We start from the raw sequence: 115,343 nt of genomic DNA on the forward strand, positions 1-115,343 counted from the left end.
GCTAAACCGAGAATCTGCCCAGTATACCCTGTATTGAACTGCATCAGATATATCCCTATGCCCAGACCGGCGATCAAGAGAGAGAAACTTTTGATATATACGACATCTACACGATGCATGATGGACCCGACAATGGGGCCAGCAATGAGTGCTGCAACGGGTATAGATAAGGTGAAAAGTCCAGCGTGAAGCGGTGACATGCCTTCCACAAGTTGAAGGCGTTGAGTGACCATATATTGCACACCCATTTGCGCAAACAAACCGACCAGAGCGGTAATAAAGCCGGTGCTGAATCTTGGGATTTTGAATAAGGACAGATCCAAAAGCGGGTTGGAGCTGTTATTTTGACGGCGAATAAAGATGATAAGGGACAGCACACCTATTACTGCAGCGATACTGGCTAATGTCAGAGATCCTTCGCGTCTTGTGAATTCCTTGATGGAATAGATAATTCCCACCATGGCAATCATGATCTGAATGGAACTGGTGAAATCCCACTTTTTCGACGCATCACCTTGATGTTTAGGAATCATTTTTAAGGCGAAAACAAAGGCGAGAATGGCAATGGGAAGGTTAATCAGAAACACAGAACCCCACCAGAAGTGTTGAAGAAGCAGCCCACCTACAATCGGACCCAGTCCCGCACCACCTGATGCAATGGAGCCCCAAATGCCAATTGCGAGTGCAAGTTCTCGTTCATTCGTAAAGGTAACCCTGATGATCGACAATGTCGCTGGCATCATCATGGATGCGCCCACTGCAAGAAGAATTCTACTCATGACCAGTACAGCCGGTACTGGAGAAAAGGCTGCAGAAAGAGAAGCAACAGAAAATACGAGCAATCCCAGGGTGAATATTTTCTTATGACCAAGACGGTCCCCAAGCGTTCCCATTGCAGGCAGAAGCCCCGCCATGACGAGGGAGTAACCGTTCAGAATCCATAATTTTTCTGAGGCTGACGCACCTAAATCATGGGTTAAGCTGGGTAAAGCGGTGTAAAGGATCGTCATGTCCATCACTATTAGTAATAGTGCACTTGATACAATAACAAGAATCATCCAACGTTTTAACTTTGACATGTTTCCCTCCAACAATATAATTAGATAACTTGCATTTTTAAACCATAAACTATAGGGTAACCCTATAGTCAAATTTAATTTTGAACCATAGATTCTAGCGGAGGCATGTACAATGTCGGGAAACCATACACAACAATTTACTACCAGTGAATTTGCAAAAATCTGCGGAGTCACTAAGCATACTCTATTTCATTATGATGAGATTGGGCTGTTAAAGCCGGAGTTCACGAATTCCAAGGGTTACCGTTATTACGGTATTCAGCAAACCTATGTATTTGATGTAATCCATGTGCTGAAGAAGGCGGGAAGCTCCCTAGAGGAAATTAAGTCTTTTATTCAAAATCTAAATACACCATTATTGATCGAGGTGTTTGAACAGAAAGTGAAGGAACTGGAGCTAGAACAACTCCGAATCCAACGTATGCAAAAGCTCTTGAATGGTGCCATTGTCATGACACGGCAAGCTATGAGTGCTTCATATGAAGGTCTGGCTTTTGAAGAATGCGAGAAAGAATATTTTATTGCCGTTCAACTGGAACGGGGGGATGGAGATAAGGAGTTTTCCCGCAAGTTTGTCGAATTTCGAAACTATTGCGAAGAGCGAATGATCGAATATGAGTTTCCGGTATGGACTGTAGTCTGTCAGGAGAGCTTTGAGACAGGACAATTCTATCCGGACTACTTTTGCAAACAAATAAAAGCACCGATTCCTGGCGAATCGATGCTAGTCAAGCCCAAAGGATTGTATGCTGTCATGAATCATCGAGGATCATATGAAAGCATGCCCAAAACGTATTTAATCATCAAAGAGTATATAGAACGAGAGGGATTTGAGATCTGTGGAAATGTGTATGCCATGGATCTGCTCAGTTATTTTGCGGAAAATAATCCGGATGAGTATATCATTAAGATATACGTAGAAGTGTGTAAGGTTACAGAGACGGATAAAGAATAGAAATCGATTTAATCCAGGGGGATATTATTGAAATTAATTAAAGCTTATGATATGGATATGAACGAAGAATGGTCAACGCTTCTTCAGGAATTGCTTGTTGCCAGTTTTCCAGAGGTGTATCCGAAAGACCGATTGTTTTTCAAGCAAATTCCACATTGCAGAATATTAGCATTCGACCCAGATAATCAACTGATTGGACATGTAGGACTAGATTACAGAATGATGAATTTAAATGGAAAAGCAATAAGAGTGTTGGGGATCATTGATCTGTGCGTTTACATTACACATCGCTCTCAAGGAATAGGTTCCTTGTTGCTAGCGGAAGTGGACAAGCTGTCCAGAGGGCATATTGATTTTGTACTTTTATTTGCTGATCATGAGGGCTTGTATAGTAAAAATGGATACAAAACGGTTAACAACACATGCAAGTGGTTGAAAATTGAGCATGAAACCTTAACTACAATTGGAGTTGGAATTCAGAAGGTCGAGGGGTTAATGGTTAGAGAAGTAGGAACCATGCCATGGAATGAAGGAGAACTCGATTTTTTAGGTTATCTGTACTGAGTACAAAGAGCGCTCACACCAAAAGCAGGAGTAATTGAGGCTATAGAGAAAAGTAGATAGAGCCACGAAATTTCGTGGCTTTTTTGTATTTTACGAGAATCTGTTTATAAAATGAATTTTTTGAAAAATAACAAAGTGATAAATTTTATTTATCGAAATGAAATTGAATTTCATTCATGAAAGTTTCATGAGTTCGTTTACATGCCATAGAAAATATTTTATAATTGTCATCGGAAGATCTTTAACTAACTAAAAGTTACTAAGTATAAAAAGGTTAATTAAAAAGACGTTAAAACGTCAAGAGACATCATGAAAGAAGGCAATCAGTAATGAACTCATTTTTTGTAGATTCCAATGGAAACTTAAAAACCTCTTTGAAAGGCAAGGATGTTCTGTCCAATCCCATGTTGAACAAGGGCACTGCCTTTAACGAAGAAGAGAGAAAAGAGCTTAACCTGAATGGTATCTTGCCACCAATGGTTTTAAATATTGAAGAACAAGTGAGTCGAGTATATCAGCAATTGCAAAATGAATCGGATAATTTGCGGAAAAGCATCATGCTTAGTGATTTGTTCAACCGAAATATTGTACTATTTTACCGTCTAATGAAGGATCATCTTAGTGAAATGCTGCCGATTGTGTACACACCTACGGTCGGGCAAGCTATCCAGGAATATAGCCATCAATACCACAGACCGGGTGGTCTATATTTATCCATTAATGATATGGATGGGCTTGAGGAAGCCTTCCGCAACAGTGGTTTACATGCTGGAGATGTGGATTTGATTGTTGTGACCGACTCGGAAAGTATTCTGGGCATCGGAGACTGGGGCGTTGGAGGCATTAATATTGCCATTGGTAAACTCGCGGTATACACAGCAGCCATAGGCGTTGATCCAAGCCGCGTATTGCCTGTTGTGCTGGACGTCGGAACCAATAATCCCAAATTGCTGAATGATCCATTGTATGTGGGCAACCGTCATGAACGTATTCGCGGGGAAAAATATGATCAATTTATCGAAGCCTTTGTGAAAGAAACAACAAAGTGGTTCCCGGATATCCTGCTTCACTGGGAAGACCTGGGCAGCGTGAATGCCAGAAATATTATTCAGAAATATGGAGAAGAACTCCTTACATTTAATGATGATATACAGGGAACGGGTGCGGTAACGCTTGCGGCGATCATGTCCGGAGTTCAAGTGACGGGTGTGCCTCTTCGTGAGCATCGTGTCCTTGTATTTGGACCAGGGGCCGCTGGTATTGGTAACGCGGATCAGATTCGTGACGCCATGATGGAAGAAGGACTTGAGCAGAAGGATGCGGAGAGCCGGTTCTGGGCGTTCGATTACCGCGGACTCCTTACCGATGAGACGGAAGGTCTATTTGAATTCCAGAAACCATATGTACGCAAAGCTGCGGAAGTGAAAGATTGGGCATTGAATGAGCAAGGGCAGGTCAGTTTGCTGGAAGCAGTGAAACAGATTAAACCAACGATTCTGATCGGGACGTCCGGTGTGACAGGTGCCTTTAATGAACAAGTTATCAAAGAAATGGCGAAGCATGTGGAACGGCCAATCATTATGCCGATGTCCAACCCGACCTCGCTTGCCGAGGCGGCACCAAGAAGCTTGATTGAATGGACAGAAGGCAAAGCACTGATTGCAACAGGCAGTCCATTTGAATCTGTCATGTTTAATGACACTTTATTTGAAATTGGTCAATCCAATAATGCTTTTGTTTTCCCAGGTTTGGGTCTGGGAGCTATTGTTGCAAAAGCATCAAAATTCACCAAAAACATGTTCACCGCGGCTGCAGTGGCCGTAGCTAATTCGGTAGATTCCTCTGCACCAGGTGCACCACTTCTGCCAAGAGTGAAAGAGCTGCAAGCTGTTTCGTACAAAGTTGCAGTGGCGGTCGCCAAGGCTGCGTTGGAAGATGGCGTGGCGCGTGTGGAGCTCAAAGACGTTGAAGAGGCTGTAAAAGCTGCCATGTGGCATCCAGTGTACAAACCGCTGTATGCGGCCGTTTAATAATTGAATTAAATTGAATACAGCGCATGGTGACTATAAACCTATGAGGGTCTGGTAAGGCGGATTTTAAGAAAGGGCTCGGCTTGATCTCTTGCCTTGACCCAGGGCTGTATTCCATGTTAAGTTTCTGGTATTAAATTGTTGAGCTTTTAAAGGGGGATAGAGCGATGACTGAATTAGAGGTTGTAGATGTTTATGTGAACCTGTCAACGAACATGAACACTGACATGGTTCACAACATAACTAATCAGAATCCGGCACTTTATCCTCCTATGCATAGATCATCTTGGCGTTAAATTTTTGGACGCCAGGTCTCTTCATCGTATAGTCTGGTTTATGTAACGCAAAAAGCACCGGTGAATGGGGGCTTTTTTGCGTTTTTTCATTTGAGGATATTCTAATCAATCTGACACATGGGAATTGTGTCATTCATTCAAGAGCGGATTAAAATTCTGATTATGTTCAAATATAAAGTGAGGGACCATGTCGTGGTAAATACCCCGTCGGTTAACTTTTATATTTCACATAAAAAGGATGATCCTTATGTCTTTAATTAACGTTAGCAACCTAACATTTGCCTATGATGGCAGTTACGATAATATATTTGAAAATGTGAGTTTTCAGCTGGACTCCGATTGGAAATTGGGTTTTACTGGAAGGAACGGCAGAGGCAAAACGACATTCCTTAATCTGCTGCTTGGTAAATATGAATACAGCGGAACTATTTCTGCGAATGTCAGCTTTGAGTACTTTCCTTTTCAGGTTAAGAATAAAGGAGCTATGACCCTCGATGTCATTGAAGAGGTCTATCCTGAATATTTACACTGGCAGCTTGTGCGAGAGCTTAACCTGTTACAAGTTTCGGAAGATATCCTGTATCGGCCTTTCGATTCCTTGTCAAACGGAGAACAAACGAAGGTAATGCTGGCTGCCTTGTTCCTGAAGGATAATCGGTTTTTGCTCATTGATGAACCTACCAATCATCTCGACATTCATGCGAGAAAACTCGTCAGTAATTATCTTCGCAGCAAACGTGGATTTATTTTGGTATCCCACGATCGATCCTTTTTGGATAACAGCGTAGATCATATCCTGTCCATCAATAAAAATAACATCGAGATTCAGAAAGGGAACTTCTCCGCTTGGTGGGAAAATAAACAAAGGCAAGATCAATTTGAACTTGCAAGTAATGAGAAATTAATAAAGGACATCAAGCGTTTATCCGACTCTGCCAAACGGACGGGCGGATGGTCGCATGAAGTGGAAAGAACCAAAAATGGTACAAGAAATTCCGGTTCAAAGGTGGATAAAGGTTATATTGGACACAAGGCCGCCAAAATGATGAAACGTTCCAAAAATATCGAGCAGAGGCAGCAATCCGCCATCCAAGAAAAGTCCAAACTGCTCAAAAATATTGAAAATGCAGAACGCCTCCAAATTCATCAACTGGATTTTCACAAGAAGGAACTCGTCGAATTGGAACATGTATCGATTGCTTATGATTCCAAACCAGTTTGTAAGGATGTGAGTTTCACAGTTGAAAAAGGGGAGCGTATTGCGCTGTATGGTAAAAACGGATCGGGAAAATCAAGCATCCTTAAACTGATTTGTGGTGAGAATATCCCTTATACAGGTCATTTTCGAAAGGATCACCAGCTTAAAATCTCGTATGTGTCACAGGACACGTCGGATCTCGGAGGCCATTTATCTGACTATGCGGCCGCCCAGAGTATTGATGAAAGCCTGTTTAAATCCATATTAAGAAAGCTGGATTTTTCCAGATTACAGTTGGAGAAGGATATCTCGACGTTTAGCGCAGGCCAAAAAAAGAAAGTGCTGATTGCCAAAAGTCTGAGTGAGAAAGCTCATTTGCACGTTTGGGATGAACCCCTCAATTTTGTGGATGTCATCTCTCGCATGCAAATCGAAGAGTTGCTGCTGGAGTACTCTCCGACCCTTCTTTTTGTAGAGCATGACAGTGAATTTTGTACAAATATTGCAACGAGAATTATCGAGCTATAAGAAACTGGGAATGATATAAGTGCTAAAAGCCGCCAAAAGGCGGCTTTTAAGCTTTACACTATTTTTACACTACATAACGAATAGTAAACGAATGCTTATTGCGTGTGCAGACATCGAAATTGTGAGGAACTATGCTATAATTTTAAAGTCACATTCCAATCAAATGATGGATCATTAAATCAATTTATAGAATAAACTGCCCAAGAGGTGTAAACCCGTTGAAAAAAGAAATGACATCGATGAAGCAAACGAGACTTCACTCCATTCTGGACGAAGCAACCAAACTGCTGATTGAAAAGCCTAATGCATCCATGAATGATATCGCAGAATCTGCAAAAATCGGCATTGCGACCCTGCATCGTTACGTGGAAAGCCGCGAACAATTAATGGTTTATCTGGGCTTGCGTGCGATTGAGGTGGTAAGTGAGGCCATGCAAAAGATTCATCTGGATGAGGAAAACTGTGAAACGTATATTCCCGAACTGATTGAAGTGCTTATTCCATTAGGAGATAAAATATTTTTCCTTACGCATGATGCAGCTATACACTATAATCCTGAGATTGAGGGAGCGGATTTAAAGCTGAGAGAGCCTATATTGCATGCGGTCAGCTTGTTGCAGCAAAAGAATTATTTTCGTCAGGATGTCAATAAAAACTGGATTGTAGATGTGCTGTATTCTATCCTGTTTCTGACGTGGCAGCAGGTAGTAAGTGGTGATATTGCTCGTAAATCGGCAGCTTCTCTGGTTGTGGATACGTTCTATCATGGCTTCAGAGCCAGATCGTAGTCGCTACCTTGTAGCAACTTGCAACTTACAATAAAGCAATAAAAACACCCCAATGTGGAGTCAGTCGTGTCAGTTGATACGAGACTCACTTTGGAGGTGTTTTTTTTGCGTGGAGAGCGATCTGCGATACTTGAAGGGCACATGTTTTCTTTTGAGTACATATTCAAATTTTAACAGAGTTCAGAATTTAAGATTTAAAACTTACAAAAAATGATATAAATTTCTAGTAGATTCAAATCATTACCAAATTAAGACAGTGAATTTGCGACAAGGAGGTCGATAATCTGCGCTGAACTGATTACCGTTTTAACTCGCTTTTGCACTCATTTCATCATATCCAACAGGAGGGATTCCATGCTTTACACCATTATTGTGCCAGTCAACCAGGACTATAACATTCTGAACCTGTTCACCGATTCACTGCTTCGGACCGTAAGCCCGTCAAGTCAAATCATTTTTATCAACGATGGTTCCGGTTCTGCGGTCTTACAGCATCTGGAGAAACTGAAGCAAGAGGTAAGAGAAGGTGTAACCATAGAGATTCTCCAGCATGATTTTCCACTCGGTTGTGCCGTATCGATCAATAGCGCACTACGGCGGGCAGAGGGGGAGTATATTTTCTTCCTGGATTCCGACACGATTCTTCAACCGAACTGGCAACCGATGATGAAAGAGACACTGGATACTGACATTACAATCGGCATGATTGGCGGGGTTCTGCTCTATCCGCAAACGGGAGGCGTGCAGCATTGTGGGATTGCATTTGCCGACACCATCGGCCGGCACTTATTCCTGAACGCATCGCCTGAAGACATTCCTAAGGAAACATTTTCAGTTCAGCTTGTCGTATTCGCCATGTTCGGCATGAAGAGGGAAGTATATGAAACGGTAGGTGAGCTGGATGAGAAGTTCTTTAACGGATATGAGGATTTTGATTATCAGATGCGAGCACGAGCAGCCGGATATGATACGGTCATTAATCCAAATATTCTCGCCTATCACTGGGAACGAAGCAGTGGCATTCATCGCAACTTCAACCGGAAAAACAATCTGGCACGTTTCTGGAAAAAGTGGGGCGGGGAAATTGAGGCCGATGTGTGGCCATTCGTATTCAGTCATCTGAAAGAACAGCTGGATAGCCAGAGTGAATATCAGCATCTGCCGATCGTTGGTATTGATCTTGCAGAAGTACGCAGTGACGCGGATACATTCTGGACCAAGCTGGAGGAAGCTGACATTGCACCTGTTGCTGAGGTACGTGACTATTCCAACCGTTTTAACTCGAATGGAGCTATCTGGCTGCCGCAGGTACTGGGCAAGGAGCTGATTCACAGCGAGAACCGATTGTTGTTTCTGGTGGATAATTTCGCGCGTTTGCTGGAAAACCGTTACTGGATCGAGATGAGACATGCTCATCGGGCTAAAGATTTGATTATTGATCTGTATGGCAATGTCATTACCATGGATCGCATATATGATGGCTGCTGGCCTGGCTCCAAAGTTCGCTAACTCACAAACCAAGTAAACAGGGAGGAACCAAAGGTGAAATCAAAAGAGAGCACGCTGGATCGTGCCGTAAGGTTTACACGGAATCTGGAGTGGTTGGAACATGTCGAGAAGGTCATTCCGAGCGGATGCAGTACGTTAGCCAAAGCACCAGAACGATTATTTCCGGGGTATACGCCCGTATGCTGCGCAGAAGCACGCAATTCCCGTTTTATAGATATCGATGGAAATGAATGGCTGGATTGTGAGATGGCCATGGGTACGGCACCATGGGGACATGCAAGGCACGAAGTTCAACTGACCGTCATCCATCAGCTGAAAAAAGGGACAAGTTATTCTATTCCTGCTGACATTGAACTTGAATGCGCTGAACTGATTTTGGAGCGGTTTGAAGGCCGCTACCCCTCATTACGTTTCACCAAAAGCGGCGCCGATGCAGTCAGTGGAGCCGTACGTCTGGCTCGTGCGGGAAGTGGCAAAAGCAGGGTCATCGCGACGGCCTATCATGGGTGGCATGACTGGTCTGCCTATGGGTACTATGGCCGCGAAACGAAAGAGCGAGGCATCCCCGTGGATATCGAGCGCACAACAATCTGGATAGACAAGCCCTCGCCAGAGCGTATCGAAGCACAAATCCAATCCTCTCCCGAGGATATCGCCTGCATTGTCCTATGTCCGAATGAATGGAAACGTGAGTCGTTGGAGCAAGTGGTATCCCTATGTCGGTCATTGGATATCATTGTCATATTTGATGAAGTCACCTCCGGCATTCGAATGGGCAAGCAAGCTACAGCTGGGGAGTATGACATCTGGCCGGATCTGCTTTGTATTTCCAAAGGCATGGCAAATGGACTGCCACTCGCAGCCGTAATGGGACCGGAACATCTGATGTCATTATCAGGACAGGTCAGATTCAGCAACGCGCATTCCAGTGAGACCACTGCGCTCGCGGCAGCGATTGCATGTGAGCGATTGATGAAAAGCGCTAAAGTATGGCCTAGCTGGCGCGAGGCCACCATTCGGATTATGGACCTGATTGAAGCTGAACTCGTACTTCTTGGATTAACCGATCAATTGGTGTTGAAGGGTACCTATGCGAGTTTCTCCATTAGCTCTATTTCGGAAGAAAACTTTCATACCGATCCTTTCCGTGAGTTTATGGTCAAAAGAATGGCCCACTTCGGAATTTTTACCAAAGGGTACTTTATTTTCTCAGATGCTCATACCTGGGAAGAATTGTTGTGGGTGGAGGAAGCGCTCTTGCAGACACTATCCGACTGGAAAGAAGTTCTGAAACAGGAACACTTTTCGAATTGAAATTTACGAAAACGTTTAAAATTTTATCCAAATAAGAACATCGACTAGGAGGAATATTCAATGAAAGCACTCGTATATCAGGATCTTAAACAGGTGACTTACCAGGATATTGAGGAGCCAACCATACAAAAGCCAAACCAGGTAAAAATTAAAATCTATGGTTCAGGCATCTGCGGTACAGACCTGAATATTGTCAAAGGCAAAGTGCCAGCGAATAAAGGAACAATTATTGGTCATGAAGGTGTAGGTACAGTGATTGAGGTGGGCGACGAAGTTCGTGGTTTCAAGATAGGTGATCGGGTATTGGTTGATCCCACGCAATCTTGCGGTACCTGCTCCTATTGCCGTGAAGGTCTTTTCATCTATTGCGAGAATTTTGATGACTATCAAGTAGGCATGACCACTCACGGAACCTTTGCCGAATACTTTGTTGGGGACGAGAAGTATATCTATGCCATCCCGGACTCCATGAGCTGGGAAACGGCCATGATGATCGAACCACTGGGATGTGTTCTGCAGACATTCATGAAAGCAGGAGTCAAGCCGAGTGACTCGGTACTCGTCCTTGGTTCCGGTGCAATCGGTTCCCTGTGTCAACTTGTGAGCAAACGATTGGCAAGACTTACAGTAGGTACGGAAGTCGATCCATTCCGCAAAGAGTTCGCTTCAGAGATTGCGAATCATGTGTTCTTTCCTCAGGAACTGACGCTCGATAAAGTATACGAGATTAATAATAAGAAGAAGTTCGATATTGTGGTGGACGCGGTTGGTAACCAGCTTCATGTGGGATTTGAGATGATTGCCAAAGGCGGCAAGATCATTCCTATGGGTTATGACGACAGCTACGAGGTGACGTTCAAATCAACTGCCGTGATTAATGATGGCATTAGTATCATTGGTGCGGTAGCTAATCACTCGATGATCAGTACAGCATTGAAATTTGCACAGAGTATTCCGGAACTGGAGCAGATGGTGACAGCCAAGGAACTGCTGAGTGATTATGAACAGGCCTTCAATGGAACGATTGGTTATGACCTGCGCACTGGAGAGGCCCTACCCATGAATTCGGTCAAAACAGCTCTTATCCTATAAGCATGTAGTCATTAGCGGGTTCGCCGCTGCGAAAAGCAGGAATTCGCAGCGGTGAAAACCACCGCAGAAAAAGGGGGAGATATCGATTGAAGCTGCTACAGGATTTGCCGAGAAATCCGCGGTATTCCATCTTACTTGAACCGGTATGGGCCATTCCGGGCACGATTGTTCTTTTTTATGCTCCCTTATATATGAAGGAAGCCGGACTTTCGGATATTGAAATCGGTTTGATCAATTCGGTGAATCTTTATTTTGCCTTTATATTTCAGTTGTTTGCAGGTTCAATCACGAATAAGCTCGGTCGCAAGCGAACAACGCTGATTTTTGATCTGATTGCCTGGAGTGTTCCCATGTTCATCTGGGCTTTCTCCCAAAATTTTTGGTTGTTTCTGATCGCTTACCTGCTGAATGCAACCTCCAAATTTGTGACGGTTTCCTTCAACTGTCTAATTATCGAAGATGTTGAGGAACACAAGCGATCCAAGGTATTCGCCATTCTCAACATGATCATTACAGGTGCTGGAGTACTGACACCAATCGCCGGAGTAGTGATTGCTGATTTTGGCATTGTGCCAACACTAGCCAGTATTTATTTTGTCGGTGGCATCCTCATGACCGTAATGTTTTTCATTCGCAACCGATATACGGATGAGACCGCTGTAGGGAAGGAGCTTATGGGAATGCACAGCCAGACCCGGGTGATCCAGAGTTTGGCTTCCAGTATGCGACTATTCGGCAAATCGTTCTACAAACGGAGGCTTTTACCGATTATTCTGATTACGGTGCTTTCCAATCTGATCCTGCAGTTGAACTTCTTTCAGGTGATTTTTTTCAAGGAACAGTTAAAATTCAATGATCAGATTATTTCATTTATCCCGGTCGTCACCGCCATAACCGTCATGCTCTTGTATTTGGTCATCATCCCGCGTCTGAAACGGCGTTCGGAAGAGAAGTATGTCGGTTTCTCCATCATTCTGAGTACAGGGGGTGCAATACTTTTTCTGTTGATACCTGTAGGGAATATCGCCATGTTATTTCTGACTCTGATCGTACTGGCGGCAGGCAATTTCATCTTGCAAACGTACCGTGACTCACTGCTCATGAACCGATTAGGTACACATGAAAAAGCGGATATGTTTTCGGCAGTGCAGACAGTCATGACGTTAATAGCGATTCCATCAGGTTACCTGACAGGTCTGTTGTATCACTATAATCCCGTGTTGTTGTTTAGTGTCATTCTTGCACTTTATATCGTACTCATGGTCATTATGTTATTCCTTCCTGATCCCCAGAAACACTCCCAAGTGATCAGCACTTACGAAAATATGTAGGAGAAGGGGTTTTCTGTATATGAAACGAATATATAATACAGAAAATGAATCTGGGAGGCAAAGAGATGACAAACGTATTTGCAACAGAAACAAGAAACCAAATGAACTGGATCAATGAGCCGGAGAGCTGGTCTTATACCGATCAAGGAGTTCTTATTGTAGAAGCCCAGGCCGATACGGACTTTTTCCAGGACCCCGCGGGTAAACACATCCGTGCAACTGCACCATTTCTGTCGATGCCCGTACCTAACGATTTTGAAATGACGACCCAGCTAACTGTGGACATGAAAAAACAGTATGATTCCGGATGTTTGATGGTTATGGCGGATGAACGAAACTGGTGCAAGCTTTGTTTTGAGTATGATGGAAAAGCAGCTACCATTGTGTCAGTGGTGACGAAGGAAGGTTCATCCGACGATTGCAATTCGGTTGAAGTTCCCGTAACGAATCCCTATCTGCGCATACGCAAAGTGGAGGACTGCTTTTCATTTTTCTATTCACCCGATGGGGTGGAGTGGAAGTTAATCCGATATTTCGGCATGCCGATGGAGGGGGAGATCCGGGCAGGTGTTGTTGGACAGTCACCAGCCGGAGCGGGATGCACCTGTCACTTTTTATCCATGAATGTTACCCATCCGGACGTGACTGCACGCTTCTAAGCCCATCTCCCAGCCAGTCGGCTGATCATTGGAGGGAGAAAAGCGGAATGGTAAAAGCTTTTATTTTGGATTTTGATGGACTGATTGTGGACACGGAGACTCCTTGGTTCTATGCTTTTCGCGATATTTATAAAGAGCATGGACTTGAACTGGGCCTGGAGCTTTGGTCAAAAAATGTAGGGACATCGTTTGAAGAATTTCATCCTTTTCTATACCTGGAGCAAGCGCTGCAAAAACCGATCGATCACGATCATATCAAGCTGCTCTCTGAACAGAAATACGAAGCATACCTGGGACAAGCAGCCATTCTTCCAGGCGTGCATGAGCTGCTGCAGTCAGCCCGTAAAAAAGGGATTGGGCTTGCCGTTGCTTCCAGCTCTACCCGGGATTGGGTTCATGGTTATTTGCGTACACTCGGCATTTTCGAACTATTCGATGTCATTCATACGGCCGAGGACGTCAAGCGGGTTAAACCGGACCCGGAATTGTACCTGCTTGCCCTGGAGAGTCTCGGGATCGGGGCATCCGAAGCGGTTGTGTTTGAAGACTCGCCGAATGGACTGAAGGCAGCCAAAGCCGCAGGGATTCGCTGTGTCATTGTGCCTAACGAGGTAACGCGTAATTTGGAATTTTCGAAGTATGATCTGCGGTTAACCTCGCTGGCAGAGATCACGATGGAGATTCTTTAACCCTTGTATTGCTTGCGTAACTCAATAGGGGAGATTCCTTCATATTTTTTGAATACGGATCCAAAATAACTGGCGCTGTTGAAACCGACAGCCCGGGCAATCTCGTGGGCCGTTATTCCAGCGTCGTGGACGAGCATTTCCTTGGCTTTCAACAACCGATATCGTGTCAGATAATCAAGCGGAGTCATTTGGAATTCCTTTTTGAATATCCGATTTAAATGTTGTTCGGTGACGTCCATTTGCTGAGCCAGCATGGAGAGCGAGATATCCTGATGATAATTTTGCTTGATAAAAGTAACAAGTCCGGCCAGCTTTAATCGTGCATCCGAGCGTTCATAAGCACCATAACGATCTCCATCAATCGTTAATCTGACCAGAAGCATGTATAGCAATGCCGATACGTGCCAGATCTGATCCTTGTGCCGGGACTGCAGCGCCAACGTTATTTCATGCAACAGGATATGAAGCATTCCATCCGGCTTGAAGGCGCGCAGCTCCCCGATCTGCAAGGTATGCAGAAACCGGGGCAATAAATAGCCATTAAAGGACAGACAATCGAACAACAATGAATCACTCAGATTGTCGTAACGGTATGTCACCTCCGGGAACATAATAAGAGTGGTTCCTTCCCGGATCGAAAACTCATGATTTTGGGCTGCGATTTTCCCTGTTCCTCCGATACACTGCACAATACTGTAATCCCGTGAATGGCCGTTCCAATTCATTAATTCATCTACGGTCAGCTGGTTTTGACCTGTAATCATAAGCGGCATATCGGTATCCAGCGAATTCCCCATACTAGGTTTCGGCATCGTTGTGTTATTCCTCATTTCGTGAAAGATCGTGGCGTAAATGGCGTGTATACAGCGTTAAAAGAAAATTGATTTGAATTATATTACATAAATAACATTAATTTATACGGTCTATTTAATTCGACAACCCTCTTATCGAAAACCTTTTAGGAATATGTTTTGCGATGTCGATGCCTTGCCATTATCAGACCAAACAGTATACGCTATAATGGATACAGTGATTTAGGAAAGGGATGCAGTCATGAAGAAAGTCATCGTCGTAGGATCAGGAATTCTTGGGGCTTCCACAGCGTATCAATTGGCAAAGCGGTGTGCGGAAGTTCTTATTATAGACCGGAAAGATTGGGGACAGGCTACGGATGCTGCTGCCGGGATCATCTGTCCCTGGTTATCTCAGCGCCGCAACCAGGATTGGTATCAGCTTGCCAAGGCAGGTGCACGTTTTTATCCCGGATTAATTGAAGAACTCAAAAGTGAAGGGGAAACGGAAACAGGATATGCTCAAGTGGGTGCGCTTAGTATTCATACGGATGTGGAGAAAATCAACAAGATGCAGGAGCGGGCACACCTTCGTAAAGAAGATGCACCGGAGATTGCGGATATTACCCGTCTGGATGCAAAAGAAACCCATGAGCGTTTTCCTCTTCTGGAGGAAAACGTTCAGTCAGTCTACATCAGCGGTGCTGCGCGTATCGATGGACGTGCACTGCGTGATGCCTTAATCCGATCGGCACAGCGAAATGGAGCGGTCCTGATGAATGGGGACGCGGCACTTCAATTTGAATCGGACCGGGTGACCGGAGTCGTTGTTGACGGTAAAATCATATCGGCTGACGAGGTTATTGTGTGTGCCGGCGCTTGGGCGAGTGAACTGTTCAAGCCTTTGGGCATTGATTTCAAGGTTCATTATCAGAAGGCGCAAATTATGCATTTGCAGGTTCACAATCGAGAAGACACTGGAAACTGGCCTGTAGTCATGCCTCCTTCGGATCAATATCTGTTAGCCTTTGATCAACAGAAGATTGTGATCGGGGCGACTCACGAAAATGATATTGAAGGCTATGATACAAGAGTAACCGCAGGAGGAATGCAGGAAATTTTGAATAAAGGGTTGGAACTGGCTCCCGGTTTAGCTGATAGCACGTTTGAGGAAGTAAGAGTAGGATTCCGTCCGTTTACACCGGGTTTTCTTCCGGTAATGGGTGCTGTTCCTGGTTGGGATGGTTTGATCACAGCTAACGGGCTTGGAGCGTCCGGATTAACGATGGGGCCTTTTATTGGAAGTCAACTGGCCAAGCTGGCTTTGGGTATGGATTTGGATATCGATATTCAGCCATATGACCTTGGAAAAGCAATGGATGATCAGAAATGAGGTGAACTATGACATATTCACAGCGCTTAACTCACGGCAACTCCTCAGACATCATCTATCTGGAGCACCAGATTGGCATCGCCGAGGAGGAATTGGCAAAAGCCGAGGAAGAGCGGAGGGTATATGAATCGGACTTAAATCAGTTAAGGATGTCTCCAGCGTATCATTCAACTTCAGCGACAAACGTCTCTAATGAGCAACAATTGGTGGATGAGTTAAACAAATTGCAAAGTATGATTAAGGATATCCGCATTCGACTTAAGAACTTGCAAGAAGATTTAGGGGAACTTGAAGATTAATAGGAATGGTTTGACATTTGGAAAAACACATGTTGTAATAAGCCTGAGCTATTTGCAGGGGGACTGTTCGCAGTTGAGAAGGTTAAAACCTGACCCTTTGAACCTGTTAGTTAATACTGACGTAGGGAGCAAATGACATGTACTCATGTTATTTTGCCCTTGCCGAAAATAGGACAAGGGCTTTTTGGTTTGCATTTTGGATGAGAGAACGCGATAGCTGGATTGAAGATGGGACATTATCATTTTAATAAAAGGAGACATGATCATGTCATTTTCAAGAACGTTAAAAGATAAGTCCAGAACCGTATGAGAAGATGGATACAACCATCCTTTTTTGCACGAAATGGGGAAAGGTACACTGGATCAGGAAGCGTTTAAGTTTTATCTTCTTCAGGACTATACATATCTGATTGAATATGCGAAGATTTTTGCCATGGGTGCGGTGAAGGCGATAGATGAAAAACTGATGACAAACTTTACGGTGATTCAACACGCTATTCTGTACGAAGAAATGGATTTGCATCGAAATTACATGAATGGATTTGGGATTACGCTGGATGAAAATTATGCAAGTGATGAATTCCGCGACTCATTCGAATGGTTCTATGATACACTGGATGCATTATGTGAACATAAAACCGAGCAGGAACTGGAAGCCGTTGAAGACATATTCAGAAGAAGTGTTGAATTTGAATATCTGTTCTGGGATATGGCTTATAAACGGCAACTCTCGTACTTCTGATGAATGCAATCTACTACAACCAGAGATAAGGATGAACATACAGATGGACAATCGTGGAGAACGTATCTATTTACGATTTTTGAACGTGGAGGACGCGCCGTCACTGCTGGATTTGCAGTTCCGTAACCGGGCTGTTTTCGAAGAAATATCGGCAAGTGAACGATCGGATACATTCTATACACTGGAGGGCCAGATCTCTCTTCTTGAAGGTTGGAACAAGGCCAGGGAAGAAGGGAAACGTTACTCTTTCGGGATCTTCATGAACAATACACATGAGCTCATTGGAGAGATTTCTCTATTTGAACTTGAACTGGATTCCACCACCAAATGGATTGTTGGTTATGTGCTCGATCAGGTGCAGAATGGCAAGGGATACATGAGCGAAGCCCTTCGGCTAGCACTGGATTTTGCCATGAATGAAGCGGGAATAAAACGAGTGGAGGCAGGTGCGCTGCCCGACAATGCCGGATCGATTCAAGTGCTTCGCAAGGCGGGTTTCCAGGAGACGGACCGCCAGAATATTAAAATCAAGGGAATTTGGAAGGAACATGTGATGTTTGCAGTCGATTTGCAGTAGATTATTAGATGTCTTGACGTGAACCACCCAAATCATCCAGGGGGAGCTTATGAATAAACGGAAACAAATGTTATTGGACTCAGCGCTTGTACTCTTTGAAAAATATGGGGTGACCAACACCTCCATTCAAATGATTCTAGACGAGTCAGGTGTGTCCAAAGGGACATTTTATAAATTCTTTGGTTCAAAGGATGATTGTATTCTAGCCATTCTGGAGCAGCGTGTACAGGAGGACATGAAGATTCGCAAAGATTTGGAGAGCCAAAGCTACGCTTCCGATTTTGACTTGCTGGTGGATCAGATTATGGTGCCGATGATTTTGCCGGAAAAAAAGCTGGTTGTGGAGTTATTCTGGACAGGCTTCTACTCTGGAGAATGCGATCTGAAAAATTTGACCCGCATGCAATTAAATTGGTTATCTGAACGGCTGGTCCAGGTATTTGGTGAAGAATTGAAACCCTTTTCTTATGAAGGTGCTATTTTTGGCTTTGGCATGATCCATCAAATCTCGAACATGTGGAGAAACTTCCATCTTGACCAACCGGATTGGAACCATCTTGTGCCCAAAATCCTGAACTACATTGAAATTTTGCTTCGTTCCATGCTGGAAAGACAAGAACATATTATTGATTTTCCAAGTCTTTCGATAATCGCTCCTGATTCCAAAGAAATTGTTCTGGATAAAAACAACCTGATTGTGGGTCTTCAGAAATTCAGTCATTCCATTCTCCACTCAGAAGTGTCTATTAAAGCGAAAGAACTGACCAAAGGGCTGCTTGCTTTAGTTGAGCAGAAAGAAATCAATATTTCCATGTTGGAAGTAACGCTGCAGGCGTATCAAACGGAATTTGAATTGTCTTCTCTGCATTCTGAGGCTAGCAGGATTGTCAAAGTTTGCAGGTCGTATCTCGAACAAATCAGACAGCTCCCGATGGAGAGCACCAAATAAAATGTTAGCGCAGAAGTTCTCACTAAAGTGGAGAAGCTATTGCTTATTTTTTATTATGTAATACAAAAAAAGCGGCAGATTGGACGTGAAGCTTAAGGTCCTGATCTGCCGCTTTTTGTATTACATGCAATAGACGTCTCTACATGATGTAATTCATGTAAATGTTATGCTTAATTTGTATTCATCGAGACTTTTTGTCTGACAGGTTGCTTAGCGTCTTCCTCCGTTGCTTGTTTGGTACGTTTAATGAAGAAGGAGAGTAGTAATCCGAGAACGGCAATGCCGATAATGACAACATAAGCATCATTAATTCCCTGGATCATGGATTCCATTCCCAACTGCTGCTGGGTTAAGCCTTTGGCTGCACCCGTTGCAACCATATCCTGTACATGTGCTGTTGTGCGACTGGTCATTACACTTACGAGCAATGAAGTACCCACAGCGCCAGCTACTTGTCTGACGGTGTTGGATATCGCTGTACCGTGTGGTCCTAGTCTTGGTGGCAGTTGATTCAAACCTGCCGTTTGGATTGGCATCATGAGCAAGGCCATACCAATTCGGCGACCTGTTGACATTAATACCAAGTAGGTATAGCTGGTAGAATCCGTTAGATCGATGAAACCAATGGTGGTTACGATCGTGATAACCATCCCGATAATCGCCAGCCATTTTGCGCCAAACCGGTCAAACAATCTACCCGTTATTGGCATCAGGAAACCCATGACAAGCGCTCCAGGAAGCAATAATAATCCGGACTCCAATGCAGTGTAACCCCGTGCATTTTGAAGGTATAAAGGCAGCAACATCATATCAGCATACATGATCATCGTGATCGCGATATTAATGATCGTGGTCAGTGAGAACATATTATACTTGAAAGCACGCAGATCGAGCAGTGGATTAGCAGATGCGAGCTGTCTCCATGTGAACAGTCCAAGAGAAACAACTCCTGCTGCAAGGCATATGATTACTTCTGCGCTTGACCATCCTAGACTTCCCGCCCGGCTGAAGCCATACAGCAATGCGCCGAATCCAATCGTGGATAGCAACACGCTGAGCGTGTCGAACTTGAGATTGACTCGTTCCGATACATTTTTGAGATATACAAACGCAAAACCAATAACAATAACGGTTAGTGGGATCATCCCGTAAAACATCGTTTGCCATGTGTAGTTCTCAAGAATATATCCAGCAAGCGTTGGCCCAATCGCTGGAGCGAAAATGATGGCAAAACCGACCATACCCATCGCGGCTCCCCTTTTCTCAGGAGAGAACAGGGTTAGAATGACATGCATCAACAATGGCATGATAATACCAGCACCAGCTGCTTGAACCATACGTCCTGTCAACAATGTACCGAAATTACTCGCAAGGGCAGATATAATTGTACCGATGAGGAAAATAAACATCGAAGCTTGAAATAATTGCCGTGTCGAAAAGCGTTGCATGAAATAGGCCGTGATAGGAATGAGTACACCATTCACCAGCATGTAGCCTGTCGTAAACCATTGGGCTGTTGCTGCTGAGATATTAAAATCACCCATCAGCTCCGGAGTTGCCACGCTCATAACGGTTTGGTTCAATGTGGCAAGAAATGCACCCAAAATCATAACAAACAGTATGGGCCCCTTTTTTACGTCATCTCTTTCTTTTAATCTAGCCTGACTCAATCCATTCCATCCTTTCAATCCACACGTGACTAAATTTACAACGTGTTGTATAGTTTACATTGTATTTATTGAATTATATACATATTCCCGCAGATTACAATTTACGATTTTGGGTATTTTCGTTGCTTATTTTACGAAAAGATAAAATATGTCGTCTAATTCGGAAATAAACGACTGATCATTTAAAATTGTAATTTTTAAAATTTGAGGAGTGATTTTGCATGAAGAACGAAAAGAAGTCTGCTACAGATCCTCGTATACTTCGTACAAGACAGTTGATTCGTGATGCTTTTGTAGATCTTTTGCAGGAAATGGACATCGAGAAATTATCCGTCAATCGGATTGCAGAACGCGCGACGATCAACCGGGTGACCTTCTATCTGCATTATCGGGATATCACAGACATGATGGAGAAAATGGCGGATGAGATGATTGAGCACATTGAACGGATTGTGGACGAACATGCTCCTCAATTTGAAGATGCTGCTATAGACGATGGTTGGCCAGTACTAGTGAAATTGCTTGAACACTTTGCTGAGCATTCCAAATTCTATCGCGTCGTTCTCGCTTCAAGACGAACCCCCATTTTTACGGAAAGGCTCTTGAAATTGCTAACGAAACTCGTTTCAGCCAAGATTGAAAGTTTGGAGCTGGGAAGCACGCTTGAACAAGCGGGTATTCATAAGGAGATCGCCATCTGGTACAGTTCCTCAGCCTTGATTGGTACCATTGTATCCTGGCTTCGTAATGACATGCCTTATGCACCGCATTTTCTAGCCAAACAGTTCTCTTTAATTCGTGCTTATTCTTACAATGAATTAATATAACCAAAAAACATCTATCTATAGTCAGGCTCAACTATACACAGATGTCTTTTCAACAGATTATAAATGGGCTACTCTCCTGTCGGAGTTCGTAATATCATATACAGCCCGATGAGTGCTGCCAGAGCACCAAAAATGATGCCTGACAGTCCATTGTAAAAGGTAGGATCTCCTTTGTATGAAAATGACATGATCGCAGTTTGTGTTAATGAAAGTGAGATCAATGATGAAGAGAAGTTCGTCAGTTTGATGGCTTCAATGACCGGTTCATTATTCCGTCTCGCCATAATGGCGCCCCCTAGAGAAACCGCGATTTCGGTAAAAGTAACGGCAGCTATGATGAAGGCGACATAATGAGGATAATGTGTTCTGCTGCCTGTAACAAATAATAGCTTACTGCAATAAATGATGTACACCACACTTGAAGCGAGTACAATATTGCCTATAAATCGGTATGCAGCGTATTGTTTTTTTAGGATTTCCTCCGGGCTGGAATCATCAAGATTCGAGTCCTCATGTGCTTTTGCAGCGTAATACTTGGCTACAGCGATACCGATATTATAAAAGGCGTTAATACATAAAAAGAAGGAGAGCGAGAAGATCCCCAAAAGTATTTTTCCAACTGCGATAAGGGCATTTAGTGGAATAGATAATTTTGCAAAGTAGATAATGCGATTATTTTTAACTTTAAAGACAGATTCTCCTCTATTCACTGGACGTATCCAATTCACTGTATCCCTCCCGAACGAAACCCCGATGTGCAAAGAATGAGTCTAGTGTTCAAGCATACCATAGTAAACCATATGGTCCACGTATTAGGTTTAGACATGATCATGCCTGCCTATTTGTAATCCTGTATTATAACCCTTAAGAACTTAATTTTCGCCATAAATGTACTAATAGTATAAAAATAAACCTTAAAATATCCATATTATGAATATAGTTCAAAAGTTTTATATCAAATAATATACGATTAGTATAAAATTGGTTGTGCGCTGAACTGTCAATTCATGTGCCAACCAAAGGAGGAATGAAAGGGAACCGAAGAACTGGAGTGACGCCGGGGCATGATTATCAGAGGCACGGAAGAAATCCCTCTTTGCATTGGATAAAAATAGTTCGAGAGGCGGTGTTTGGATGTACAAAGAAGTGATTCGAGTTCACGATATAACCAATTTTCAGTCCAGATCGGAAGAGTTTTTTCCACTTCACTGGTTTCGGGAAATGTTGTCGGAAAAACCTGTTTACTATCATGAGGATACGGATACCTGGAATGTGTTCAGATATGACGATGTCAAGCAAGTACTAAGCAATCATGAATATTTTTCATCCGAAGGCTCTAGAACAACCATTTCTGTTGGGGCTAAAAACAAGGAAGGCACACCGCCGGACAAAATGAATATTTCGAGCATAGATCCTCCGCTTCATCAAAAAAGCCGTTCGTTGCTCTCTGCTGCTTTTACACCCCGCAGTCTAAAAAACTGGGAGCCACGGATTCGGAACATTGCGAAGCAACTGGTGGAGGATATCGAACTCAATACAACGATCGACATCGTGCAAGCTCTGGCAGCACCATTACCTTCCATGGTTATGGCTGATTTGCTGGGCATACCGCTGACGGACAGCCACCGCTTCAAAAGCTGGGTAGATATTCTGTTTCAACCCGCCAATAGAGAAAATGCAGAGGAAATGGAACTGAAAAAGCAGGTCGCAGCACAAGAGTATTATCAGTTCCTTTATCCCATTGTCGTTCAGAAACGGACTCAGCCTGGCGACGATATCATTACAGACCTGTTGAAAGTGGAAGTGGACGGCGATAAGTTTTCCGATGATGAGGTTGTTCGAACCACAATGCTCTTGCTGGGGGCTGGTATCGAAACAACCAGTCACATGGTTTCCAGTACATTTTATTCTTTTCTCTATGATGACCCCAATTTGTATGTTCAATTACGAGAGAACCCTGAGCTGGTCCCACTTGCGGTGGAAGAGATGCTTCGTTATCGCTTCCATAATGCCAAGCGGCACCGGACTGTTAAGAAGGATAATGATCTCTTGGGGGTAGAATTGAAAAAAGGGGATGTCGTCATTTCCTGGATGAGTGCGGCAAATATGGATGAAACAATGTTTGAAAATCCGTTCGATTTGAACATTCACCGTCCCAATAACAAAAAACACCTTACTTTTGGGAATGGTCCACATTTCTGTCTGGGTGCTCCACTGGCGAGAATGGAATTGAGTGTTGCTTTGACTGCATTTGTAGAAAGAGTGCCTTTCATCGAATCGGTTGAATCATTTGATTTGGAAAACAACCTTACCGTCTCGGCTCCAGGCCAGTCTCTGACGTACTTGCCTGTGAAGATTGTGCACTAGGAGAAAGATTAATATCATACAGTCAAAATAACAAAAGCCGTAGATTCGATGCTTACAGCATCCGAACTACGGCTTTTATAACGTTCAAGTTATTTTCTGAAATGTCTGACCAGTTATTTTCATTTTGAATAAGCGGAGCTCTCATTCATTCGTCTTGATTATCTTTCCCGATGAGTATTTAGTTGTTTTTTGTGCTAGGATGGTTCGTAGAATTAAACCATTTGACAGAGGGGAAGGTTCATGGCTAAACAGGATCGCATGAAAAGACTGGCAAGTGAATTCAATGATTGTCAACAAGCACTGGTTGCTATTGGAGATCAGACACGTCAGTCCATTATTATGGCATTAATTCAGAGTGAAATAGACAGTGATCGGGGAATCCGTGTGGGGGATCTGGCCAAACAGACCAATTTATCTCGTCCAGCGGTCTCCCATCACCTGAAGATATTAAAGGATGCAAATCTTATTGAAGTAAGTCGGGAAGGCACCATGAATTTTTATTTTCTGGATATTACGAAAAGTGATTTTTCGAAGCTTAGGAAACTTTTTGGCAATATCGAAAGCTTTCTTAATGAATTTCAGGACAAATCGATCAAAGGGGAGTGAGTAAGTGAATATCATTATTTTTGGAGCTACCGGAAGAACAGGAAATGAGCTGATGTTACGTGCGCTGGAAGCAGGCCATACGGTTACTGCATATGTCAGAAATCCATCCAAGATTAGTGTGTCGCATCGTAATCTGAACGTAGAAAAGGGAGAGGCGACACGTTATTCGGATATAAACGATGTGCTGAGCAAGGAGAAATATGACGCCGTTTTTTCAGTGTTGGGTGCCAAAGGAATGTTCAGGAGGGACTTGCCATTGATCGATGCCATGAAGAACATCGTTCAGGCGGCGGAGAATAACGATACCGGGAAACTCATTCACGTATCTTTTATCGGTGTTCATCCAGACGCAGGTAAACTGGGCTTGTTATACAAGTACATCATCCCAAAATTCATGACGAACTTGCTTCGTGATCACAGGGAAAAGGATGCAATCATTACCAGTAGCAAGCTTAATTGGGTTTTGATTCAACCTCCGGTTCTTACGTCAGATGCATATAATGGAAACTATGTTCATGAGGCAGAGATTCATAGGGATAACTCGCGTAAGCTGAAGCTGTCCCGTAGCAATTTGGCTGAATTTATGCTAAAGCTGGCAAATGAACATACGTATGACAAAACAGCTGTTTACGTAACAGAGTAGAGAAGGACTTACAAGAGTAACCATACAATATTATATGAGAAGATCACATTAGAGGAGGTTGCGATGAAGACTCGAAGTGGTCTTCTTTCTGCGTGATGCCTCTGTTTCCGTAAGGAACGGAAAACTGCTGAGCGAGAAGCTGTTGTTCCTTGATGAGCAGATCGATTTTATGGTGCAGATGATCCAATTGTTTGTTGTATTTCACTTATCACATATAACCTTCCTCTCACAAGAAATGCATATTACTTCTATGAAAGCAGGATGAAGCATGGCGACGTTGTGTTTATCCCTGTTATTCAGTAGAATTATTTTTAATTAATATTTTCCAAAGGAGAGCAAAATACGTGCTGGAACTCAGCTTTAACGACCCGGAAAAACTGGTAACTGTAACCCACGCCCTGTCGACTCGTTCCCGGATTGACATTCTCCAGCTTCTAAATGCCAATAAATTAAACATTATCGAAATTGCCGAAGCACTTAACCTGCCGGTGTCAACGGTAGCCAACCATATTAAAGTGCTGGAGGCAGCCAATTTAATACATACGGAAATGCTCCCAGCCTCTCGTGGGGCCATGAAGGTTTGCAGCCGCAATTATGATGATATTCATATTGCCCTGGATCGAGTGAGTTCCTTTCCCACACGGAATACGAATATCTATGAAGTACAGATGCCGATCGGGCATTACAGCGACTGTGAAGTTGCGCCAACATGCGGCATGGCAAGTACGGAGGATATGATTCTGAAGGAAGACGACCCGGCAAGCTTCTATCACCCCAAGCATATTGATGCTCAGATCATCTGGCTGGCAAAAGGTTATTTGGAATATTTACTTCCGATGGATATTCCGCAAGGCGCAACGATTGAAGCTTTGGAATTGTCCATGGAAATCTGTTCTGAAGTAGCCACCTATAACAATGATTGGCCCTCGGATATTTCCGTTTGGGTGAATGGCACTGAGATCGGGATGTGGACTAGTCCCGGAGATTTGGGCGACCGTCGTGGTAAACTGAATCCGGCATGGTGGTCTGATGGTTCCACTCAATACGGTATTCTCAAAAAATGGCGTGTGGACAGCAACCAGACCATGCTGGACCAGGAGAAAATTTCGGATGTGTCCTTGTCAGATCTTCATCTCGAGGATAAACCCAAGTTAAGATTACGCATTGGAATTCATCCGGATGCCAGGCATAAGGGAGGCATGAACCTATTTGGCAATGAGTTTGGGGATCATGAACAGCACATTATTATGCAGGTAAGGTATACAATGAATGCGGGTGATAAGGATGCGATATATGCCAAATAATGGTACCTCATTTATCGTGAGTATCGAGCGGTTTAAACCAAACTTGTTTCATCTGGAGCAGGGTGAAGGTTTATTCAAGTCCCATTCACATGCTTATGATGAATTGACACTTATACTGGATGGAGAAGGGTATTACAGTTCACCAGAGCAGAATGTCAAAGTGGTTGCAGGTGACCTCATTATGATCCCGCCAGGGCTGTATCACGGTTATGTGTGTACCGAGCCATGGCAGGGCATTTCTGTACATTATTACCATGACTACCTGCCCGTGCATTGTCGATATCTCTTCCATGGGCAGGACCATCTGAGGAATCGCATTCAGCTTGCCCATCTCAATAAAGACAGTCTTCGCTGGGCAGATATCAGTTTGTCCGAATTGGAGAAGGAGTGGCGATCCGAGGAAAAGCCGAGCATTGACTCCAGCCATTTAATACGTCTAGCGCTAGAGACTACACTGCTACTGTTCCAGCGAAATTGCTCACTCGAAGCTGCTCATGCTGTGAACGATCCAACGGGTCAAGGCATCATTCAGGAAGTACTGAAAGAGATTCATTCGGCTTACTATACGCCGATTACGGTTAGTGAGTTGGCGTCTCGACATTTTCTGTCGGAAAGCAATCTGCGAAAGAAATTTACGGAAACAGTTGGGGTTTCTCCGAAGCAATACATTATCAATCTTCGTCTAATGGAAGCCAAACGGCTGTTACAACAAACCAATAAGGCTGTTGAAATGATATCGTCGGAAGTAGGGTTTACCTCTTCCAGCAGATTTTATGATTATTTTGTCAGATCTGTCGGGGTTACCCCACTGGAATGGCGGATGCAAAACATTCAGTAAGGCTCCAACAGGAGAACCGTCTGAGGGCGTTTTTTTCGACCGACGAAATCGCTTGAAGGTAGTCTTTTTTTACAACTGAATTAAAGCGTTTTCACAATTGTCTGCAAACCAATCCTGCCAGATAATAGAAAATAGCACGACATGAAGGGAGAGAAAAGAGATGACGAACAGGACAACTTTTTGTAACCCGGTGGCACTGCAATCCGCAGACCCTTGGGTCTATAGGCACTCCGATGGCAATTATTATTTTATGCGCACACGCTCTAATTACCTGGAGCTTATTCAGTCCCCCCGATTATCGCAAATTAATGAAGGGACTCGGAAAATCATTTGGTCACCGGAGCCTGGCGGGCGTTACAGCCATCATTTGTGGGCACCGGAAATCCATTTTTTGAATGGAAAATGGTACATATACTATACGGCCAATGATGGGGGAGGGGACGATTCACGGCGGATTTGCGTGCTGGAGAATGAAAGCTCGAATCCCATGGATGGCGATTGGGTGTGGAAGGGGGCCCTGGACACTCCTGTGCCTGGTTTGGATGGTACCGTGCTGAAACTGGATGGTCAGCTCTATTTTCTGTACGCAGGCTACGGTCATTTTCCGGACTATGGGTCAGCGATCTATATTATGCGGATGTCTAATCCTTACTCTCTGACAGGTGACCATGTGCTATTAACAGCGCCTACCCTTTCTTGGGAAAAGCAAGGCGGAATGGCCATTAATGAAGGCCCGGTTACGCTGCATCGAAATGGACGAGTTTTTCTGATTTTCTCGGCAAGCACAACCTGGTCGGAAGATTATGCACTTGGCATGCTGACCATGAATGAAGAGGATGATCCGATGCTGACCTCATCTTGGACCAAGTCCCCACAGCCTGTTTTTCGGAAGAGTACGGAGAATGGTGTATATGCCACGGGGCACAACAGCTTTACTACATCACCAGATGGCCTGGAGGACTGGATCGTATTTCATGCCCTTCCTGCACCAGGTGCAGATACCGGTTTACGGGCAACGCGCATTCAAAAATTTGAATGGAACAAGGATGGAACACCAGATTTCGGTGTGCCTTTCAGTGATGATCATGCGCTCCAAATTCCATCGGGAGAGTAAGACATAAGACTCGAGAAAAGTGGATAGGTATGCCTATAGTTACAATTATTTTGTAATTAAATCGAAGTAAATAAATGCTTTGATGAAAACGCATGCTGTCATGAGGGAAAGAAATCAATATTTATGTTGGCTTTGAACAGGCGAATTTCCGCATTAAAACAGCGTTTTGATGTATTTTTCAGTGGTTGATTCAATTTTTTTCATGCTGATTGATGGAAAAGTAAGCAAAAATACCTGATGTAATTTGTTACAATAAAATAATTTGTAAGCGTTGACATCTAATTATTGTGTAATTATACTGTGATTCAAATACAGAAAATTACAAATCAGTTCAACATCGTTCTGGGGAGAATTTCTAATTCGTAGCGGGGGGGATGGATATGGCGAAATACACAAAGCGGCTATTCAGTCTGTTAATGGTGTCGGTGCTTATGGTTTCGACTGCAGCATGCAGCAGCGGAAATGATGCGGGAGAAGCGGTATCGCAGGAGAAGGAGGTTGCCAAAGAGAGGAACAACGTCACATTCAAGGATATAAGCCAGGATATCCGGGGTAATAAAGCACCTACACAAGCGCAGAGTGACGAAGTAAATCACACGTTAAATGACACCTATTTGGGAGATCTTTACGATGAAACCATCCCGAACGATTACTCGGCGTATCCCTATAAGAAAGATGTCACGCTGGATGTTTGGATGCCAGCGAATCCCAACATCCCGGATATGAACAAACAGGTGGTTCAAAAGCAGGTCGAGCAACTAACCGGAATCAAGGTCAACTTCATCACACCACCCGTGGGACAAGAGGCAGATGCCTTTACCTTGATGATTTCGTCCGGGGAGCTGCCCGATATCATTATCAATCCTGAACGTTATCCGGGAGGTCTTGAAGCCGGTTTGAATGACGGAGCTTATCAGGATCTCACCGACTTGATGGAAACCAATGCTCCCAACTATTCAGCATGGCGGAACTCGGATGAGACGAGAAGAAAAACGACCGTTACCGATAGCGGTAAGCTCCTCGGTTTTTACGGAATCGCACCGTATTCCGAATGGACTTGGTTCGGTACGTTAATCAAGAAGGAAGCACTGGAAAAGACGGGATTGGAAGTACCGACCACAATCGAGGAATGGCACACTTTTTTGAAAAAAAGCAAAGAAGTTGGATTTGCTGAACCGCTGAATTATGGATCTTCTTATGGCCAGGTCTTTACAGGCATTATTAACGGCGCATACGGCGTATGGGACTGGACCTTCCTGGATGGGAATGGAAAAGTCGCCTGGGGTCCTGCACAACCCAAAGCCAAGGAATACCTGGCAACGATGCAGCAGTGGAACAAGGAAGGACTGCTTAATCGGGATTGGGCAACCGCAGACTTTAACCAAAGGATGGCAAGCGCGATCTCGGATAAGACCGCAGTCATGATGGATTCACCGGATACGATGTGGAGTTACTGGAAGCAGCAGAACAATATCGATTTTGTTGGCGCACTTAATCCTGTTCTGAACAAAGGCGATAAATCAGCAACAACCTACAAGAACTTCAAACGAACAGGGACCACAGCAGCAATCACCACGCAATGCGAAGATGTGGAAGCGGCAATGGCCTGGCTTGATTTTAACTACAGCAAAAAAGGCTGGGAAATTCTCAATTATGGAGAATACGGAACGGTACACTTAATCGATGAAAACGGCAAACCGTACTTTCATGAAGATAGCTATATTTACAAAGATCCGGAAGGCCAACCTGTTGCGACGACGTTGTTGAAGTACCGTATGCATTCCTGGCCAGCCATTCGTGACGAGCATAATTCCAATCCACTGATTGTTGCCAAAGGAAGTTATTCCGGAGATATTCGGAAAGAGTGGACGGAGAACATGGATACGAGCATGGCGATGCCTCCAATCACGTTTACTCAGGAAGAAGCATCACGGGAGGCTGAATTGGGCAACCAGTTGTCCACGCTGCGGGGCGAGTATTTTGCCAAGATCATCATGGGCGAACTTCAGGTTGATGCATATGACAAGTTTCTAACCGATGCCAAGAAGATGGGGCTGGATGAATTCCTGAGTATCCATCAGGCGGCGCTGGATCGGTATAACCAAAGGTAGCATGGATTTCTGAACTGTGAGGAGTTAGAAACGAGGTGCCTATGAGATGCTGACTGTACGAAAAAACAGGGAGCTGCGCAGCGGGATGATCGCCCCCAAACGCAAAAATACGGGTCAAATCATTAAAAAGGATTTTAAAAAGAACTGGTTTGCCTACATGCTGGCGATCCCTGTGATCGCTTGGTTTCTCGTCTTTTGTTACGGACCGATGTGGGGTGTACTGATTGCCTTTAAAGATTTCAAGCCCCTTCTTGGCTTCGCAGACAGCCAGTGGGTTGGGTTCAAGCACTTTATTGAATTTTTTGAGGGTCCCTATTTCTGGAGAGTAGTGAAGAACACGCTGCTGTTAAATGTGTGGGGAATTGTATTTGGTTTCACGGCCCCGATCCTATTGGCATTAATGCTGAATGAAGCTCGGAACAGCAGATTCAAAAAAGTCGTGCAGACCATTACCTACATGCCTCACTTCATTTCTCTCGTCGTCGTCTGCGGCATGATTCATATCTTTACTGCAGATGAAGGCATCATTACCCAGGTATTGCAGTTCATCACAGGCAAGGAATACAGTTCGCTGCTTGGGTACTCATCCATGTTCAGGCCGATTTATATCTTTTCGGGTATTTGGCAGAGTATTGGTTGGGAGAGCATCATTTATCTGGCTGCGATGAGCACGATCGATCCTACTCTATATGAAGCAGCGGATATGGACGGCGTAGGTAGAATCAAAAAGATGTGGCATATTACGTTGCCCCAGATCAGCCCGGTTATCGTAATTCTGTTTATATTTGCAATTGGCGGCCTGATGGCATCCGGTTACGAGAAAATTATCCTTCTCTATAATCCTCTAACCTATGATACCGCCGATGTCATTGCATCCTACGTATATCGGAGAGGGTTAAGGGAAGCAAGTCTGAGCTATTCCACGGCTGTTGGACTGTTGAGCGCAATCATCAATTTCGCTTTGCTGTGGGCGACGAACCGAATTGCAAAACGCCACTCTGAGGTCAGCCTGTGGTAGGAAGGAGATGAACCGAAATGAAATATCGCAAAACGATGGGCAACCGAATGTTCGACCTCTTCAATTATTCGCTGCTGACCCTGTTGACGCTGGCCTGTCTCTATCCTATTTTGCATATTGTGTTTGCTTCCTTCAGCGATCCGGCTCGATTAGTGGCGCATAAGGGACTTCTACTTAAACCATTGGGCTTCACTTTGGATGGATATAAGTTGATTTTTAAGGACAACAGTCTCCTGGTGGGTTATAAAAACACGTTAATTTACGTGGGACTGGGTACTTTCGTCAATATGGTCATGACTATTATGGGGGCTTTTGTCCTGTCCAGACGCGATTTGTACTTTAAAAATGCAATCATGATTGTCATCACAATTACGATGTTCTTCGGAGGAGGACTGATTCCCTGGTTCCTTTTAATGAAGGATATCGGCTTGTTCAACAATTTGTGGGCGATGATTCTGCCTACGGCGCTGAGTACCTGGAACATCATCATTCTGAGGACCGGCTTTCAGGCGATTCCGCTGGAACTGGAAGAGGCAGCAACCATTGATGGGGCGAGTCAGGCGCGAATACTAATGTACGTGATTTTGCCGCTATCCAAAGCCACGCTGGCTGTTATTTTCCTCTATTATCTGGTCGGCAACTGGAATTCCTGGTTTAATGCCATGGTTCTATTGCAGGACCGGGACAAATTTCCGTTGCAGCTTTTAATGAAAGAAATTCTGGTAGCAAACGACTCCACCGCAACAAGCATGGGCAGTGCAGGCGGGGTCGTGATTGATAGTGCGGGCAGTTCGACCGCTTATCGGGAACTGGTCAAATATTGCACCATTGTTGTGTCCACCATTCCAATACTGATGGTATACCCTTTCCTGCAAAAGTACTTTGTAAAAGGAGTATACATCGGTTCAATCAAAGGCTAATAGGAGTGATTTACGTATGAATAAAGAGAAGATGACACTGACACCACGCCCGGAATACCCTCGCCCTCAGTGGGTGCGTAACCATTGGATCAATCTGAACGGAACTTGGCAGTTCGAAATGGATCATGGCAAAAGTGGGAAAGAACGCGGTTATGAGCAGTCCGAACATCCCCTCTCAGGAACAATCACTGTTCCGTTCTGTCCAGAGAGTAAGCTGTCCGCGGTGGCCTATACCGATTTTATGGCAGCAGTATGGTACAAACGGGAATTCTCTATCCCGGATACCTGGGTGAATGGACGCATTTTGCTTCATTTTGGGGCTGTTGATTACGAAGCCGAGATCTGGGTCAACGGAAAAGCCGTTGGCAAGCATCGGGGAGGCTATTCGCCATTCCATTTGGACATCACATCCCATGTTTCATCGGGAACGAATATAGTCACGGTCTATGCGGAAGACGATGTGCGTTCTGGACTTCAGCCGCGAGGCAAACAGAGCGAACGATTCCACTCGCATGGCTGCGATTACACGCGAACTACCGGCATCTGGCAAACGGTGTGGCTGGAGCAGGTGCCAGAGGTGTATCTCTCCGACATGAAAGTCGCGGCTGATCCGGATAATGCATGTGTGCACCTGGAAGTGAAAATATGCGGTAACGCTGCTGGAGGGGAGTTGGCTGCAACTGCCTGCTTTGACGGCAAGGATGTTGGATCGGCGACAGCGGTTGTTCATGGACCTGCTGTGAAGCTTACCGTTCCATTATCCGAAATCCACTTATGGGAGCCAGGGAACGCCAAACTGTATGACTTGGAACTGAAGCTGCATGGGCAGAATCAGACCAGCGATACGGTTGCCTCGTATTTCGGACTGCGGACAGTGAGGCTGGACGGCATGGCATTCCGCATCAATGAGAAATCTGTTTTTCAACGGCTCGTGCTGGATCAGGGCTTCTACCCGGATGGCATCTACACGGCACCCAGCGACGAGGATTTGCGCAAGGACATCGAGATCTCTATGGAGCTTGGCTTTAATGGAGCGAGATTGCACGAAAAGATGTTTGAGCCACGTTTCCTGTATTGGGCTGACCAGCTTGGTTACCTGGTATGGGGAGAACATGCCAACTGGGGACAGGATATTACAACGACCGAAAGTCTCGCCCGGTTCCTGCCGGAATGGATGGAAGGCATGGAACGTGACTTCAATCATCCATCGCTTATCGGCTGGTGTCCGTTCAACGAAACGTGGGATCGTAATGGAACCCGGCAGGATAACGATGTGCTACGCATTGTCTATGAGATGACCAAACGTATGGACCCGACACGGCCTGTCATTGATACCAGCGGTAACTTTCATGTGGTGACGGATATCTTCGATTTGCATGACTATGATCAGAACCCGGAAACGTTCCGTGCCAGATATGAACCGATGAAAAGCGGTGGGGAAGTATTCAATACCTTTCCAGAGCGGCAGACGTATGAAGGGCAGCCTTATTTTATTAGCGAGTATGGCGGTATCTGGTGGAATCCGGATCAGCAAGATGAGAACGCTTGGGGGTACGGGGACAGACCACAATCCGAAGAAGCTTTCATTGCACGTTATGAGGGATTAACCAATGTCCTACTGGACCATCCGAAAATGTTCGGATTTTGTTATACCCAGCTATATGATGTGGAACAGGAAGTGAATGGACTGTACACCTATGATCGCCGTCCCAAATTCGACCCGGAAACGATTCGTCGCATTAATTCCCGCAAGGCTGCCATCGAAGATTGAACGTTGCAGGTCAGGTACAGGGATGATTCATAGTCCTATAGGGAGCGTGGCTGTAGATGAAAATAATGAATTACAGGAACAAATTGTTGCTGGCCTTATGTGCATTTCTTATTTTCCCAATGGGACAGACGACGCGTGCAGCTACCGTTCAGAATAACTTCTATAATGTAGTGATGCAGGATGGAGCAGATCCATGGGTTTACAAGCACACAGACGGATTCTATTATTTCACCAAAACGACAGGCGGAAACGTTACCATCTGGAAGTCAGCTCAATTAACAACCATTGATGCGGCTCCAACCACAGTGGTGAATACCGGCTGCTGCGGTATCTGGGCCCCTGAGCTTCATTACATCAACGGTGCATGGTACATCTATTATGCCAAGGATGATGGAGACAACGTCAATCACCGCATGTATGTTATGGAAAATACTTCAGCTGATCCCACACAGGGGACTTGGCAATACAAAGGACAGATCACGGACCCCACCAACAAGTGGGCTATCGACGGGACAGTATTACAGGTGAACGGACAGCTGTACTTCATCTGGTCGGGCTGGGAAGGGGATACGAATGTAAGGCAGAATCTGTACATTGCCCATATGAGCAATCCCTGGACTATCGATTCGAATCGTGTGGAGATTGCACGACCAACCTACGCCTGGGAAACCAATCATTCCCCGAATGTAAATGAAGGACCGCAGGTGATCGTTCGAAACGGTGTTATTAGTCTTGTGTATTCGGCAAGTGGCAGCTGGACCAATGACTATTGTCTGGGGCTTATTACCGCCAACGCCTCAAGCAATTTGCTGAATCCGGCATCCTGGAGCAAGCGCAGTCAACCTATCTTCCAATCCGGCAACGGCTTATATGGTCCGGGTCATCATTCCTTTACGAAATCGCCTGACGGGACTGAGGACTGGATCATGTACCACACCGCAAAATTCAATAATTCCGGATGGAATCGCGAAATCCGCTCACAGAAGTTCACTTGGAATGGCGACAATACCCCGAATTTGGGTACACCGGTGAATCCCAACGCACCTATTGCCCTGCCTTCAGGAGAAAAGTCAATCGTTCGATTTGAAGGAGAAGAGGGAACCTTTGGGGGGATCGCTTATGCATCCCAGAGTCCTTCTGGTTCAGGCGGCATGAAAGCTGGGCATATCGATACGGCGGACAGCTATGTAGAATTTAACGTCAATGCAGCAGCTGCAGGCCCATATATTCTCCTGGCGAGGACGGCGAATGGCACGGCAGGTGGAAACTGGTCCAACCTGCTGCTGAGTGTGAATGGAGGCACAGCCACTCCTTTCTACATCACGAACAAGGGATGGGAGAACTGGGGACTGTCTACAGCGAGAGTTCAGTTAAAGGCTGGTGTGAACAAAATTCGTTTCTCCAAAGGTGAAGGATATGGAGAACTGGACTTTTTTGATATCAAACCTGCAAATTAGAGTATTATAAATCCGATCCGAACCCTGCCGGTGTCCATCTGGACCTTGGCGGGGTTTTGTGATTTTGAAATTGAAAACTTTCGTTTTCATTCATATTCAGTTCATAAAAGTACGTTATTCTTCCCCTATAAACGATATGGGAGGAACCACAATTGACAAACACACAGCAAAGAACAACAGGTAATGAACTTGGAGATTGGGCCATTGAAGCAGAGGGGCTTGTAAAAATCTTTGGAGATAAGCGTGCAGTGGATGGTGTAAATCTGAACGTAAAGGCAGGTACGATCTACGGCGTACTGGGCCCGAATGGAGCAGGGAAAACAACAACAATTCGTATGCTGGGCACGCTGCTTCGGCCGGATGGAGGATCAGCCAAAATATTTGGGCATGATGTGGTGAGGGAGTCACATATTGTACGCCAGCTGATTGGACTTACAGGACAATATGCATCTGTTGACGAGTCACTTAGTGCCAATGAAAATTTGATGATATTTTCTCGGCTTCTGGGTCTTGGCCGCGCAGAATCGAAGCGCAAGACCGCAGAGCTGCTCGAGGAGTTCGGCTTGACGGAGGCGGCGAAACGTCCGATTAAAGGGTTCTCGGGAGGCATGCGCCGCCGTCTGGATCTGGCAGCAAGTCTTATTGCTCAGCCGCCGCTAATCTTTCTGGACGAACCGACGACTGGACTTGATCCACGGACACGTGCACAGATGTGGAATACGATTCGCCAGTTGGTCAAGACTGGTTCAACGGTGCTTCTGACAACACAATATCTCGATGAAGCGGATCAACTGGCCGACCGTGTTGCCGTAATCGATCAGGGCCATGTCGTTGCCGAAGGCACGGTGGATGATTTGAAAGCCTCAGTTGGCACTGCATCACTTCAACTGCGTATCCAGGAACCGACACAGATTGAACACGCCCGTCAGATTGTGGAGCAGATCCTTCGGACAGATTCCAGCGTATCGGCGGAAGCAGGGAAGATTACTGCACCGATGGCAAATGCGAATATTGCAGCAGATCTACTGATTGCCTTCCGTTCCGCAGGCATTGATCTGGCAGAGATGAGTGTCCAGAAACCTACACTTGATGAAGTGTTTCTTACCATTACGGGCCAAGATGCGAGTGGCAATGCGTCTCATACGTCTCATACGTCTCAAGAATCAAAAGCAGTGGAGGAGTTGCACGTATGAACAGTACAATAGCGAAACAAAACCCAAGTCGGAAGCTGAGAAAATACACAAGCTTTGGGCAAACCGTCCGGAATTCCTTAACGATGGCTTATCGCGGGATCTTGAAGGTTAGACGAACACCAGAGCAATTATTCGATGTGACGCTACAGCCGATCATTTTCACATTGATGTTTACGTACATTTTTGGTGGTGCAATCTCGGGAAATATTCAAGCTTATTTGTTGGTCATTATTCCGGGTATACTTGTGCAGACGGTAATTACAAGCTCAGTTGTTACTGGTGTGCAATTGCGTGAGGATATGGATAAAGGGGTATTCGACCGATTCAAATCATTACCTATAGCACGTATTGCGCCACTGGCCGGAGCATTACTGGCAGACACGATCCGTTATACCATTGCAACGTTCCTTACCTTTACGATTGGATATTTATTAGGATATAGCCCTGCAGGTGGATTGGCTCATGTCGCCATGGCAGGATTACTGGTTATTGTGTGCGCTTGGGCCATCAGTTGGATTTTTGCTTTTCTCGGTGTGATTGCACGTACAGCGTCCAGTGTACAAGGGATTTCCATGCTCGTATTGTTTCCGCTCACCTTTGCTTCGAACGCTTTCGTTCCGGTAGATACGATGCCGAATTGGCTTCAGTGGGTAGTTAATGTCAATCCGATATCCCATTTGGTCTCGGCTGTACGGGAATTGGCGAATCAAGGGACAATGGGTACAGATCTGGTGACCAGCCTTGCCGGAGCTGCGGTTATTGTAGCCATTTTTGCACCATTGACAGTACGGGCATATATGCGCAGAACGTAATTGGAAATTATAAATTTTGCTAAAAAGTGTACCATGTCAGGAAAGAGACGTTATGCCTCTATGGTATAAGGTCTTCTTCTTGACAGAATGTGGAGTATAAGGCAAGGTTGAAAAAATGGAGGTGGTCACTTTGACAAGCATATTGGTCGTTGATGACGACCCGCATATCCGAGAGCTGGTAGGACATTTTTTACAGCAGGAGGGTTTGCACGTAATCGAGGCTGTTGACGGTTTGGATGCACTGCGATTACTCGCTGACCATAAGGTTGACCTCGTCGTTCTCGATATTATGATGCCAGGCATGGACGGATGGGAACTGTGCCGCCAGTTGCGGCAGCAGACGGATCTTCCGCTGCTGATGTTAACGGCAAAAGGGGAAACCTCGCAGATCATCAAAGGCTTTACACTTGGGACGGATGATTACCTGGTGAAGCCTTTTGATCCGCTGGTGCTGGTTGCGCGAGTGAAGGCATTATTGAAACGATATCGGATTATGACTTCACAAGTGATACTGCTTGGTGAACTGGTGCTGCGTCGTGATACGTTTGAGTGCAAGAAAGGTGATCAGGATATTGTTTTGCCACGCAAGGAATTTGAACTGCTGTTTACTCTTGCAAGTTATCCTGGCAAGACCTTTACCCGTGATCAGTTAATCGAAAAGATCTGGGGTTATGATTACGAAGGGGACGAGAGGACAATTGATGTGCATATCAAGCGGCTTCGTGAACGGTTTCCGGAGGAAGAGCATGCTTTTGTCATTCGTACTATGCGAGGTTTGGGCTATCGCCTGGAGGTAAGGCAATGAAGCAGGAGGCTGGATTTCTTCATATTGCCAGAAACGTCATTCTGGTATCTCTGGCCCTGTTTTCCTGCTGGACAGCAGCTTTCTACATGACCAAAAGTGTGTATGCCTATATTTCGTGGAATCCGCATGACCTGATTAGTTTACTCATCAACGCCATGCTCGGATTTATTTTTTTTGGATTATTCATTGTCATTATCGGTCCGCTGGTCAAAGGTAGGGAATATGACTTCCTTCACGAGATGATTCAGGCGTTAAGAAGTATTTCCCGTGGTGATTTTCGTGTAAATCTGGATTCGGCTTATGTGAAAAGAAACGGAAGGCCAGGACATAATCATCCGTTTGCCGAGCTGGTAGATAGTATTAACGATATGGCAGCGAACCTCAAAGTGATGGAAGATTTACGTCAGGAGTTCATCTCGAACGTATCACATGAGATCGGATCACCACTCACGTCAATCAGCGGATTCGCGAGGGCGTTGAAAAATAAAGATATGGATCAGGAGAAACGGGAAAAGTATCTGACGATCATTGAGACGGAATGTGTCCGTTTGTCCAGACTCAGTGATAATTTGATGAAACTCGCCGTTCTGGATTCAACCGAGCATGCATCTCATAAAACATCTTACCGATTGGATCGGCAGCTGGTGACTCTTGTTCTGGCTTGCGAACCCCAATGGGATGACAAAAAAATTGATATGAACGTAGAGCTGGAAGAAGTTGAAATTTTTGCTGACGAGGACTTGATGATTCAGTTGTGGATCAACCTGATTCATAATGCAATCAAGTTCACACCAGAAGGTGGAAAGATTGATGTTTTCCTTACGCAGAGTGAAGACAAGGTCAGTGTTCGCATTACGGACAGTGGTCCCGGTATCACCAAACAGGATCAGCTTCGCATATTCGAACGGTTCTACAAGGTGGATCAATCCCGTACACGTTCCATGGGAGGCAGTGGGCTAGGTCTGTCCATCGTGCATAAGATTGTGGAGGTGCATGATGGCACCATCTCTGTGTTTAGTGAGCCGGGAGAAGGTGCAACATTCACAGTACAACTGCCGGTCCATTCAGCCTAAAAAGAATGCCATAAAGGGTAATCGATGGACGTTGTCTGTCAATTACCCCTTTTTATTTCAATGAATTCGGCTTTTTTTGTACAAAATAAGAGATACAAGTGATAATTTACAGGGAAGCCAAACACATAAGGCCATAAGGAGTGAGCATTGTGCTGATATCTTCCACTCACCAAAAGCGTCTGACTGACATAATGAATTCATTCCCGATACAGCCAAAGTATACTAAAGCACAACTGCTGATTAATGATCTGAAATTAAGCTCTTCGGGAGAGATTGAGATATTCTATTCTCCACATAATGAATATATCAATCCTTTCGCAAAAGCCATGCTTGTGGGCATCACACCAGGTTGGCAACAGATGGAGATTGCTTATAGAACGGCCATCCAAGCTCTGAAGGAACATCATTCATATGAGCAAGCCTGTAAAGAAGCCAAAATAGCGGCAAGAATGGCCGGCTCCATGCGTACCAACTTGATTCAAATGCTCCAGGAGATAAGCTTGCATGAATATTTAAAAGTGCCCCATGTGCAAAGGCTGTTTGAAGCAGATTGTATATTATTACATACAACTTCTCTGATTCGATATCCAGTCTTGATGAATAAGCAAAATTACAATGGACATCAGCCTTCCATTACTCAAAGTGAATTTTTGTATCAATCTGTACTTGAGTCATTTCTGCCTGAATTGGAACAGTTAAAGCATCCTCTTATTATTCCATTAGGAAAATCGGTGGAGGCTGTACTTCATCAATTGCTTGATGAACATCGGATAGACAATGGAAAAATTTTATGGGGATTCCCTCATCCTTCTGGGGCCAATGGCTCTCGTGTGAAACAGTTTCTTCATACCAAAACGAGCATGCAGAAAATTCTGTCTTGCTTTTTACAAATCCATTAATAGTATAATGGTTACGACTACATGACATGGAAACAGGAAAAGAGGAAACAAATGCCTACAATACTAGTTGCTGACGATGATCCGAACATTCGTGAACTCGTCTGTTTATTTTTGAGAAATGACGGATTTGAAACGGCTGAAGCTGCGGATGGCAAGGAGGCACTGACCGTTTATGGCTCAACACATGTCGATCTTGTTGTGCTTGATATCATGATGCCTATCATGGATGGTTGGACGTTATGCAAGGAGCTGCGAAGAGCCAATCCTGATCTTCCGTTGCTCATGTTGACGGCGAGAGGGGAGACCTGGGAGAAAGTGAAGGGATTCGAACTGGGAACCGATGATTATCTGACGAAACCGTTTGATCCGTTGGAGCTCACGGCTCGTGTTCGAGCATTACTGAAACGATACAAAATCGGCTCCACGCAGACGATCCATTTCGGCAACGTCATCCTGGATCGACAAACCTACAAGGTGACAAGCGGAACAGAGTCGCTTACGTTGCCGCTGAAGGAGTTCGAATTGCTCTATAAACTCGCTGGAACACCCGGACAAGTCTATACACGTGAGCAATTGATCGATCAAATCTGGGGTATTGATTACGCCGGTGATGATCGAACGATAGACGTACATATTAAACGCCTGCGTGAACGGTTCGCAACAACACCCGATTTTCGGATCGAAACGGTGCGAGGTCTGGGGTACCGGCTTGAGGTTTACGAATGATTAGATCGTTATATATCCGTGTGGTCCTGACATTTCTGGTCTCCGTCATCGCCGGCACAGTCATTTCTTTTTTTATGTCCACGATGATTTTCGAAGATCAATTGAATGAAAATGCTCAAATTAACATACGTAACTTCGGCCAAGATGTCGTGCAGATTTACAAGACCCTTCCATTAAGTGAAGCAGAATCGTTCGTGAGTGGAATGAAGCTACTGAATTCATATCATATTCGAATTTACGATGCATCGGGTCAGTTCCAGTCGTATGGAAAGCTTAACGGACATAAATCGGCCACGGTGACGAAAGAGCAACTAAAGAAAGTGTTAGATGGAGGCGTAGTCCAGGACAATCCGAACGGTATTGCAACAGTTCTTTTAGGTTTACCGGTGAAAACGGAAATGGGAGCGAAAGCAATGTTTTTTGAGACGCTCGCTCCACCTTCTTCCTTGTTTGTCGTCCAATGGGCTTCGATCTTTGCAACCTGTTCATTGATTGCAGGAAGTATTATCATTCTGGTTGCTTCCATATTTTTGGTTAGACCGATCAAAAAACTGACAAAAGCAACGAAGCGGATCGCTGCTGGAGATTTCAACGTCAAGCTGAATATCAAGCAAACCGGAGAACTGGGCACATTGGCGCGCAGTTTCGAAGAAATGATGCATGATTTGCAGCAGTTGGAGCAGATGCGCAGGGAATTCGTAACTAATGTGTCACACGAGGTTCAATCTCCGCTGACTTCGATATCTGGTTATGCTCAAGCGCTGAAACAAGTAAATCTCTCAGAGCAAGAACGAAGCCGATATCTTGATATTATCATCGCCGAGGCGAAGCGGATGTCCAAAATGAGTGATAATCTGCTCAAGCTGAGTATGCTTGAATCGCAGTCACAGCAACCACGACTTAGCACACTTAGCCTGGATGAACAGATCAGGCGGGTCATTGTAACTCTCCAGCCACAATGGTCTGCTCGCAACATTCACTTTGAGCTCGATCTCCAAGCAGTTAAAGTCTTGGCTGATCACGACCAGCTGAACCAGGTATGGACGAATATTCTCAGCAACGGTATTAAATTTTCCAAGGATGACGGCGTAATTCACGTCAGCACCAAGCAGGATATCAAGAACGTGACTATTCGAATCTCCGACACAGGTATCGGTATCCCTCTTGAAGACCAGAAGCGCATATTCGAACGATTTTTCAAGTCGGATCGTTCTCACAGTCGCAAGTATGACGGCAGTGGTATGGGACTTGCTATCGTTAAACAGATTGTATCGCTTCATCAAGGGGACATCCGAGTAGAAAGTGAACCTGGTCAGGGAACGACCTTTATTGTCACGTTGCCAATCACTCCACCAACGGAATAGTTAGGCTTACAGGATAAGGTGGATGTGTAGAATATCCATCCGATTGTCTAAACCATATTTTCAGGCCACGTTTCACATGCGAGCTCCCTCGCATGTGAAACGTGGCCTTTTTTTGTTAGTTCATACTCCGTTCATATTGTCGTCATGATGAGGACATCTTGGTTGGTTAGGCTTGCATTAACGGCTTGTTACGGCCATTAAACAGGTGAGGATAGGAGTAGATGTATGTGACACAAGAAAGAGAGAAGAAAAAATGGGATGGAACCAAATGAAAGAAAGTATTTAACATTTTACTTAAAGTATTAACTTTTCCTCCAAATCTTCCTGTTATTTTCTTTATTCTAAAGAATCACCCGGCAACGGACAGATGGATTCCCGAGCACGAGAAGTTAATAAAGGATTCTGTACATGGTGAAGTGGTGCTGTTGGAAGCAAATCATTATTTGTATCGTTCCCATGCCAAAGAAATTGCTGAAAAATTCAGGGGATTTATGAAGGATATCCAATAATGTGTTCACGGAAATTTATCCGCCAATGACGTCGCCGTAATTATTAATTTATTTGCTTGTTCATATTCAGTTCATATTGACGTCACGGGGAGTACATTTTCATGGATTAAGATTTCATTAGCGGCAAAGAAGAAAGTCGAACAAACAGTTCAAGACAGGAGAAGATGAGAGTGACACAACCAGAGGAAAAGAAAGCGAAGAATGGATCGAGGGCCAAGAAAGTACGAAACATTATACTTAAAATACTAGGAGCAATCGTAATCGCCATTATTTTGTTTCTAGGTATTGTTTATATCACAAATGTGATTAGTAGTAATTCAGAGGCGAAAAAGATAGAGCCCTACGGTCAGCATGTATCTGTAGACGGGAAAAATATGAATGTGCTCATTCAAGGTGAAGGCAAGGAAACGATTGTGCTTCTGCCCGGTTATGGAACAGCAACACCAGCGCTTGATTTCAAGTTGCTTATCGATGAATTGTCTCCATTTTACAAAGTTGTTGCAGTTGAGCCATTCGGTTATGGATTAAGTGATGAAACTGAAAAAGAAAGAACCACAGAGAATATCGTAAGTGAAGTTCATGAAGCTCTGCAACAACTTGATATTCATCAGTACATGCTCATGGGTCATTCTATTGCAGGCATTTACGGCATTGATTATGTGAACAAATATCCGGATGAGGTGACTGCTTTTGTTGGTATTGACAGTAGTGTTTCCACCCAACCAAGTATTACAGATGCGAAGTTCCCATTAAAAACGTTTGCGCTTCTCAGAAATACAGGTCTCTTAAGATTAATGATGAAAGTGAGTGCAGACCCCTATGAGGGACTTGCATTTGATGATCAGACGGTTGAGCAGATGAAAATGATCTCGAATAAAAACATGTATAATCCCACGTCATTAAACGAGATGGATCATATTTATTCCAATTTTAAAGGTGCTCAAGGTTTAACCTTCCCTAAAGACCTTCCACTTCTTCTCTTTGTACAAGCAAATAATGAAGGTGTAGAAGGATGGATACCGCTGCATGAAGGGCAGATCAAAGATTCAGTACATGGGAAAGTAATCACTATGGATGGTTCACATTATTTACATCATACTCAATTCAAAAAAATTGCTGAAGACGTAAGAGCATTCATGAATGAAGCGAAGTAAATGTTCGGAATATGAAAAACCGTCCTGAGGGGCGGTTTTTCCATAGTAAATTCAATTCGGATGATGTCCTTGATGAAAGAGAGGAAATACAAGTGAGATTATTTGAAGTACTGATAGTTCTATCTTGTTTCGCTTTACTCATAGACCTACTTTTTATTAAAAGAAGCGCAAAGAAAATAGGATTGGGTGTAGGTATAGGAAGTAGCGTTATACTCGTAGTTCAATTGTTGGTTGAGGGATACCGATGGCAGTTACTTGTGGTATATATCATGACGGCGCTATTCATCTTCATCGTTTTATTCAGGCATTTCGACAAGATGATTAATCTAAAAATAGGGAAGCTGTTGAAGTATAGTTTATCTTCCCTGATCGTCATTCTGCTTGTTGCTTCTACCCTCTTGTCTGTATACTTACCTGTCTTTGATCTGCCAAAGCCGGATGGACCAGAGAAGGTGGGGACTCAGACATTTCATTTTACAGATGAGAACAGAGATGAAGTCTTAACTGAAGATCAAAGTGATAAGAGGGAGTTAATGGTCCAAGTCTGGTACCCTACTGAAAACAGCAATAACAAAAAGCGTGACACGCTGTTTCCAAATAATAAAGAAATGTTCAAAAAATATATTCAGAGCTTCTCTGCTTCTTTAAAACTGCCTGAATTTGTGCTCAATTACTGGAAGTATAGTCAAACCAATTCTTATGAAAATGTAGAAATATTACCTTCTGCAACTCCTTATCCCGTGGTAATGCTATCTCATGGTATGGGAACCAGTAGAGTTCTACAAGCATCACAGGCGGAGAATCTGGCTAGTCATGGGTTTATCGTAGTGACGATCGATCATACGTACAGCACCTTTGCTACCCTTTTTCCTGATGGACGTGTAACGGGATATACAACAAAGATGACAACCATAGATGACCGTAGAGAAATTGGTGATATATGGACAAAAGACGTGGAGTTTGTAATCAATCAAATCGAAAAGCTGAATTCAGGTGCAATTGAAAGTCAATTCAAAGGGAAGATCGATTTAAATAACGTCGGCGCGATGGGGCATTCTTTTGGGGGTGCAACGGCGTTTAATGCAACGTATTTGGATCATAGAATCAAGGCCGGGGTCAATATGGACGGGTCACTAAATGAAGTGGAAAATAGAGATGATATCAACAAGCCGTTTATGTTCATCAGATCGGGAAGTTTTAAAGACTGGTTAGTCAATTTTGAAAATGATAGAAATTCGGATGACGAAGTCAATAAATTTCTTTCAGATGAGCTGCACATTATGAAAAATGTTATCGAACATGGGGGAAATGTGATTTATATAGAAGGAACCCAACACTTCAATTTCACGGATCTTCAATTCTATTCGGAGCTGATTAAGCTGTCAGGGATTACAGGAGACATCAATGGTAAAAGAGGGTCAAATATCGTAAATCAATATGTACTCGATTTCTTTAACAAGCAATTGAAAGGAACGGGTGGAAACCTGATTCAGGGGCCGAACGACAACTATCCAGAGGTGAAATTTATAGATTCGGAAGAACTCTAATCAGCCAAATCATTCAAACTTAGGAGATGATGTGAATGGGACGACACAAGGGGAAACGTACTTCAATTACTGCCTTAACTCTGGTATTAACGATGTTAGCTCCAATGTCAGTCATGGCCGCACCAGCTACGAGTAACAACAGTGATCTGACGTATGAACCAACCAAGAAAATAGTAGCGGAGAAAGCGAAGATCCTTACCGAGACGTATGGTACAACTAGTGTGCAATATGCATTAATGGATGGCGGAGAGATCGTAGTGTCCGGTCAGACAGGCAAGAACGATCTGGAGGATAAAGTACCGCTTACTTCAAATACGATCTATGGTATAGGATCAACTAGCAAAATGGTGCTTACAGCCGCTGTGATGAAGCTGGTTGACGAGGGAAAGGTAGATTTGGATCTGCCTGTAGTGACCTATTTACCTGATTTTAAGATGAAAGATAACCGCTACACACAAATCACACCACGTATGTTGTTGAATCATTCCTCCGGTCTGTTAGGCAGCACCGGAAGCAATGCCACATTATACGGGGATAACGATACGTATTCACATGACACGTTTCTGGAGCAATTGGCGAATCAACACCTGAAGGCTGATCCTGGCGCATACTCGGTGTATAGTAACGACAGTTTTACATTGGCCGAGATTATGGTAGAACGTGTTAGCGGCATGGGCTTTACAGCTTTTGTACACCACTATTTTACGGAACCTCTGGACATGAAACATACTAAAACACCACAGGATGTCGTTGACCCAGCAGCAATGGCGGGGATATATTCTCCATTGGTTAAGGATCAGCTTCCACAAGAGAACTATAATATCATCGCTACTGGAGGCATCTATTCCACCGCTGAGGATCTTGTGAAATTTTCACAAATCTTCACAGGAGAAGTCGATGGCATTCTATCCAGTAAGTCTGTAGAAGCCATGGCGCAAGAAGAATACAAAAGAGGTATGTGGCCGGAGGATAGCGACACATCCATTTCTTACGGGCTAGGGTGGGATAGTGTGAATTTGTACCCATTCAGTGAATACGGCATCAAGGCCGTGACGAAAGGTGGAGATACGATATCGTATCACTCATCTCTAATCGTACTACCGGAATATAATCTGGCTGCAGCCGTTACCTCATCAGGAGGAACGAGTGCGAAAGATCAGTTCATTGCAAGTGAATTATTACTCAGTGCACTTGAGGAGAAGGGCATTATTAAAGAACGGAAACCGGAAAAATCTTTTGGTGTGCCAGTGAAGGCTGATATACCTGAAGAAATATCCACGTATGCGGGTATATACGGTTCTAATAATTCGGTTAAGAAGGTTGAAATTAATGCTGGAAAAATGACTGTATCCGCGCTGACAGCTCCAAATAACCCGGCTCAAGAATACACATATACAGCGGATGGTACGTTTGTTAACGATAAAGGCACAGAAAAGCTGAAATTCGTTGCGGAACAGAATGGAAGGACGTATCTGTGGTCTCGATCTTATATTTCCTTGCCGGGACTTGGACAGTTGGCGTTCTCCGAATATACGGCGGAGAAGCTGGAAGCCAATGAATTATCCCAGGATATTACCGCCTCATGGAAGCAGCGTGAAGGTAAGAGATACTACGTGGTGAATCAGAAGTACACATCAACAGTATATCTGCATTCATCACCAATCCTCTCTTTCCACATGAACAAAGAGACTCCAGGGTATGTGACCAATAGTAAGATTATTGGAGCCAATGAAGCAGTCACGGATCTGCAAATTCCTGGCATGGCAGGACGGGATGCAAAGGAAATTTATTTTGCTGAAAAGAACGGAGCGGAGTACATTACAGCTCTAGGTAGTGTGTACGCCAGTGAGGAAATAGTACAATCACTCTATTCGGGTAAACAATCTGTAACAACGATTCAAGCAGATGGTTATGCCAAATGGTTTTCGGTGCCAGCAACGGTGAATGGAAAAGTCATGACCGTTAAACTGCCTTCAAATGGCGCATTTGCCGTATATGATCAGAATGGTGTATGTATTAATCACACCGTGGTTAGCGGTAAGAATGAGGTTGTTTTACCGGAAAATGGACGCATTGTATTTGCAGGTGAGGTTGGTTCCACATTTGAAATTTCATTGAAATAGGCGAATTCTAGTAAGGTAGCATGCTGAAGGTATATTTTTAATAGTGTATTGAGGTAAATATAGTGATTATTGACTTTGAGAAATCCGAAATGGCTTTGTCAGTATTATTTTATTGCTTCCTGAGGATTGCAAAACCATGGAAATAGGGGAGTTTAAAATAGATGTTGTGCCGTAGTTAGTTTTATGAAAGGAAGGTATAGGGGGAGTATTTATTACGCTTCAAGCAAAGAGGATATCACTAAGGATGCACTTTACACCAATGTTTATCTCAGAGTTGATATGATTGAGCTAACATTATACGTTAATTTAACGAAACTAAGAAGGCAGCCGATCAAAGTAATCGGCTGCTTTTGTTCAATTTAACTATAATTAGTTTGTCACTTCAGTTAGAAAGAAGTACGTGTGTTATAAGGAGTTTATCTTTGAGGTTCATATAGTGATAGAAAAGAGAACGGAAAAGGGGCATGAGGTAGCATGATTTAGAATTCTTCGCTCTTGCTCAACTGAAGAATTATTCTTTTTTAGGAGAGTGGAAACGATGCCTACGATATTAGTTGCTGACGACGATGCGAACATTCGCAAACTCGTCTGTTTATTTTTGCGCAACGACGGATTTACAACCATCAACGCCGTAGACGGAAAGGAAGCCCTGGCTATCTATACCTCCACGCCAGTCGATTTGGTTATTCTTGATATTATGATGCCCGTTATGGACGGTTGGGCATTATGCGAGGAACTTCGAAGAGCCAATCCGGATCTTCCGTTACTAATGTTGACGGCAAGAAACGAGACCTGGGAGAAAGTACAAGCATTTCAGCTCGGGACAGATGACTATATGACGAAGCCATTCGATCCGCTTGAGTTGATGGCTCGCGTCAAGGCACTGTTGAAACGATACCGTATAGGTTTAACGCAGACCATCCAATTAGGAAACGTTATTCTGAACCGGCAGACTTATAAGGTCCTGAGGGGTACAGAGTCGTTCACCTTGCCGCTTAAAGAGTTCGAATTATTGTATAAACTTGCTGGATTACCGGGACAAGTCTATACGCGGGAGCAATTAATCGATCAAGTTTGGGGAATTAATTATACTGGCGATGATCGAACGATAGACGTGCATATTAAACGTCTACGCGAACGTTTTGCCGATATCTCCGATTTTCGTATCGAAACGGTGCGGGGACTTGGCTACCGGCTAGAGGTGCAGGAGTGACCGGCTCCCTCTATACACGTGTAGTCCTGACCTTTCTGGTCTCCGTGATCGGGGGCACAATCCTTTCTTTTCTTGCTACAACCTGGATATTTCAAGATAAATTAAACGAAAACTTACAAGGCTCCTTGCTTGACTTTGGCCAGGATATCGTCCGCATCTACGAGACATTGCCTCTACGCGAAGCAGAAATGTTTATAAGTGAAATGAAACAACTCAACTCTTACCACATTCGAATCTATAAAGCAACGGGTCAGTTTCAATCCTATGGAGAACTTAAAGGACAACATCCTTTCCTAGTGACTACAGAACAAGTGAAGAAAGTGCTGGATGGGGAAAGGGTCCAAGTTAATGGAATCAATACGATCTTCTTGGGATTGCCGATAAAAACTGAAATGGGAAGCATAGCAATGTTTGTAGAGCCCCTCACTTCCTCTTCCACCTCATTTCTTATCAAGTTTGTTGTAACCTTTTTGATTTGTTCCTTGTTAGCAGGAAGCCTATTGATACTAATTGCGGCTATTTTTCTGGTAAGACCGATCAAAAAATTGACAGAAGCGACCCGGCTTATAGCTGGTGGAGATTTCAACGTCAAGCTTAATATTAAACAAAAGGGTGAGATAGGTACTTTGGCTCGCAGCTTCGAAGAAATGATGCACGATCTACAGCAGCTTGAGCAGATGCGCAGGGAATTCGTAGCAAACGTGTCCCATGAAGTTCAGTCTCCACTCACTTCCATTTCCGGTTTTGCTATAGCGCTCAAGCAGGTAGACATCCCGGATGACGAACGAAGCTCTTATCTCGACATTATCATCACTGAGACTGCACGGATGTCCAAAATAAGTGATAGTCTGCTAAAGCTGAGTTTGCTCGAATCTCAGTCATTGCAAATGCGACTTGCCACGCTCAGTCTGGATGAACAGATCAGACGAGTAATCGTCGCTATTCAACCCCAATGGTCGGCCCGTAACATTCAGTTTGATCTTGATTTGCAGCCCACCAAAATCACGGCCGATCATGACCAGTTAAATCAGGTGTGGATCAATATCTTCGGCAATGCCATCAAATTTTCCGAAGATGGTGCCCGAATTAGTATCAGGATCAAACAGAATATCAAGAACGTGACGATCCGCATATCGGATTCGGGTATTGGTATTCTCCCGGAAGACCAAAAGCGTATATTTGACCGCTTCTTTAAAGCAGATCGTTCCCACAGTCAGAAATATGAAGGAAGCGGTATGGGACTAGCTATTGTAAAGCAGATCGTCTCGCTTCATCAAGGGGACATCCGGGTGGAGAGCGAATATGGACGAGGAACGACCTTCATAGTCATCTTGCCAATCACAACACCCACAGAGTGATTGGATTTCATGCCTTCACTAGGCTATGACACCCTGTATAAACCTCCTTGCGTATGATGATTCAAACTTTTTTGGCCTGTTCATCCTCCGTTCATACTCTAGTAATTAGGGGGACATCTTGGTTTGTTATATTGTCTTTAGCGCCCACGTTATGGTGGCTTAACACAATGATGAAGACAGGAGTAGATGCAAGAATGAAACCAAGAGAGGTAACAAAACTGAAGATGAGTGTGAGGAGAGCAGGAAAGAGAAATACTATAGCTGCTGTGACTCTCATGCTGACGATACTTGCCCCAATGTCTGCAATGGCCGCACCGGCTGCCATGAATAACAGCATTAACCTTACGTATGAGACAACAAAGAAAACCGTAATCGAAAAAGCCAAATTACTGACTGAAACGTACGGTACGACGAGTCTGCAATATGCGCTCATTGATGGTGGAGAGATTACGGTGTCCGGTCAAACGGGGAAGAACGATATAAACGACAAGGTACCTCTTACTACGAACACGATCTATGGCATTGGTTCAACCAGTAAAATGATGCTTACAGCCGCTGTAATGAAGCTGGTTGATGAAGGCAAGATCGATTTGGATGTGCCTGTTGTGAACTATATGCCTGATTTTACAATGAAAGATAAACGATACAAACAGATTACACCCCGTATGTTGCTGAATCATTCGGCCGGGCTTCTCGGAACCTCTAGCGGTAGTGCTATACTGTATGGGGACAATGATACCTATGCACATGATACCTTTTTGGATCAATTGGCGACCCAGAATCTGATGGCAGAGCCAGGTGCGTACTCGGTGTACTCTAACGATGGATTTACATTAGCTGAAATTCTGGTTGAGAGAGTCACTGGTATGAGCTTTACGGCATTTATACACAAATATTTTACAGAGCCTCTGAAAATGGATCATACCAAAACACCACAGGATATAGTTAGTACGGAAGAAATGGCGGGAATCTACTCTCCTTTCTATAAGGGGCAGCTTCCACGCGAGAATTATAATATCATTGCTTCAGGAGGCATATATTCCACCGCTAAGGATCTGGTGAAATTGTCGCAAATCTTCACAGGAGAGGTCAAAGGGATTCTTTCGAACAAGTCGGTAGAAGCCATGGAGCAAAAAGAATACAGAAGAGGCATGTGGCCAGAGGATAGTGATTCTTCTATGTCTTACGGATTAGGGTGGGATAGTGTGGAGTTGTTCCCATTCAGTGACTACGGTATCAAGGCTGTTACGAAAGGTGGAGATACGTTATCTTATCATTCTTCACTCGTCGTACTTCCGGAATACAACATGGCTGCAGCCGTGATCTCTTCAGGCGGAGCAAGCATAACCAATCAATTCATTGCGAGTGAGTTATTACTTAGCGCACTTGAAGAAAAGGGCATGATTAAAGAACGGAAACCGGAAAAATCATTTGGTGTACCTGTGAAGGCTGATATGCCTAAAGAAATCTCCAAATTTGCAGGGAGATATGGTGGCAATAATTCAGTTACGAAGATCAAAATAAATAAGGCTGGACAAATGACGGTCTCCTCTCTCACGGCTCCAAGTAATCCGGTTCAAGAATACACCTATACATCAGATGGTACTTTTGTGAGTGATGATGGTACAGAAAAGTTAAAATTCGTTGTGGAGAAAAATGGGAATACCTACCTGTGGTCTCGATCTTATTTCTCCATTCCAGGACTCGGACAGGTGGCTTTCTCAGAATATAATTCGGAGAAGCTCAAAGCCAATACATTACCCAAGGAGATTAACGCTGCATGGGCAAAGCGTGATGGTAAAAAATATTATCTGGTGAATGCGAAATACACATCCATGTTCTATCTTAATGCTACATCGATCCTGCCTATTCATATGAATAAAGAGAATCCAGGGTATATGTCCAATAATAAAATTATTGGAGCCAACGAAGCAGCCAATCAATTGCAGATTCCGGGTACTGCCGGACGAGAACCGATGGACATTCATTTCTCCAAAAAGAACGGAGGAGAGTATCTTACATTTTCAGGTTATGTATTCGCCAGTGAGGAAATGGTGAAACCAATCTATTCGGGTAAACAATCCGCAACAACCATTCAAGCAGATGGACATGCCAAATGGTTTTCGGTACCCGCTACTGCGAAAGGAAAAGTCATGACGGTGAAGCTGCCTGCAAATGGAGCCTTTGCTATTTATGATCAGAACGGAATTTGTATTAATCACAGCGTAGTCAGCGGTAAGAATGTTGTTGTTTTACCAGAGAACGGCCGTATTGTATTTGCAGGTGAGGCTGGTTCCCAATTTCAAATTTCATTAAAAAAGTAAACTAACTCAACAGGAGAGAACCATCATGATGAAAAAAATATTAATTATTTTGCTCAAAATATTTGGTGCGATCGTTATCGCTTTTGCATTATTTATTGCGACTGTCTTTATTGTTAATGTAGTTAGCAACAAATCGGAGGAAGGGAAAATAAAACCTTATGGCCAGTTTGTAGCGGTTGACGGCAAAAACATGAATGTGTTGATTCAAGGAAAAGGCAAAGAAACGGTGGTATTGCTTCCTGGGTATGGAACACCCGCCCCAGCCCTTGATTTCAAACCGCTCATCGATGAGCTATCTCCATTTTACAAAGTCGTTGTCATTGAACCTTTCGGTTATGGATTAAGTGACATTACTGAAAAAGAGCGTACTACGGAAAATATGGTTAGTGAAATTCATGAAGCGTTACAGCAACTTGGTATTCATCGTTACACGCTCATGGCTCACTCCATTTCAGGGATATACGGCCTGGATTATGTGAACAAATATCCAAACGAAGTAACTTCCTTTGTCGGCATTGAGAGCAGTGTCCCAACGCAGGGAGGTAACGATGATCCATTCCCAACCGAAACGTACAAACTGCTCAAAAAATCAGGGTTCTACCGATTGTTAATGAAACTGGCCCCTGATCAACTGATTGCACCCGATGTTGATGATGAAACCAGAGAACAAATTAGAATACTTTCACTTAAAAATACGTTTAATCCGAACAACCTGAATGAAGGCGAAAACTTTGGTCCTAATTTCAAAGCAGCTGAGAATTTGTCTTTCCCCAAAGATCTTCCGTTGATTTTCTTCTTACAAGCGAATGATACCGAAACGGAAGGATGGATACCTTTGCATGAAGAGCAAGTCAAAGATTCAGTGCATGGTAAAGTGATGACATTCGAAGGAGGCCATTATCTACACCATACCCGATCCAAAGAAATAGCCGAAAACTTCAGGAAGTTTATGAACGAAGTAAAATAAGCTTGGTACTTTTCAGAATTGATTTTAGAAAGAACTGAAACGCCCGTTCCCCGGTGTACTACTGGGGAACGGGCGTATTTTCCATACTCATTATTATTTATTTGTTAACGTAATTTCGAACCTTGAACCAGCTTCACCGGCAAATACAATCGAACTATTTACAGGTAATGTAACTTCATTTACACCACTAACCACGGTATGATTCGTACTGATACCCGTCTGGTCATATACAGTGAAAGCACCTTTCAAAGGCATCTTCACTGTCATCACTTTACCTGCGACTGCTGCCGGAACCGAATACCATGTTGCATAACCATTCGTTTGAATCGTGGTCTTCGATTGTTTCCCCGAATAGAGCGGTTTCACCAGTTCTTGACTGACGTAGACCTTTCCTCCTGCTGAAACGTATTCCACGCCGTTTTTCTTGAAGAACTTATATTCCATCGTATCGCGTCCAGCCAAGCCTGGAATTTGCAGTTGGTTCACGGCCAGGTTTGCATCCATAATTTTATTGGTATACACATAACCGGGTACCTCATTAAACATATGAATGGGGATGATCGGCGTTGAACTGTCATATACCGTTGAGGTGTATTTCTCATTCACCAGGTAATAAATGTTGCCTTCGCGCTGCTTCCAAGCGGCGGTTACATCTTCGGGTAATGTATTGGTTTCAAGCTTTTCTGCCTTGTATTCCGAGGAGGCGATCTGTCCAAGCCCTGGCACCGACTGATACGAGCGAGACCACAGGTATGTATTACCGTTATCCTCTTGAACGAATTTCAACTTTTCTGTACCTTGCTCGTTAACAAAAGAACCATCTGCGGTGTACGTGTACTTTTGTTCCGTATTGTTCGGAGAAGAAAGCATGGTCATCGTTAATTGCCCTGCATCATTTAATTCTAACTTCAATAACGAGCTGCCGGCACCACCATAAATGCCTGCATACTGCATTAGTTCCTTCGGCATGATGGCTTTTATAGGCATACCATACGACTTCTCCGGCTTAAGCTCCGTAATGATACCCTTCTCCTGAAGTGCGCTGAGCAACAATTCGCTTGCAATCAATTGGTCGGTTGTGCTTGACCCACCTGAGGAGGTAACGCCTGCAGCCATATTATATTCCGGAAGCACAATCAATGACGAATGATACGCAATCGTATTCCCGCCTTTAGTTACCGCCTGGATACCGTATTCGCTAAATGGGAACAAGTTTACACTATCCCAGCCTAACCCGTATGAAATAGATGAATCGCTGTCCTCTGGCCACACGCCTTTTTTGTATTCTCCTTGCGTCATTGCTTCTGCCGACTCACTGGAAAGAATGCCTTTGACCTCTCCCGTAAAAATTTGCGATAAAGTGACCAGGTCTTCAGCGGTAGAGTAAATACCTCCAGAGCCAATCATGTTTGTATTCTCTAATGGAAGCTTTTCCTTGTGCAACTGAGAATAAGTTAATGCCATTTGGTCAGGGTCAACCAGATCCTGCGGCGTTTTGGTGTGATTCATGCCCAAGGGCTCGGTGAAATACTTATGGATAAAATAGCTAAATCTCATACCGCTGACCTTCTCGACCAGAATTTCGGCTAAGGTAAAGCCATCGTTACTATACACCGAGTAGGCTCCAGGATCTGCCTTCAGATTTTGCTCTGCCAATTGATCCAATAAAGTATCATGTGCATAGGTGTCATTGTCTCCATACAGTATTGCACTACTGCTTGAGGTTCCGAGAATCCCGGATGAATGGTTCAGCAGCATGCGCGGTGTGATTTGGGTGTAACGTTTGTCCTTCATTTTGAACTCCGGGATATAGTGTACAACCGGCAGATCCAAATTAATCTTGCCTTCGTCCACCAGCTTCATGACAGCGGCTGTAAGTACTACTTTACTGGTTGAACCGATACCATACATCGTATTCGAAGAAAGGGGGATACGGTCCTCCGGGTCGTTTTGGCCTGCTTGTCCGGAGATTACAATCTCTCCCTCGTCCATGAGTGCGTACTGTACACTTGTCGTACCGTATGTTTTGGTAAGGAACTTGGCTTTCTCCATCACTGCTTTTTGAGTCATAACATACGTAAGATTACTGCTGGTACTGGTTGCCGGTGTGGCGAGAGCAGACATTGGGGCCAACATCGTTAACACCAGGGTTGCGGCGGCGAAAGAAGTTCGTTTCTTTAGTTTCAATCTCATCTTCTCCTGTCTTATCTGTGAATTGGGAATCTCTGTGCTGGTACAAGTTAGTGTACTCTAGGACGGTGAACTGAATATGAATTGAGCCAGCATAAAATGGAAAAATACGGGTTGACAGAATTATTTATTGTGTATACAATCGTATACATAAATGATTTGTATACAAATGTATACGAAAATGGAGGTGCTTCACAAATGAGAGAAAGACATATAAATGAGAGCGAGAAAACAGAGCGTCATGGAGAACGTTCCAGACGCGGTCGTGGGGAAGATGAGCAACAAGGTGAACGTTCCAGACGTGGGAGAGGGCATGGAGAGCATCACGGAAAACGTGGGAACGGGGCACAGACGTTTCGTCGTGGGAGAATTCTAGTCTTTTTGGAACAAATGCAGAATCGAAGAGCTACGTTGGCCAGACAGCTTGGTCAGGAGGAGTTCCGGAATATTCACCAGATGATTAGTGGTGAGCTAAAAGCCATTGATCAGGTCATTGATGAATACATCCAACTTTTTGAATTACAAAATGAAGAAGAAAGCCCTAATCAGGATCTGGAGAGTGAATAAGAATGGTTCGTCGCTTTTTCTCGTATTATCGTCCTTACAAAAAACTGTTTTTAATTGATTTTGGTTGTGCAGTAATAGCTGGTTTACTAGAGCTGGCATTTCCACTTGCTGTAAGCAAATTCATTAATGAGTTGCTGCCAGGTCAAGATTGGCCACTCATTATCCTCGCCTGTATTGTATTGCTGTCGATCTATGCGCTGAATACCGTCTTGAATTATGTCGTGACCTACTGGGGACATATGCTTGGCATTAACATTGAGACCAACATGCGTTCGAAGATGTTTGCTCATTTGCAAAAGCTATCCTTCCGGTTCTTCGATAATCGTAAAACGGGTCATCTGATCGGTCATCTTACGAATGATCTTAACGATATTGGCGAGGTGGCTCACCATGGACCGGAGGATGTTTTCATCGCAGTGATGACATTAATCGGATCTTTCTGGCTTATGGCGAACATTAATTTAGAGCTTGCACTGATCACCTTTATCATTATTCCTATCATGGCCTGGGTTATTATTGTGTTTGGTGGGCGTATGACGAAGACCTATCGGCGTCTCTTCGGCGATGTGGGGAATTTCAATTCCCGTATTGAAGATAACGTAGGCGGAATTCGTGTCGTTCAATCGTTCGCTAACGAAGAGCATGAGAAAAAACTATTTTCTGTAGACAACGAGAACTTTCGTAAAACAAAGCTGCTTGCCTACAAAACGATGGCGAAGAGTATATCGGTCAGCTACATGATGATGCGTCTCGTTACCGTGTTCGTTATGATCAGCGGTGCCTGGTTCTTTATCGATGGCAGAATTGATATGGGTGATTTCATGGCATTTCTGCTCTTGTCCAATATCTTCTTCCGGCCGATTGAAAAAATTAACGCCGTAATCGAAAGTTATCCAAAGGGGATCGCCGGATTCAAGCGTTACCTGGAAATCATTGATACCGAGCCGGAAATCGCCGATGCGAAAAATGCCGTTGAGCTAAAAAGCGTGCGTGGAGATATTCGCTTCGAAAATGTCTCGTTCGGTTATGAGGAGAATCGTCGTATTCTGAATCATATCAGTCTGTCCATCAACCCAGGGGAAACCGTTGCATTTGTGGGTCCTTCCGGTGCTGGTAAAACGACCATTTGCAGTCTGCTGCCACGATTCTATGAAGTAGAGGAAGGAAGGATCACTGTTGACGGGATGGATATTCGTGAGGTTCAGCTGGAATCGTTGCGCAGACATATCGGTATTGTTCAACAGGATGTATTTCTCTTCTCAGGCACAATTAAGGAAAATATCGCGTATGGCGATTTAACGGCAACAGACGAGCAAATCTGGGATGCAGCCCGTCGTGCGTCTCTGGAAGAATTGATTCTTAGTTTGCCGGAAGGGATCAATACGGTCATCGGCGAACGTGGTGTCAAACTTTCCGGAGGTCAGAAACAGCGTTTGTCCATTGCTCGCATGTTCCTGAAAAATCCACCGATTCTCATTCTGGACGAAGCAACGTCCGCTTTGGATACCGAAACCGAAGCGTTAATCCAGAAGTCCTTGGCGGAACTGTCAGTGGGCAGAACAACCCTTGTTATTGCACACCGACTGACAACCATCAAAAATGCAGATCGCATCCTTGTAGTCAATGCTGATGGTATTGCAGAACAGGGTAACCATGAGGAATTGGTCGCTGCCGGAGGCATATACAGCAGGCTTCACCAGGTGCAATATAGCCATTCTTAATAGCAAAAAAACAAACCGTGCATTTGCGCGGTTTGTTTTTTTGTTTTTCAATAAAGTGGCATTCATTTAGACTATAAGGTTCATCAATATTATAATGTTGACAACGTCCACTAAACTATTTATTATAATGTTGACAATGTCCACTAAAAGGGAGGGTTTGACATCGACTCTCAGCAAATAAATGCAGATATGTTGACTGAAATGCGGCGTTTTAACCGTTTTTATACCAATATACTCGGTGTACTTGACAAGCATATCCTGGGAACAGGATACTCCTTCGCCGAAGCAAGGGTCATTATTGAAATTGGCATTCAAGGGGAGAGCATTGCGAACAATCTGGTGGATACGCTGACGATTGATCGGAGCTACATGAGCCGAATTGTGAGCAAACTGACCAGAGAAGGGCTGCTGATGAAAGTAGATTCGGCCGCTGACAGCCGGGTTAGTTTGATTCGCCTGACTGAGAAAGGTCAGGAGCTATACGGTGAGTTGAATGAACGTTCAGATCAGCAGATTGTGAAGTTAATGCAAGGTTTGGATGAGGAAGAGGTCAGAGAAGTTTACGCTTCAATGATGAATATTCAGGATAAGTTGAACAAAAGAGCAGGAGAGACAAGACGATGATACGATTCGAATGTGATTACAACGAAGGCGCGCATGAGCGCATTTTGCAAAGACTGATTTCAACGAACATGGAACAAACGAGCGGTTACGGTACAGATGCCCATTGTGATCGGGCGAGAAGTCTTATTCGACAAGCTTGTGAAAATGAACAGGCGGATGTGCATTTTTTGGTTGGTGGTACACAGACAAATACTACGGTTATTGCCTCTATTTTACGTCCATACCAAGGAGTAATTGCAGCGACTTCGGGCCACATCGCGGTCCATGAGACGGGAGCGATCGAAGCCACAGGTCACAAAGTGATCACGGTACCAAGCGAAGATGGGAAGATCACGTCAGATCAGGTCAAGGCGGTCTATGATGCCCATTGGAATGATGCATCACCTGAACATTGTGTCCAACCCGGAATGGTATACATATCCCAGCCTACCGAGAATGGAACAATGTACAGCAAGGCAGAACTGCAAGCATTGTTTGACGTAAGCCAACTGTGTGGTCTCCCGTTCTTTATTGATGGGGCGCGTCTTGGGTATGCTCTTGCTTCCCGAAATTGTGATATGACTCTCGCGGATCTCGCCCGCCTATGTGATGTATTCTATATTGGCGGAACCAAGATCGGAGCATTGATGGGTGAAGCGGTAGTCATTCTGAATGACAAGCTCAAGCCAGATTTTCGTTATATGATCAAACAAAAGGGCGGCCTGCTTGCCAAAGGCAGATTGCTGGGTATTCAATTCGAAACGTTATTTGAGGATGGTCTGTATCTTGAAATTTCCCAGCATGCGGTGGACATGGCCATGTTGATTCATGATTCGCTTGCGGAGCAAGGTATTACTTTCCTATATGATTCACCAACCAATCAGCAATTTCCGATTCTGCCAGATGATCTGCTTCAGGATTTACGCAGCCGTTACTCGTTCACATTCTGGGAAAAGGTGTCCGATACACACAGCGTCGTTCGTTTTTGTACCAGTTGGGCAACCCAGCGGGAAAATGTGGATTCACTGATTCGCAATATTTCCCAGGGTCTGAACAAACTTAAAGCTTGTGTGTAATCATTAATATCTAAAGGTTAGTATATATGGCGGAGTAATCCGCCAATGAAAAAGTCGCCATGTTGATGGCGACTTTTTTTTGTTTGCTGCTAAATGTCCCATGAATGTACTTCTAAAATTGAATCACAACCATTTGATGACAGGACCATAGCGGTATTGTGTAGGTAACGAGGCCGTTCATCTGACTGAATGGAAGACTAAGGCGCTGTGGCGCCAGATAGACATCCTGTACTTTTTCAACCGCCGCAATGGTGACCTCTGTATTAATGAGCGGAAGCAAATCTTCGATAACTTCCACACCTAGTCCTCTGCGCACTGGAGAAGCATACAACAGATGATTCACCCAACGTTTCGAGTTCTTCTGCATCTGCAGCGTGGTAACCCCTTGCGCAGGCAGATTGGTCATCAGCGATTTATTATTACTTAGTAAGCGGTCCAGCGCATAACAGATGATTTCCTTGACAGCCAAGCTCCCCTTCGTCGCATAATCTTCAAAAACATTCCACGCGATATATATTCCATCCTGACCTTCAGCCATGCCAGTTCCCGATTCCTGCAGATCAGAAGGCGTATGCTGGTGAGAGCAGAACGTGAACAAGTCACGGTTGAAATATGGATTTTCCTTACTGCCAAGTACGATGCCGTCTGTCGTTGGCACTGTATTCTGTCCTTCGGTGTACATGACGAAAGAGGCTGTACGCAGCGAAGGAAGCTCGAAATTCGGACGGAAATAGGAGGGACAGAATGAGGACACCTCCTGAAATTCTACACCCAAATCGAATTCAAAGCATGATCCATCCGGTGAGAGTCCGGAACGGCCAGTGGCGAGAATTTTGCCGTCCCCGGCAAGAAAGGCTGTCAGTTTGGTTTTAATTGACTCTGTAATGCTAATGGCATCCGGCAAAATAACAACTTTATATTGGGACAGATCAGCCTGCAAATCTACCACATCGAAGAGATAGTGGCCTTCCAGCAAAACTCTTACAGCGCCGGTATCGTGGTGCTTGTGCTGGTTATGAGAATCATCTCCGGCTTCCCATAAAGCTGCTTCCACGGACAGCAACGCGATATCGGCCATAGCGGTAGTATCTCGGCACCATTCCTCCTTCGCTTCTACCTCACGGTAAGCTTCCCCGATCAACGAATACGTGGCAAGGTCCATCTGACCACCCGGATGCAGCTGATCTCCGATGGAGCAGCGAGCTCCGTTCGCAAGGCTCAGTGCAGTTTCATAACGCAGCGCGTTGGGATGCTTGTATCCGCCGAATTCACCCCAGGAGGTATGGAATTTTCCGGTCATGCCGAGAAAATCCATGCCCAGTGTCTGCGCATAACGCGCAGAGAGCGGAAAGTGGTCGTACCCCCAGCCGCCCGTTGGTAGAGATTCCAACTCCAAATGAGTATTCACATGGGCAAGATCCCGCCGCCCCCGGTCGACGTGACTGCTGTTGTGGAACACTGGTAATCCGGGTTTCACTGCATGCACAGTCTCATTCATTCGATTGACATAACGAGCGTAAGTCTGTTCCCACAGTTTTCTCATATCTTGAATGTTTCGTGGATCGGAGCCCTGCGTGCGGATCTCGGCAACGCAATATTGACAATAACATTCCCGAACGCCAACGATATCGAGGAAGATGCCGTCCACATCATAATTCTTTACAACTTCCGCGACCTGTTGGGTGAGAACGTCAAGATAAGGGGAGTTCATACAAAATTGATGATATCCTGGCGTCATGAAGTCAGCTGTCCAACTGATTTGCTCCTGCTGATTACGGATGAGCCATTGTGGATGTTTGCGGGCGAGTCGTTCATCCAGGCCAGCGGAGAGATAGACCGGTGTCTTCACGCCTATCTCATGAGCAGCCTCAATCTGGGCACCAAGAAGATCGAAATTCAGATGTGGATGCATTTGATTGGCGGTTGTCGGGTGATAAGCCCAGCCATGATGGCACTTGGAGAATATGGTGATGGAATCGACATGCCCAGTCTTGAGCATCTCCTGAAATTGCTGCTTCGAGAAATCACGGCCAATGCCTTCAATGGCTTCTGATGTATGAAAATCGAGATGAACTTGACGAAATTTCATGCTTGCATCCCCCTGGTCATTAAATGATAGAATCATATTATATCTACCACTCTAATCGATCATCAGCTTCGATACAGCTGACAATTACGACTATATATAGCACATTCTCTACATTTTGAATAAGGGGGGGGATCTCATGCTTGTACTTGAACTTCAAGTTCCGCCGTTTCCGCTGTTAGCAGCAATTGGACACACCGAATGGCAGCCGGGAGTGCAGCATGCCCAGCGTTGCTTCGATGTGTTCGATCTTATTATTTGCGCCAAAGGGGCGCTATACATGGAGGAAGATGGCATCCGTTACGAGATTGCGGAAGGCATGATGCTGGTTCTTGAACCTGGCAAAGAACACCGTGGTTATAGACCAACGGACGTGCATACGGAGGTATACTGGATTCATTTCCAGCTTCCCACTGTCCAAAAGATGATTTTGAAAGAAAAGACGACGTGGGAGCAGCCCTTGCTTCAGCAAACAGACCAGGATATTGAGGCTCCCCCTGGAGTCATTGAAATTCCCAAATTCGCCGCGGTGGATCTACGTAACCTGGAACCGATAATGAAAGAAATGCTTGAGCTGCACCATGTGCTCACCCGTCAGCGTTCCTTCGAGCTGCATGTTCTGCTAGGCCAATTTCTTCTGCAATTACAGAAGGGAATGAGACAGAACAGCCCGCAGGCTCGTTCTTATTTTCTAAGCGAGAAGGTGGCGGCTTATCTTGGTCAACGCCTGGAGCAGCCGTTTGATTCCGGACAGATGGAGCATGATCTGCTTTATCATTTTGATTACCTGGCCCGCTGCCTGAAGCAGTATACGGGGATGAGCCCGCTGCAATACAGGCATCACCTGCAAATGGAGAAGGCCAAGCGGTTATTGGCACATTCGGAGCTTCCGCTGAAGCGCATTGGCGAGTTGTGTGGACTGCAGGACCATAACTACTTTACACGGTTGTTCAAACGTCAAACTTCCCTCACGCCTGGAGAGTACCGCAAGAAGCATCAGTTGTATTTCATGGAATAGATATGATTAAACAAAAAACCGCCCGAAAGGGCGGTGGATGATGACGTATTCAATATCCCGGGATTTCAAATACTCAAGCTTTAAAGTCCTCGCTTCGTACAGGACTAGCATTCGATAAGGCCTGCCGAAGACTATCCGCTCCATGTTCCTGGTAACTGGGAGTCCCCGGTTGTTGACGCCAGGATTCGTCCAAGCCGCCGGCGTCTATGGCGTCAAAGCCCAATTCCTCGACAAGTTGAAGCACAATTTTCTTTGTATCGGGATCATCACCCGCTACCGGCAGAGCAAGTCGATCGGGTGAACCGGCAGACAGTCCACGTTCAAGCAGATTAACAGCGGAAATACCATTAAAGGCTTTGTTGACAGGACGCTTCAAGTATTGCTCGACCCAGCGGCTTTCAGGTAAGCCACCCTCGATCTCGGCAATGAAGCCGTCACGCTGACGGGGGTAATAATTCCCGGTGTCAATAATGGCAGCACCAGGTGCAATTTGGTCTAAGATACCATCAGGGAGATCCGGAATATTCTTTTGTGGAATCGTTACAATGACCAGCTCGGCTCCATGGGCGACTTCCGTTACTTCAAGCGGTTTTGCACCTGTCTCTTCAGCCAGGCTCGTCAAGGTATGAGGACCACGTGAGTTAGCAATCGAGACATCATGACCTAGTTGGGTGAGTCGACGGGTAAGATTACCACCGATATTTCCGGTTCCAATAATTGCGATTTTCATTTATTCCGACTTCCTTTCCCGATTTAATATGGTATGACATCTTTACTGTAGCAGAGAACAATAGAGCTGTAAACAACTTCTTGACTGAACGTTACAAATTACCTATACTAAGATTTATTATTTCGTTGGGAAGGGAGGGAATGCGGTGACCAGAGGTGGAAGACCACGGGAATTTAAGGATACGGCTGTGATTGACGCAGCAATGGATGCCTTTTGGTTGAACGGTTACGAAGGGTGCTCTACTGAGGATCTATGTAAACAGACCGGTCTCGGGAAGGGCAGTTTATATAATGCGTTTGGCAGCAAACATGATTTATACGAAAAGGTACTCCAGCGTTACCATGAGGAAGGAATACGGGAGCAAAGCGAGATTTTACAGAGCTCCTTACCGTTGAAAGAAAGATTACGCGGCCTGCTGGAGTGGGGGGTACAGGAGGATTTTTCGGAATCAGGGCGAAGAGGCTGTCTCTTAATTAATGCAGCAATGGAACGGGCACGGGTTGATCCTATGGTTGAGCAAGTGGTAACACGACATATCGGATTGTTGGAGGATGCACTTTGTGATCTGATGGAGCAGGGTGTGCAGACAGGAGAGATTACTTCAGGGAGACCAGCCAAAGAACTGGCAAGTCTGTTTCTAAGCAGCTATTACGGACTTCGCGTGCTTAATAGCTCTTCACAGAACCGTGATCTGGCAAAAAGTATTATAGAAGGTACATTGGCAGCTATTTACTAGCCGGGTAATCCGGCCCTTTTTTTGCATTAGTTTTGTACTGATCATTACAATAGTGTGGTTTTATAACTCATATGAAAAGGGGAATTGAAGATGCCATTCGCAATCTATGTGCTTAGCTTGGCTATTTTTTGCATGACTACATCAGAATTTATGGTAGCTGGAATGATGAATACACTTGCGGGGGAATTTGGAGTATCGGTCTCGCAAGTAGGATATTTGATTACCGCCTTTTCAGCGGGGATGGTTGTGGGAGGTCCCTTACTAACCGCTGCTCTGCTGAATACGCCTAGAAAAAAAGCGTTTATTATGCTAACCGGTGTGTTTCTCGCTGGACAGTTGCTCGGTGCGATCGCTGGTAGCTATGAGGTTATGATGGCCTCACGCATCATTGCAGGCGTTGCTTCCTCGGCTGCGTTTGGCGTATCAATCTCGATCTCTGCTTCACTCGTGGAGGAGAACCAGCGGGGACGGGCGGTGTCGATAATCTTCGGTGGTCTTATGATCGCCACGGTTCTGGGTACACCTGCTGCAACGTGGGTGGCCGATGCTTATGGCTGGCGTTTCAGTTTTTGGGCGGTCGCCATTCTTGTTCTAGTGTCAGGAATAACCGCATTGCGGTTGATTCCCGTATTATCCAGACCGGAGCCCACCAGTCTGCGCCATGAAATGAAATCTTTTCGCAATCGCAAGCTTTGGGCAGCTTACCTGACGAGTTTTCTTATTATAGGGGCCACATTTGCAGCATTTAGCTATTTTAGTCCGATTTTTACAGACTTGACGGGCTTTTCACCGTCCTCGGTGCCACTAATGTTTGTCGTTTATGGAGCTGCTACGGTTGTTGGCAACCTGATTACTGGCCGCCTGGCGGACCGATACACCATGCTGATTCTGACGGTAGGGCTTGTTCTCTTGACGACGGGTCTTCTGACATTCGCCATTGGCGTACATACAACTGCCCTGGTTATTCCTGCTGTGATCGTCATCGGTTTGACCGGGGTTCCAATGAACCCGCCTATGGTCGCGCGAGTGATACGGACGGGAGGAAGTGGTCTGATGGTGAACACCGTTCACACCGCGATTGTCACCTTTGGTGTAGTGGTAGGGTCTTCTGTGGGAGGGTTGGCAATTAGTGCCGGTTATGGACTGGTTGCGCCGATCTGGGTCGGGGTTGTGTTGGCTTTGGTGGGTGTACTTTCACTGTTTCCATATATGCGTGGAACATTCAAAGTTAAGGTTGTGGATATGGATATAAAACATTAAAAAAACGTTCGTAAGCCGGTTGGCTTTCAATACATTGTGTTCAACAATATGAATAAAAGCAGCCCAGATACGATAAAAGTACTTGACTGCTTCTATTCTTTGAAATGTGCCCCGTGACATTTCTTCGTATTATTTATTATTCTAATGAATTATTCTTCTGAGATGGCGAGACGACTAAGCGGTTTTGTCCCAAGCTCTGACAGTTCTAAACTTGGAATTATGAAATTTAATGAAGCTAGCCATTCGCCAAATGGCAATATAGGATAGGGCGACTACATTATTCAGGAATCCAAGAGTCTTGGGATCAATATCTGAGATGAACATGAAGTCAAAGAATCGGACCGAGAAGATAACAATAATTAAGACATAAAGAGATACGTTTCTTTTATAATACATCTTGCCATCCGATTTTCGCTCGAATTGCGTTACCAGAATTAATGGGATCGACAGAACTGCACCTATAGCAATCGCACTGATCATTCTGCTAGATGTAAGCACCAACGAAGGGTCGAACAATTCAAACAAAGATGTAGAGATATAAAGGATTGGAATCAATAGTTTCCGACCGGATTCGTGCAATGGCTTCTTGCTGCCCTGGATAACGCCCCTCAAAATAAGTACAACAATTAATAATGAGATTGTTAAAGATAATGGATTCATAGGAAGCACCTCGTCTGTTTTATGTGTAACCTAAGTATTAAGGATATTTAAAATTTATATAAGTGTACAAAGTAATTCGTTTAAGGTGACTTTTGTCATCTTCCGAAAAAAACAGTGTGTACTTAGGATATGGAAATGTTGGAGGTCTTGGTGGATACGGTGGTTTCACATCCATCGGCGCAATCCTTGTTCTGTTCATCTTGTTGGTCATCATCTCTAAAGCTTTCCTGGTTTAATACCTTTACCTTATGAACAACTCTGCTGGCATTACGCTGGCAGGGTCTTTTTGTCATGATCACAATTTGAAAGCGTTTGACATATTGGATTATCAATCTATAATTATGGAGTTATGCATTCAACATAGAATGGATGAAGTTAAGGAGAATAGGTTGGAATGACACTCAAAAAAAGAATATTTTTGCTGTTTTTTCTCAGTGCGTTTATCCCCTTCATTAGTATATTTGCAATTTCCTACTACACCATTGATTCCATTTTTGCGAACAAGATCGATGATGGCATTCGGAGCAATTTACAGCAGGTGACTTCCTCACTGGAGAATTCGATCACCAACCTGAATCATGTTACTCAGCAATTGTCTTACAGTGGTACCTTAGGCAAGAAGTTGGATGAGGTGTTGAAACCATCCTCCAATATATTTGAATTGATAGAAACTCGGGATGAATTAAAGAGCGAATTAAATGTCGTGACGTTTACCAACCCGAATATAGGTTTGACGTTGTATTATTTTCAGGAGGATGGCACGACACAGTTCGGCAACTTTCCCATAAAGGATCGTTTTTCACCCGAATCTTTGCCTGTACTCTCCAAAGCGTATGGGATTACCTATTATGGTCCTCATGTCAGTATGAACCGGTTTGATGATCAGCTCGTTCTATCCGCCATGCGGAAGGTAAAATTGCCCCAGAGGGACGATGTTTATATTTACGTTGAATCCGGTTTTCACCTTGCGCAGGATATATTGGGTTACAATCAGTACAAGGGAGATGTATCCCATCTGATCCTCGATGGAGAGGGAAACATTGTGTATAGTGAGATTCCTGCAGCGATGAAAGTGGGGGAGAATTTTTCCAGCTTATCGAAAGGTGCAGTATCCGACGGAATAGCTCGCGATCATCATTGGTTCAGGCAGGATTCCACTCAGAACTGGAGCGTTGTATCGGTAATCTCGCAGGCCAAGTATCAACAGGAGAAAAACCAGTGGTTGCTTCAAATATTACTGGTCGCTTTATTTTTCCTTGGTTTTACGGTATTTCTGGCTTGGCTGCTGTGGAAGATGGTCTATAAACCCCTCGGTCTGTTCCATTCGGAAATCAACGGAATGTCTCAAAATCCACAAACGGCAGGCAACCAGACCCGCACGCAAATTCCCGAATTTGATTTTCTGTTGGGCGAATTCTCAAATATGCAGCATCAAATCGGTGACCTCTTTAAAGAGGTGCAGCAGAAAGAGAAAATTCGTGCAGATCTTGAAGTGGAAAAGCTGCTGTACCAGATCAATCCTCACTTTTTGATGAATACGCTGGATACGGTACACTGGCTGGCGGTTATGAATGGACAAGGGGAGATTGACAAGCTGGTTCAGTCCCTGAATAAGCTGTTGTACTACAATTTGGGCAAATTAGGGCAGGTTTCCACGATGGAAGAGGAAATTGACGCGCTTAGACAGTACTTGATCCTGCAGCAAATCCGTTATGACTTTGAATTTGATGTGCGTATTTCGGCTGATGAGCAAGTGCTCCAAATACCAGTACCTCGTTTTATTCTACAGCCGTTGGTTGAAAATTCACTTTACCATGGACTGAGTGACGAAGGTTTTATTCAAATTGAAGTGACACGTAAAGAAACGCTGAACATTATGATTCAGGATAATGGAGCAGGTATGACGGAGGAAGCGATTGAAAGGCTTCTGAACAATCGTGTACCTGAACATAAAAAAGTAGGGATGGGCATCGGGCTCAATTATGTTCACCGCATGTTAAAAGCGCAGTACGGGGATCAAGCTCAACTGGTGATTGAGAGTGAGTTGGGAACAGGGACAAGTATATTGCTTATACTTCCTATTAAAGGAGAAGATATCTCGGCATGATTAAGGTATTGATTGTGGATGACGATAAATTGGTACGAAAAGGAATAAGCTCTGCAATGCCATGGAACGAATTCGGTATGGAGGTTGTTGGAGAAGCAAGTAACGGGGCTAAGGCGCTGGATTTTCTGGAATCCAACTCGGTAGATCTGATGCTAACGGATCTTGCGATGCCGGTGATGTCTGGCATTGAACTGATGCGAGCCGCAAGGCAGCTCTACCCCGAACTTCATATTGTCGTGCTTACCCTTCATCAGGATTTCGATTATATCCAGGAGGCGCTTAGGCTGGGAGCTATCGATTATATAGCCAAAGTTCAACTCGAGAAGGAACAGTTCGAACATGTGCTGAATCGAATACATACCCGGATTGGTGAGCTCGCGAATACAAGACGAAAGCTGCCGCAACTTGGTGAAACCAACGCCCATTACCGTAAAGTGTATGCACTTGTTTCACTGGACCGGAAGTCTGGCCAGATCTGGCCCATCGGACTCGAAGCCAATGTAGACGTGGTCCAATTTGAAGTAGAACGGAACAGCTGGATGTGGGCGGCACCCCTAGATGGAGAGGATCAGCTATTCGATAGATTGAAGGGATACTTGGATCAAATTCCCCATGGGGCCCTACTGGTGTTGTCTGATGTGCAAGAACGGACATGGTCGCAAATTCAAAACTGGATTATAAACTTTACAGAAACGTCCTTATTTTATACTTATGAACCCCAAGATCCGGTTATTGCCGTTTCCATGAATGAAGAAGACACTTCTCCAACAGAACCTCAGGATGAGGACATGGATCGGATTAAGCGAAGTTGGTTTCTATCTCCGTGGACGCATAACGATAATTATTACAACCAGCTTATTGAAGAGTTTAATTCCCTGAGGCTTCATAAAGGGCAGCTGATGGGATTATTGTACTCCCTGGTCATGGAGTGGAACCATCTTTTTGCCCAGACTACGCTGGGCAGAATCTCAATGATTCATTCTTTTCAATCCTGGTACGAAGTGGAACAGTGGATCAAGCAGACCTCTGAGAGTATTCGAAAGGCGGATGAACAGAACTCGTATTCTCAGGAGATGATAGATGGTGTGAAAAAAGCCGTGATGATTATGCAGAATGATCTGGATCAGGCTTTTACAGCTTCAGGGCTGTCCCAACAACTCAACATTAGCCGAAGTTATTTCAGCCAATGCTTCAAGGACATCATGGGGAAAACCTTTAACGATTACTCCCGATATATACGAATGGAGAAGTCGAAAGAGTATTTATTGAATACAAACAACACGATTTTCTGGATTGCAGAGCGGGTGGGTTATACGGATGAGAAATATTTCAGCCGAATCTTTCGCGAACTGACGGGAGTGCTGCCTAGTGAATATCGACAGTTAGGCAGAGGGGACAAATAGTGTAAGCTCCGCATAACCGACTGACAATCCGGTGAAAGAAGGGAACGCAATGATCAAGAAGATGGCTGCGTGTGTTGTTGTCGTCAGCTTGATTGCAGGTATAGTATTTTTCAGTATTTCATACTTTTGGGAATCGCCAATTGGACCAGCAGCAACCATACCTGACACAGTCGCCACCGATCCATTTGGAAAATATGAACATTCCGTTTCCATCCGGTTGGGATATGTGGTCGACCCGACAGGTACGGATCTCTCCGAAGGAGAGACATTAGAAAAGAACATGTGGAAAACGGCGATTAAACAAAACCTCAATATTGATGTTGAAGTCATGTGGCAGGTATCCAAGGAGAATTTCGGTCAGAAAATTGATCTGGCTATCGCTAGCAATGATTTGCCAGATGCGATGATCGTTAATCAGGTTCAGTTGAATGAGATGGTCAAAGCAGGAGAAATTGAAGATCTGACTGAGGCATATGCAAGCAGCGCTTCACCCGAGATGAAGAAAATTATCGACAGCACCAACGGATTGGCACGGGAACAAGTGACCTTTGAAGGGAAAATGATGGCTGTTCCGTCTGTGACGGCGGAAGACTTTAGCATGCTCTGGATTAGGCAGGACTGGTTGGATCGTCTTGGATTGAAACCACCAAAAACGGTGGATGAACTGGAACTGATCGCAAAGGCCTTTGTGGAGCAGGACCCGGATGGTAACGGGAAAAGGGATACGATTGGGCTTGCTTCAAGCACGAGTCTGTTTAACGATTTTAATAACAGCGCTTTTGCTTTTGATTTAACACCGATCTTCTCAGCTTATGGGTCTTTCCCCGGATATTGGCTCGAAAAAGGTGGAATACCTGTATACGGTTCGATTCTACCAGAGACGAGGAACGCCTTGGTCAGGCTTCGTGATATGTATGCCAAAGGTCTCCTTGATCCAGATCTGGGCATCCGCAAAGAGCCAGAGGAAACCGTCATTAACGGACAGGCGGGGATGTTCTTCCAAGGTTTCTTTGCGGGCTACTGGCCTCTCCCAAGCGCTTGGCTGAATGATCCCAAGGCGAACTGGCAGGCTTACGCGCTCCCGCTGGATGCAAACGGAGCATACCATGTGAAGGTGGATAATCCCTCAAGTTCTTTCCTGGTGGTAAGAAAAGGGTATGCTCATCCGGAAGCGATCATTAAAATAAACAATCTGTACCTCCGTGATGAATTCAAGTATGGTACCAGCTTTATGCTGAGCCGCAATTTCTTTGCCCCTGCAGATGAAGCACGATTTGAATCCAAAGCCGTGCAGGAGATACTCGCAGGAACCAAATCACCAGCCGATTTCAAGGACAAGTCCGAATATAAGCTGCTGGAAAATACGGTTTTGACGATCAAACAAACCAAGCTAAAGCCTTATGATCAACTGGGCATTGCGTATTGGGATCAGCACAGCGAGAACTTTATGCGTGGTTATTCACTGCTTGTCGGTGGAAGAAACTTTTTTGATCCGAATATTCATAAAGTTCGAAGCATTACCTACAAACGTACGCCAGCAGTGGAGAGGTTGTGGGGCAAACTGTCCAAGCTGGAACATGATACATTTTTGAAAATTATTTTAGGCGCTGCACCGATCGATTCATTCGATCAATTTGTACAGGAGTGGAAGGAACAGGGTGGCGACCAAGTGACTGCTGAAGTGACTGCATCCCAGAAGTAGCGCTGAAGTGCTAACCTATATACGCTGAATTCCACACATTATTGTACTGAATTCGATCATTCATAGCCGGTAGACTCTTGTTTGAGGAGTTTGCTGGTTTTTCTTTGTGCCACACTCGCTGTGCCGCCCTCCCTTATTAACGAGGATAGACAAATGTAAGCCGGTAGGTATGACAAATGTTCTCAACCTCAAAGTTGCTCGTAGATCCAGGTGAAAACTGTATACATTTCTCTATCCAAAGAAGCGTTTAATCCCTATCTCGATTAGGCTTCTCTAAGTTTTATAATGAAAGCGCAAACAACATGATAGAGAAATAATCAGAACGAAGGGGAGTTGAATTTGATGAGAAATAATTGGTCAATAAAAAGCAAACGGTTGACGAAACGACTTGCTGTGCTGTCCATGTCCGCCCTGATGGTTTCCGTCCTTGCAGCCTGTGGGGGAACCTCCAATCCGCCGACCGCTGAGGATGCAGGCCAGTATGAGGTGACACCAGGAGACCCGTTTAGTGCCTATAAAGACGAAGTGACGGTAACGATGGGGCGTGTTACGACGGCGAACCCGAAATTGCCGGCTGGAGATACATATGAGAACAATGCGTATACCCGTCTAGTCAAAGAATCGTTTAACGCACAAATTAAGGACCAATTTGAGGCCAACGGTGAAGATTACAGTCGTCAAGTTTCTCTTGCAATCGCTTCCGGGGAACTACCCGATATGATGCGTGTCGATTCCAAGGATGAACTTAAAGAACTGGTTGATAATGATTTGATTGAAGATATGACGGAAGTGTACAAACAATATGCTACGGATAACATCAAGCAAATTTATGACTCCTATGATGGCCGCGCACTGGACAATGCCACAATCGATGGACGACTGATGGGCCTTCCGGCGACTTCCCTGGATTCCGCACCAACTATGGTCTGGGTTCGTCAGGATTGGCTGGATGTGCTGGGAATCAAACTCGATGCTGACGGAGACGGTGCCATCAAGCTGGAAGATGTAGAGAAAACAGCAGAAGAGTTCCTGAAAAAAGATCCTGGGCAAACCGGGAAACCGGTGGGCATTCCCTTTGTGAACACCTTGAATACGACGGACTATAATGGTTCTGCCTACACTATGCTGGGAGTTGCTTCAACCCAAGGCGCGTATCCTCAATATTGGATGAAGAGTGAGGACGGCAGCATCGTTTATGGTTCGACTACAGAGGAAACCAAACAGATGCTTGGCGTTATGGCCGACTGGTTCAAGAGAGGGATTATTGACCCGCAATTTGGAACCCGTACATTTGACGATATCACTGCACTTTACACCAATGGCCAGAGTGGAATTGCTTTTGGACCGTGGCACATCCCAGACTGGGGACTGAGCAGTGTCAAGCAGATGGATAAACATGCGAAATTCACGGCTTACACGCTGGAAGATGCAGACGGCAAAGTAAACGTGGCACACGCCAATCCATCCGGTCAGTTTATCGTTGTGAGAAAAGGATATGAACACCCGGAACTCGCGATTAAAATTATTAATCTGTTCTACGATAAATTGGCAAATGACAAAGATGTGGCAACTTCCATGCCAGAAGCAGCCAAGTATTTGGAAAGTGGCGTAGACGGTTCCACCAGACCTTTTAATATTGAAGTCAACTCGGCAACATCCCTGCTGGATGATTATTCCGACGTCGTTCGTGGAATTAAAGGCGAGATCGGTTTGGATCAAGTCCGTACAACGGAATCGAAGAACAACATTGGCAGTATCCAAACGTACTTGAAAGACCAGGATACGGATGATCTAACCGCGTGGTCGAAATATCACTCCCGTATGAACGGAGTGGGGCTGATCGATAAGTTGACGCAGGAAGGCAAATTCAACTGGATGACGCCAGCGTTCTCTGGAACTACACCAAGCATGAAACAGACCTGGGCTAACCTGACCAAAATGGAACAGGAATCTTTCATCAAAATCATAACGGGTGCGGAGCCGCTGGATTACTTCGAAACGTTCGTCAGCAATTGGAAGAAACAAGGCGGCGACCAAGTGATTCAGGAGATCGAAGCCGAGAGCACATCCCAAAAATAATTAAGCTAACACTGCTGATAGGCTGCGATAAGCAGCCTTTCTTCAGGAAAGGGGTTCATCCATGAAGCAGGAAAAATATAAAGCAAGAAACCGATTGGGCACGGGTGCCATGTATCATATGATGATGCTGCCTGGCATTTTATTTTTGCTGGTATTCAGCTACATTCCAATGGTTGGTGTCATTACGGCGTTTCAGGATTACGTACCAGCCAAAGGTATGTTTGGCTCCGAATTTGTTGGGCTCAAGCATTTTATTTATATGTTCAAGCTGCCGGACATCGGCCAAGTGATTAGCAATACGTTGGTGATTGCCATCGCCAAGATTCTACTCGGCACACTGATGGCCATCATTTTTTCCATTTTATTAAATGAGATCCGCTTTAAATTCGTTAAAAAATCCGTGCAGACGATTGTATATTTGCCTCACTTTTTGTCTTGGGTTGTTCTGGCCTCCGTGGTGGTTAACATGTTCAGCCTGGATGGAAGTGTAAATCAGATTTTGGCCTTTTTCGGTTTGGAAAATATTAATTTCCTTGGAAGCAACACCTGGTTCCAACCGCTGATTATCGGGACAGACGTATGGAAGGAATTCGGTTATAGCTCTATCGTTTATTTGGCTGCAATTACCTCGATTGATCCCGGTCTGTATGAAGCGGCAGGGATGGATGGAGCGAGCTGGTGGAGAAAAGTATGGCATATTACGTTGCCAGGCATGCTGCCTATTATTCTGCTCATGGGAGTCATGAGTCTGACTAATATTTTGAGTGCAGGCTTCGATCAAATCTACAATCTGTATAACCCGGTTGTCTATGAGTCGGGCGATATTCTGGATACCTATGTATACCGGATTGGTCTCGTTGGCAGACAGTATAGTTTTGGTACGGCCGTTGGGTTGTTCAAGTCAGTAATTGGTATTGTTCTACTATTGTCTGCCAACGAATTGGCCAAAAAATACACCGACAGAAAAATATTCTAAGGAGGCGAAACTTGTGTCTTATTCCGCAAGCCTGAAAGACCGAATGGGCCGGTTTGTCATCTACGCCATCGTTATATTGCTGGCCTTGATCTGCCTCCTTCCATTATGGAATATCGTTGCGATTTCATTCAGCAGCAGCGAGGCCGTCTCGGCCAATGCCGTAGGTCTGTTACCCGTCAATTTTACAACAGCAGCTTATTCGAAAATTATTGATGATGCGCAGTTCTGGCGCTCCTTTGGCATTTCCGTTCTACGTGTGGTGCTATCCCTTGTGCTCAACATGATTCTCATTGTTTTGATGGCGTATCCGCTGTCCAAATCGAAAAGGGAATTTAAGGGCAGAAATATTTATATGAATGTCATGATTTTTGCCATGCTGTTCAGTGGAGGGATGATCCCCAGTTATCTGCTGATCAAAAACCTGGATATGCTCAATACGATTTGGTCGCTTGTACTGCCAGGTGCTGTCCCGATATTCAGTGTTATCCTTGTGATGAACTTCTTCGCCGCAGTACCGAAAGCACTTGAAGAAGCGGCTTTCATCGACGGAGCGAACGCGTTGCAGGTCCTCTTCAAAGTGTATGTGCCCGTGTCTATTCCGGCGCTGGCGACCGTATCCCTATTCAGTATCGTGGGCACGTGGAATGATTTCTTCAGTGGATTGATCTATATGACCAAAGTTAGCAATTATCCGCTGATGACCTATATTCAGTCGCTTAATGTGAATATTGCGGAGCTTCTTCAATCCGGCACCAACTCGGCTCAACTCAGCAATCTGACTGAGATTTCGAACAAAAATCTAAATGCAGCCAAAATCGTAGTTGCTGTCATTCCGCTGCTGCTGATTTATCCGCTGCTGCAAAAATACTTTGTGACCGGAATTGTTGTGGGGTCGGTAAAAGAATAATCGTGAATGGAACGGAATCCGGAAAAGCAGAATGGAGTTCAAGAGAAAGGTGATACCGTATGGGAAATAAAAAATGGTGGAAAGAAATTGTTGTATATCAAATCTATCCGCTCAGTTTTCAGGACAGCAATGGTGACGGAATTGGGGATCTGAAAGGAATACTATCCCGTTTGGACTATTTGCAGGATCTTGGAATTGGAGCAATCTGGCTCTCACCCGTATGCAAGTCCCCACAAGACGACAATGGGTATGACATTTCTGATTATCAGGATATTGACCCGATGTTTGGTTCCCTTGAGGATATGGAATTGCTGATTCAGGAGGCAGGCAAACGGGACATCCGAATCATCATGGATCTGGTGCTTAACCATTCCTCAGACGAACACCCATGGTTCAAGGAAGCACGGAAAAGTAAAGATAATCCATACCACGATTATTATGTGTGGAGAGATGGAGTGGAAGGAACACCACCCAACGATTTAGGTTCAACATTTGGCGGATCAGCCTGGGAATGGGTTCCAGAATTAGGGCAATATTATTTGCATCTATTCTCTGTCAAACAGCCAGACCTTAACTGGGAGAACCCTAAGGTTAGGCAGGAAATTTACGATATGATCCAGTGGTGGATGGATAAAGGCGTAGGCGGTTTCCGGCTTGATGTTATCGATCTGATTGGCAAGCAGCCTGACCTCAAAATTACAGGCAATGGACCAAATTTGCACAAATATATGCATGAACTCAGTAAAGAGACATTCCAAAAGGGTGACCTGTTAACCGTTGGAGAAACATGGGGGGCAACGCCCGAGAGTGCCAAGCTTTATAGCAACCCGGACGGCAGTGAACTATCCATGGTCTTCCAATTTGAACATATTAGCCTGGATGAGCAGAAGGGGAAAGGCAAGTGGGATCTCCAGCCGCTGGATCTGCTTCAATTAAAGAAAGTGTTGTCCAAATGGCAGACCGAGCTGAAGGGCGAAGCCTGGAACAGCTTGTTCTGGAACAACCACGACCTTCCACGCATCGTATCCCGATGGGGGAATGAAGGGGAATATCGTGTGGAGTCTGCCAAAATGCTGGCGACTCTTCTTCATGGCATGCAGGGTACGCCATATGTGTATCAGGGTGAAGAGTTAGGCATGACGAACGTACGTTACCCCATTGAGGAATACCGTGATATTGAGTTGCTGAATCTGTATAAGGAACGGCTTGAGAGGGGTTATACAGAAGAAGAAGTGATGGAATCCATCTATGCGAAAGGCCGTGATAACGCACGTACGCCGATGCAGTGGGATGCTTCCGAAAATGCGGGTTTTACTGAAGGTAAACCATGGATTTTGGTGAATCCCAATTATACTGGGATTAATGCGGAAGAATCTATAAATGATCCGGATTCCATTTACCATTACTATAAAACATTGATTCAGCTACGAAAAGAACATGAAGTGATCATCTATGGGGATTATGAACTGCTGTATCCGGAAGACACCAACCTCTTCGCTTACACACGGACACTTGGTGATACAAAATTGCTAGTACTGTGCAACTTCTATGGCAATACCGTTACGTTCGATATACCTGAGGAGTTTACAGAGGATAAAGCATTATTAATTAGTAACTATTCGGACGTCCTTTCAGAGAATGAACTTCGCCCTTACGAAGCAAGGATGTATCTACAAGTGTAAAAAAACAATAGCAGTATAGGCACAAATGGTATGAGATCAAGCTGAAATGATGCTATCGTGTGAGCGAAGGGTGTAGAAGATAGAGGGTCGAAGGCGTATAGCCTTCAACCCTCTTTTTTGACGAAAAGAAGCTTCTGCAAGAAAACATCAAGCGACATGGAATGTGAATGCTCCTTGTGGCGGATGATAGAGAAGCTGCGTTCCAGATGCAGCTGTCTAATTCGCAATTCTTCGACTTCCCCGGTTGCCAGCTCCTTATGAACAATCCATCTGGATACCATAGCAATTCCGAGTCCAGCAGCAACAGCTTCCTTCACACCCTGACTGCTGGTGAAGACATAGGACCGCTTGGGACGGATTGCAATCTGTTCCATAAAATGATCGCTAAACGCGCGTGTTCCCGAACCCAACTCACGAAGGACCCAGACCTGATCCTGTAGCATATTTTGCTCTACCACGACGGAACCGGAGAGGGGATGACCGGAAGGAGCTACAACGATCATCTCATCCTTCATGTAAGGGATAACGTCAAGGTCTGCCGAGGCTTGCGCTTCACCCTCCACAAATCCGATATCCAGTTGATTCCCCCTAACCGCAGATAGAATCTCCTGGGTATTGCCAATCGTAACCTGGATGTTGACCTGCGGATACTGTGCTGCGAATTCTGCCAGCTTCTTAGGCAAAATATATTCACCTATGGTGAAGCTGGCTCCGATCTGAATGCTTCCGGTCACCTCATCCCGCAGCATCTGAATCTCCTGCCGCGCTTCCTCGTAGCGAGCTTGAATGACTTTGGCATGTTTGTAGAGGATTGCCCCCGCTTCAGTAAGGGACACCTGCTTTGGCGAACGATGCAGCAGCTTGGCTCCCAACTCATTCTCCAGATTTTTGATGTGCAGGCTCACCCCGGGTTGGGACAGGTTCAGCAGTTCTGCGGCCTTGGAGAAATGGCTTTGTTCCACAACGGTAACGAAGACTTTTAATGCATCAGTAATCATTATAATTCCTCATTTGAATAGTGTATTTTCATGGTAACAAGCCTATTGAACCCATTTTAGCATATGATACCTCATCAATCATAAGTTTTTGTAATGATTAGGATCGCAGATTCATATTTCACTTCCTGTCTTTCTGCTTCTATAGTGAGGATATACTTTATCCAACAAGGAAGTGTAGAGCTATGATCTTACAGACACAATTGAGATTCGTTAAAAACATAAAAGTAGTTAGGAACCGGGGATTTCTGCAGGGGATCGGATTGACTTTACTGCTCTCGTTCATTGCCAAGCTGTTGGGTTATCTGCCGCTCTTAAATATCATGGGTCAACTGGTTATTGCAATTCTGCTTGGCATCCTGTACCGGGCCTTGCGTGGCGTTCCGCTGACCGCTCAATCAGGGATATCCTTCTCGGGAAAACGATTGCTGCGCTTCGGCATCATCTTGCTGGGTCTGAAATTAAACCTTCTGGATATTGTCCATGCAGGTTACAAAGTGGTTGCGCTAGCGGCAATCAATGTTATTGTTACGATTTTTGTTGTCTACGGACTGAGCAAGTGGTTAAAGATCGACAAACGCATAGGTTTGCTGACCGCTTGTGGAACAGCCATCTGCGGTGCCGCGGCAGTGGTCGCGATTGCGCCACAGATCAAGGCCAAAGATGAAGAAACAGCAGTAGGTGCGGCCACGGTGGCTATTTTGGGCACAATCTTTACTCTAGCCTATACATTACTGTATCCTGTACTGGGTTTAAGTGCGAATGGATATGGCGTATTTACAGGCGCTACGCTGCATGAAGTTGCCCATGTCATTGCTGGAGCTGCACCTGGAGGGCAAGCGGCAACTGATATGGCAGTCATCGTGAAGCTAACCCGGGTCGCCATGCTGGTGCCGATTGCACTGATCATCGGCTTATGGAGTGGACGACAGGCGCGTGGGGGAAAGCAACAATCAACTAAAGGAATCCGGTGGCGTGAATTGCCAGTACCCTGGTTCATTTTCGGTTTTCTGGCCATGAGTGGATTAAACACGCTGGGCATTATTCCGCAAGAGATGATCTCGGGACTTCTGGTTCTTTCCTATATGCTGCTTGCGATGGCCATGGCTGGATTGGGGTTGGGTGTGGATATTGCAACCTTCCGTCGTCTGGGCAAGAAACCTTTTTTGGCAGGATTGCTGGGCTCTGTCGTTTTGTCCGTGATCGGCTTCGTGCTGGTTTGTGGTTTTGGCCTGAACTAGGGCGTGTATTCACATTTAGGTATTTCACTATATGACGTTAACAAAGGCACGTATAGATCCTTGTGGAGCCATGCGTGCTTTTTGTTGTTCGAGAGATGCTGATCATCAAATCCAGAACGAACACGACAAATGAAATGACGAACATCATGGAATATAATGCCGAATGGTACAGGGTTTGCTGGCGTACAGGTTCGTCATGAACAACGCACCACATTCTTGATTGCTTCATTATGAATGCGCTTTAATATCTCAGGAAAAGTATAATACCTCCACTTGAAAATATAAAATTTTCCTTTTATGTAAATAAGTCCGGAATACACACATGAAAGTCTGGATAACGATGTACTTTCAGATCACAAGTATTCGGGTTGCTTGTAAACATCCAAAAAAGAACATTAAAAGTCCGAATACCGTCTCTAGGGGTCCGATAAGGAGAAGAGGAAGCAGTTTATACTAAATCTATTCCAGAGATTACAAATCCAAGCAGGAAAGCAACTTCAGTATATTTGCTGGAGAGAAGGATATAAGGAACTGGTGGTTCATTCAGAAGTATTTTAATAAGGGGGTGATGATCGGCGCAGCGAAAAAACAAGGAAGATCAACCGTCCATTCATTGAAAAACCATTTTGCTAATAACCTGAGGAGGAATTGAATTTGCGCAACAAGTACATTGTGTGGTCACTCGTATTAACGATGCTGATCTCGAACGTATTCCTGACTGTCGGATTTCCATCACCTGTATCAGCAGCCGAAAGACCGGACCTGGCACAGGGCAAACAGGTTACCGCGAGCGGGTACAACCAAACATACAGCCCGACCAATGTGATTGACAGTAACCAAGCAACCTATTGGGAAAGTACCAATAGCGCGTTCCCCCAATGGATTCAAGTGGATCTTGGCACCAACACCAACATTGACCAAATCGTATTGAAGATTCCGACAGTGTGGGAAAAGAGAACCCAAACGATAACCGTGCAAGGCAGCACGAACGGTTCATCGTTCACAGATATCGTAGGTTCTGCGGATTATGTATTTAATCCATCGGTTGGGGAGAATTCGGTTACCATCGATTTTCCTGCTGTCGAGACAAGGTACGTTCGATTAAGCGTAACGGGCAATTCCGAATGGCCGGCAGCTCAACTGTCTACATTTGAAATTTACGGCCCAGCCAGTGAGGGACCAACGCTACCTGGCCCCGATCCTGTGGATCCCCCAATCCCTACAGAGGGAAGCAACATCGCCATCGGTAAGTCGATTACTGCATCGTCCAGCACTTTATCCTTCGTAGCTGCGAATGCAAACGATAACAATATCAATACCTACTGGGAAGGGGGCAGCAATCCAAGCTCACTGACGCTGGATCTCGGCTCCAATCATAAGATTACATCCATTGTACTTAAACTGAACCCGGATCCGGTCTGGAGCACCCGAACACAGACCATTCAAGTGCTTGGACATAACCAGGATACAACAACCTTCAGTAATCTGGTCTCCGCCCAATCATATATATTCAACCCGGCTTCCGGTAACACGGTGACCATTCCCGTTACAGCAACGGTTAAACGTCTGCAATTGAACATTACCACGAACTCGGGCGCTCCTGCCGGGCAAATTGCTGAATTTCAGGTATTCGGCACACCTGCACCCAATCCTGATCTGACGATTACAGGCATGTCCTGGTCTCCATCTTCACCAGTGGAGAACAATGCCATCACCCTTAATGCCATCGTCAAAAACATTGGTTCTGCCGCTTCTCCAGCTTCTAGCGTCAACTTTTATCTGAACAACGAGCTGGCGGGTTCCTCCCCAGTAGCTGCTTTGCAAGCAGGGGCTTCGACAACGGTCTCGCTTAATGCTGGCAATAAAGCAGCTGCATCATATACGCTCAGTTCCAAGGTAGATGAGAATAACCAGATCATCGAAGAGAATGAAGGAAACAACAGTTACACACACACCTCTTCTTTGGTGGTTGCTCCGATTACAAGTTCTGATCTGGTAGGTACGGTCTCATGGAGTCCTGGAAATCCTACAGCAAACAGTACAGTAACGTTTACGGTTAATCTGAAAAATCAAGGAAACATGGCCTCCGCAGGCGGAGCACACGGAGTTACAGTGGTTCTCAAGAACGCTGCCGGAGCAACGCTTCAGACGTACAGTGGTTCCTATACCGGTACATTGGCGCCGGGAGCTTCGGTCAATGTCAATGTGGGTACATGGACTGCTGCAACCGGTAATTACAATGTGACAACTACCGTTGCAGTGGATAATAATGAAGCTCCGGTAAAACAAACGAATAATGTTGTTACAACAGGTTTGAACGTATATTCTGCCCGTGGTGCAAGCATGCCTTATACCCGGTATGATACAGATGATGCTACCCGTGGTGGCAGTGCCACTCTGAAATCCGCACCGACCTTTGATCAGGCTCTGACAGCTTCAGAAGCCTCTGGTCAGCGTTATATCGCTCTTCCTTCCAACGGTTCCTATGCACAATGGACTGTTCGACAAGGGGAGGGAGGCGCAGGTGTAACCATGCGATTCACGATGCCGGATTCCGCAGATGGCATGGGTCTTAATGGTGCACTTGACGTCTATGTTAACGGGTCCAAGGCCAAAACGGTTCCTCTGACCTCCTACTATAACTGGCAGTACTTCTCCAGCGATCATCCGGGAGATACACCAAGCGCGGGACGTCCGTTGTTCCGTTTTGATGAAGTGCATTGGAAAATGGATACGCCTCTAAAAGCGGGAGACACCATTCGTATTCAGAAGAGCAATGGGGATAACCTGGAATACGGTGTGGATTTTCTTGAAATCGAACCCGTTCAGGCTGTAATCCCACGCCCGGCTAACTCCGTCTCTGTAACCGATTTCGGTGCGATTGCAAATGATGGCAAAGACGATCTTGCCGCATTCGATGCGGCAGTCCAATCCGCGGTTTCCACAGGCAAAACTCTATATATTCCGGAGGGCACGTTCCATCTAGGTAATATGTGGAAAATTGGTACACCGACGAATATGATTAACAACCTTACTATTGTAGGTGCAGGCATCTGGCATACGAACATTCAGTTTACCAACCCTAATGCAGCCTCAGGCGGGATTTCTTTCCGTGTGCAGGGCAAGCTGGATTTCAGCAATATTTATATGAATTCCATGCTGCGTTCACGCTATAACGAGAATGCAGTTTACAAAGGCTTTATGGACAATTTCGGTAAAAATTCAAAGGTCAGCAACGTATGGGTCGAGCACTTTGAATGTGGTTTCTGGGTAGGGGATTACGCCCACACACCTGCAATCATTGCCGATGGCCTAGTGATCGAGAACAGTCGTATTCGGAATAACCTTGCCGATGGCGTCAACTTTGCCCAAGGCACGAGCAATTCGACTGTGCGCAACAGCAGCGTCCGCAACAATGGTGATGATGGTCTGGCTGTATGGACCAGCAACGTGAATGGTGCTCCTGCCGGTGTGAACAACACATTCTCGTTCAACACGATTGAGAATAACTGGCGCGCAGCAGGCATTGCATTCTTTGGTGGTAGCGGACATAAGGCAACCAACAACCTGATTGTTGACACGGTTGGCGGTTCAGCGATCCGAATGAACACCGTTTTTCCTGGATACCATTTCCAGGATAATACAGGTATTCTGTTCTCCGATACAACGATCATTAACAGCGGCACAAGCAAAGATCTGTACAATGGTGAACGCGGAGCCATTGATCTTGAAGCTTCCAACGATTCCATCAAGAACGTAACGTTTACCAATATTGATATCCTCAATACGCAGCGCAGTGCCGTTCAATTCGGATACGGCGGCGGTTTCCAGAACATTGTGTTTAACAACATCAACATTAATGGTACTGGTCTGGACGGAATTGAGACATCTAGGTTCACAACCCCGCATAAAGGTGCAGCAATATACACCTATACCGGAAATGGCTCTGCCACATTTAATAATCTGACAACCAGCAATATTGCCAACCCTAATGTGAATCAGATTCAAAGTGGCTTTAATTTGATCATTCAATAATTTTTTTCAACAAAACAGGGAGCTCTATGAGTTCCCTGTTTTGTTAGGTTCAGTAGAGGAAGAAAGGGTGAACATTGATCCGGATCTGAAAAGAAAGTAACTACCCAAAATAAAGGTTTTAAGATGCCCCATATTTTCTTCTGTAGTGACTTAACGTAAGTAGAGGCCAAATATATGTATAGCTGTGATAGTTAGAATAGAAGTTGCCGGGCAGACCGGCGCCTGTTGGATAAGTGGTTCTCCAATCGTTTTCGTGTATCGATGCAATAAGCCTTAGAATACCTTGATTTATCTCAGGTGTGGTTTCGGGTTGGACTGCAATGAGCGCGTCAAGCGCCCAGGCGGTTTGGGAGGGGGTGCTTTCCCCTAATGGCACATAGTGCAGGAGTCGGTCACTATGACAAGATTCTCCCCATCCACCGTCGGAGTTCTGGATGCTTAAGAGCCACTGGGCTGCTTTTTGCACTGTATCATGGCTTGTAGACACCCCCACAGCCGTAAGACCTGTTAATGCAGCCCAGGTACCGTAGATATAACATACACCCCATCTGCCGTACCATGAGCCATCCTTCTCCTGGTTTCGAATGAGCCATTTCGTACCACGTTTGATCCATTCATGCCTGGTATCAAGCCCGGCAAAGTTTCCGAGATACTCCAGAGTACGTCCCGTTAGGTCAGCCTCTGAAGGGTCTGTAGCCGCAGATTTGGCACCATCGATGGCGAGCCAGGTGAGCATTTCCTTGTTCGTATTTTTTTCGAATGCCGGCCAGCCGCCATCTTTATTTTGCATGGACAGAACCCAATTCAGTCCGCGATTCCAGGATTTCTGAAATGTTGGAAGAGTAGTGGACAAGCTTCGGATAGCCCGTAAAGCTGCTGTTGTATCATCCACGTCTGGATTGATTGTATTCGACTCCGAAAATCCCCATCCTCCAGGGATAGTATTCGGATTATGGATGCTCCAGTCGGCTGTTTTATCTTGCTGACGGGAGAGCAAATAGGAGGCCGCGAGTTGAATAGCCTTATGGTCATTGGTAAGAGAAGCCTCCTGCAATGCGTAGGTGATTAAGGCTGTATCCCACACGGTAGAGGGGGAGTTTTGAATCGTTGTTTGACCTCCAGAAGAACGGCACTGCATTGCCGTGAGTCCGGTTATGGCTTTTGTGATCAGGGGATGCTGCTTATCGTATTTTAGGGCCAGTAGGGCAAAAATCATGAGAATCGTACTGCTCCCATAGCTGTATAATGTGCCATCAGACTCAATCCGGCCTATTATGAACTGTTCCGCCTTCGTTCTTGCAGTGTCGTGGATGTGGCGAGGATTACCGAGCAGTCGGCTTCTCCCGCTTAGAATGTTGTCCTGCATTTCCTGATATCCCGGGGTAGTTGACTCATCTACAACATTTCGTAAGTCGGTCAGATCAGACAGATCGGGAGCATGGGGTACTGTGAGGGCGAAGCGCAGGTCTGCCATAATGAGCATGGGAGTGAGGTGAACTCTGGAATAACCGGAAAATTCAAAATAGTTGATGGGAAAATAGGTAGGGAACATCAGTATCTCCAGCGGGATCATAGATATAGATAAAGGCCATTTCATTTGTCCAGTAGCGGCAAGTATGGCTTTGGTCAAAATGCTCGTAACTTTTCCGATACCCCCTTTGGATTGAATGTACTGTTTAGCTCGCTGGATTGGCTCGTCCGTACTCTGGCTGTACCCGGAGTAAAGCAGGGCGTAGTAGGCTTCAACCGATGCGGATAAATTTCCATCCTCTTCATCGGCGTACAATCTCCAGCATCCATCTTGTTGCTGTTCGTTAAGGATACGATCATGCAACTCTCGGATTAGCGCTTCATTCGGAACTTCCAATATGCGAAAGAGAATGATGACATACGCATCAATGACCGTACCGTTCTCAAAACAAAAATGCCAGGAACCGTCTTGCTGCTGCTGTTGAAGCAAGGATGCCGTCAGCCGACCGATTTCCTCATCAATTGCGCTCAGTACATGGCTCATTCCACGGATACCTCCATAGTACGTCATTTTTGTATTATATGATGGCAAACAGGGGGACATGAGGAGCAGAATGAGCGCAAAATCCAGTCCATTTCGGGGTTTTCTACAATTTAAAATAAAAAAATGAATTTTACTGTTGAAATTTTTTCCAATAAAGTGTATAAATATCTTTGTTAACGCTTACAAAATTTTGATCTATATCTTTCTCCGATACCCTTCAAAAAGGAGGTGTAAGTGCTACGACATGCAATAACTGAAAAAAGGACTTTATACTTTTGAAAATGAAATCGATTTCATTTTATGGTGTTTGATATTTGGCTGTTCAAATTAGAATAATTCAAAGGAGATATGTTGATGAAGATATGGAAAAAGAGTGTGTTAGTGTTATTGTCCACTTTTCTGGTAACGGCGGGTTCATATGGTTCATATGTGCCCAAGACTGCACATGCAGCGGGTGAACAGGTGGAGGTATGGATTTCAACTTCAGACCCCAATTCCGAACCGGCAGTGGGGCTTAGAACAGATGCGAGACTCACCAAGATTGCATCAAAAAACTTCAGCAGCAACTCAGGCAATGCGGATGTTACCATTACGGTCAACGAAAACCAAACGTATCAGCAAATGGATGGTTTTGGAGTGTCATTAACGGATGCGTCCGCATGGCTCATGAACTACAAGCTGGATAACAACAAACGCGCGGAAGTCATGGAAAGACTGTTCGGCAACACAGGGATCGGGCTCAGCTTGTTGAGACAGCCGATCGGCAGCTCCGATTTTGCCTGGGCCGCCTACACTTATGCCGATACGCCAAATGATACGTCACTCAGCCAATTCACGATCGACCGGGACAAGGCTTACATCCTGCCCATGGTCAAAGCAGCAATCGCCAAGAATCCCAATATCAAAGTCATGGGCTCCCCGTGGAGTGCTCCTGCCTGGATGAAATATTCCAACAATCTGAACGGCGGCAAACTGAAAGCAGAACACTACGGAACATATGCGAATTATTTCAAAAAATACATTGAAGCCTATCAGGCTGAAGGTGTACCCATCTATGCTGTTACTTTGCAAAACGAGCCAATGTACGAGCCATCCCATTATCCTTCCATGGGTATGAATGTACAGGATCAGACGGGCTTTATCGGCGATTATCTTGGACCAACACTCCGCAATGCCGGAATCAACACCAAAATTATTGCATTTGACCATAACTTTCTGGACTGGAACTTCCCGAACCAGGTCATTACGAATCTGAAGAACGCAGGCAAGGGCAGCTACGTATCCGGCAGCGCATTCCACCATTATGACAGTGGGGACGGATCGACAATGACCTCCATGCATAACAGTCACCCGGATAAGGAAGTTTGGTTCACGGAGGGTGGTTTCGGTAACTGGAATGATCCGCAGAATGGGACCTCATCAGGTTTCGATAATATGATGAACGAGTTCATTAATATTACGAGAAACTGGTCCAAATCGATCATTCTCTGGAATGCTGCCCTGGATCAAAAAGACGGTCCAGCATTGCTTTCACCGAACAACACTAACAAAGGCATGATAACAATCCGCAACTCGGACAACCGTAATGACGCTCCTGAGAATAATGTCACATATCACAAACAATATTATTTGCTGGGTCACTTTAGTAAATTTGTAGTACCAAATGCATACCGCATTGACAGCAACACCGGATATGAAGTCAAAAATGTGGCTTTCCGCAATCCGGACGGTTCCAAAGTGGTAGTTGCCTACAACTCTTCCAGCTCGTCGAAAAATGTGAAGATCCAATGGGGCAGCCAAAGCTTCGTTGTCACTATTCCAGGCAAGTCCGCCATGACGTATAAATGGTATGGAAATGTTTCTTAAGGGGTAACAGGAATTCAGATTCCCTCATCCAACAAACTAGGGGCCGCGAGCAGTCGCGGCTCTTTTAATTTGCTTTTATTTAAAGATCATCCACTGTATACATTTCTTGCGATTTTTACATATTAAAGGATTTTACAATTTTAATATTATGATTTTTTAGTTTAACTGTCCTCTTACATTGGGTTGATATACTAGCCTGAGCTTTTATATGGGAGAGGGGTTAGACAACTTGAAAGACATCAATAAGCGCTGGGTAGCAAGGATCCTTGTGGCAGTAATGGTTATCCAATCATTCTGGACTTTTGCAGGAATCGGACATGCCGCAGCATCAGAAAACCTTAATACCAGCAATTTGGCGAAAAACGTGGTAATCAGCCATTTTTATGGAGGCAAGAAAGACGACGTACTCGACGTGTACGGCAACGACTTTGTAGAACTATATAATCCGACAGCAGAACCTGTTTCGCTGAACGACTGGTCTATACAATTTGCGGATACCCAAAAGAATAATTGGAAAGTAGCTCAGTTGGGTACAACTACTGCCCAGATTCCGGCATATGGCTATTATCTGATAGCGCTTGGCAGCAATGGCAACGTCGGTGAGCAGCTTCCGCAGCCGGATGCCACTGAAGCTTCTTTCAAACTAGGCAACAACAGCGGAAAGCTGGTTTTGTTAAATACGACACAACTGTTGATAGCTAACGATCCGACGGCAGATGTTTTACAGGAACATGTAATTGATTTTGTTGGATATAGTGCTGACGCTTACTGGGGGAGTCCGGCACTGGAAGCGGGCAAGCAGAGCACCATGCAACGTTTGGTGTATGATCCGCTGAATCCGGAGAATAGCACTACCGCAGCTGCGTTTCCGAATCGCGGCAACAACTGGGACACTCGGAATAACGGAAAGGACTTCGAGAAGGTCAAAGGTGCGAAGGCTCGCAATTCAAGTACAACTTCCGCTTATGTCATTCTGGAAAGTAATCAAAGGTTAGAGATGCAATCGGCTTCGAGTGTAGATCCTGTACATAACAAGATTACGTTGAATGCATTTGGAGGTTTGGTTAAGCAGGGACCATGGACATCCGATGATTTCAGTGTGCTGGGCCTCCCGGCAGGTTTCTCTGCTGAAGCCAGTGCGAACGGAGATCAGATCGAAGTGACCATAATTGGAGACGGTACCGGGAATGTGGTTTCAGACAGCCTTCTGACATTTGAGATTCATCCTGGTGCGTGGGATCAAGTACACAAACCAGCCTCTTCCTTAACGGTGTATCAAGGGAGCAATACCGTAACATTCGCTCAATTCACGCCTTCCAATAAGATTGTAGCAACATTGGACTCCTCATCGTCCAACATTCGTATGAACAGTGCGAAAGACTTGAATACCACGATCCAACTCAATCTTAGCGCCGGTGTTCCCGTGGATGGGGTATTGGACTCGAATGCTTACAGTGTGACGGGGCTTCCTGAAGGAGACTGGAGCATCAAGGCTGAGGGCCGAAGCATTGATTATACGATTACGCTTTCCATTTCGGGTACATCCGCTTCCGCTGTCATGAACACAGTCATGCTGAATGTGACGTTAATGGCTGAGGCTGTGCAGGATACGGACTGGCTGGCTTCGGAAGTGATCAGCGTCCCCCTGCTTCGGTACAGTCAACCGCTTCTTGCTGATGAGAATCGCAAACATGTCGTTGAAGAGAGCATCATAGCGGACAATACAGGTTTTAATGACCCTGCCACCAAAGAATATAAATATGGAAGTGATGCCATGGGAACGAACGAATACACCTTCCTGCGTGGTACACATTCCTTATTCAAGGCTGATCTGGCAGCGGGTCTTATTCCTTCTCCAAATTCGGTAATTCCAGGCTGGAACGAGAAGGACATCCTTACTTACACGCAAGGTGACGCCCATATTCAGAATGTGGGAACTTTTAATGACAGTACCAATCAAATGGTGTTCAGTCTGAACGATGTGGATTCTTCCGGAATCGGCAGCTTTTATGACGATCTGATTCGCTTTGTTACAAGTATTTATGTAGTCAAATACGAAAAAGACAGCTCCGCGATTGCCAATCTGCAGGACGCCGATTTCCGGGACGTATCTCGCACCTTTCTAAAGACCTATAAGGATACACTGATTGAGATTAATAGCGAGATAAGCCCGAAAAACACCAAGTTGACCAAAAGCAATGTAACGCCTTATACGAAAGAGGTCATGGACAAAGTCTCCAAAGTGTCTTATGAGGAAGCATTGCAAAAATTGCTCGGCAAGCGGGCACTTGATGGAAAATTAAACATTGCCGGTAACTCCGATAAGTTTGAATCCGCGACGGATGCGGAGAAATCTTCCTTGCAAGCCGCTTGGGAAGCATACAAATTGCAAGTCAGAAGCAATTTCCCTACCCTGAGTGACGATGAATTCAATGCCTACTTTAAGATAAAGGATATTGTTCGCCGTATTCATCAGGGAATTGGCAGCATTGGGGTTGAACGCTACAATGTACTGATCGAAGGAGCGAGTGAGGTCAATACGGATGATATTCTGCTTGACGTGAAAGAGCAGACTCGGGACGCCAATTTATCGAAAGATGCTTATCTTAAAACTTCGGTTGATCCCGATTCTTATCTCGGTGTACTCGAAGCAATGAATCGCTCGTATCTGATCAAGGAAGTCTCACCTTTTAAAGGGGATTACACAGATAAACCATTTAAGAACAAGGAAGAGCTGGAGCAGTATTTGGTCGATGCGGCCAAGGCTTACGCTTATGCAAGCTCACGCTTGGACAAGGTATCCGATGTGTTGAACTACCGTTTTGAGGAACGTTTTGTAACAAATATCGTACCCATCTGGGATGATTTGCAGAACTTTATTCTTAATGCAGCGGAGGATTACTCCCACCAGGTCGCAGCGGATTTTGCGCTTGTAAAGGAAGATATGCGAACCGGGAAGCTGATTGACGTTTCCACATTGGGTGATTTATCTGTTGATAAAGGCTCCTTGACTCCAGCATTCAATCCTGCAATTACGGCGTATACTCTGAATGTTGAACAAGCAACAGACTCCATCAGTATTACGGCGAAGGCTACGGATAGCCAGGCTACCTTGTCTGCTAAAGGTGAACCTTATGCAAACGGAATAAACCAATCTTTCGGGTTGTCTGTTGGAAAAAATGTAATTCCAATTACGGTGCAAGCACGTAATGGATCAAGCAAGATTTACAGTATAACTGTCGTCAGAGCCGGAGATTCCTCCTCGGTTCCACCAACGTCTTCGACTCCTTCGACTCCTTCGACTCCTTCAACTCCAACTGGAGGAACGAATGGTGATCAAACGGGTACCACTGCCAACAGTGGAACGATTACTGTGAATGGTGGATCGTTGAGCCTGGGCGGGGTCAAAATCAATGTGCCAGCCGGAGCGATGGAGAGCAGCATCGTCATTTCCGTAAATAAAGTAAGCCAAACCTCGAATCTATTCACCGATTCCACATTGAAACTGCTCGGGGATGTCTATGAGATCACGGCGAGCAAGAGCGGGGACTTCACCAAACCGGTGACTGTAACCGTGCCATTCGACAAGAATAAGGTGGACTTTAATAAATCAGTAGTTGGATTGTATTGGTTTAACGAGAAAGTCCAAAAGTGGGTTGCACTCGATAATTTGAGAGTGGATCAAATGAATGGAACGGTATCGGGAACCATTAATCATTTTACCAAGTTTGCTGTTCTGGTGTCCGATAAGACCGTAACGCCAACTCCGGAAGGGACCAAAAATTTCACGGATCTCGTAGGACATTGGGCTTCCGGCAGTATTATGGATTTGGTTGAACTCGGTGTGATCCAGGGTTATCCGGACAACAGCTTCAGACCGGATAAAAAAATTACCAGAGCCGAATTTGTTACTCTTTTCATTAAGGCTTTACATCTGCAAGGCTCTGCTGACAAAGGGTTTGCGGATACTACGACGCATTGGGCGCAAGATGCGATTTCCACTGCGGCAGGTCTGGGCATTGTGAATGGATATAGTGATAACACCTTTGGTCCAGATGAATTGGTGACCCGCGAGCAAATGGCGTCAATGGTCGTACGTGCAGCGCAGATCGCTGATCCAGACAGTAATATCAGCTTCTCCGATGGCGCTGAAATATCCGGTTGGGCACATTCAGCACTTGCTGCGGTCATTGCCAATGGGCTCGTTAACGGTTATCCAGACGGAACATTGAAACCGAAAGGAAATACAACTCGCGCAGAAGCCGCTACACTCATCGAAAGAACTATTCAATTGAGAAAACAATTAACAAAATAAATTCAAGAATACAAAAAGGCTGCTCTCCAGCAAATTTAACTTGTTGGGAAGCAGCTTTTTTGTATTCTTTGTTTCTTTTTGTATCTGGTTAATTCGTTTTGTTACAACGATATACCATTTTCGATAATGACGCGATTGAGCTTGGTATTCACCGGATTGGAAATCGTATCACCCACAGGACATTTACTTTCTAGAAATTGTACAAATGATTCAACTTTTTCTTCAGATGAGCTGGTTTTAATATAGAAGGTGTATCTAATATCGGAATAACCGGGGCGTACATCGGATCGGTTGAAAAATCCGTCAAGATCCAGATCTCCTTCAACATCAACTCTGAAATCATCAAGTACAACATCGAATTTGGAGGCATAGACCCTGGCCACAATGGATTGACATGCGCCAAGGGAGGCAAGTAAAGCTTCTACAGGATTCATTCCTGTGTCAGTACCACCGAGGTTTGTTGGCTCATCGATGATCAGTTCGAATTGTCTTGCTTTGGTGATCACTTTAACCCCATCTTGAAGATGGGCAGTAGCTTTGAAAGTCTGAACATTAGCCATCCGATACCTCTCCTTTATAAAACATTGTATGTAACTTGGTTTAGTATGGATTATAGTTCCATGAATCACAGGCTGTCAATATAAGGTTGGTAATAGAACTCGGTATTCTCTTTCAATTGAAAAATGGATAGCCTTGAGGCTATCCACTTCTCTGGCATTTCAACTTTTCAGCCAATGTACTTATTCACTCATAACATGATCGTATTTTTCCTTCAAACGTTTGATATCTGCTCTCGGCGGCGCGCCAAACATGCGGGAGTACTCCCGGCTGAATTGCGATGCACTCTCGTAACCAACCCGGAACGCTACATCCGCAGCATCAGCTGACTCAGCCATGAGGAGTCGACGTGCTTCCTGAAGTCTTAGCTGCTTCTGAAACTGAAGCGGGCTCATGGCGGTAATTTCTTTGAAATGTCGGTGGAATGAGGACACACTCATGTTGGCTGTCTCCGCAAGATCTTCGATTCGAAAAGGTTGCTCCCAATGCCGAACAATATGCTCGATCGCTTCCCGAATCCGGTAGCTACTGCTGCCTTCCACTGCAATCTGGGCCAGCTCAGTTCCATAAGGTCCCTGCAAAAGCCGGTACAGAATCTCCCGCGTATACAGTGGGGCAAGGAACGGGATTTCTTCCGGTGTATCCAGCAGCCGAACCAATCGAAGTACAGCATCTTGAATGGAGGGCTCCATCTGTCCAACAAATAGGGCGCGTCTGGCGTTTTCTTTAGATGTAACCTTAATATTACATTCATTCAGTACTTCAAGAATCTGGTTCTGTGTAAACTCAAGCTTCAGACTCAGGTAAGGCATATCAGTGGATGCTTTTATAATCTGACCAATCACCGGCAGGTTCATGGAAGCAATCAGATAATTGGATGGTCCGTATTCGAATCTTTCCTGTGCTAGCAAGATTTCTTTCAAACCTTGAACGATAACACAAAATGAAGGCTTGTAAACCCGGTAAGCAGGCTCGCTTATGCTGGAATGCTGATAGACATACAGGGAAGGGATTGCCGTTTCCTTGGAGCTGTTATGAATGGAATGACGCTTGATTAGTTTGGTGAGTTCCTGTTTCTGCTGAACTGCGTTATCGGACATACATATCCTCCTTGCGAGTTGTTCTTGCTTCATTTTAAGACTTAACGACCTTAGACAAAAGTGGGCCTGAGAGGATCAGGCAATCAATTAAGACAAATGATATACCGCCTCGCTCCTTCAGTTTGGCATAATAATATTAGGCTCGCAGAATCAAGCAAGGGGACGCGAAAAGGCAATCAGACAGCATAGCTGTAGTACCTCTACGAAAATAGCAACTTTATCCTGAACAAAAGGAGGTATGGAAATGAGTCATGTCTTAGTTTTGGGTGCCAACGGTCAAATCGCCCGTGAAGCGATAGACTTGTTTCTCAAGGAAACCGATGTCAGGCTAACACTCTATTTGCGGAAATCCAGCAGGCTTGGAAATATCGATTCGAATCGTGCGCGTGTGATCGACGGTGACGTGATGGATCAAGTCAAATTGAAAGACGCCATGAATGGCGTGGACGTTGTCTATGTCAATCTTGCAGGTGATCTGGAACAGTACGCCAGAACCATCGTGGAAACGATGAAATCTGCAGGAGTGAAACGTCTGATTTTTATCAGTTCTATGGGGATCTACGATGAGGTGCCTGGACAGAAGTACAGCAGCATATTGGACTCATATCGTAAAGCAGCTTCCATCGTTGAAGCTTCAGATCTAGATTATACAATCTTACGGCCGGCGTGGTTTACCAGATCAAACGAGATTGATTATGAAATAACCCAGAAAGGCGAGCCATTCAAAGGCAGCGAAGTATCCTGTAAAAGCGTGGCCGCTTTGGTTGTTAAGCTGGCAGAGTCACCAGAACTGGAAATACGTCGCAGTCTTGGTGTAAGTAAACCCCATTAATTCAGTGTACTCCTAAATGGAGATAATAAATTCATGTACGTTAGTTCACATTCACATCATTTGAATGAAGAAAGGAAGTTATATGATGCAAAAACGAACACTGGGAAATAGCGGCTTGGAAGTTTCGGCAATTGGGCTTGGTTGTATGGGAATGAGCTACGGGTATGGTCCAGCTTCGGACAAAACGGAAATGATCGCGGTCATACGGGAGGCTGTTGAACGCGGTGTAACTTTCTTTGATACCGCCGAAGTCTATGGTCCATATATCAATGAAGAACTCGTGGGCGAAGCACTTTCGCCTGTTCGCGATCAGGTCGTTATAGCGACGAAGTTCGGATTTGACATTCAGGATGGCAAACAGAGCGGGATGAATAGCCGTCCTGAGCAGATCAGGAAAGTTGCCGAAGAGTCCCTTAAGCGACTAAAGATTGAGGCGATCGATTTGTTTTACCAACACCGTGTCGATCCGGATGTGCCGATTGAAGAAGTTGCCGGAGCCGTGCAAGATCTGATTCAAGAAGGTAAAGTGAAGCACTGGGGTCTGTCGGAAGCCGGAGTGAACACGATTCGACGTGCACATGCCGTTCAGCCGATCGCTGCTGTTCAGAGTGAATATTCCTTGTGGTGGAGACGTCCAGAAGAAGAGCTGATTCCAGCTCTTGAGGAGCTCGGTATTGGTTTTGTCCCATTTAGTCCTTTGGGTAAAGGATATCTCACGGGGAGCTTTAACGAGAAAACGACGTTTGATCAAGGTGATTTGCGTAATATTCTGCCACGCTTCACGCCAGAGGCGTTAGAGGCCAATCAGGTACTGGTCGATCTGTTGAAAGAGAAGGCGGAGAAGATCCAAGCGACCCCTGCACAAATCGCACTTGCCTGGCTTTTGGCCCAAAAACCGTGGATTGTGCCGATTCCGGGAACGCGCAAATCAAGTCGCCTGAAAGAAAATATGGGTGCGGCGGACATTGAACTTACACCCGAAGATGTACAGAGCATTAATGATGCAGCTTCAAAAATAACTCTGATGGGTGCGAGATATACAGAGGAGTTGGAGAGAAGAACGGGTCTTTGATCTATTTTATCTTTTCCCATACGAATTAAAGGAGGTATGAACATGGAATATGTGAAGTTGGGTCGTACCGGACTGGACGTTTCGAGATTATGTCTTGGTTGTATGAGCTATGGAGTCCCTGAACGGGGGATCGCTCCATGGTCGCTGAACGAAGAAGAGAGTCGTCCTTTTATCCAAAAAGCGCTGGAATTGGGTATTAACTTCTTTGATACAGCCAATGTCTATTCGGATGGTACAAGCGAAGAGATCGTGGGTCGTGCTTTGAAGGATTTTGCTCGTCGCGATGAGGTTGTTATTGCAACAAAGGTTTACTTCCGCATGAAGCCGGGCCCGAACGGCGCAGGTTTGTCGAGAAAAGCCATTATGAATGAGATTGATAACAGCCTGAAGCGCTTAGGGACCGATTATGTGGATCTGTATCAGATCCACCGATGGGACAGCAGTACTCCAATTGAAGAAACTATGGAGGCCCTTCATGATGTCGTTAAGGCGGGGAAAGCCCGATATATTGGAGCTTCTTCAATGTACGCCTGGCAGTTTATGAAGGCTCAGCATACGGCGGAGCGCAATGGATGGACCCCATTTGTCTCCATGCAGAATTTGTTGAATCTGATGTATCGGGAAGAAGAGCGAGAAATGCTGCCTCTCTGTCGTGAAGAGGGGGTTGGTGTAATTCCGTGGAGTCCTCTTGCCAAAGGGCGTCTTACCCGGGATTGGGACGAGAAGACTGCCCGTTCATCGAACGACGAAGCAGGAGACCGACTTGCTGCAGGAATGGTTGATGCCGATCGTAAAATTGTGGAGACTGTCGCCGATATTGCGAACAAACGGGGTGTTTCCAGAGCTACCGTCGCATTGGCCTGGGTATTGCAAAAAGAAGGTGTCACAGCACCAATTGTTGGTGCAACGAAAGAACATCATTTGGAGGATGCCGTAGAAGCGTTGTCCGTGAAACTAGATGCACAGGAGATAGCAAGCTTGGAGGAATACTATGTACCGCACAAAATATACGGCATGTAAGATTCCTCTTGCCTTAGTAACGATATAAGGTTGTTCTCACTTAAATTACTATGCGTAAAGGGTTGCCAATCGAAAAGAATTGTGTATAATTGGAGTCACATCAGAATATTCAAATGTTTTCTAGGGTTCCGCGACAGTTGTGTCGGTCTGGTCCGAGAGAAAACTCACAGCCTGTTGGTTGTGTCACGGAGGGACAAAAGCCTGGGAGATGAACTGCTTAATGCAGTTTGTTTCCCGGGCTTTTTTATTTTGGTTTCATGTAACTAATAATACACGTAGCAAAATTTGATAAGGAGTGGATAGAAATGAACAAAACCTGGTTGTCCGTCGTTATTGCAGCTTTATTTGAAGTCGGTTGGGTCATTGGATTGAAACATGCCAGTGGTTTTCTGGAGTGGGGGGCTACACTGATCGCCATTATTGTCAGCTTCACCTTGATGATTGCGGCATCCCGCTCACTTGATGTAGGAACCGTATATGCGGTTTTCGTTGGTCTCGGTACGGCAGGGACCGTACTGGCAGAGATTATATTGTTTGATGCGCCGGTACAAACCAGTAAAATGCTGCTCATTGGGGTTCTTTTATTGGGCGTAATCGGTCTTAAAATGCTCAGCAAAGGAAAAACAAAGGAGGTACATGAATCATGAACTGGGTATATCTTATTTTAGCAGGTGTCTTTGAAATGATCGGTGTTCTGATGATTAATAAATTGCACAAAGATCGTAACCTGATGTCAATCATACTTTTGGCTGCAGGCTTTGGACTAAGCTTTTTGTTCCTATCGCTTGCGATGAAGACTCTTCCGATGGGAACGGCATACGCCGTATGGACAGGAATCGGTGCTTCCGGGGGAGCCATTCTCGGTATGATATTTTATGGAGAACCTCGGAATGCCCTGAGAATCGTATTTATTGCCATGGTACTCGGATCTGCAGTTGGGTTAAAGCTGGTGAGTTGATCGATGGGGAATGTTCATGAACATTTGCAGAATAGGTCCTCCCAAAAGAACTGTTACGATGGTCCCTACTCCAATGGGACCATCTATAGAAACGGCCAACAACAGGAAACACAAATAAATCAATGTTCTAGTGAAAAACACTCCTTTCTTAAGAAGGCCCTGGAGTATGAGCATCGTATGATCAATCGGTATCCTGTACACTTGAGCCTCCAAATAAATTGCAGTTCCCAGCCCCGAGAGGGTTAACCCTATGATAAAGAAAAAGAATTGATATATCCAAGAGGATGGCTCAGGAACAATAGTAAACAGAAGAAGCCACAAATCGATGCCTATTCCAACAACGAAAGAGGTTATCAAACCAGCAAAGGCCGGTTTTTGTTTTATTAACAAGGAGTTCAGAAGTATCATTAAAAAAGCAATGATGATTTCCCAGCTTCCTACAGTTAATCCTACGTTATCGTGTAATCCAACCAAAAGTGCATCAAAAGGAGATACACCCAAATTGGCTTTGATCATGCAAGTGATTCCCAGGCTTAATAACAGTATTCCAATTAAAAATGGAGCGACCTTTTGGTTCAATGTTTTTTTGTTGAATAATCTTGTTATTAGTAATTGCACAATAAAGATTCCTCCTGGTACATTCTATAATCTGATTATTGTAAATGATATATTAAATGTTGTAAATACAACATTATTAGAGGGTGAATTTAGCTTATTAAATACCAAAGCAGGAGGTCGTGTAACTGTATAAGGGAGGTACTTTCAAAAGAAGATATACAGATAGCTCTTTTAATGTTATCCTTATGTGTTACGTTTTGAAATGAGATATACGTCAAATGAATATTTGTTGCGTAAATTAAGGAGACCTAATGACATTTAAAGACTTGAAAATCATACCCGCAATTTTGGAAGGCTTGAGCAAAGCAAACTATACTTCCCCAACCCCTATACAGGAACAGGCGATTCCAGCTGTATTGGCAGGCAGAGATTTGCTTGGCTGTGCACAAACAGGGACAGGGAAGACGGCAGCATTTTCTGTGCCTATCATTCAATTATTAAGCGAAAAGTCGAACGGCCCCAAAGCCGCACGTCATATTCGATCGTTGATTTTAACACCAACAAGAGAACTTGCGATTCAGATTTCAGATAATATTAAGGCATATAGCCGTTATACCGATATTCGTTGTGCTGCTATCGTGGGTGGCGTTTCGCAAAAAGTCCAGGAGCGTGCGCTGAATCAAGGTGCAGATATTATTATTGCAACGCCCGGAAGACTGATTGATCTGGTCAATCAAAAACGTATTGATCTGAAACATGTGCAAATACTGGTTCTTGATGAAGCAGATCGCATGTTGGATATGGGCTTCATTCATGATGTGAAGCGAATCATTGCGAAGATGCCGAGCAAGAAACAGACGTTGTTCTTCTCAGCTACAATGCCTCCGGAAATTACAAAAATGGTAAAAACACTGCTGGTAGATCCGGTAAAAGTAGAAATTACACCCGTATCTTCTACAGTAGATCGAATTGAACAGTCTGTGTATTTATTAGAAAATGGCAAAAAACAGAGTTTGTTGAATCATATCTTGCAGGATAAGTCCATTGTTTCGGCACTGGTGTTTACCCGTACGAAGCGCGGAGCTGACCGTGTGACTCGCGATTTGTCCAAAGTGAATATTACGGCTCAAGCCATTCATGGTAACAAATCTCAAAATGAGCGTCAAAGAGCTCTGAATAATTTCAAAAGCGGCGTTACACGGGTGCTGGTGGCGACGGATATAGCGGCAAGGGGCATTGATGTTGAAGAGCTGTCACATGTAATCAACTTCAACCTTCCTAATATTCCAGAAACGTATGTCCACCGAATTGGCCGTACGGGCAGAGCAGGGCATAGCGGAATGGCGATTTCCTTTTGCGAAAAGGAAGAGCTTCCGTTCCTGAAGGATATCGAGAAAGTAATCAAGAAGACCATTCCTGAAGTGAAAAATCATCCTTATCCGATGACAAGTGTCCCTGCTTTTGTAAAATCGAATCAAACATCGAAGTCTGCACCCCATAAATCTGCAGCCGATAAACCTGCGAAGTCAAAAGCGAATCCCGCTCGCAAGCCCAAGTCCGAGTGGTTTAAAAAGAGCGGTAAAGCAAACCATAGCAGTAAGCCAAACAGTAGTAAGCCAAATAGCGGTAAACCAAATCACAATAGTACAAGTCACAGTAAACCAAAGAGCAGCAAAGTCAATAAAGCTCTTTAAAATAACGAGCAAAATGCCTTCTCCATTTCGTGGAGGAGGTTTTTTTATGAACAGAAAACATATGCGATATTGATAATCATTTTCAATAAGAAGAATAATAGAGAGGAAGTTAAATAAATGTCCCAAGCCATTGTATGCATGCAGTGACTTGGAGGAATCAGGAGGCGTAAATGATGTTAATTCAAACTCGCATTATGGTAGTCGAAAAAGGCCACAGTCATAAACTGGTGGAACGTTTCAGTGCCCCTAGTCCTGTAGAGGAAATGCCGGGACTGATTGATTTCAGTGTGATGGTTAACAAAAAGAGTAAAGAGCACGAAGAAGTGATGGTGCTGATTCGTTGGGAATCAGAAGAAGCATGGAAGAATTGGGAGAAGAGTGATGTGCATATTAAAGCTCATCGGGAGAAAAGAGGACAAGAGAAACCAGAGTATCTGATTAGCACTACAGTGAATATGTACGAGGTACAGAAAGTGAAGACAACCAGAGTATCCAATGCTTAAATCGAATGAACTACCTATCGCATGATTTCTCATGGTATAGGTTTTTTTTGTTTGAATATCCGTAGATACTGTGTGTGTGTCACATCATTACCGTTCAGGCCCATAATGATATTGGCTTAAGAACGTAAGTTGACAGCCTTGAACTATTAAAGTTATTATAGATATCTAAGATCTATAAAGGAGATTTAGCCCATGCCTGATGAACAATGCAAAAAGGACCACACTTCAGCGTCTTACATTCATACAACGGATTTCTTATCTAATCTGGGAGTGGGTGTCCTGTCTTTATTGCAGCCGCAATCCGGAGAGCGTATTCTGGATATCGGCAGTGGCAACGGAGATTTGACAGCCAAGATCGCAGCTGCCGGAGCCATACCGACAGGAATTGATCTATCGGAGAGAATGGTGAAACTTGCCCAACAGAAGTACCCTGACCTGAATGTTCAGGTGAAAGACGCTTCTCAATATCGGTCAGATATACCCTTTGACGCTGTATTCTCACATGCAGCTATACATTGGATCAATAATCCTGCGGCTTTAACCCGATCCATCTGGTTGGCCCTGCGCGAAGGTGGACGATTCGTGGCTGAATTTGCCGGAAGCGGGAATGTCGGCATCTTGACCTTTGCTATGAAACAGGCTCTGAAGGAGCGTGGCTATACGTGGGCAGGACGGAATCCCTGGTATCATCCCACTATTGGTGAATACACCACCCTGCTGGAGCAAAACGGCTTTCGTGTCATATTCGCTCAGCATTTTGACAAGCCTGCTCCGCTCAAGGGAGAAGAAGGACTTCGGAATTGGCTAAACAGTTTCGCTGATTATTTCTTTAAGGACGTTTCCTCCGCAGACATGGGATCAATCTATCAAGCCATTGTAGCAGAGGTTAAGCCACACTTTGAGCGGGAAGGTCAATGGTTTCTCGACACAACCCGATTACGTATCGTAGCGATTAAGGAAACCGCCTGAGAACATAATCCCTGCATAACTGGCTGAACAGATATTTACATGCAAACGTACATTCGGTATCATTAGGTTGGGTAGGGAAAGTTTGTCTTCTGCGCAAAGGAGAGATACTGAATTGAAAAAGAAGAATAAGATTATAGAGTACTGTTTGAAGAAAAAAGGTGCGACGAAGGATTATCCCTTCGGAGCCGATCCGGTTGTCATTAAAATTGCAGGGAAAATGTTTGCGCTTATGTTTGAGGACAAGGCGGATAACGTTCGCTTGAACTTAAAATGTGATCCGATCATTGCGGAAAACCTGAGAGAGCAGCATGAAGCCGTTCAACCAGGGTACCATATGAACAAAAAGCATTGGAATACCATTATTCTAGATGGTTCCTTGTCGGAGCAGGATATCTTTGTGATGATTGATCATTCGTATGATTTGGTGGTCAAAACCCTGTCCAAGAGTCTTTTGGAATCCATATCGTAATTAGCCCGCATGCAGTGACAATTTCGGAGAGCAGCGGTTGGCGCCAAATGCAGATCATTCAACTTTTCCGAAAAAAATAGCGGCAGTCCCAGGATGTTAACTACGTATCCTGAGACTACCGCTATTTTGGTTGCGTGAACATTGCGCGTTATCCCAAATTCATTTTGATTAATTCTCCTAATTGCTCAGACATGACCTCAGGTGGATGGGGCATTTCATTCTTGATCCACCACTCAACGACCCCTACATAAGACATGACCACATATTGCAGAATGATATCCTCACTTAATCCGGATTTTCTGGCCTGAGATAACTGTACTTCCTCCTTGAAATCCTCATTAAGAAACTCAACCAGGCGGTTGCGGAATTGTACAGCTCCTTTACTGGCCATAATCGTCGAGAAGAACAAGTAATTCCGTTCCAAATAGGTAAACCAGGGAATGATGGATTCTTTCCAATCCAAGTCGGCAACCGAATGACAAATTTCACTTAATTCTTTGATATGCCCGTCAATCAGCTTGTCCAGCAGATCATACTTATCGACGTAGTGAAGATAAATGGTTCCTCTGCTTACGTCCGCCCTATCGGAAATATCTTGTAGGGTAATATCATCAAAATTTTTTTCGGACATCAACTCAATCACTGCTGCTTTGATTGCTTCTTGTGATTTTCGAATTCTTCGATCCACTTTGGTCATGTGATTCTCACCAAACTTTCTATAGATAATAAACATTTTTATGAATAATGTTCACTAATTAACAAAACGCGTTCAATTAACAATGGTAAGCTTGCTTATTCTGTCTATAATTATTAACAGATGTTCATTAATATATCAATAATTGTTTTTGTACAAGAACAGATCGAATCATAGATATCATAATAAAAGTGAGGAGGATGAATGATGCAGCGCTTATGGACGAAGTCTTTTATTTTAATGACGCTGGGTTTGCTTTTTTTATTTACTGCATTTTATATGCTGTATCCCACACTGCCGCTTTTCATTAAAGAGATGGGTGGCAATGAAAAACAGGTGGGCTTGGCCATGGGAGCATTAATGTTGTCTTCCGTCATCCTTCGTCCTTTTGTCGGTGGATTATTGGATCGATTCGGCAGACGTCCGTTTATGATCGGGGGTTTGCTTTTGTTTATATTGGCAATGTATATGTACAACTGGGTTGGTGGAATCATCATGCTAATTGGACTTCGTATTGTGCATGGGATGAGCTGGGCTGTATCCACGACTTCCATGATGACAGCCGTGACTGACATGATTCCATCCGCTCGGCGCGGAGAAGGTATGGGGTGGTTTAGTACCTCCATGACGCTGGCAATGGCGGTTGGTCCCATGATTGGTCTGGGAATTATGCAAGGCACATCATACCAGACGATGTTTATCTTTGCTGTTGGTTTGACTATCGTGGCCCTGCTTTTGACGCTGGGAGCCAAAATGCCATTTCAACCACATACGAACAGGAAGAAAATCCAAATCTTCGAAAAATCAGTCTTGCCTGTAATGGCGCCAATCTTTTTTCTTTTCATTGCATATGGGGGAATTACTACATTTGTACCCCTGTTTGCGGAGCAGATCAAAGTCAATTCCGGCACATTCTTTCTGGTCTACGCCGCGACACTAGCGCTATCCCGGCCCCTTGCCGGAAAGCTGTCCGATAAGAAAGGAGAGACAGCAGTCATAGTCCCCGCGCTTATTATTACGATTATTGCTTTAATTGTACTAAGCCTCTCAACCAGTTTGCTTGGCGTGCTCGCTTCAGCAATTCTGTACGGGATCGGTTTCGGTTCAGCACAACCAGCCCTTCAGGCTATAACCCTTCGCTTCGCACCCGAGGATCGGAAAGGCGCAGCTAATGCCTTCTTTTCGACGGCGACTGATCTCGGTATCGGACTGGGTGCCATGGTTCTGGGTCTGGTATCGGAATACATGAGCTATCACATATTGTTTATGGTCAGTGCTTTGTCGGTCATGGTTTCTTTTCTGCTTTTCATGATCTATGTAAGACGATTGTTGAAAATCAAGCAGACGCAGCCTTCCAAAACTATTGATTCCGTTTCATTGTAGTTGAATTGTAGTGTGTTACATCCAAATTGTAGTATAATTTGTGCAGTTAAGAGCAGCAATTATTTCATGATGCGGAGGCTTACTGCATGTTCATTAGAGAGATAGAGGAAAAAGATAATCAAGAAGTAAAGTCTCTGATTCGAAGCTGTTTGATCGAATTTGGGGCCAATAAGTCAGGAACGGCGTGGGCTGATCCGAATCTGGGCGATTTCTATCATCTTTATCAACGGGAGGGATCCAGATATTGGGTAGTTGAGCATAATTCAACCATTGTAGCTGGCTGCGGTATTGGACCCGTAGATGGATTTTCACATATTTGTGAATTGCAGAAGATGTATGCATTAAAAGAAGCACGAGGCACCGGAATCGCATATGAATTGCTTCGGATTTCGCTGGAATTTGCCAAAGAGCACTATGAAAAATGTTATCTTGAAACGTTGAGCAGCATGGTTGCAGCCAACAAGTTCTATGTCAAGAACGGTTTTATAGCATTAGAGGAACCGTTAAATGCAACGGAACATTTTGCTTGTGATGCATGGTATATCAAAACATTATAAAATCGGACATCAAGCTCAAAAAGCCTAGTTCAAGCGGCAGATTGCCGACGATGAATTAGGCTTTTTTTGCATTTTTATATACCTATATACGTTAAAGAAAGGTCAAACAAAGCTGCTCCACGATGCGGTCGGGAGAGTTGCCGCGCACATTTTTTTGAAACAGATACGAGTCATTGCTCATGGCCGTCAGAAGCATGTCCGTTTTGAACAAGCTGATGGCCTGCGATTCGTCACTCTCTGTTGCCATCTCTTCGAATAGTTCGAATAGCTGTTGATGCAATTGGTCATAAAGAGGACTTGAGGTTCTGGACTCTGATCCTTGATATACTGCATTCTCAATACCCGAGAGCAATTCCGCATTTTTTTCTCTAAACTGGATAAACAACGTCAGCACACCCCGCAATCGCTCAGATGGTGGATGTTGTGCATTTTCCTGCAAGTATGCCTCCACATGATCGAAGAACAGCGCTGCGTTATCTTTAATCAAATCCATGCATAACTCACTCTTATTGCGGTATCGGCGGTATAAGGTACCCGCTCCAATCTGCGCTTCGGAAGCGATCTGATTCATGCTGACCCGCTCGACACCGTGCAGCTCGAATAATCTGAAAGCCACATTCAAAATACGTTGACGGTTCTCGGCAGCATCCCGTCGTTCCGAACGAGAGGTCGTATTCGTTTTATCCACTGTCTGTCACTTCCTATCCTTCAACCTCCAAAATTTGACAAGAGGAGAACTCTCCGTTTAATATCAAGAAGAGATTAAGCGGAGAGTTCTCCTCTTAATCTTAATCAAAACGAGAGGGATGTGCAACCTATGGAGAGTCATCATAACCAAGCTGCACTTCTGGTCATGGATATGCAGAACATCATTGTATCGCATTATGCGAAGCACGAGGATGCACTGCTCCCGTTTCAGAAAGCGATAGAAGCAGCTCGCAGACATAACGTACCTGTGATTTTTGTGAAGGTTGGTCATCGCCAGGATTCCCCTCCAATCAGTGAGCGCAATAAGTTGTTTGGAAAAAAGTCTAGCCGCGGTGATGGAAACGAAGCCAATCCGGCGATGAAAGTGGCAATGGACATTCATGAGTCGGTGCAGCCGCTCCCAGGAGAGTTCATTGTGGACAAGTTCCGCGTCAGTGGGTTCTCGGGAAGCAACCTGGAAACCCTTCTTCAAACCCATGGCATTAATACACTTATTCTTAGCGGTATCGCAACAAGTGGAGTAGTGCTGTCTACATTATGTGAAGCGGCGGATAAGGACTACGCGCTGACCGTTCTTTCTGATGCTTGTCTGGATAGGGACCCTGAAGTTCATCGAGTTCTCGTAGAGAGCGTATTCCCCCAACAAGCCGATGTGCTGGCTGTAGATGATTGGATAAATGCATTAATGTAGACCAATAAAATTGTCGAAGCGAAAGGATGGTTATGATGAGTGAGTTAGATCTTAATGTTTCACAACAAGCAGCGCTGAGCCTGTTTAGTGGGGATAGTGGTGAAAACCCGTTTTCACTGATCAAGCAGTTGCGTGATACAGGTCCTGTTATTTCAGTATCTTTGCCAATGGGTGGTACAGAACGCGGGCAGTGGTTGGTCACACGAATGGAAGAAGCTTCACAGGTGCTTAAAGATCATGCCCACTTCACAGTAGACCCATTAACCATCGACGGCAATGAGAATATCCTGAAAGCCTATGTGGAGAATATCGATCCAGATGCCCCTCCAACGTTCTTTACCGGAAAATCGATGCTCTCTGTAGATGAGCCTGATCATCGGCGATTACGCCGACTGGTCTCCAAAGCTTTTACACCCAAATATATGGAAAGTCTTCGCCCGCGTGTGCAGCAGATCGCTGATGAATTACTGGATCAGGTTCAAGCCCAGGGCGAGATGGATTTGGTCAAGGACTACGCCTATCCCTTACCAATCCATGTGATATCCGATATGCTGGGAGTACCTAAAGCAGATCGCCCACAGATTCAGACCTGGTCTTCCGCGATTGCACATGGTCTGGGCCTCGGAGTGCGTGAACCGGGAGTAGAGGAGCACCTCCGAGCTTTCGGTGACTATACCGCGCAGCTGGTAGCTGAGAAACGCAAACATCCTGCAGATGATTTGATCAGCCAATTGATTGCTATTGAAGAAGAGGGCGATCGACTCAGTGAACCGGAACTGCTATCCATGATTACGTTATTGATTTTTGCTGGCCATGAGACGACATCCAATCTGATTGCTACAGGTGCAATGATGTTATTGGATCATCCTGAACAATTGGAGAAGCTTAAGGCTGATCTTAGTCTGGCACCTTCTGCTGTCGAGGAATTACTGCGTTTTAACGGGCCTGCAACCATTGCCGGACCTCGTTTTGCGACTCAGGATATGGAGCTGGCTGGACAGCAGATTAAAAAAGGAGATATGGTCATTCCTGTGTTGAAATCAGGCAATCGGGATGAACTTCAATTTGAACAGCCAGAGGATCTGGATGTTGCCCGTCATATTCATCGTCATCTGGCTTTTGGTCATGGCATTCATTCCTGCTTGGGGGCTCCACTTGCTCGTGTGGAGGGAGATATCGCCTTTACAACATTGTTAAGACGTATGCCTAATCTGCGACTTAATATTCCTCGGGAGAACATTGAGTGGCATTTGGCGCTAAGTTCACAGAGCTTGGCTGCCTTACCTGTCGCTTTTTAGCAGCAAGAGTTAGAGTTTAAGTTTCTTATGGCAAGAAGAAATATATACCTCAAAAAATCCGCCATGTTTGGCGGATTTCTTGTGTTAGGCTATAAGTTTCATGACGATAGGCAACACTCCAGAAATAAAGCTATTTGATTTTGATATTATGTCAGATCGATCACCACTTTAACGGTTCCCTTGGCTTCAATAGCCGTAGTAAAGGCTTTCTGAATATCATCCAGCTTATATACATGAGTGACTAGTGTGGACAGTTCTTCTTGGAAGCTGGTCAGATGCTCCACCACCTTGGCAAAATCCTCGTGGGTATAGCCGCTGGAGCCTTTGACCTGAACTTCTTTGGACATAATCTGTTGTAAACTGATCGGTACTTCAGATTTATACACGGCAATAATTGAAATTCTAGCTTTAGGTTTAACGATCTTCATCATGTTCTCAAACAAAACCGGAGCACCTGCCGCATCAATAAACACATCGACATCCGGGACGTCAACACCGTATACGTTCACAGAACCGTAATGCCGAGTCAATCCTTCTTCAAGAGTGGTTTCACCTGTATTCACGGTTAAAGCCCCAAGTCCCGCAGCTTTTGCCAAACGCCATCTGTGTCATTTCCCTATATTTGAACAGAGTTCTGTTATACGGGTTTGGAGCGATGTACAACATTGCTTACATTGTGATTTATTATTCAGGTCATCAGCAATATGATTCGACTTTTTTCATGACAATCGGGTTCATCGAACTGACGATTGTTGCTCTATATTTTGTATGTAAACGGGGGAGAGATCTGATTCAGGTGGCTCTTAACAAGGAAGCGGAAGCGAGAGAGCTTGTGACGGCACTGGATACTATGGTAGGGGTCATTCGCGAAAATACATCCATGCTGAACACGGATATTGCCAGCTGCAATAAAGATATTCATATGTTGAAAAATATGAGCAATACGATAACCACAAATATTCAGGAAGTGACGGAAGGCATACGCGATCAATCCGGGAGCATTGCACATATTAGTGAAGAGGTAAACCAGGCTGACAGGAAAATGTCCGAAATCAATCAACTTTCACATCGTCTTGCCGACATCTCGGACCAAAATGGTCAGGTTGTTCGCCAAAGCTCGGATCGAATTATGCAAATGGGCAATCAGATGGCTATAATTAACACCACAGTAACAGACTCAATGACTACCGTTGAGGAACTGAACAACAGCATGGATGATGTGAATACCTTTCTGACAGCCATCAAGCAAATCTCTGATCAGACCAATCTGCTGGCCTTAAACGCAAACATTGAAGCTTCAAGAGCAGGGGAAGCAGGAGCGGGGTTTGCCGTTGTGGCAAATGAGGTCAAAAATCTCGCACAGGAGTGCTCCAACACGGTTAAACAAATCGACGAAATCATTTATACTATCAAGCGAAAGACACAGCTTGTGGTTGAAAAAGCCGCTAACGGAAGTGCAGCAGTGCAAGAGGGAAAAACGATCTCCAGTCAGGTGCTTGAGAGCTTTGACCATATCAAGTCTACGTTTGAGCATATTGATCAATACATAGCGAAGGAAATGGATATGACGGATCAGATGAGTCTGATTTTTAATCGAGTTCGCCAACAAGTGGATTATATATCAGCTATCTCGCAGAAGCATGCAGCAGCGACCGAAGATGTTCTGGCAACAACTCAGGAGCAGAAAAGCAATATGGATGTCATCTACGAATTCATGGGAAAAATCAACCATTCCAGTATCCGTTTGCAGGATTTGATTGGGAAAAATGAAGAAGAATGATGAAGTAAAAAGTAATTTGATACAAAATAAATGTTTTGTTACAATATTATCGACTGAATTAAACCATACGATTAAATTTCCTGTACCATAAATACATAAGAGGTGGTGAACGAATGCTTGAGCTGAGTTTTGATAATCCGGATGAGCTGGTCACGGTCACGCATGCTTTATCGACACGATCCAGAGTAGATATTCTCCGACTATTGATCTCCCAAAACCTGAATATAGTAGAAATCGCGGAAGCTCTCAAACTCCCCGTATCCACGGTAGCCAGCAACATCAAGGTTTTGGAAGCTGCAAGGCTAATTAACACGGAACTATTGCCTGCCTCTCGCGGGGCAATGAAGGTGTGCAGTCGCAATTACGATGATATTCATATTGCTCTTAATCTGGAGAAAGCAATTCCCAAAGGTGATATTCAGGTATACGAAGTGGATATGCCTATTGGTCATTATAGTGATTGTGAAGTGTCACCCACCTGCGGCATGGCGAATGGCGAGGGCATGATCATTCGTGAGGATGAGCCCGCCAGCTTTTACCATCCTAAGCATGTCGGAGCGCAGATTATGTGGTTCCGCAAGGGATATGTCGAATATTTGATGCCGCTGGAGATTCCGGCAGAAGCGGTAATTGAATCGCTGGAATTGTCCATGGAAATATGCTCTGAAGCACCAAACTATGATCATAATTGGCCTTCCGATATCTCTGTATGGATTAACGGTGTGGAAATTGGTATGTGGACATGTCCTGGTGACTTTGGAGATCGGCGCGGAAAGCTCAACCCGGCTTGGTGGTTTGAATGGTCAACACAGTATGGTTTATTAAAGACATGGCGTGTGGACAAAAATAAAACGACACTGGATATGGAGAAAATTTCAGCAGTTGATTTGGCTCAGCTTAACCTACAGAACAGCCACAAGTTAAGGGTACGAATTGGTATTAAGCCGGATGCGGTTCATCAAGGGGGCGTAAATCTCTTTGGGCGACAATTTGGGGATTATGACCAAAATATCAAAATGACTGTACATTATGCCGTTCATTAGAATAGGATGAGGAAGAAAGGTCTTGGTTGCAGATATTATGTAACTAAGGCCTTTTTTGATTTAATAATTACATTAAATATGTTTGAAAGCGTTGACAAGAAGGTGTTGGCCTTATATAATCCCCTATAGATACAGTATTAATGTAACAAAACAATTATATCGTTTGTATCTACAAATTAGAGTAAAGGGGATACTCGCATGAAAAGAAAGATCGGCTGGTTAGCACTGACATTATTGCTCTCATTTTCAACCGTTTTAAGTGCATGTAGTGGAGGCAGTAACGGGGCTGAGGATAGTGGCTCTGGTGATGGAAAAGTGACATTGTCCTTCTGGACACTGTTCGATGGTGGTGATGGCGCAAACATGCAGACATTAGTCGATGAATTCAACAAAAGCCATCCGGACATTGAAGTCAAGAATACCAAATTGGCCTGGGGTGAGTATTATACGAAGCTCGTAACTGCTGTTGGTAACGGCAATGGACCGGACATTGGGATTTCCCATTCCTCCAGACTGCCCGATCTGATCAATCAGGGGGTCGTCACAGAGCTTGATACTCCGGCTACGGATGCAGGTGTGGACTGGAGCACCTATAACCAGAATCTCTTGGATGCGGTTACCGTAGAAGGTCAACATTATGCAGTCCCCATTGACACACATCCCTTTATCATGTTCTACAACAAAAAACTTCTAAAAGATGCAGGCTTGCTTGGTGAAGACGGAAAACCGATTCTGGAGCAATCTGCTGACGGGTTTGTGAGTTTCCTTCAAACTTTAAAAGAGAAGTTGCCTGCCAAAACGACTCCGTTTGCATTATCCAATAACAATGATGATCCATACCGTCTGTGGTGGTCCTTATATTCACAAATGGGTGGGAATGACGTGGTATCGGATGACCTGAAATCCGCAGCCATAGATAAGGAGAAAGGTATTAAAGCAGCTGAATACGTTCAGAAACTGTACACCGAAGGTTATATCAAGAAAAATGATCCGGACTTCTATAAAAATTTTCAAAGTGGAACAGCCGCTATTATCATGACAGGAGTCTGGACGACAGGAACCTGGGAATCCACCAAAGGACTTGAGTTTGGAGCTATGCCAATTCCAAAATTCTACGATCAGGAAGCAACATGGGGAGATTCGCATACCATTGTTTTGCCACTGACTAAGGATGAGGACCCGGCTAAGCGCAAAGCCGCGATAATTTTTGCCGACTGGGTTGCTGACAATGGTCAGGTCTGGGCGAAAGCCGGACATATCCCTTCCAAGCCATCCGTGCTGGAAAAACAGGAATTTAAGGATCTGCCATACCGCAGTGATTATTCCGAAGTTGCAAGTGTAGTTAAATTCAGCAAACATTCCACCAAAAATGCACAAATCCGCGATGAAGCTGCCTTTAAATTTTTGAATGAAGTATGGGTGAACAAAATGACCCCGGCAGATGCCATGAACAACATGGAGACAGCCATTCAGAAAATACTGAGCGAATAGAAGGAAGACGAAAGGTAGACGGGTCACGCAAGCCTGCGGAATCACCATCTCTAGATAAGAAATCGCCGGCTTGCGTGCCAATCAAAGGGGAGACGCATATGAAGATCAAAAAAATGAGGGCGGATTTGCAGGCACTGGTATTTCTGCTTCCCTTCTTAATTATTTATGGTTTATTTACGATCTGGCCCATGATTAAAGGTGTGGAGATGACCTTCTACAAATGGACGCTGATCAAGAAAATGGATTTTGTTGGCCTGGATAACTTCCGAAAAGTTCTTCAGGACAGAGAGGTTTGGGAAGCAATCTGGCATTCAACCTTTTTTGTTTTCTTGAGTACACCGACCATGATTATACTCGCGATTCTGCTGGCTTTGATTGCCAACCGAAAATCGTCTTTACAAAAGTTCTACCGCATCATCTTCTTTATACCAAGCGTACTCTCCGTCGCCGTCGCAGCCTATCTGGGATTATTCGTATTTCAGCCCTACACGGGACTCGTAAATTCAGTACTGCACCTTATCCAATTGTTACCCGAAAATGCCGAGATCTTCTGGCTGACAGAAACGGGGCTGGCCTGGGTCGTGATTACGGTCATTACTCTCTGGTGGACGGTCGGCTTCAACTTTATTTTGTATCTCTCGGCAATGCAGGAGATACCGGATGAGATCTATGAAGCGGCAAGGCTGGATGGTGCGAGCGATACACAAATATTTTGGAGAATTACTCTTCCTTATCTGACACCACTGACCAAAACGATAACCATGTTGCAGATCATCGCTTCATATAAGGTATTTATGCAAATTTATGTAATTACTGGCGGGGGACCGCTGGATCAGACACGTCCGATTATTCAGTTGATCTATCAGACCGGATTCAAGAACAATAACCTGGGTTATGCCGCAACCATGTCCTATATTTTATTCGTGATTCTGCTGGTGCTGTCGGCGCTGCAATACTGGATGACTAACCGGAAAGGGGCGGAATACTGATGAAATGGTTATATCGCACAGGTTCTGCGTTGATGGCGGTTATGTTTGCGGCCCCACTTGTGTGGATGCTGATGGTCTCCATCAAAGAAGAAGGCATGAAGATTATTACGGTCCTGGACTGGTTTAAACCGCCATACTCACTTGCCGTCTATAACGAAATTCTGACAACGACAAAGCTGTCACAGTGGGTGGTTAACAGTTTGTTTGTCGCGGTGGTTGTGACCGTGTTGACTGTTATTTTCGCGGCGATGGCCGGATTCGCTCTCTCCAAAGTGCCGTTCCGTTTCCGTACCTTTGTATTCTTTTTCATTCTTGGCGGGCTGCTGATTCCGGGTGAAGCAACCATTATTCCACTCTATCAGGTAGCCAAGGATTTGCATTTGCTGAATTCATACAGTGGATTAATTATTCCTGCGTTGGCTTCGCCTGTAGCAGTTATTGTACTCAAAAGCTTCTTCGACGGCATTCCAAATGATCTGTTGGAAAGCGTGCAAATTGACGGCGGGGGCTTTTGGCGGATTTTCACCAGCATTGTGCTGCCTTTGACACGTCCTGCCATGGCATCCATGGCGATTCTTACATTTATCGGTTCGTGGAACAATTTCCTATGGCCATTCCTTTCCATAACCGATGATAATCTGTTTACGCTACCAATGGGTATCCCAACGCTAATGGGTCAGTATTCAGAAGATTACGTCAAACCGATGGTTATCAATGCAGTGGCTTCTGTTCCCATCATTATATTGTTTATCATTTTTGAGAAACAGATTGTTAAAGGCATTAGCATGTCTGGTATTAAGGGTTAACACTTTTTCAGGCCTATGAGCCAAATAAAGAGGAGATCGGGGAGAACAAGATGACAACTAAATTTTACAACAAGGATTATCCAAGACCGCAATTTGTACGCAATGAGTGGTTGGATTTGAATGGAGAATGGGATTTTAGTTTTGATGACAATCAGGCGGGTGAAAGCGAGCATTGGTACGACCAGAATCAGTTTCCGGAAGGGACAAAAATTAAGGTTCCCTTCACGTATGAGACCCAAGCGAGCGGTATCGGGATCGAAACATTTCATCCTCTGGTCTGGTACCGCAAAAATGTTCAGATTCCCCAGGAAGCAAAAGGAAAACGGAGCATTCTGCATTTTCAGGGAGTGGATTATCGCGCAAAATGTTGGGTGAACGGAACGGTTGTTGGTGAACATGAAGGAGGGTACGCAGCGTTTTCATTCGACATTACCCCTTATATCACTTACGGCTCGGAGAATAACATTGTTCTTGAAGTAGAAGACAGTCAGAGCGCGATGCAGCCTCGGGGGAAACAACGCTGGGTGGATGACAATTTTGAATGTTTTTATGTGCAAAGTACCGGGATATGGAAAAGTGTCTGGCTGGAGCATGTGAGTGAAGCAAGGGTTGAAGCAGTCAAGATGACACCGGATATCGATCGTCATATGATTCGTTTGGACTTTCAATTGAATGGGATCGAAGGCAAGAACAACTTGCGTTTGGAGACACGGATTGAGCTGAAGGGTCAGCATGTGCAAACCATCAGCCTATCTCCAGACAGACCCTGGATGACCGTGGAAGCCAGTGTTAAACATGAAGCAGGCGGTCCGTGGAAACAGTCGTTATGGTCACCGGGCTCACCGAACCTGTACGATATCGAGTTTGTGATGTACGAAGATGAGAAAGAAATCGATCGGGTTCATTCCTATTTTGGTATGCGAAAAATATCGATTGAAAATGGGCAGATTCTGCTGAACAATGCTCCATTGTACCAAAGAATGATTCTGGATCAGGGCTATTGGACGGAGAGCCATTTGACCCCACCTTCAGTGGAAGCACTGATTGAGGATATCGATAAAATTGCCGAGATGGGATATAACGGAATCCGTAAACATATGAAACTGGAAGATCCACGCTTTTTGTATTGGTGTGATGTGAAAGGCATGTTGGTCTGGTCAGAGATGGCAGCTACCTTCGAGTTTAATGATGAGGCAGTGAACCGATTCACCAAAGAATGGCTTGAAATTGTACCCCAGCAATACAATCATCCCAGCATCATTACCTGGGTGCCATTTAATGAATCGTGGGGAATACCGACGATTGGTCACGAGGTAAGGCAGCAGCAATTCACGCAATCCATTTACCATCTGACCAAAGCCATTGATCCGTATCGTCCGGTCATTACCAACGACGGATGGGAGCATACGGTATCGGATATTTTGACAATCCATGATTATGTGGAGACGGGAGAAGCTTTTCTGGAACGCTATCAGGATAAAGATATGATCGTAAATAACAAGATTGCTTCCAATCGATGGAAGTTTGCTTTTGCTGAAGGTTACCACTATAAAGGACAACCCATTATCATCAGTGAATTCGGCGGTATTGCCTTCCAATCGGATAAAGGCTGGGGTTACGGCAATCAGGTGGACTCGGTTAAAGCCTTTATTGAACGTTTCCGTTCCATCACCGAAGCGATCAAAGCCATTCCCTATATCTCGGGCTATTGTTATACACAAGTCACTGATGTGCAGCAGGAGATTAATGGTCTGTTGACGGAAGACCGTAAACCGAAAGTGCCACTGGAAGTGATCCGCAAAATCAATCTGGGGTGACAGGAGAGCTGAACATCATGCTGCGACAGGATTATCCAAGGCCGCAATTTGTGCGGAAGGATTGGATGAGTTTGAATGGGGAATGGGAATTTGAATTCGATGATCATAACAAGGGACGTTCGGAAAACTGGAGTGAGGGCAAGCAAGCATTCAGCCGCCGAATCCAGGTGCCGTTTGCTTTTCAAAGTCAACTGAGTGGCATTGCAGATCCGAATTTTCACGATAATGTATGGTACAAACGGACCTTTGACATTCCGGAGAACTTCACGGGCAAACGTCTGCTGCTGCACTTCGGGGCCGTGGACTACGAAGCCTCTGTATGGGTGAATGGAAAAATGGTGGTTCGGCATGAAGGGGGACACACCCCTTTTCATGCCGATATTACGGATGCTCTGCTGGAAGGAAGTAATGTGCTGACCGTACAAGCGATCGATTATAGCAGGGAAGTAACGCTGCCGCGCGGGAAGCAGTTCTGGCAGGAGCAATCCGCCCAAATTTTCTATACCCGCACGACTGGAATATGGCAATCGGTGTGGCTGGAAGCTGTCGCACCCGTTCATCTGCAGAAGGTGCGGCTGACTCCCGATGTCGATCGCAACGAAATCGAAGTTACGGCTTATGTTCATCGTGAACAAACAGAACCAAGGGATTGGGAAGCGCAGGATATCAGACTGCGTGTACAAATTGCCTATCAAGGAGAGCAGCTGTCCGCAGATGAATATCGAATTAGCGGCGGAACAGAGACCCGTACCATCGGGCTTCACAGCTTTAACGAGCATGGCCTAGGCAGGCTATGGTCACCAGAGCACCCCAATCTGTATGACATTCATTTCACTGTATTGGTGGATGGTGTGCCCGTCGATGAGGTCGATAGCTATTTCGGCATGC

98 protein-coding genes, 1 pseudogene and 2 riboswitches (2 of these 101 running past the window's edge) are annotated in these 115,343 nt (G+C 44.8%); of the genes and pseudogenes, 82 read left to right on the forward strand and 17 right to left on the reverse strand.

All coding sequences use genetic code 11. The features are described 5' to 3' along the window. Positions 1 to 1,079 carry the 5' portion of an MFS transporter gene (locus ACFVQB_RS04885; RefSeq protein ID WP_379435258.1) on the reverse strand. It extends 427 nt beyond the left edge of the window, so 1,079 of the gene's 1,506 nt are visible here — the first part of the coding sequence; its start codon is at positions 1,077 to 1,079; its stop codon lies off the left edge, out of view. 112 nt (positions 1,080 to 1,191) lie between these two features. Here ACFVQB_RS04885 and ACFVQB_RS04890 point away from each other — a divergent pair, with 112 nt between their 5' ends. The 11 genes from ACFVQB_RS04890 to ACFVQB_RS04940 all read left to right on the forward strand — a co-directional run bounded on the left by ACFVQB_RS04890 (position 1,192) and on the right by ACFVQB_RS04940 (position 14,032). Next, positions 1,192 to 2,034 (forward strand): MerR family transcriptional regulator, encoded by an 843-nt coding sequence (locus tag ACFVQB_RS04890; protein WP_379435259.1) that lies wholly within the window; start codon positions 1,192 to 1,194, stop codon positions 2,032 to 2,034. Between the two features lie 27 nt (positions 2,035 to 2,061). Next, complete coding sequence (locus ACFVQB_RS04895) at positions 2,062 to 2,598, forward strand: GNAT family N-acetyltransferase (protein WP_379435260.1); 537 nt, start codon at positions 2,062 to 2,064, stop codon at positions 2,596 to 2,598. A 329-nt stretch (positions 2,599 to 2,927) separates the two neighbouring features. Further along, on the forward strand, positions 2,928 to 4,628 hold the full coding sequence (locus ACFVQB_RS04900) for an NAD-dependent malic enzyme (RefSeq protein ID WP_379435261.1): 1,701 nt from the start codon (positions 2,928 to 2,930) through the stop codon (positions 4,626 to 4,628). Positions 4,629 to 5,171: 543 nt separating this feature from the next. Further along, positions 5,172 to 6,650: an Lsa family ABC-F type ribosomal protection protein gene (locus ACFVQB_RS04905; protein ID WP_379435262.1), complete on the forward strand. Its 1,479-nt coding sequence runs from the start codon at positions 5,172 to 5,174 to the stop codon at positions 6,648 to 6,650. A gap of 218 nt (positions 6,651 to 6,868) precedes the next feature. Further along, positions 6,869 to 7,438 carry a TetR/AcrR family transcriptional regulator gene (locus ACFVQB_RS04910; RefSeq protein ID WP_379435263.1) on the forward strand — a complete coding sequence of 190 codons (570 nt, stop codon included), beginning with the start codon at positions 6,869 to 6,871 and terminating at the stop codon, positions 7,436 to 7,438. A 354-nt stretch (positions 7,439 to 7,792) separates the two neighbouring features. Continuing rightward, a complete protein-coding gene (locus ACFVQB_RS04915; RefSeq protein WP_379435264.1) occupies positions 7,793 to 8,947 on the forward strand; it encodes a glycosyltransferase family 2 protein in 1,155 nt (384 codons plus the stop codon). Positions 8,948 to 8,980: 33 nt separating this feature from the next. Beyond that, positions 8,981 to 10,261 carry an aminotransferase class III-fold pyridoxal phosphate-dependent enzyme gene (locus tag ACFVQB_RS04920; protein ID WP_379435265.1) on the forward strand — a complete coding sequence of 427 codons (1,281 nt, stop codon included), beginning with the start codon at positions 8,981 to 8,983 and terminating at the stop codon, positions 10,259 to 10,261. 60 nt (positions 10,262 to 10,321) lie between these two features. Further along, positions 10,322 to 11,353 (forward strand): zinc-dependent alcohol dehydrogenase, encoded by a 1,032-nt coding sequence (locus ACFVQB_RS04925; protein ID WP_379435266.1) that lies wholly within the window; start codon positions 10,322 to 10,324, stop codon positions 11,351 to 11,353. A gap of 86 nt (positions 11,354 to 11,439) precedes the next feature. Beyond that, on the forward strand, positions 11,440 to 12,684 hold the full coding sequence (locus ACFVQB_RS04930; RefSeq protein WP_379435267.1) for an MFS transporter: 1,245 nt from the start codon (positions 11,440 to 11,442) through the stop codon (positions 12,682 to 12,684). Positions 12,685 to 12,749: 65 nt separating this feature from the next. Beyond that, positions 12,750 to 13,343: a DUF1349 domain-containing protein gene (locus tag ACFVQB_RS04935; protein ID WP_379435268.1), complete on the forward strand. Its 594-nt coding sequence runs from the start codon at positions 12,750 to 12,752 to the stop codon at positions 13,341 to 13,343. Positions 13,344 to 13,390: 47 nt separating this feature from the next. Beyond that, positions 13,391 to 14,032, forward strand: coding sequence for an HAD family hydrolase (locus ACFVQB_RS04940; RefSeq protein WP_167434879.1), 642 nt, complete (start codon positions 13,391 to 13,393; stop codon positions 14,030 to 14,032). Here the strand turns inward: ACFVQB_RS04940 and ACFVQB_RS04945 are convergent. Beyond that, on the reverse strand, positions 14,029 to 14,844 hold the full coding sequence (locus ACFVQB_RS04945; protein ID WP_379435269.1) for an AraC family transcriptional regulator: 816 nt from the start codon (positions 14,842 to 14,844) through the stop codon (positions 14,029 to 14,031). The two genes, ACFVQB_RS04940 and ACFVQB_RS04945, sit on opposite strands and share 4 nt — an antisense overlap. Positions 14,845 to 15,085: 241 nt before the next feature. On the opposite strand from ACFVQB_RS04945, the gene ACFVQB_RS04950 reads away from it, so the two are divergent. The 6 genes and pseudogenes from ACFVQB_RS04950 to ACFVQB_RS04975 all read left to right on the forward strand — a co-directional run bounded on the left by ACFVQB_RS04950 (position 15,086) and on the right by ACFVQB_RS04975 (position 18,783). After that, complete coding sequence (locus tag ACFVQB_RS04950; RefSeq protein WP_379435270.1) at positions 15,086 to 16,216, forward strand: NAD(P)/FAD-dependent oxidoreductase; 1,131 nt, start codon at positions 15,086 to 15,088, stop codon at positions 16,214 to 16,216. Positions 16,217 to 16,224: 8 nt separating this feature from the next. Then, positions 16,225 to 16,515 carry a hypothetical protein gene (locus ACFVQB_RS04955; RefSeq protein ID WP_379435271.1) on the forward strand — a complete coding sequence of 97 codons (291 nt, stop codon included), beginning with the start codon at positions 16,225 to 16,227 and terminating at the stop codon, positions 16,513 to 16,515. A gap of 46 nt (positions 16,516 to 16,561) precedes the next feature. Continuing rightward, positions 16,562 to 16,660: riboswitch (TPP riboswitch) on the forward strand. A gap of 186 nt (positions 16,661 to 16,846) precedes the next feature. Then, positions 16,847 to 17,062: pseudogene (locus tag ACFVQB_RS04960) on the forward strand (thiaminase II/PqqC family protein); the annotation flags it as partial. After that, positions 17,048 to 17,257 carry a thiaminase II/PqqC family protein gene (locus ACFVQB_RS04965; protein ID WP_379436330.1) on the forward strand — a complete coding sequence of 70 codons (210 nt, stop codon included), beginning with the start codon at positions 17,048 to 17,050 and terminating at the stop codon, positions 17,255 to 17,257. The pseudogene ACFVQB_RS04960 and the gene ACFVQB_RS04965, both read left to right, overlap by 15 nt. A 43-nt stretch (positions 17,258 to 17,300) precedes the next feature. Next, entirely contained in the window at positions 17,301 to 17,834 is a 534-nt protein-coding gene (locus ACFVQB_RS04970) for a GNAT family N-acetyltransferase (RefSeq protein WP_379435272.1), read from the forward strand. Positions 17,835 to 17,883: 49 nt separating this feature from the next. Further along, a complete protein-coding gene (locus ACFVQB_RS04975; protein ID WP_379435273.1) occupies positions 17,884 to 18,783 on the forward strand; it encodes a TetR/AcrR family transcriptional regulator in 900 nt (299 codons plus the stop codon). 170 nt (positions 18,784 to 18,953) lie between these two features. Here ACFVQB_RS04975 and ACFVQB_RS04980 read toward each other — a convergent pair whose 3' ends face one another. Beyond that, a complete protein-coding gene (locus tag ACFVQB_RS04980) occupies positions 18,954 to 20,393 on the reverse strand; it encodes a DHA2 family efflux MFS transporter permease subunit (protein ID WP_379436333.1) in 1,440 nt (479 codons plus the stop codon). 281 nt (positions 20,394 to 20,674) lie between these two features. Here ACFVQB_RS04980 and ACFVQB_RS04985 point away from each other — a divergent pair, with 281 nt between their 5' ends. Then, positions 20,675 to 21,280: a TetR/AcrR family transcriptional regulator gene (locus ACFVQB_RS04985; protein WP_379435274.1), complete on the forward strand. Its 606-nt coding sequence runs from the start codon at positions 20,675 to 20,677 to the stop codon at positions 21,278 to 21,280. Between the two features lie 68 nt (positions 21,281 to 21,348). On the opposite strand, the gene ACFVQB_RS04990 is transcribed toward ACFVQB_RS04985, so the two are convergent. Beyond that, on the reverse strand, positions 21,349 to 22,008 hold the full coding sequence (locus tag ACFVQB_RS04990; RefSeq protein ID WP_379435275.1) for a hypothetical protein: 660 nt from the start codon (positions 22,006 to 22,008) through the stop codon (positions 21,349 to 21,351). A gap of 406 nt (positions 22,009 to 22,414) precedes the next feature. Between ACFVQB_RS04990 and ACFVQB_RS04995 the strand changes: the two genes are divergently transcribed. From ACFVQB_RS04995 to ACFVQB_RS05005, 3 genes are all read left to right on the forward strand, one after another. Beyond that, positions 22,415 to 23,647: a cytochrome P450 gene (locus ACFVQB_RS04995; protein ID WP_379435276.1), complete on the forward strand. Its 1,233-nt coding sequence runs from the start codon at positions 22,415 to 22,417 to the stop codon at positions 23,645 to 23,647. Positions 23,648 to 23,887: 240 nt separating this feature from the next. Next, entirely contained in the window at positions 23,888 to 24,253 is a 366-nt protein-coding gene (locus ACFVQB_RS05000) for an ArsR/SmtB family transcription factor (protein WP_379435277.1), read from the forward strand. Positions 24,254 to 24,257: 4 nt separating this feature from the next. Next, the gene (locus ACFVQB_RS05005) at positions 24,258 to 24,896 is read left to right on the forward strand and encodes an NAD(P)-dependent oxidoreductase (RefSeq protein ID WP_379435278.1); all 639 of its coding nucleotides are present in this window, start codon (positions 24,258 to 24,260) and stop codon (positions 24,894 to 24,896) included. 43 nt (positions 24,897 to 24,939) lie between these two features. On the opposite strand, the gene ACFVQB_RS05010 is transcribed toward ACFVQB_RS05005, so the two are convergent. After that, complete coding sequence (locus tag ACFVQB_RS05010) at positions 24,940 to 25,101, reverse strand: hypothetical protein (RefSeq protein WP_379435279.1); 162 nt, start codon at positions 25,099 to 25,101, stop codon at positions 24,940 to 24,942. A gap of 139 nt (positions 25,102 to 25,240) precedes the next feature. On the opposite strand from ACFVQB_RS05010, the gene ACFVQB_RS05015 reads away from it, so the two are divergent. From ACFVQB_RS05015 to ACFVQB_RS05120, 22 genes are all read left to right on the forward strand, one after another. Then, positions 25,241 to 26,200, forward strand: coding sequence for an ArsR/SmtB family transcription factor (locus tag ACFVQB_RS05015; protein ID WP_379435280.1), 960 nt, complete (start codon positions 25,241 to 25,243; stop codon positions 26,198 to 26,200). Then, a complete protein-coding gene (locus tag ACFVQB_RS05020; RefSeq protein WP_379435281.1) occupies positions 26,190 to 27,038 on the forward strand; it encodes an AraC family transcriptional regulator in 849 nt (282 codons plus the stop codon). The genes ACFVQB_RS05015 and ACFVQB_RS05020 overlap by 11 nt, the downstream gene beginning before the upstream one ends. A 160-nt stretch (positions 27,039 to 27,198) precedes the next feature. Beyond that, a complete protein-coding gene (locus ACFVQB_RS05025) occupies positions 27,199 to 28,152 on the forward strand; it encodes a glycoside hydrolase family 43 protein (RefSeq protein ID WP_379435282.1) in 954 nt (317 codons plus the stop codon). Positions 28,153 to 28,532: 380 nt separating this feature from the next. Next, positions 28,533 to 30,263 (forward strand): type 2 periplasmic-binding domain-containing protein, encoded by a 1,731-nt coding sequence (locus tag ACFVQB_RS05030; RefSeq protein WP_379435283.1) that lies wholly within the window; start codon positions 28,533 to 28,535, stop codon positions 30,261 to 30,263. Between the two features lie 46 nt (positions 30,264 to 30,309). Beyond that, a complete protein-coding gene (locus tag ACFVQB_RS05035; RefSeq protein ID WP_379435284.1) occupies positions 30,310 to 31,281 on the forward strand; it encodes an ABC transporter permease in 972 nt (323 codons plus the stop codon). A gap of 17 nt (positions 31,282 to 31,298) precedes the next feature. Continuing rightward, on the forward strand, positions 31,299 to 32,201 hold the full coding sequence (locus ACFVQB_RS05040) for a carbohydrate ABC transporter permease (RefSeq protein ID WP_379435285.1): 903 nt from the start codon (positions 31,299 to 31,301) through the stop codon (positions 32,199 to 32,201). Between the two features lie 16 nt (positions 32,202 to 32,217). Then, positions 32,218 to 33,972: a glycoside hydrolase family 2 protein gene (locus tag ACFVQB_RS05045; protein ID WP_379435286.1), complete on the forward strand. Its 1,755-nt coding sequence runs from the start codon at positions 32,218 to 32,220 to the stop codon at positions 33,970 to 33,972. Positions 33,973 to 34,037: 65 nt separating this feature from the next. Further along, positions 34,038 to 35,429 carry a family 43 glycosylhydrolase gene (locus ACFVQB_RS05050; RefSeq protein ID WP_379436336.1) on the forward strand — a complete coding sequence of 464 codons (1,392 nt, stop codon included), beginning with the start codon at positions 34,038 to 34,040 and terminating at the stop codon, positions 35,427 to 35,429. Between the two features lie 152 nt (positions 35,430 to 35,581). Next, positions 35,582 to 36,622, forward strand: coding sequence for an ATP-binding cassette domain-containing protein (locus tag ACFVQB_RS05055; protein ID WP_379435287.1), 1,041 nt, complete (start codon positions 35,582 to 35,584; stop codon positions 36,620 to 36,622). Next, positions 36,619 to 37,434, forward strand: coding sequence for an ABC transporter permease (locus tag ACFVQB_RS05060; protein WP_379435288.1), 816 nt, complete (start codon positions 36,619 to 36,621; stop codon positions 37,432 to 37,434). The genes ACFVQB_RS05055 and ACFVQB_RS05060 overlap by 4 nt, the downstream gene beginning before the upstream one ends. Before the next feature lie 130 nt (positions 37,435 to 37,564). Further along, the gene (locus ACFVQB_RS05065) at positions 37,565 to 38,239 is read left to right on the forward strand and encodes a response regulator transcription factor (protein WP_379435289.1); all 675 of its coding nucleotides are present in this window, start codon (positions 37,565 to 37,567) and stop codon (positions 38,237 to 38,239) included. Continuing rightward, a complete protein-coding gene (locus ACFVQB_RS05070) occupies positions 38,236 to 39,312 on the forward strand; it encodes a sensor histidine kinase (RefSeq protein WP_379435290.1) in 1,077 nt (358 codons plus the stop codon). Before ACFVQB_RS05065 ends, ACFVQB_RS05070 begins: the two co-directional genes overlap by 4 nt. Before the next feature lie 359 nt (positions 39,313 to 39,671). Continuing rightward, entirely contained in the window at positions 39,672 to 40,211 is a 540-nt protein-coding gene (locus tag ACFVQB_RS05075; protein WP_379435291.1) for a hypothetical protein, read from the forward strand. A 51-nt stretch (positions 40,212 to 40,262) separates the two neighbouring features. Continuing rightward, complete coding sequence (locus ACFVQB_RS05080) at positions 40,263 to 40,937, forward strand: response regulator transcription factor (RefSeq protein WP_094938571.1); 675 nt, start codon at positions 40,263 to 40,265, stop codon at positions 40,935 to 40,937. Further along, positions 40,934 to 42,301, forward strand: coding sequence for a sensor histidine kinase (locus ACFVQB_RS05085; RefSeq protein ID WP_379435292.1), 1,368 nt, complete (start codon positions 40,934 to 40,936; stop codon positions 42,299 to 42,301). Before ACFVQB_RS05080 ends, ACFVQB_RS05085 begins: the two co-directional genes overlap by 4 nt. 679 nt (positions 42,302 to 42,980) lie before the next feature. Next, a complete protein-coding gene (locus ACFVQB_RS05090; protein WP_379435293.1) occupies positions 42,981 to 43,964 on the forward strand; it encodes an alpha/beta hydrolase in 984 nt (327 codons plus the stop codon). 92 nt (positions 43,965 to 44,056) lie between these two features. Beyond that, a complete protein-coding gene (locus ACFVQB_RS05095; protein ID WP_379435294.1) occupies positions 44,057 to 45,511 on the forward strand; it encodes an alpha/beta hydrolase family protein in 1,455 nt (484 codons plus the stop codon). A gap of 35 nt (positions 45,512 to 45,546) precedes the next feature. Then, positions 45,547 to 47,634, forward strand: coding sequence for a serine hydrolase domain-containing protein (locus tag ACFVQB_RS05100; protein ID WP_379435295.1), 2,088 nt, complete (start codon positions 45,547 to 45,549; stop codon positions 47,632 to 47,634). A 538-nt stretch (positions 47,635 to 48,172) separates the two neighbouring features. Beyond that, positions 48,173 to 48,847, forward strand: a complete 675-nt coding sequence (locus ACFVQB_RS05105; protein WP_024634381.1) for a response regulator transcription factor — start codon at positions 48,173 to 48,175, stop codon at positions 48,845 to 48,847. Then, positions 48,844 to 50,205 (forward strand): sensor histidine kinase, encoded by a 1,362-nt coding sequence (locus ACFVQB_RS05110; protein ID WP_379435296.1) that lies wholly within the window; start codon positions 48,844 to 48,846, stop codon positions 50,203 to 50,205. The genes ACFVQB_RS05105 and ACFVQB_RS05110 overlap by 4 nt, the downstream gene beginning before the upstream one ends. A gap of 194 nt (positions 50,206 to 50,399) precedes the next feature. Continuing rightward, on the forward strand, positions 50,400 to 52,529 hold the full coding sequence (locus tag ACFVQB_RS05115) for a serine hydrolase domain-containing protein (protein WP_379435297.1): 2,130 nt from the start codon (positions 50,400 to 50,402) through the stop codon (positions 52,527 to 52,529). 25 nt (positions 52,530 to 52,554) lie between these two features. Then, positions 52,555 to 53,496, forward strand: coding sequence for an alpha/beta hydrolase (locus ACFVQB_RS05120; protein ID WP_379435298.1), 942 nt, complete (start codon positions 52,555 to 52,557; stop codon positions 53,494 to 53,496). Between the two features lie 93 nt (positions 53,497 to 53,589). Here ACFVQB_RS05120 and ACFVQB_RS05125 read toward each other — a convergent pair whose 3' ends face one another. Beyond that, positions 53,590 to 55,689, reverse strand: a complete 2,100-nt coding sequence (locus ACFVQB_RS05125; protein WP_379435299.1) for a serine hydrolase domain-containing protein — start codon at positions 55,687 to 55,689, stop codon at positions 53,590 to 53,592. Between the two features lie 195 nt (positions 55,690 to 55,884). Between ACFVQB_RS05125 and ACFVQB_RS05130 the strand changes: the two genes are divergently transcribed. The 4 genes from ACFVQB_RS05130 (at position 55,885) to ACFVQB_RS05145 (ending at position 59,653) form a co-directional block, all read left to right on the forward strand. Then, positions 55,885 to 56,253, forward strand: a complete 369-nt coding sequence (locus tag ACFVQB_RS05130) for a hypothetical protein (RefSeq protein WP_379435300.1) — start codon at positions 55,885 to 55,887, stop codon at positions 56,251 to 56,253. A 2-nt stretch (positions 56,254 to 56,255) separates the two neighbouring features. Further along, positions 56,256 to 57,974 (forward strand): ABC transporter ATP-binding protein, encoded by a 1,719-nt coding sequence (locus tag ACFVQB_RS05135; RefSeq protein WP_379435301.1) that lies wholly within the window; start codon positions 56,256 to 56,258, stop codon positions 57,972 to 57,974. Positions 57,975 to 58,163: 189 nt separating this feature from the next. Beyond that, a complete protein-coding gene (locus ACFVQB_RS05140) occupies positions 58,164 to 58,598 on the forward strand; it encodes a MarR family winged helix-turn-helix transcriptional regulator (protein WP_379435302.1) in 435 nt (144 codons plus the stop codon). Beyond that, complete coding sequence (locus ACFVQB_RS05145; RefSeq protein ID WP_379435303.1) at positions 58,595 to 59,653, forward strand: threonine aldolase family protein; 1,059 nt, start codon at positions 58,595 to 58,597, stop codon at positions 59,651 to 59,653. Before ACFVQB_RS05140 ends, ACFVQB_RS05145 begins: the two co-directional genes overlap by 4 nt. A gap of 112 nt (positions 59,654 to 59,765) precedes the next feature. On the opposite strand, the gene ACFVQB_RS05150 is transcribed toward ACFVQB_RS05145, so the two are convergent. Beyond that, positions 59,766 to 61,742, reverse strand: coding sequence for an alpha-amylase family protein (locus ACFVQB_RS05150; RefSeq protein WP_379435304.1), 1,977 nt, complete (start codon positions 61,740 to 61,742; stop codon positions 59,766 to 59,768). A 136-nt stretch (positions 61,743 to 61,878) separates the two neighbouring features. On the opposite strand from ACFVQB_RS05150, the gene ACFVQB_RS05155 reads away from it, so the two are divergent. Then, positions 61,879 to 62,757, forward strand: coding sequence for an AraC family transcriptional regulator (locus ACFVQB_RS05155; RefSeq protein ID WP_379435305.1), 879 nt, complete (start codon positions 61,879 to 61,881; stop codon positions 62,755 to 62,757). Between the two features lie 73 nt (positions 62,758 to 62,830). Here the strand turns inward: ACFVQB_RS05155 and ACFVQB_RS05160 are convergent, their stop codons facing one another. Continuing rightward, entirely contained in the window at positions 62,831 to 63,487 is a 657-nt protein-coding gene (locus ACFVQB_RS05160) for an NADPH-dependent F420 reductase (RefSeq protein WP_379435306.1), read from the reverse strand. A 145-nt stretch (positions 63,488 to 63,632) separates the two neighbouring features. On the opposite strand from ACFVQB_RS05160, the gene ACFVQB_RS05165 reads away from it, so the two are divergent. Further along, positions 63,633 to 64,223: a TetR/AcrR family transcriptional regulator gene (locus ACFVQB_RS05165; RefSeq protein ID WP_379435307.1), complete on the forward strand. Its 591-nt coding sequence runs from the start codon at positions 63,633 to 63,635 to the stop codon at positions 64,221 to 64,223. Between the two features lie 90 nt (positions 64,224 to 64,313). Next, the gene (locus ACFVQB_RS05170; RefSeq protein ID WP_379435308.1) at positions 64,314 to 65,483 is read left to right on the forward strand and encodes an MFS transporter; all 1,170 of its coding nucleotides are present in this window, start codon (positions 64,314 to 64,316) and stop codon (positions 65,481 to 65,483) included. A gap of 174 nt (positions 65,484 to 65,657) precedes the next feature. Here ACFVQB_RS05170 and ACFVQB_RS05175 read toward each other — a convergent pair whose 3' ends face one another. Continuing rightward, entirely contained in the window at positions 65,658 to 66,143 is a 486-nt protein-coding gene (locus ACFVQB_RS05175; RefSeq protein WP_379435309.1) for a CcdC protein domain-containing protein, read from the reverse strand. A 116-nt stretch (positions 66,144 to 66,259) separates the two neighbouring features. On the opposite strand from ACFVQB_RS05175, the gene ACFVQB_RS05180 reads away from it, so the two are divergent. The 8 genes from ACFVQB_RS05180 (at position 66,260) to ACFVQB_RS05215 (ending at position 76,999) form a co-directional block, all read left to right on the forward strand. Then, positions 66,260 to 66,379 (forward strand): YjcZ family sporulation protein, encoded by a 120-nt coding sequence (locus ACFVQB_RS05180; RefSeq protein ID WP_379436338.1) that lies wholly within the window; start codon positions 66,260 to 66,262, stop codon positions 66,377 to 66,379. 158 nt (positions 66,380 to 66,537) lie between these two features. Then, positions 66,538 to 68,250: a sensor histidine kinase gene (locus ACFVQB_RS05185; RefSeq protein ID WP_379435310.1), complete on the forward strand. Its 1,713-nt coding sequence runs from the start codon at positions 66,538 to 66,540 to the stop codon at positions 68,248 to 68,250. Continuing rightward, positions 68,247 to 69,653, forward strand: a complete 1,407-nt coding sequence (locus ACFVQB_RS05190) for a response regulator transcription factor (protein WP_379435311.1) — start codon at positions 68,247 to 68,249, stop codon at positions 69,651 to 69,653. Before ACFVQB_RS05185 ends, ACFVQB_RS05190 begins: the two co-directional genes overlap by 4 nt. A gap of 49 nt (positions 69,654 to 69,702) precedes the next feature. Next, positions 69,703 to 71,355 carry a type 2 periplasmic-binding domain-containing protein gene (locus tag ACFVQB_RS05195; protein WP_379435312.1) on the forward strand — a complete coding sequence of 551 codons (1,653 nt, stop codon included), beginning with the start codon at positions 69,703 to 69,705 and terminating at the stop codon, positions 71,353 to 71,355. Between the two features lie 342 nt (positions 71,356 to 71,697). Next, complete coding sequence (locus ACFVQB_RS05200; RefSeq protein WP_379435313.1) at positions 71,698 to 73,434, forward strand: extracellular solute-binding protein; 1,737 nt, start codon at positions 71,698 to 71,700, stop codon at positions 73,432 to 73,434. 61 nt (positions 73,435 to 73,495) lie between these two features. Further along, complete coding sequence (locus ACFVQB_RS05205; protein WP_062319870.1) at positions 73,496 to 74,410, forward strand: ABC transporter permease; 915 nt, start codon at positions 73,496 to 73,498, stop codon at positions 74,408 to 74,410. Between the two features lie 13 nt (positions 74,411 to 74,423). Then, a complete protein-coding gene (locus ACFVQB_RS05210) occupies positions 74,424 to 75,317 on the forward strand; it encodes a carbohydrate ABC transporter permease (protein ID WP_379435314.1) in 894 nt (297 codons plus the stop codon). Between the two features lie 59 nt (positions 75,318 to 75,376). Further along, positions 75,377 to 76,999, forward strand: coding sequence for a glycoside hydrolase family 13 protein (locus ACFVQB_RS05215; protein WP_379435315.1), 1,623 nt, complete (start codon positions 75,377 to 75,379; stop codon positions 76,997 to 76,999). Between the two features lie 104 nt (positions 77,000 to 77,103). Here the strand turns inward: ACFVQB_RS05215 and ACFVQB_RS05220 are convergent, their stop codons facing one another. Next, complete coding sequence (locus ACFVQB_RS05220; protein WP_379435316.1) at positions 77,104 to 77,997, reverse strand: LysR family transcriptional regulator; 894 nt, start codon at positions 77,995 to 77,997, stop codon at positions 77,104 to 77,106. A 182-nt stretch (positions 77,998 to 78,179) separates the two neighbouring features. Between ACFVQB_RS05220 and ACFVQB_RS05225 the strand changes: the two genes are divergently transcribed. Further along, positions 78,180 to 79,235, forward strand: a complete 1,056-nt coding sequence (locus ACFVQB_RS05225; protein WP_379435317.1) for a YeiH family protein — start codon at positions 78,180 to 78,182, stop codon at positions 79,233 to 79,235. A 693-nt stretch (positions 79,236 to 79,928) separates the two neighbouring features. Continuing rightward, on the forward strand, positions 79,929 to 83,270 hold the full coding sequence (locus ACFVQB_RS05230; RefSeq protein WP_379436341.1) for a discoidin domain-containing protein: 3,342 nt from the start codon (positions 79,929 to 79,931) through the stop codon (positions 83,268 to 83,270). A 118-nt stretch (positions 83,271 to 83,388) separates the two neighbouring features. Here ACFVQB_RS05230 and shc read toward each other — a convergent pair whose 3' ends face one another. Next, complete coding sequence (shc, locus tag ACFVQB_RS05235) at positions 83,389 to 85,284, reverse strand: squalene--hopene cyclase (RefSeq protein ID WP_379435318.1); 1,896 nt, start codon at positions 85,282 to 85,284, stop codon at positions 83,389 to 83,391. Between the two features lie 354 nt (positions 85,285 to 85,638). Here shc and ACFVQB_RS05240 point away from each other — a divergent pair, with 354 nt between their 5' ends. Both ACFVQB_RS05240 and ACFVQB_RS05245 read left to right on the forward strand, forming a co-directional pair. After that, positions 85,639 to 87,150 carry a glycoside hydrolase family 30 protein gene (locus ACFVQB_RS05240; RefSeq protein WP_379435319.1) on the forward strand — a complete coding sequence of 504 codons (1,512 nt, stop codon included), beginning with the start codon at positions 85,639 to 85,641 and terminating at the stop codon, positions 87,148 to 87,150. A 229-nt stretch (positions 87,151 to 87,379) separates the two neighbouring features. Then, a complete protein-coding gene (locus ACFVQB_RS05245; RefSeq protein ID WP_379435320.1) occupies positions 87,380 to 91,465 on the forward strand; it encodes an S-layer homology domain-containing protein in 4,086 nt (1,361 codons plus the stop codon). 101 nt (positions 91,466 to 91,566) lie between these two features. Here the strand turns inward: ACFVQB_RS05245 and ACFVQB_RS05250 are convergent, their stop codons facing one another. Beyond that, on the reverse strand, positions 91,567 to 92,025 hold the full coding sequence (locus ACFVQB_RS05250; RefSeq protein ID WP_192266975.1) for an OsmC family protein: 459 nt from the start codon (positions 92,023 to 92,025) through the stop codon (positions 91,567 to 91,569). 180 nt (positions 92,026 to 92,205) lie between these two features. Beyond that, positions 92,206 to 93,123: an AraC family transcriptional regulator gene (locus tag ACFVQB_RS05255; protein WP_379435321.1), complete on the reverse strand. Its 918-nt coding sequence runs from the start codon at positions 93,121 to 93,123 to the stop codon at positions 92,206 to 92,208. Positions 93,124 to 93,367: 244 nt separating this feature from the next. Here ACFVQB_RS05255 and ACFVQB_RS05260 point away from each other — a divergent pair, with 244 nt between their 5' ends. The 5 genes from ACFVQB_RS05260 (at position 93,368) to ACFVQB_RS05280 (ending at position 97,005) form a co-directional block, all read left to right on the forward strand. Then, positions 93,368 to 93,955: an NAD(P)H-binding protein gene (locus ACFVQB_RS05260; RefSeq protein ID WP_379435322.1), complete on the forward strand. Its 588-nt coding sequence runs from the start codon at positions 93,368 to 93,370 to the stop codon at positions 93,953 to 93,955. 85 nt (positions 93,956 to 94,040) lie between these two features. Continuing rightward, on the forward strand, positions 94,041 to 95,027 hold the full coding sequence (locus tag ACFVQB_RS05265; protein WP_379436344.1) for an aldo/keto reductase: 987 nt from the start codon (positions 94,041 to 94,043) through the stop codon (positions 95,025 to 95,027). 42 nt (positions 95,028 to 95,069) lie between these two features. Further along, the gene (locus ACFVQB_RS05270; protein WP_379435323.1) at positions 95,070 to 96,047 is read left to right on the forward strand and encodes an aldo/keto reductase; all 978 of its coding nucleotides are present in this window, start codon (positions 95,070 to 95,072) and stop codon (positions 96,045 to 96,047) included. 109 nt (positions 96,048 to 96,156) lie between these two features. After that, positions 96,157 to 96,257, forward strand: a riboswitch (guanidine-I (ykkC/yxkD leader). Between the two features lie 95 nt (positions 96,258 to 96,352). Next, positions 96,353 to 96,694 (forward strand): DMT family transporter, encoded by a 342-nt coding sequence (locus ACFVQB_RS05275; RefSeq protein WP_379435324.1) that lies wholly within the window; start codon positions 96,353 to 96,355, stop codon positions 96,692 to 96,694. Next, on the forward strand, positions 96,691 to 97,005 hold the full coding sequence (locus ACFVQB_RS05280) for a DMT family transporter (protein WP_379435325.1): 315 nt from the start codon (positions 96,691 to 96,693) through the stop codon (positions 97,003 to 97,005). The genes ACFVQB_RS05275 and ACFVQB_RS05280 overlap by 4 nt, the downstream gene beginning before the upstream one ends. On the opposite strand, the gene ACFVQB_RS05285 is transcribed toward ACFVQB_RS05280, so the two are convergent. Next, positions 96,988 to 97,623 (reverse strand): YczE/YyaS/YitT family protein, encoded by a 636-nt coding sequence (locus ACFVQB_RS05285; protein ID WP_379435326.1) that lies wholly within the window; start codon positions 97,621 to 97,623, stop codon positions 96,988 to 96,990. The two genes, ACFVQB_RS05280 and ACFVQB_RS05285, sit on opposite strands and share 18 nt — an antisense overlap. A gap of 251 nt (positions 97,624 to 97,874) precedes the next feature. On the opposite strand from ACFVQB_RS05285, the gene ACFVQB_RS05290 reads away from it, so the two are divergent. From ACFVQB_RS05290 to ACFVQB_RS05305, 4 genes are all read left to right on the forward strand, one after another. After that, on the forward strand, positions 97,875 to 99,257 hold the full coding sequence (locus ACFVQB_RS05290; RefSeq protein ID WP_379435327.1) for a DEAD/DEAH box helicase: 1,383 nt from the start codon (positions 97,875 to 97,877) through the stop codon (positions 99,255 to 99,257). A gap of 173 nt (positions 99,258 to 99,430) precedes the next feature. Beyond that, positions 99,431 to 99,760: an antibiotic biosynthesis monooxygenase gene (locus ACFVQB_RS05295; RefSeq protein ID WP_379436346.1), complete on the forward strand. Its 330-nt coding sequence runs from the start codon at positions 99,431 to 99,433 to the stop codon at positions 99,758 to 99,760. A 192-nt stretch (positions 99,761 to 99,952) separates the two neighbouring features. Further along, the gene (locus ACFVQB_RS05300) at positions 99,953 to 100,729 is read left to right on the forward strand and encodes a class I SAM-dependent methyltransferase (RefSeq protein WP_379435328.1); all 777 of its coding nucleotides are present in this window, start codon (positions 99,953 to 99,955) and stop codon (positions 100,727 to 100,729) included. A 112-nt stretch (positions 100,730 to 100,841) separates the two neighbouring features. Continuing rightward, positions 100,842 to 101,198 (forward strand): MmcQ/YjbR family DNA-binding protein, encoded by a 357-nt coding sequence (locus tag ACFVQB_RS05305; protein ID WP_379435329.1) that lies wholly within the window; start codon positions 100,842 to 100,844, stop codon positions 101,196 to 101,198. 148 nt (positions 101,199 to 101,346) lie between these two features. Here the strand turns inward: ACFVQB_RS05305 and ACFVQB_RS05310 are convergent, their stop codons facing one another. Further along, a complete protein-coding gene (locus ACFVQB_RS05310) occupies positions 101,347 to 101,895 on the reverse strand; it encodes a TetR/AcrR family transcriptional regulator (protein ID WP_379435330.1) in 549 nt (182 codons plus the stop codon). Positions 101,896 to 102,099: 204 nt separating this feature from the next. Between ACFVQB_RS05310 and ACFVQB_RS05315 the strand changes: the two genes are divergently transcribed. Beyond that, complete coding sequence (locus tag ACFVQB_RS05315) at positions 102,100 to 103,275, forward strand: MFS transporter (RefSeq protein ID WP_379436349.1); 1,176 nt, start codon at positions 102,100 to 102,102, stop codon at positions 103,273 to 103,275. 86 nt (positions 103,276 to 103,361) lie between these two features. Then, positions 103,362 to 103,832, forward strand: coding sequence for a GNAT family N-acetyltransferase (locus ACFVQB_RS05320; RefSeq protein ID WP_379435331.1), 471 nt, complete (start codon positions 103,362 to 103,364; stop codon positions 103,830 to 103,832). 91 nt (positions 103,833 to 103,923) lie between these two features. Here the strand turns inward: ACFVQB_RS05320 and ACFVQB_RS05325 are convergent, their stop codons facing one another. Then, a complete protein-coding gene (locus tag ACFVQB_RS05325) occupies positions 103,924 to 104,520 on the reverse strand; it encodes a TetR/AcrR family transcriptional regulator (protein WP_379435332.1) in 597 nt (198 codons plus the stop codon). A 129-nt stretch (positions 104,521 to 104,649) separates the two neighbouring features. Here ACFVQB_RS05325 and ACFVQB_RS05330 point away from each other — a divergent pair, with 129 nt between their 5' ends. Next, entirely contained in the window at positions 104,650 to 105,231 is a 582-nt protein-coding gene (locus tag ACFVQB_RS05330; RefSeq protein WP_379435333.1) for a cysteine hydrolase family protein, read from the forward strand. Between the two features lie 32 nt (positions 105,232 to 105,263). Continuing rightward, positions 105,264 to 106,529 carry a cytochrome P450 family protein gene (locus tag ACFVQB_RS05335; RefSeq protein WP_379435334.1) on the forward strand — a complete coding sequence of 422 codons (1,266 nt, stop codon included), beginning with the start codon at positions 105,264 to 105,266 and terminating at the stop codon, positions 106,527 to 106,529. Between the two features lie 146 nt (positions 106,530 to 106,675). Here ACFVQB_RS05335 and ACFVQB_RS05340 read toward each other — a convergent pair whose 3' ends face one another. Continuing rightward, entirely contained in the window at positions 106,676 to 107,125 is a 450-nt protein-coding gene (locus tag ACFVQB_RS05340) for a zinc-binding dehydrogenase (protein ID WP_379435335.1), read from the reverse strand. 59 nt (positions 107,126 to 107,184) lie between these two features. Here ACFVQB_RS05340 and ACFVQB_RS05345 point away from each other — a divergent pair, with 59 nt between their 5' ends. The 7 genes from ACFVQB_RS05345 to ACFVQB_RS05375 all read left to right on the forward strand — a co-directional run. Continuing rightward, the gene (locus tag ACFVQB_RS05345) at positions 107,185 to 108,309 is read left to right on the forward strand and encodes a methyl-accepting chemotaxis protein (protein ID WP_379435336.1); all 1,125 of its coding nucleotides are present in this window, start codon (positions 107,185 to 107,187) and stop codon (positions 108,307 to 108,309) included. 113 nt (positions 108,310 to 108,422) lie between these two features. Continuing rightward, the gene (locus ACFVQB_RS05350) at positions 108,423 to 109,352 is read left to right on the forward strand and encodes an ArsR/SmtB family transcription factor (RefSeq protein ID WP_379435337.1); all 930 of its coding nucleotides are present in this window, start codon (positions 108,423 to 108,425) and stop codon (positions 109,350 to 109,352) included. Between the two features lie 198 nt (positions 109,353 to 109,550). Continuing rightward, positions 109,551 to 110,843 (forward strand): ABC transporter substrate-binding protein, encoded by a 1,293-nt coding sequence (locus ACFVQB_RS05355; protein WP_379435338.1) that lies wholly within the window; start codon positions 109,551 to 109,553, stop codon positions 110,841 to 110,843. A 98-nt stretch (positions 110,844 to 110,941) separates the two neighbouring features. Beyond that, positions 110,942 to 111,832, forward strand: a complete 891-nt coding sequence (locus ACFVQB_RS05360; protein WP_379435339.1) for a carbohydrate ABC transporter permease — start codon at positions 110,942 to 110,944, stop codon at positions 111,830 to 111,832. Next, a complete protein-coding gene (locus tag ACFVQB_RS05365; protein WP_379435340.1) occupies positions 111,832 to 112,638 on the forward strand; it encodes a carbohydrate ABC transporter permease in 807 nt (268 codons plus the stop codon). The genes ACFVQB_RS05360 and ACFVQB_RS05365 overlap by 1 nt, the downstream gene beginning before the upstream one ends. 50 nt (positions 112,639 to 112,688) lie before the next feature. Continuing rightward, positions 112,689 to 114,455 carry a glycoside hydrolase family 2 protein gene (locus ACFVQB_RS05370; RefSeq protein ID WP_379435341.1) on the forward strand — a complete coding sequence of 589 codons (1,767 nt, stop codon included), beginning with the start codon at positions 112,689 to 112,691 and terminating at the stop codon, positions 114,453 to 114,455. A 17-nt stretch (positions 114,456 to 114,472) separates the two neighbouring features. Then, positions 114,473 to 115,343, forward strand: the 5' portion of a protein-coding gene (locus ACFVQB_RS05375) for a glycoside hydrolase family 2 protein (RefSeq protein ID WP_379435342.1). 914 nt of this gene lie beyond the right edge of the window; the window shows 871 of its 1,785 coding nt (coding positions 1-871); its start codon is at positions 114,473 to 114,475; the stop codon falls past the right edge of the window.

The sequence above is a fragment of the Paenibacillus sp. NPDC057886 genome, from assembly GCF_042796655.1.
GTDB lineage: Bacteria > Bacillota > Bacilli > Paenibacillales > Paenibacillaceae > Paenibacillus.

Coding starts and splice junctions, on each gene's coding strand:
- ACFVQB_RS04890 (WP_379435259.1), top strand. CDS start 1,192: ATGTCGGGAAACCATACACAACAATTTACTACCAGTGAATTTGCAAAA.
- ACFVQB_RS04900 (WP_379435261.1), top strand. CDS start 2,928: ATGAACTCATTTTTTGTAGATTCCAATGGAAACTTAAAAACCTCTTTG.
- ACFVQB_RS04905 (WP_379435262.1), top strand. CDS start 5,172: ATGTCTTTAATTAACGTTAGCAACCTAACATTTGCCTATGATGGCAGT.
- ACFVQB_RS04915 (WP_379435264.1), top strand. CDS start 7,793: ATGCTTTACACCATTATTGTGCCAGTCAACCAGGACTATAACATTCTG.
- ACFVQB_RS04925 (WP_379435266.1), top strand. CDS start 10,322: ATGAAAGCACTCGTATATCAGGATCTTAAACAGGTGACTTACCAGGAT.
- ACFVQB_RS04935 (WP_379435268.1), top strand. CDS start 12,750: ATGACAAACGTATTTGCAACAGAAACAAGAAACCAAATGAACTGGATC.
- ACFVQB_RS04940 (WP_167434879.1), top strand. CDS start 13,391: ATGGTAAAAGCTTTTATTTTGGATTTTGATGGACTGATTGTGGACACG.
- ACFVQB_RS04945 (WP_379435269.1), bottom strand. CDS start 14,844: ATGCCGAAACCTAGTATGGGGAATTCGCTGGATACCGATATGCCGCTT.
- ACFVQB_RS04950 (WP_379435270.1), top strand. CDS start 15,086: ATGAAGAAAGTCATCGTCGTAGGATCAGGAATTCTTGGGGCTTCCACA.
- ACFVQB_RS04955 (WP_379435271.1), top strand. CDS start 16,225: ATGACATATTCACAGCGCTTAACTCACGGCAACTCCTCAGACATCATC.
- ACFVQB_RS04965 (WP_379436330.1), top strand. CDS start 17,048: ATGAATGGATTTGGGATTACGCTGGATGAAAATTATGCAAGTGATGAA.
- ACFVQB_RS04970 (WP_379435272.1), top strand. CDS start 17,301: ATGGACAATCGTGGAGAACGTATCTATTTACGATTTTTGAACGTGGAG.
- ACFVQB_RS04975 (WP_379435273.1), top strand. CDS start 17,884: ATGAATAAACGGAAACAAATGTTATTGGACTCAGCGCTTGTACTCTTT.
- ACFVQB_RS04980 (WP_379436333.1), bottom strand. CDS start 20,393: ATGATTTTGGGTGCATTTCTTGCCACATTGAACCAAACCGTTATGAGC.
- ACFVQB_RS04985 (WP_379435274.1), top strand. CDS start 20,675: ATGAAGAACGAAAAGAAGTCTGCTACAGATCCTCGTATACTTCGTACA.
- ACFVQB_RS04995 (WP_379435276.1), top strand. CDS start 22,415: ATGTACAAAGAAGTGATTCGAGTTCACGATATAACCAATTTTCAGTCC.
- ACFVQB_RS05000 (WP_379435277.1), top strand. CDS start 23,888: ATGGCTAAACAGGATCGCATGAAAAGACTGGCAAGTGAATTCAATGAT.
- ACFVQB_RS05020 (WP_379435281.1), top strand. CDS start 26,190: ATGCCAAATAATGGTACCTCATTTATCGTGAGTATCGAGCGGTTTAAA.
- ACFVQB_RS05025 (WP_379435282.1), top strand. CDS start 27,199: ATGACGAACAGGACAACTTTTTGTAACCCGGTGGCACTGCAATCCGCA.
- ACFVQB_RS05030 (WP_379435283.1), top strand. CDS start 28,533: ATGGCGAAATACACAAAGCGGCTATTCAGTCTGTTAATGGTGTCGGTG.
- ACFVQB_RS05035 (WP_379435284.1), top strand. CDS start 30,310: ATGCTGACTGTACGAAAAAACAGGGAGCTGCGCAGCGGGATGATCGCC.
- ACFVQB_RS05040 (WP_379435285.1), top strand. CDS start 31,299: ATGAAATATCGCAAAACGATGGGCAACCGAATGTTCGACCTCTTCAAT.
- ACFVQB_RS05045 (WP_379435286.1), top strand. CDS start 32,218: ATGAATAAAGAGAAGATGACACTGACACCACGCCCGGAATACCCTCGC.
- ACFVQB_RS05050 (WP_379436336.1), top strand. CDS start 34,038: ATGAATTACAGGAACAAATTGTTGCTGGCCTTATGTGCATTTCTTATT.
- ACFVQB_RS05060 (WP_379435288.1), top strand. CDS start 36,619: ATGAACAGTACAATAGCGAAACAAAACCCAAGTCGGAAGCTGAGAAAA.
- ACFVQB_RS05070 (WP_379435290.1), top strand. CDS start 38,236: ATGAAGCAGGAGGCTGGATTTCTTCATATTGCCAGAAACGTCATTCTG.
- ACFVQB_RS05075 (WP_379435291.1), top strand. CDS start 39,672: ATGGAGATTGCTTATAGAACGGCCATCCAAGCTCTGAAGGAACATCAT.
- ACFVQB_RS05080 (WP_094938571.1), top strand. CDS start 40,263: ATGCCTACAATACTAGTTGCTGACGATGATCCGAACATTCGTGAACTC.
- ACFVQB_RS05085 (WP_379435292.1), top strand. CDS start 40,934: ATGATTAGATCGTTATATATCCGTGTGGTCCTGACATTTCTGGTCTCC.
- ACFVQB_RS05100 (WP_379435295.1), top strand. CDS start 45,547: ATGGGACGACACAAGGGGAAACGTACTTCAATTACTGCCTTAACTCTG.
- ACFVQB_RS05105 (WP_024634381.1), top strand. CDS start 48,173: ATGCCTACGATATTAGTTGCTGACGACGATGCGAACATTCGCAAACTC.
- ACFVQB_RS05115 (WP_379435297.1), top strand. CDS start 50,400: ATGAAACCAAGAGAGGTAACAAAACTGAAGATGAGTGTGAGGAGAGCA.
- ACFVQB_RS05120 (WP_379435298.1), top strand. CDS start 52,555: ATGATGAAAAAAATATTAATTATTTTGCTCAAAATATTTGGTGCGATC.
- ACFVQB_RS05125 (WP_379435299.1), bottom strand. CDS start 55,689: ATGAGATTGAAACTAAAGAAACGAACTTCTTTCGCCGCCGCAACCCTG.
- ACFVQB_RS05130 (WP_379435300.1), top strand. CDS start 55,885: ATGAGAGAAAGACATATAAATGAGAGCGAGAAAACAGAGCGTCATGGA.
- ACFVQB_RS05135 (WP_379435301.1), top strand. CDS start 56,256: ATGGTTCGTCGCTTTTTCTCGTATTATCGTCCTTACAAAAAACTGTTT.
- ACFVQB_RS05140 (WP_379435302.1), top strand. CDS start 58,164: ATGTTGACTGAAATGCGGCGTTTTAACCGTTTTTATACCAATATACTC.
- ACFVQB_RS05145 (WP_379435303.1), top strand. CDS start 58,595: ATGATACGATTCGAATGTGATTACAACGAAGGCGCGCATGAGCGCATT.
- ACFVQB_RS05150 (WP_379435304.1), bottom strand. CDS start 61,742: ATGAAATTTCGTCAAGTTCATCTCGATTTTCATACATCAGAAGCCATT.
- ACFVQB_RS05155 (WP_379435305.1), top strand. CDS start 61,879: ATGCTTGTACTTGAACTTCAAGTTCCGCCGTTTCCGCTGTTAGCAGCA.
- ACFVQB_RS05160 (WP_379435306.1), bottom strand. CDS start 63,487: ATGAAAATCGCAATTATTGGAACCGGAAATATCGGTGGTAATCTTACC.
- ACFVQB_RS05170 (WP_379435308.1), top strand. CDS start 64,314: ATGCCATTCGCAATCTATGTGCTTAGCTTGGCTATTTTTTGCATGACT.
- ACFVQB_RS05175 (WP_379435309.1), bottom strand. CDS start 66,143: ATGAATCCATTATCTTTAACAATCTCATTATTAATTGTTGTACTTATT.
- ACFVQB_RS05185 (WP_379435310.1), top strand. CDS start 66,538: ATGACACTCAAAAAAAGAATATTTTTGCTGTTTTTTCTCAGTGCGTTT.
- ACFVQB_RS05190 (WP_379435311.1), top strand. CDS start 68,247: ATGATTAAGGTATTGATTGTGGATGACGATAAATTGGTACGAAAAGGA.
- ACFVQB_RS05195 (WP_379435312.1), top strand. CDS start 69,703: ATGATCAAGAAGATGGCTGCGTGTGTTGTTGTCGTCAGCTTGATTGCA.
- ACFVQB_RS05200 (WP_379435313.1), top strand. CDS start 71,698: ATGAGAAATAATTGGTCAATAAAAAGCAAACGGTTGACGAAACGACTT.
- ACFVQB_RS05205 (WP_062319870.1), top strand. CDS start 73,496: ATGAAGCAGGAAAAATATAAAGCAAGAAACCGATTGGGCACGGGTGCC.
- ACFVQB_RS05215 (WP_379435315.1), top strand. CDS start 75,377: ATGGGAAATAAAAAATGGTGGAAAGAAATTGTTGTATATCAAATCTAT.
- ACFVQB_RS05220 (WP_379435316.1), bottom strand. CDS start 77,997: ATGATTACTGATGCATTAAAAGTCTTCGTTACCGTTGTGGAACAAAGC.
- ACFVQB_RS05225 (WP_379435317.1), top strand. CDS start 78,180: ATGATCTTACAGACACAATTGAGATTCGTTAAAAACATAAAAGTAGTT.
- ACFVQB_RS05230 (WP_379436341.1), top strand. CDS start 79,929: ATGCTGATCTCGAACGTATTCCTGACTGTCGGATTTCCATCACCTGTA.
- shc (WP_379435318.1), bottom strand. CDS start 85,284: ATGAGCCATGTACTGAGCGCAATTGATGAGGAAATCGGTCGGCTGACG.
- ACFVQB_RS05240 (WP_379435319.1), top strand. CDS start 85,639: ATGAAGATATGGAAAAAGAGTGTGTTAGTGTTATTGTCCACTTTTCTG.
- ACFVQB_RS05250 (WP_192266975.1), bottom strand. CDS start 92,025: ATGGCTAATGTTCAGACTTTCAAAGCTACTGCCCATCTTCAAGATGGG.
- ACFVQB_RS05255 (WP_379435321.1), bottom strand. CDS start 93,123: ATGTCCGATAACGCAGTTCAGCAGAAACAGGAACTCACCAAACTAATC.
- ACFVQB_RS05260 (WP_379435322.1), top strand. CDS start 93,368: ATGAGTCATGTCTTAGTTTTGGGTGCCAACGGTCAAATCGCCCGTGAA.
- ACFVQB_RS05265 (WP_379436344.1), top strand. CDS start 94,041: ATGCAAAAACGAACACTGGGAAATAGCGGCTTGGAAGTTTCGGCAATT.
- ACFVQB_RS05270 (WP_379435323.1), top strand. CDS start 95,070: ATGGAATATGTGAAGTTGGGTCGTACCGGACTGGACGTTTCGAGATTA.
- ACFVQB_RS05275 (WP_379435324.1), top strand. CDS start 96,353: ATGAACAAAACCTGGTTGTCCGTCGTTATTGCAGCTTTATTTGAAGTC.
- ACFVQB_RS05280 (WP_379435325.1), top strand. CDS start 96,691: ATGAACTGGGTATATCTTATTTTAGCAGGTGTCTTTGAAATGATCGGT.
- ACFVQB_RS05290 (WP_379435327.1), top strand. CDS start 97,875: ATGACATTTAAAGACTTGAAAATCATACCCGCAATTTTGGAAGGCTTG.
- ACFVQB_RS05295 (WP_379436346.1), top strand. CDS start 99,431: ATGTTAATTCAAACTCGCATTATGGTAGTCGAAAAAGGCCACAGTCAT.
- ACFVQB_RS05300 (WP_379435328.1), top strand. CDS start 99,953: ATGCCTGATGAACAATGCAAAAAGGACCACACTTCAGCGTCTTACATT.
- ACFVQB_RS05310 (WP_379435330.1), bottom strand. CDS start 101,895: ATGACCAAAGTGGATCGAAGAATTCGAAAATCACAAGAAGCAATCAAA.
- ACFVQB_RS05315 (WP_379436349.1), top strand. CDS start 102,100: ATGCAGCGCTTATGGACGAAGTCTTTTATTTTAATGACGCTGGGTTTG.
- ACFVQB_RS05320 (WP_379435331.1), top strand. CDS start 103,362: ATGTTCATTAGAGAGATAGAGGAAAAAGATAATCAAGAAGTAAAGTCT.
- ACFVQB_RS05330 (WP_379435333.1), top strand. CDS start 104,650: ATGGAGAGTCATCATAACCAAGCTGCACTTCTGGTCATGGATATGCAG.
- ACFVQB_RS05335 (WP_379435334.1), top strand. CDS start 105,264: ATGATGAGTGAGTTAGATCTTAATGTTTCACAACAAGCAGCGCTGAGC.
- ACFVQB_RS05345 (WP_379435336.1), top strand. CDS start 107,185: ATGTACAACATTGCTTACATTGTGATTTATTATTCAGGTCATCAGCAA.
- ACFVQB_RS05350 (WP_379435337.1), top strand. CDS start 108,423: ATGCTTGAGCTGAGTTTTGATAATCCGGATGAGCTGGTCACGGTCACG.
- ACFVQB_RS05355 (WP_379435338.1), top strand. CDS start 109,551: ATGAAAAGAAAGATCGGCTGGTTAGCACTGACATTATTGCTCTCATTT.
- ACFVQB_RS05360 (WP_379435339.1), top strand. CDS start 110,942: ATGAAGATCAAAAAAATGAGGGCGGATTTGCAGGCACTGGTATTTCTG.
- ACFVQB_RS05365 (WP_379435340.1), top strand. CDS start 111,832: ATGAAATGGTTATATCGCACAGGTTCTGCGTTGATGGCGGTTATGTTT.
- ACFVQB_RS05370 (WP_379435341.1), top strand. CDS start 112,689: ATGACAACTAAATTTTACAACAAGGATTATCCAAGACCGCAATTTGTA.